This is a genomic window from Streptomyces sp. NPDC002701, from assembly GCF_042889045.1.
Lineage (GTDB): Bacteria > Actinomycetota > Actinomycetes > Streptomycetales > Streptomycetaceae > Streptomyces.
This window is the reverse complement of record NZ_JBIAQL010000005.1, coordinates 609,463-691,300: the sequence shown is the minus strand read 5'-3', so window position 1 is coordinate 691,300 and position 81,838 is coordinate 609,463. Positions and strand designations below refer to the sequence as shown.

General features: G+C 71.8%; 71 protein-coding genes. 29 read left to right on the top strand and 42 right to left on the bottom strand.

The features are described from left to right. The first annotated feature begins 644 nt into the window (after positions 1 to 644). A complete protein-coding gene (gene trpS, locus ACFYXC_RS18790; protein WP_389552788.1) occupies positions 645 to 1,643 on the top strand; it encodes a tryptophan--tRNA ligase in 999 nt (332 codons plus the stop codon). Between the two features lie 75 nt (positions 1,644 to 1,718). On the opposite strand, the gene proC is transcribed toward trpS, so the two are convergent. The 5 genes from proC to ACFYXC_RS18765 form a co-directional block, all read right to left on the bottom strand. Next, complete coding sequence (gene proC, locus ACFYXC_RS18785; protein ID WP_389552785.1) at positions 1,719 to 2,528, bottom strand: pyrroline-5-carboxylate reductase; 810 nt, start codon at positions 2,526 to 2,528, stop codon at positions 1,719 to 1,721. A gap of 112 nt (positions 2,529 to 2,640) precedes the next feature. Next, positions 2,641 to 3,435, bottom strand: coding sequence for an ABC transporter permease (locus tag ACFYXC_RS18780; RefSeq protein WP_389552783.1), 795 nt, complete (start codon positions 3,433 to 3,435; stop codon positions 2,641 to 2,643). Next, complete coding sequence (locus ACFYXC_RS18775; RefSeq protein ID WP_389552780.1) at positions 3,432 to 4,250, bottom strand: ABC transporter ATP-binding protein; 819 nt, start codon at positions 4,248 to 4,250, stop codon at positions 3,432 to 3,434. Before ACFYXC_RS18775 ends, ACFYXC_RS18780 begins: the two co-directional genes overlap by 4 nt. A 237-nt stretch (positions 4,251 to 4,487) precedes the next feature. Beyond that, positions 4,488 to 5,009: an EamA/RhaT family transporter gene (locus ACFYXC_RS18770; RefSeq protein ID WP_389552777.1), complete on the bottom strand. Its 522-nt coding sequence runs from the start codon at positions 5,007 to 5,009 to the stop codon at positions 4,488 to 4,490. Positions 5,010 to 5,182: 173 nt separating this feature from the next. Continuing rightward, positions 5,183 to 5,560 carry a peptidase gene (locus tag ACFYXC_RS18765; protein WP_389552775.1) on the bottom strand — a complete coding sequence of 126 codons (378 nt, stop codon included), beginning with the start codon at positions 5,558 to 5,560 and terminating at the stop codon, positions 5,183 to 5,185. A gap of 160 nt (positions 5,561 to 5,720) precedes the next feature. Between ACFYXC_RS18765 and ACFYXC_RS18760 the strand changes: the two genes are divergently transcribed. Beyond that, entirely contained in the window at positions 5,721 to 7,934 is a 2,214-nt protein-coding gene (locus ACFYXC_RS18760; RefSeq protein WP_389552772.1) for a PQQ-binding-like beta-propeller repeat protein, read from the top strand. 241 nt (positions 7,935 to 8,175) lie between these two features. Here the strand turns inward: ACFYXC_RS18760 and ilvD are convergent, their stop codons facing one another. The 4 genes from ilvD to ACFYXC_RS18740 all read right to left on the bottom strand — a co-directional run bounded on the left by ilvD (position 8,176) and on the right by ACFYXC_RS18740 (position 12,908). Beyond that, positions 8,176 to 10,029 (bottom strand): dihydroxy-acid dehydratase, encoded by a 1,854-nt coding sequence (gene ilvD, locus ACFYXC_RS18755; RefSeq protein ID WP_389552769.1) that lies wholly within the window; start codon positions 10,027 to 10,029, stop codon positions 8,176 to 8,178. Positions 10,030 to 10,260: 231 nt separating this feature from the next. Then, positions 10,261 to 10,875: a TetR family transcriptional regulator gene (locus tag ACFYXC_RS18750; RefSeq protein WP_389552766.1), complete on the bottom strand. Its 615-nt coding sequence runs from the start codon at positions 10,873 to 10,875 to the stop codon at positions 10,261 to 10,263. Beyond that, a complete protein-coding gene (locus ACFYXC_RS18745) occupies positions 10,872 to 11,696 on the bottom strand; it encodes a sugar phosphate isomerase/epimerase family protein (protein WP_388911563.1) in 825 nt (274 codons plus the stop codon). The genes ACFYXC_RS18750 and ACFYXC_RS18745 overlap by 4 nt, the downstream gene beginning before the upstream one ends. Before the next feature lie 279 nt (positions 11,697 to 11,975). Continuing rightward, a complete protein-coding gene (locus ACFYXC_RS18740) occupies positions 11,976 to 12,908 on the bottom strand; it encodes a Ppx/GppA family phosphatase (RefSeq protein WP_388911566.1) in 933 nt (310 codons plus the stop codon). Between the two features lie 71 nt (positions 12,909 to 12,979). On the opposite strand from ACFYXC_RS18740, the gene ACFYXC_RS18735 reads away from it, so the two are divergent. Continuing rightward, the gene (locus ACFYXC_RS18735) at positions 12,980 to 13,867 is read left to right on the top strand and encodes a hypothetical protein (RefSeq protein WP_389552762.1); all 888 of its coding nucleotides are present in this window, start codon (positions 12,980 to 12,982) and stop codon (positions 13,865 to 13,867) included. Between the two features lie 12 nt (positions 13,868 to 13,879). Here ACFYXC_RS18735 and ACFYXC_RS18730 read toward each other — a convergent pair whose 3' ends face one another. After that, on the bottom strand, positions 13,880 to 15,733 hold the full coding sequence (locus ACFYXC_RS18730) for a hypothetical protein (protein WP_389552759.1): 1,854 nt from the start codon (positions 15,731 to 15,733) through the stop codon (positions 13,880 to 13,882). Positions 15,734 to 15,953: 220 nt separating this feature from the next. On the opposite strand from ACFYXC_RS18730, the gene radA reads away from it, so the two are divergent. After that, a complete protein-coding gene (radA, locus tag ACFYXC_RS18725) occupies positions 15,954 to 17,363 on the top strand; it encodes a DNA repair protein RadA (protein WP_388911575.1) in 1,410 nt (469 codons plus the stop codon). Between the two features lie 70 nt (positions 17,364 to 17,433). Beyond that, positions 17,434 to 18,564 (top strand): DNA integrity scanning diadenylate cyclase DisA, encoded by a 1,131-nt coding sequence (gene disA, locus ACFYXC_RS18720; RefSeq protein ID WP_388911578.1) that lies wholly within the window; start codon positions 17,434 to 17,436, stop codon positions 18,562 to 18,564. A gap of 191 nt (positions 18,565 to 18,755) precedes the next feature. Here the strand turns inward: disA and ACFYXC_RS18715 are convergent, their stop codons facing one another. Beyond that, positions 18,756 to 19,589 carry a hypothetical protein gene (locus ACFYXC_RS18715; RefSeq protein ID WP_389552755.1) on the bottom strand — a complete coding sequence of 278 codons (834 nt, stop codon included), beginning with the start codon at positions 19,587 to 19,589 and terminating at the stop codon, positions 18,756 to 18,758. Positions 19,590 to 19,769: 180 nt separating this feature from the next. Between ACFYXC_RS18715 and ACFYXC_RS18710 the strand changes: the two genes are divergently transcribed. From ACFYXC_RS18710 to cseC, 5 genes are all read left to right on the top strand, one after another. Next, entirely contained in the window at positions 19,770 to 20,729 is a 960-nt protein-coding gene (locus ACFYXC_RS18710) for an A/G-specific adenine glycosylase (RefSeq protein WP_389552753.1), read from the top strand. A gap of 339 nt (positions 20,730 to 21,068) precedes the next feature. Further along, positions 21,069 to 21,626, top strand: a complete 558-nt coding sequence (locus ACFYXC_RS18705; RefSeq protein WP_389552750.1) for a SigE family RNA polymerase sigma factor — start codon at positions 21,069 to 21,071, stop codon at positions 21,624 to 21,626. After that, positions 21,614 to 22,264, top strand: a complete 651-nt coding sequence (locus ACFYXC_RS18700) for a hypothetical protein (RefSeq protein ID WP_389552747.1) — start codon at positions 21,614 to 21,616, stop codon at positions 22,262 to 22,264. Before ACFYXC_RS18705 ends, ACFYXC_RS18700 begins: the two co-directional genes overlap by 13 nt. Positions 22,265 to 22,447: 183 nt before the next feature. Further along, entirely contained in the window at positions 22,448 to 23,173 is a 726-nt protein-coding gene (gene cseB, locus ACFYXC_RS18695) for a two-component system response regulator CseB (protein ID WP_389552745.1), read from the top strand. A 225-nt stretch (positions 23,174 to 23,398) separates the two neighbouring features. Next, on the top strand, positions 23,399 to 24,700 hold the full coding sequence (gene cseC, locus ACFYXC_RS18690) for a two-component system sensor histidine kinase CseC (RefSeq protein WP_389552866.1): 1,302 nt from the start codon (positions 23,399 to 23,401) through the stop codon (positions 24,698 to 24,700). A gap of 107 nt (positions 24,701 to 24,807) precedes the next feature. Here the strand turns inward: cseC and ACFYXC_RS18685 are convergent, their stop codons facing one another. Continuing rightward, complete coding sequence (locus ACFYXC_RS18685) at positions 24,808 to 26,325, bottom strand: MDR family MFS transporter (protein ID WP_389552864.1); 1,518 nt, start codon at positions 26,323 to 26,325, stop codon at positions 24,808 to 24,810. Between the two features lie 333 nt (positions 26,326 to 26,658). Between ACFYXC_RS18685 and ACFYXC_RS18680 the strand changes: the two genes are divergently transcribed. After that, positions 26,659 to 27,243, top strand: a complete 585-nt coding sequence (locus tag ACFYXC_RS18680; RefSeq protein WP_388911596.1) for a TetR/AcrR family transcriptional regulator — start codon at positions 26,659 to 26,661, stop codon at positions 27,241 to 27,243. A 10-nt stretch (positions 27,244 to 27,253) separates the two neighbouring features. Here ACFYXC_RS18680 and ACFYXC_RS18675 read toward each other — a convergent pair whose 3' ends face one another. Then, complete coding sequence (locus ACFYXC_RS18675) at positions 27,254 to 27,961, bottom strand: M23 family metallopeptidase (protein ID WP_389552742.1); 708 nt, start codon at positions 27,959 to 27,961, stop codon at positions 27,254 to 27,256. 435 nt (positions 27,962 to 28,396) lie between these two features. Further along, a complete protein-coding gene (locus ACFYXC_RS18670) occupies positions 28,397 to 29,920 on the bottom strand; it encodes a carboxylesterase/lipase family protein (RefSeq protein ID WP_389552739.1) in 1,524 nt (507 codons plus the stop codon). A gap of 160 nt (positions 29,921 to 30,080) precedes the next feature. On the opposite strand from ACFYXC_RS18670, the gene ACFYXC_RS18665 reads away from it, so the two are divergent. Then, the gene (locus tag ACFYXC_RS18665; protein WP_389552737.1) at positions 30,081 to 33,203 is read left to right on the top strand and encodes an NACHT domain-containing protein; all 3,123 of its coding nucleotides are present in this window, start codon (positions 30,081 to 30,083) and stop codon (positions 33,201 to 33,203) included. Between the two features lie 138 nt (positions 33,204 to 33,341). Then, on the top strand, positions 33,342 to 33,977 hold the full coding sequence (locus ACFYXC_RS18660) for an HAD family acid phosphatase (RefSeq protein ID WP_388911608.1): 636 nt from the start codon (positions 33,342 to 33,344) through the stop codon (positions 33,975 to 33,977). A gap of 111 nt (positions 33,978 to 34,088) precedes the next feature. Here the strand turns inward: ACFYXC_RS18660 and ACFYXC_RS18655 are convergent, their stop codons facing one another. Continuing rightward, positions 34,089 to 36,617 (bottom strand): ATP-dependent Clp protease ATP-binding subunit, encoded by a 2,529-nt coding sequence (locus tag ACFYXC_RS18655; RefSeq protein WP_388911611.1) that lies wholly within the window; start codon positions 36,615 to 36,617, stop codon positions 34,089 to 34,091. Between the two features lie 440 nt (positions 36,618 to 37,057). On the opposite strand from ACFYXC_RS18655, the gene ACFYXC_RS18650 reads away from it, so the two are divergent. Continuing rightward, on the top strand, positions 37,058 to 37,702 hold the full coding sequence (locus tag ACFYXC_RS18650) for an SCO3374 family protein (RefSeq protein WP_389552732.1): 645 nt from the start codon (positions 37,058 to 37,060) through the stop codon (positions 37,700 to 37,702). Here ACFYXC_RS18650 and ACFYXC_RS18645 read toward each other — a convergent pair. From ACFYXC_RS18645 to ACFYXC_RS18600, 10 genes are all read right to left on the bottom strand, one after another. Continuing rightward, on the bottom strand, positions 37,681 to 38,019 hold the full coding sequence (locus ACFYXC_RS18645) for an Lsr2 family protein (protein WP_389552729.1): 339 nt from the start codon (positions 38,017 to 38,019) through the stop codon (positions 37,681 to 37,683). The two genes, ACFYXC_RS18650 and ACFYXC_RS18645, sit on opposite strands and share 22 nt — an antisense overlap. A gap of 261 nt (positions 38,020 to 38,280) precedes the next feature. After that, positions 38,281 to 38,820: an amino-acid N-acetyltransferase gene (locus ACFYXC_RS18640; protein WP_388911620.1), complete on the bottom strand. Its 540-nt coding sequence runs from the start codon at positions 38,818 to 38,820 to the stop codon at positions 38,281 to 38,283. A 9-nt stretch (positions 38,821 to 38,829) separates the two neighbouring features. Further along, positions 38,830 to 39,222 (bottom strand): BlaI/MecI/CopY family transcriptional regulator, encoded by a 393-nt coding sequence (locus ACFYXC_RS18635; protein WP_388911625.1) that lies wholly within the window; start codon positions 39,220 to 39,222, stop codon positions 38,830 to 38,832. A gap of 167 nt (positions 39,223 to 39,389) precedes the next feature. Then, positions 39,390 to 39,569: a hypothetical protein gene (locus tag ACFYXC_RS18630; RefSeq protein ID WP_388911628.1), complete on the bottom strand. Its 180-nt coding sequence runs from the start codon at positions 39,567 to 39,569 to the stop codon at positions 39,390 to 39,392. Between the two features lie 58 nt (positions 39,570 to 39,627). Then, positions 39,628 to 40,302 carry a hypothetical protein gene (locus ACFYXC_RS18625; protein ID WP_388912167.1) on the bottom strand — a complete coding sequence of 225 codons (675 nt, stop codon included), beginning with the start codon at positions 40,300 to 40,302 and terminating at the stop codon, positions 39,628 to 39,630. Positions 40,303 to 40,505: 203 nt separating this feature from the next. Next, complete coding sequence (locus ACFYXC_RS18620; protein WP_388911631.1) at positions 40,506 to 41,303, bottom strand: type III pantothenate kinase; 798 nt, start codon at positions 41,301 to 41,303, stop codon at positions 40,506 to 40,508. A gap of 2 nt (positions 41,304 to 41,305) precedes the next feature. After that, positions 41,306 to 42,313 (bottom strand): carboxylating nicotinate-nucleotide diphosphorylase, encoded by a 1,008-nt coding sequence (nadC, locus tag ACFYXC_RS18615; protein WP_389552723.1) that lies wholly within the window; start codon positions 42,311 to 42,313, stop codon positions 41,306 to 41,308. Positions 42,314 to 42,318: 5 nt separating this feature from the next. Then, positions 42,319 to 44,130, bottom strand: a complete 1,812-nt coding sequence (locus tag ACFYXC_RS18610; protein ID WP_389552720.1) for an L-aspartate oxidase — start codon at positions 44,128 to 44,130, stop codon at positions 42,319 to 42,321. Next, complete coding sequence (panC, locus tag ACFYXC_RS18605) at positions 44,127 to 45,116, bottom strand: pantoate--beta-alanine ligase (protein WP_388911640.1); 990 nt, start codon at positions 45,114 to 45,116, stop codon at positions 44,127 to 44,129. Before panC ends, ACFYXC_RS18610 begins: the two co-directional genes overlap by 4 nt. 49 nt (positions 45,117 to 45,165) lie before the next feature. Next, on the bottom strand, positions 45,166 to 46,215 hold the full coding sequence (locus ACFYXC_RS18600) for a Rossmann-like and DUF2520 domain-containing protein (RefSeq protein ID WP_389552717.1): 1,050 nt from the start codon (positions 46,213 to 46,215) through the stop codon (positions 45,166 to 45,168). Positions 46,216 to 46,374: 159 nt separating this feature from the next. Here ACFYXC_RS18600 and ACFYXC_RS18595 point away from each other — a divergent pair, with 159 nt between their 5' ends. Both ACFYXC_RS18595 and ACFYXC_RS18590 read left to right on the top strand, forming a co-directional pair. Next, complete coding sequence (locus tag ACFYXC_RS18595; protein ID WP_389552713.1) at positions 46,375 to 47,544, top strand: threonine aldolase family protein; 1,170 nt, start codon at positions 46,375 to 46,377, stop codon at positions 47,542 to 47,544. 103 nt (positions 47,545 to 47,647) lie between these two features. Continuing rightward, complete coding sequence (locus ACFYXC_RS18590) at positions 47,648 to 48,754, top strand: DUF5937 family protein (protein ID WP_389552710.1); 1,107 nt, start codon at positions 47,648 to 47,650, stop codon at positions 48,752 to 48,754. Positions 48,755 to 49,054: 300 nt separating this feature from the next. On the opposite strand, the gene ACFYXC_RS18585 is transcribed toward ACFYXC_RS18590, so the two are convergent. Next, on the bottom strand, positions 49,055 to 49,729 hold the full coding sequence (locus tag ACFYXC_RS18585) for a response regulator (RefSeq protein ID WP_388911654.1): 675 nt from the start codon (positions 49,727 to 49,729) through the stop codon (positions 49,055 to 49,057). Between the two features lie 54 nt (positions 49,730 to 49,783). Further along, a complete protein-coding gene (locus ACFYXC_RS18580) occupies positions 49,784 to 50,986 on the bottom strand; it encodes a sensor histidine kinase (RefSeq protein ID WP_389552707.1) in 1,203 nt (400 codons plus the stop codon). A 149-nt stretch (positions 50,987 to 51,135) separates the two neighbouring features. Between ACFYXC_RS18580 and ACFYXC_RS18575 the strand changes: the two genes are divergently transcribed. Continuing rightward, a complete protein-coding gene (locus ACFYXC_RS18575; protein WP_389552861.1) occupies positions 51,136 to 52,215 on the top strand; it encodes an SAM-dependent methyltransferase in 1,080 nt (359 codons plus the stop codon). Here ACFYXC_RS18575 and ACFYXC_RS18570 read toward each other — a convergent pair. Continuing rightward, positions 52,180 to 53,331, bottom strand: a complete 1,152-nt coding sequence (locus tag ACFYXC_RS18570; RefSeq protein WP_388911660.1) for an NADH-quinone oxidoreductase subunit D — start codon at positions 53,329 to 53,331, stop codon at positions 52,180 to 52,182. The two genes, ACFYXC_RS18575 and ACFYXC_RS18570, sit on opposite strands and share 36 nt — an antisense overlap. Before the next feature lie 31 nt (positions 53,332 to 53,362). On the opposite strand from ACFYXC_RS18570, the gene ACFYXC_RS18565 reads away from it, so the two are divergent. Further along, entirely contained in the window at positions 53,363 to 53,887 is a 525-nt protein-coding gene (locus ACFYXC_RS18565) for a PH domain-containing protein (protein WP_388911663.1), read from the top strand. 62 nt (positions 53,888 to 53,949) lie between these two features. Further along, complete coding sequence (locus tag ACFYXC_RS18560; RefSeq protein ID WP_389552858.1) at positions 53,950 to 55,284, top strand: PH domain-containing protein; 1,335 nt, start codon at positions 53,950 to 53,952, stop codon at positions 55,282 to 55,284. A 191-nt stretch (positions 55,285 to 55,475) separates the two neighbouring features. On the opposite strand, the gene ACFYXC_RS18555 is transcribed toward ACFYXC_RS18560, so the two are convergent. After that, a complete protein-coding gene (locus ACFYXC_RS18555; protein WP_389552703.1) occupies positions 55,476 to 57,278 on the bottom strand; it encodes a hypothetical protein in 1,803 nt (600 codons plus the stop codon). A gap of 1,111 nt (positions 57,279 to 58,389) precedes the next feature. Between ACFYXC_RS18555 and folP the strand changes: the two genes are divergently transcribed. The 5 genes from folP to ACFYXC_RS18530 all read left to right on the top strand — a co-directional run bounded on the left by folP (position 58,390) and on the right by ACFYXC_RS18530 (position 61,461). Beyond that, positions 58,390 to 59,307 (top strand): dihydropteroate synthase, encoded by a 918-nt coding sequence (folP, locus tag ACFYXC_RS18550; RefSeq protein ID WP_389552700.1) that lies wholly within the window; start codon positions 58,390 to 58,392, stop codon positions 59,305 to 59,307. Beyond that, entirely contained in the window at positions 59,304 to 59,807 is a 504-nt protein-coding gene (locus ACFYXC_RS18545; protein ID WP_388911671.1) for a nuclear transport factor 2 family protein, read from the top strand. Before folP ends, ACFYXC_RS18545 begins: the two co-directional genes overlap by 4 nt. A 140-nt stretch (positions 59,808 to 59,947) precedes the next feature. Then, positions 59,948 to 60,307 carry a dihydroneopterin aldolase gene (folB, locus tag ACFYXC_RS18540; protein ID WP_388911674.1) on the top strand — a complete coding sequence of 120 codons (360 nt, stop codon included), beginning with the start codon at positions 59,948 to 59,950 and terminating at the stop codon, positions 60,305 to 60,307. After that, on the top strand, positions 60,304 to 60,912 hold the full coding sequence (gene folK / locus ACFYXC_RS18535; protein WP_388911677.1) for a 2-amino-4-hydroxy-6-hydroxymethyldihydropteridine diphosphokinase: 609 nt from the start codon (positions 60,304 to 60,306) through the stop codon (positions 60,910 to 60,912). Before folB ends, folK begins: the two co-directional genes overlap by 4 nt. A 63-nt stretch (positions 60,913 to 60,975) precedes the next feature. Continuing rightward, positions 60,976 to 61,461 (top strand): DUF3180 domain-containing protein, encoded by a 486-nt coding sequence (locus tag ACFYXC_RS18530; RefSeq protein WP_389552696.1) that lies wholly within the window; start codon positions 60,976 to 60,978, stop codon positions 61,459 to 61,461. A gap of 172 nt (positions 61,462 to 61,633) precedes the next feature. Here ACFYXC_RS18530 and folE read toward each other — a convergent pair whose 3' ends face one another. From folE to dacB, 6 genes are all read right to left on the bottom strand, one after another. Further along, a complete protein-coding gene (gene folE, locus ACFYXC_RS18525) occupies positions 61,634 to 62,239 on the bottom strand; it encodes a GTP cyclohydrolase I FolE (protein ID WP_388911683.1) in 606 nt (201 codons plus the stop codon). Positions 62,240 to 62,383: 144 nt separating this feature from the next. After that, positions 62,384 to 64,423 carry an ATP-dependent zinc metalloprotease FtsH gene (ftsH, locus tag ACFYXC_RS18520; protein ID WP_388912176.1) on the bottom strand — a complete coding sequence of 680 codons (2,040 nt, stop codon included), beginning with the start codon at positions 64,421 to 64,423 and terminating at the stop codon, positions 62,384 to 62,386. A 214-nt stretch (positions 64,424 to 64,637) separates the two neighbouring features. Continuing rightward, the gene (hpt, locus tag ACFYXC_RS18515) at positions 64,638 to 65,198 is read right to left on the bottom strand and encodes a hypoxanthine phosphoribosyltransferase (protein ID WP_143640508.1); all 561 of its coding nucleotides are present in this window, start codon (positions 65,196 to 65,198) and stop codon (positions 64,638 to 64,640) included. A gap of 105 nt (positions 65,199 to 65,303) precedes the next feature. Next, on the bottom strand, positions 65,304 to 66,332 hold the full coding sequence (tilS, locus tag ACFYXC_RS18510; protein WP_388911686.1) for a tRNA lysidine(34) synthetase TilS: 1,029 nt from the start codon (positions 66,330 to 66,332) through the stop codon (positions 65,304 to 65,306). Positions 66,333 to 66,504: 172 nt separating this feature from the next. Beyond that, complete coding sequence (locus tag ACFYXC_RS18505) at positions 66,505 to 67,626, bottom strand: zinc-dependent metalloprotease (protein ID WP_388911689.1); 1,122 nt, start codon at positions 67,624 to 67,626, stop codon at positions 66,505 to 66,507. 223 nt (positions 67,627 to 67,849) lie between these two features. Further along, on the bottom strand, positions 67,850 to 69,466 hold the full coding sequence (gene dacB / locus ACFYXC_RS18500; protein ID WP_389552692.1) for a D-alanyl-D-alanine carboxypeptidase/D-alanyl-D-alanine-endopeptidase: 1,617 nt from the start codon (positions 69,464 to 69,466) through the stop codon (positions 67,850 to 67,852). A 79-nt stretch (positions 69,467 to 69,545) separates the two neighbouring features. Here dacB and ACFYXC_RS18495 point away from each other — a divergent pair, with 79 nt between their 5' ends. Together ACFYXC_RS18495 and ACFYXC_RS18490 are read left to right on the top strand one after the other, a co-directional pair. Continuing rightward, complete coding sequence (locus tag ACFYXC_RS18495; protein ID WP_033321679.1) at positions 69,546 to 70,037, top strand: inorganic diphosphatase; 492 nt, start codon at positions 69,546 to 69,548, stop codon at positions 70,035 to 70,037. Positions 70,038 to 70,143: 106 nt separating this feature from the next. Beyond that, positions 70,144 to 71,799 carry a threonine/serine exporter family protein gene (locus ACFYXC_RS18490; RefSeq protein WP_389552688.1) on the top strand — a complete coding sequence of 552 codons (1,656 nt, stop codon included), beginning with the start codon at positions 70,144 to 70,146 and terminating at the stop codon, positions 71,797 to 71,799. 183 nt (positions 71,800 to 71,982) lie between these two features. Here the strand turns inward: ACFYXC_RS18490 and ACFYXC_RS18485 are convergent, their stop codons facing one another. After that, positions 71,983 to 72,960, bottom strand: a complete 978-nt coding sequence (locus ACFYXC_RS18485; RefSeq protein ID WP_389552685.1) for a DedA family protein — start codon at positions 72,958 to 72,960, stop codon at positions 71,983 to 71,985. A gap of 142 nt (positions 72,961 to 73,102) precedes the next feature. Here ACFYXC_RS18485 and ACFYXC_RS18480 point away from each other — a divergent pair, with 142 nt between their 5' ends. Beyond that, positions 73,103 to 73,468 carry a YbjQ family protein gene (locus tag ACFYXC_RS18480; protein ID WP_388911701.1) on the top strand — a complete coding sequence of 122 codons (366 nt, stop codon included), beginning with the start codon at positions 73,103 to 73,105 and terminating at the stop codon, positions 73,466 to 73,468. Positions 73,469 to 73,571: 103 nt separating this feature from the next. Here ACFYXC_RS18480 and ACFYXC_RS18475 read toward each other — a convergent pair whose 3' ends face one another. Continuing rightward, positions 73,572 to 74,333, bottom strand: coding sequence for a MerR family transcriptional regulator (locus tag ACFYXC_RS18475; protein ID WP_389552682.1), 762 nt, complete (start codon positions 74,331 to 74,333; stop codon positions 73,572 to 73,574). A 163-nt stretch (positions 74,334 to 74,496) separates the two neighbouring features. Here ACFYXC_RS18475 and ACFYXC_RS18470 point away from each other — a divergent pair, with 163 nt between their 5' ends. Next, a complete protein-coding gene (locus ACFYXC_RS18470) occupies positions 74,497 to 75,903 on the top strand; it encodes a glutamate decarboxylase (protein ID WP_389552679.1) in 1,407 nt (468 codons plus the stop codon). Between the two features lie 91 nt (positions 75,904 to 75,994). Here the strand turns inward: ACFYXC_RS18470 and ACFYXC_RS18465 are convergent, their stop codons facing one another. The 5 genes from ACFYXC_RS18465 to ACFYXC_RS18445 all read right to left on the bottom strand — a co-directional run bounded on the left by ACFYXC_RS18465 (position 75,995) and on the right by ACFYXC_RS18445 (position 80,984). Then, a complete protein-coding gene (locus ACFYXC_RS18465; RefSeq protein WP_389552676.1) occupies positions 75,995 to 76,756 on the bottom strand; it encodes an ABC transporter permease in 762 nt (253 codons plus the stop codon). Beyond that, the gene (locus ACFYXC_RS18460; RefSeq protein WP_389552673.1) at positions 76,753 to 77,778 is read right to left on the bottom strand and encodes an ATP-binding cassette domain-containing protein; all 1,026 of its coding nucleotides are present in this window, start codon (positions 77,776 to 77,778) and stop codon (positions 76,753 to 76,755) included. Before ACFYXC_RS18460 ends, ACFYXC_RS18465 begins: the two co-directional genes overlap by 4 nt. Positions 77,779 to 77,865: 87 nt before the next feature. Beyond that, positions 77,866 to 78,507 (bottom strand): PadR family transcriptional regulator, encoded by a 642-nt coding sequence (locus ACFYXC_RS18455; RefSeq protein ID WP_388911716.1) that lies wholly within the window; start codon positions 78,505 to 78,507, stop codon positions 77,866 to 77,868. A gap of 111 nt (positions 78,508 to 78,618) precedes the next feature. Then, positions 78,619 to 80,079 carry an aldehyde dehydrogenase family protein gene (locus ACFYXC_RS18450; protein WP_389552670.1) on the bottom strand — a complete coding sequence of 487 codons (1,461 nt, stop codon included), beginning with the start codon at positions 80,077 to 80,079 and terminating at the stop codon, positions 78,619 to 78,621. Positions 80,080 to 80,159: 80 nt separating this feature from the next. Next, a complete protein-coding gene (locus tag ACFYXC_RS18445) occupies positions 80,160 to 80,984 on the bottom strand; it encodes a helix-turn-helix domain-containing protein (RefSeq protein ID WP_389552855.1) in 825 nt (274 codons plus the stop codon). A 366-nt stretch (positions 80,985 to 81,350) separates the two neighbouring features. Here ACFYXC_RS18445 and ACFYXC_RS18440 point away from each other — a divergent pair, with 366 nt between their 5' ends. Continuing rightward, positions 81,351 to 81,827, top strand: a complete 477-nt coding sequence (locus tag ACFYXC_RS18440; protein WP_388911722.1) for an ATP-binding protein — start codon at positions 81,351 to 81,353, stop codon at positions 81,825 to 81,827. Positions 81,828 to 81,838: the final 11 nt, after the last annotated feature.

Genomic DNA, 81,838 nt, shown 5'->3' with positions numbered 1-81,838 from the left:
TCACCCTCTCGGGCTTTCCTCCGGGCTTTTCCCTTCGGTCCTGCTGTGTTCTTGTCTTGCTGTCTTGCGTTTCCGACTCTATCAGACCGTTTCCGACTCTGATTTCCTCGGTGCTTTCCAGGTTCCCGCTCTCGCGTTTCCCTTTCCGGCGAATCCGACTCTATCAGATCCTCTCGGGCCCGATTCCCAGTCGAAGTGGGTTGTCCTCGCGGCTGTTGGGCCGTTCCGACGAGTGAGACTTTAGCGGAATCGTGGCCCCCGAGCTAATCGGGGTTGCGCCCTTTCGAACGCGGATTCCTCATTTCGCAAACACGCAGGAAAACGAGCCGACGACGGATCGTCGATCGCTTGTGCTTGGTGCGGAATGGCTGTCCGGGGACCAACCGAAGTCGGCGCTCACGTCGGACAACTCGGAGAACAGTACGTAGCGGGCAGGGGCGTGTCAACTTGCCTCCGGGGAGCGCCCTCGCGGGGGTAGTCTCGGTGCCATGACTACGCACGCGTGCACCCAGCTGTGGTGGGCCGCCTGACGGCGGCCGTACATACGCGTGTACTCATCGGCCGCCTCCTCGGCGGCCGTTCTCGTATCTCCCTCCTGGAGCGCCGGCCGGCGGTGGTGGCGGCCTCGACCAGGAGGTAGAGGAATGAAGCGGGTCTTCAGCGGGGTCAAGCCGACCGGGCATCTGACGCTCGGCAACTACCTGGGGGCGATGCGGCGCTGGAGCGAGGTCGACCAGCACGAGGCCGACGCGCTGTTCTGCGTCGTCGACCTGCACGCGCTGACCGTGGACCACGATCCCGCCCGCGTGCGCAGGCTGAGTCGGCAGGCGGCCACGCTGTTGCTCGCCGCGGGGCTCGATCCGAAGCTGTGCACCGTCTTCGTACAGAGTCACGTGGATGAGCACGTGCGGCTTTCGTATCTACTCGAGTGCGTGGCGACCGACGGTGAGATGCGCCGGATGATCCAGTACAAGGAGAAGGCGGCGGCCGAGCGGGCGCGGGGCGGGAGTGTGCGGCTGTCGCTGCTGACGTATCCCGTGCTGATGGCGGCGGACATCCTGGCGTACGGGACCGACGAGGTGCCGGTCGGTGACGACCAGGCGCAGCACGTGGAGCTGACGCGGGATGTGGCGGTGCGGTTCAACCAGCGGTACGGGCAGACGTTCGTGGTGCCGCGGACCACGCATCCGGGGGTGGCGGCCCGCGTCATGAACCTGCAGGACCCGACGTCGAAGATGGGGAAGTCCGACGACGTCGGCCCGGGCATCGTCTATCTGCTCGACGAGCCAGACGTCGTCCGGAAGAAGGTCATGCGGGCTGTGACGGACAGCGGGCGGGACGTCGCCTACGACCGGGAGGCCCGGCCCGGGGTCTCGAACCTGCTGGAGATCCTCGCGGCCTGTGAAGGTGGGAACCCGAACGACCTGGCCGGTGTATACGAGTCGTACGGATCTTTGAAGAAGGACACCGCCGACGCCGTGGTGGAGCTCCTGAGGCCCGTACAGCAGAGGCACAAGGAGCTGTGCGCGGATGCCGCGTATGTGGAGGGGGTGTTGCGCGAGGGTGCCGAGAGGGCCAGAGAGATGGCGAGGCCGAGGGTGGACGCGGCGTACCGGGCGATCGGGCTGCTGCCTGCGGTGTGACGGCGATGCGAGGAGTGGTGGGACCGAGGAGCGGTGGGGCCGGAGGCGGGTCCGGCCCCGGTGTTCCAGCGGGGCCTAGCTGTTGCCGGAGGCGAGTGCTCGGCTGCGGTCGCGGGCTGCTTCGAGGGCGGCGATGAGGGCGGCCCGTACGCCGTGGTTCTCGAGTTCGCGGATGGCGTTGATCGTGGTGCCCGCGGGGGAGGTGACGTTCTCGCGGAGCTTCACGGGGTGCTCGCCGCTGTCGCGGAGCATCACGGCGGCGCCGATCGCGGACTGGACGATGAGGTCGTGGGCCTTGTCGCGGGGCAGGCCGAGCAGGATGCCCGCGTCGGTCATGGCCTCGACCAGGTAGAAGAAGTACGCCGGTCCCGATCCGGAGAGGGCGGTGCAGGCGTCCTGCTGGGACTCGGGGACGCGGAGCGTCTTGCCGACGGCGCCGAAGATCTCCTCGGCGTGGGCGAGGTGCTCGGCGGTGGCGTGGCTGCCCGCGGAGATGACGGACATGGCCTCGTCGACGAGGGCGGGGGTGTTCGTCATGACACGGACGACGGGGGTGCCCTGGGCGAGGCGCTCCTCGAAGAAGGAGGTGGGGATGCCCGCCGCGCCGCTGACGACCAGGCGGTCGGCGGGGACGTGCGAGGCGAGTTCGTCGAGGAGGGTGCCCATGTCCTGCGGCTTGACCGTGAGGATCAGCGTGTCGGCGGTCTTGGCCGCCTCCTGGTTGCTGACCGGGGTGACGCCGTGTCGCTCCTGGAGTTCCCGGGTGCGCTCGGGGCGGCGGGCCGTGACCAGGAGGTCGGCGGGGGCCCAGCCGGCTCGGATCATTCCGCTGAGCAGGGCCTCGCCGATCTTGCCGGTGCCGAGCACTGCGACTTTCTGGGTCATGTTCGGTTGCCCTCCGGGGTGCGACGTCCGGGGCTCATCCTCGCACCGGGGCCCGGCTGTGGGCTGCGGTGTCCGCTGGGCGGGACGCGGTGGTGCCCGGGGGAGGTCCGTGTCAGGCGGTGCGGCGGCGGAGGGTTGCCGCGCCGAGGGTGAGGACGAGGAGGGCGCAGGCCGCGACGATCAGGGCGTCGCGGACGAAGGCGGCGGTGATGTCGGTGTGCTTGAGGACTTCGTTCATGCCGTCGACCGCGTACGACATGGGAAGCACGTCGGAGATGCCTTCGAGTACGGGGTGCATGGCGGAGCGCGGGGTGAACAGGCCGCACAGGAGGAGCTGGGGGAAGATCACGGCCGGCATGAACTGGACGGCCTGGAACTCGGAGGAGGTGAACGCCGAGACGAAGAGGCCCAGGGCCGTGCCGAGCAGGGCGTCGAGCAGGGCGACGAGGAGGAGCAGCCAGGCCGAGCCTGTGACGTCGAGACCGAGGGCCCAGACGGCCAGGCCGGTGGCGAGGACGGACTGGACGATGGCGATCGCGCCGAAGGCGAGGGCGTAGCCGGCGATGAGGTCGGCCTTGCCGAGGGGCATGGCGAGGAGGCGTTCGAGGGTGCCTGAGGTGCGTTCGCGGAGGGTGGCGATGGAGGTGACCAGGAACATCGTGATGAGGGGGAAGATGCCGAGCAGTGAGGCGCCGATGGAGTCGAAGGTGCGTGGGCTGCCGTCGAAGACGTAGCGGAGCAGCAGGAGCATCACGCACGGGATGAGGATCATCAGCGCGATCGTGCGCGGGTCGTGGCGTAGCTGGCGCAGGACGCGGGCCGCGGTGGCGGTGGTGCGGGCGAGGTCGATCGCGCGCGGCTTCGGGGGCGCGGCCGGGCTCGTACGCGGGGTGGTGGTCGTGGTCATCGGACGGTCTCCTTGCTCGGCCGGGCGCCGGCCGCGATCGCTTCGTCGACGAGGTGGAGGAAGGCGGCTTCGACGGTGTCGGTGCCGGTCCGGTCGCGCAGGGCGTCCGAGGTCTCGTCGGCGAGGATCCCGCCCTCGCGCATCAGGAGGAGCCGGTGGCAGCGCTCGGCCTCGTCCATGACGTGGGAGGAGATGAGGAGGGTGGCCCCGCAGTCGGCGGCGATGGCGTGGAAGAGCTGCCACAGATCGCGGCGGAGTACGGGGTCGAGGCCGACGGTGGGTTCGTCGAGGACGAGGAGTTCGGGGGCGCCGATGAGGGCCACGGCGAGGGAGACGCGGCTGCGCTGCCCGCCGCTGAGGTTGCCCGCGAGGGCGTCGGCGTGGGAGGTGAGGTCGACGTCGGAGATGGCGTGGGTGACGTGCTCGTGGCGGCGTTCGGCCGCCGCGCGGCCGGGGTCGAGGACGGCGGCGAAGTAGTCGAGGTTCTGGCGGACTGTCAGGTCGTCGTAGACGGAGGGGGCTTGGGTGACGTAGCCGATGCGGGAGCGCAGGGCGGCGTGTCCGGCGGGGAGGCCGAGGACGTCCAGGGTGCCGGTGACCTTGGCCTGGGTGCCGACGATCGACCGCATCAGGGTGGACTTGCCGCACCCGGAGGGGCCGAGGAGGCCGGTGATCTGGCCCCGGGGGACGTCGAAGTCGAGCCCGCGCAGGACGTGGCGGTGACCTCGGACGACAGTGAGGGCGGCGGCGTGCACCGCTGTGGGGTCCGTGGGTGGTGGTGCGGGCGCGGGTGGGCCGGACGCATTATTCATCATGTGATGAATAATGCGCCGGGGTCATGAAGCCGTCAAGCCATGGCGACGCACCGCCGTGACCGCTTCAGGCGCGGGTGGCGACGAGCAGTTTGTGGGTGGGTGTGCGATATTTCGCGCGGCTCAGGGGCGGCTCGCGCGGCTCAGGGGCGGCTGCCGCGTAGGGCGCGGGCTCGGGGGTGCGCGACTGGCTCTCACCGGTCGTGTCCGTCCGGCGTTCCGAGGAGTGGGGGCGGTCTGTCAGGTGCGTCGCTTGCGGGAGGGCTTTCCCGCGCGGCGGGCCGTTCGCCGGTCGTGTGCGGCGCGGGCCGTCTCGTACTCGCCGCGGTGCAGGCTCTCGCCCGGCGCCTCCGTCAGCGAGCGGAAGAAGTACGCGGCGAGGGTGCCCACGAAGCCGATGGTCAGCAGGCCCCGCAGGGCGGACTGGGTGTCCGGGGCGGGGCGCCGCGAGTAGCCCGCCCAGGTGTGGCGGAACGCGAGCGCGCTGCAGACGGCGAACATCGTCACGACCAGGAGCGTCACGAAGCCGCCCACGGCCGCGATCGCCAGTCCTTCGTAGGCGAAGCGCAGGACCAGGCAGCCGGCCACGATCGCGGCGAGTGAGCCGACGGCCGCGGCGGCGCGGCGGGCCGCGTACCCGCCGTCGTGGTCCACCCAGGTCGTTCCGAAGAAGCGGATCGGTTCGGGGCGGGGGCCTGCGGGGCTGCCTGATGCGTCGCTCACCACTCGATTATCGCCTCGGGCATCCACCGCCCCGGGCATCGATCGTCTCGGACCTCCCGTGGACAGGCAGGGGGCGTCGGCGCTGGCGGGCGGGTGCCTTCGCCCAGACGTGTCGGCGCGCAGACGTGCCGGCGGCAGCAGTGGTGTGCGGGGGCGCCGCGGACCGCCGGATCGCGGTCCGGCGGTCCGGGGCGCCTGCGGATCGGGGCCGCTCAGGCGCAGCGCGGGGCCACGTATCCGTCGCTGCCCGTGTCGACGTACGCGTCCGAGACGTACTGGCCGTTGGCGATGTTGTCCCAGATGTTCGTCGTGCCGTAGGTGCCGGTCACCCACTCGCCGGGCTTCTGGCAGTTGATGGGCACGCGGGCCCCCAGCGGCAGCACCTTGATCAGCTGGTACTGGGTGCCGGGACCGCTGCGGACCTTCAGGCGTACGCCCGCGGCCACCGGGTAGCGGACCGCCAGCGCCTCCGTAGTCTCGGCGCTCTCGGCGCTCTCGGCGGCGACCAGTGTCGCGGTCGCCGCCCCCACCCCCTCCTCCGTGCCGTCGACCGCTACTTCGACCGCGCTCGTACCGTCCTCTACAGCCATTGCTGCCTCCCCCGTTGCTCTGTGTCCTGCGTGTCCTGCCGGTATTTCTCGCGCATCGGGCGCGCGACCCGCGCAGGCTAGCAAGCGCGTCCGACATCGCACGCACCATCGACTAGGCTCCGTGCGTCGCGCTCGGCGGACACGAACACGGGGGTGGGCCATGGCCCCGCTGCGCAGCTTCGGACCCGGACAGGAAGCGGAACACCCGGACTATGCCGGGCAGTACCGCCTCGAGTCCTGCCTGGGTGCGGGCGGCATGGGTGTGGTGCACCTGGCGACGTCCGCCTCCGGACTGCGTCTCGCGATCAAGGTCGTGCACGCCCAGTACGCGGCGGACCCCGAGTTCAGGGCGCGCTTCCGGCAGGAGGTGAGCGCCGCCCGGCGGGTGAGCGGGGCCTTCACCGCGCCCGTGGTGGACGCGGACCCCGATGCCGCACTGCCGTGGATGGCGACCCTGTTCATACCCGGCCCCACCCTCTCCGAGCAGGTGAAGCGGAACGGCGCGATGGACTCCGGTGAGGTACGCAGACTCGGTGCGGGTCTGGCCGAGGCGCTGCGCGACATCCACCGCGTCGGAGTGGTCCACCGCGATCTCAAACCGAGCAACGTCCTTCTCGCGCCCGACGGCCCCAAGGTCATCGACTTCGGCATCTCGCGTCCGGTGGACAGCGATCTGCGGACGGAGACGGGGAAACTGATCGGTTCGCCGCCCTTCATGGCGCCCGAGCAGTTCCAGCGGCCGAGGGAGGTCGGACCGGCCGCCGACGTGTTCGCGATGGGCGCGGTGCTGGCCCACGCGGCGACGGGCCGCGGCCCCTTCGACTCCAACAGTCCGTACATCGTCGCGTACCAGGTGGTGCACAACGAACCGGACCTCGCGGGTGTGCCGGACGACCTGGTGCCGTTGATCCTGCGCTGTCTGGCGAAGGACCCGGCGGAACGGCCCTCACCGGCCGAGGTGATGGACGCCCTGCGGCAGCCGACGCGCACGGCGGCACCCCGCATCCCGGCCCAGCGGCGCTCCCCGGAGGAGACGCACATCGGCGCGAGGCCCCAGCCGGAGCCGGCCGCTCCTCCGCGCGCCCGCCGGCGTCCCGGACGTGCCGCCGTGGTCGGTGTCACGCTCGTGCTGGCGGCGGGAGGCGCTCTCGGCGTACGGGAGCTGACCTCGTCCGGGACATCCCCGACCGGCTCCGCCGAAGCGGGTCCGGAAACGTTTCGGCCCTGGAGTACGGTCCTCGACGGCACCCCGGACGACGGCACCCCGGACAACGGCACCCCGGACGACGGCACCCCGGACGACGGCGCCCCGGCCACACCGCCGGTCTGCACGTCGGGCGAGGGCGCCCTCTACTGCTCGGCACCGGGCATCCCGGCGGCACGGCTCGATCCCGCGAACGGCCGGGTCATGTGGTCGTACAAGGGCGCGGGCGGAGCAGAAGGGGACGGCGGGGCGGGAGGGGACGGCGGTGGCGGCTCGGATGCGGGGGCGAAGACGCCTCCCGTGCTGTCCGGCGGCCTGCTGCACATCACGAGCGGCGGCCGGCTCACGGCGGTCGACACCGGGTCGGGGAAGCAGCGCTGGGACGTGGACGTCTCCGCGTACGCGGCCGTCGTACACAGTGCGGACACCACGCTCCTCATCGGTGAGCGGGGCGCCGTGCGGGCGCTGGACAGTGCGACGGGCGAGGAACGCTGGAGCACGCGGATCGGTGGCCTGGGCACCCAGTGGATCGGCGGTCCGGTCGGAGCGGGCGTCTTCTACGCGGTGACGCCCTCCGACGACGGGACCGCCACGCAGGTGAGCGCGGTGTCCGCGGAGCGGGGAACGGTGTCGTGGACGAGGTCGGCGGCCGGGAACCTGAGCCCGTTCTCCGCGCCGGACGGGGCCCTGTACCTCCTGTCGACGAACGCCGACCAGCTGGTCGACGCGGTGGTGCGGTGGGACACCGGGGAGCGCGGCGTCCGCCGGGTGTCCCTGCCGACCCCGCTCGACCGGGCGTCCGCCGCGGAGAGTGGTGGCGTCGTGTACCTGAGCGAGGTGGGCGGCTCGATCGTGGCCGTCGACACACGCCGGGCCGGGGAGGACGGGGTGGGTTCCGAGCTGTGGCGCCTGGAGACCTCGGTGAGCCGTCCGTCGCGGCCTGTGGTGTCGGGTGGCCGCGTGTACATCAGCGCTCCCGACGGCCGCCTGCTCGCCACGAACGCCCGTGACGGCGAGCCGCTGGGCCAGACCCGCCCCCGGCTCGGCGGGGACACGGCACGGGTCGTGGCGGAACTGCCCCGGCCGGTGGTCATGGACGGTGAGGTCTTCGCGGGCGCGCCCGACGGCAGCGTCTTCGCCGTGAGCGCTCGCGGACCCGCCGACTGGTGAGCCCCGCCCGATCGTGCCGGCCGGACCCGGTCGGGTGCGCCCCGGGGCTGGCACAGGGCACGCCCCCGGGACAGGCGCGCGGCCCGGGAACAACCTCGTGGTCCGGGAACGCCGAACCCGCCCGGTGGTGCGGACCGGGCGGGTTCGGGTGCACTGTGAGGTACGGGTGCGGGTGCAGAGGCGGGGGTCGGCTGCCTGGCCCTCGGCTGATCTGCGGCTCGGCTGTTGGTCCAGCCGTGGGCTAGCCGAGCTTTGAGACGTCCCGGACCGCGCCCCTGTCCGCGCTGGTCGCCATCGCGGCGTACGCGCGCAGGGCCGCCGAGACCTTGCGCTCGCGGGCGACCGGGGCGTACACGCCGCCGAGGGCCTCGCGGCGCGCGGTCAGTTCCTCGTCGGTGACCAGGAGCTCGATGCTGCGGTTCGGGATGTCGATGCGGATGCGGTCGCCGTCCCGGACGAGGGCGATCGTGCCGCCGGACGCCGCCTCGGGCGACGCGTGGCCGATGGACAGGCCCGAGGTGCCGCCGGAGAAGCGGCCGTCGGTGATCAGGGCGCAGGTCTTGCCGAGCCCGCGGCCCTTGAGGAAGGACGTCGGGTAGAGCATCTCCTGCATGCCGGGGCCGCCCTTGGGGCCCTCGTAGCGGATGACGACGACGTCGCCGTGCGTGATCTCCTTCTTGAGGATCTTGTCGACGGCCTCCTCCTGCGACTCACAGACGACCGCCGGGCCCTCGAAGGTCCAGATCGACTCGTCCACGCCCGCCGTCTTCACGACACAGCCGTCGACGGCGAGGTTGCCCTTGAGGACCGCGAGGCCGCCGTCCTTGGAGTACGCGTGCTCGGCGGAGCGGATGCAGCCGCCCGCCGCGTCCTCGTCGAGGGCCTCCCAGCGCTCGGACTGCGAGAAGGCGGAGGACGAGCGGACGCCGCCGGGCGCCGCGAACCACAGCTCCAGGGCCTCCGGGGAGGGGGAGCCGCCGCGGACGTCCCAGGTCTTGAGCCAGTCGGCGAGGGACGGGCTGTGCACGGCGTGCACGTCCTCGTTCAGCAGGCCCGCGCGGTGGAGTTCGCCGAGCAGGGCGGGGATGCCGCCGGCCCGGTGCACGTCCTCCATGTAGTACGTGCGGTCCTTCGCCACGTTCGGGGCGACCTTGGCGAGGCACGGCACACGGCGCGAGACCGCGTTGATCTCGTCCAGGCCGAACGGGACGCCCGCCTCCTCGGCGGCGGCCAGCAGGTGCAGGATCGTGTTGGTCGAGCCGCCCATGGCGATGTCGAGGGCCATGGCGTTCTCGAAGGCCGCGAACGTGGCGACGTTGCGCGGCAGGACCGTCTCGTCGTCCTGCTCGTAGTAGCGGCGGGTGATGTCCATGACCGTGCGCGCGGCGTCCTCGTACAGGCCCTTGCGGGCCGTGTGCGTGGCGAGGACCGAGCCGTTGCCGGGGAGGGAGAGGCCGATGGCCTCGGTCAGGCAGTTCATGGAGTTGGCCGTGAACATGCCGGAACAGGACCCGCAGGTCGGACAGGCGTTCTCCTCGATACGGAGGATGTCCTCGTCCGAGATCTTGTCGTTCACGGCGTCGGAGATCGCGTCGACCAGGTCGAGCGTGCGGACCGAGCCGTCGACCAGGGTGGCGCGGCCGGACTCCATGGGGCCGCCGGAGACGAAGACCGTCGGGATGTTCAGGCGCAGGGCGGCCATGAGCATGCCGGGGGTGATCTTGTCGCAGTTCGAGATGCAGATCAGGGCGTCGGCGCAGTGGGCCTCCACCATGTACTCCACGCTGTCCGCGATCAGGTCGCGGGACGGGAGCGAGTACAGCATTCCGCCGTGGCCCATCGCGATGCCGTCGTCGACGGCGATCGTGTTGAACTCGCGCGGGATGCCGCCCGCGGCCGTGATGGCCTCGCTCACGATCCGGCCGACCGGCTGGAGGTGGGTGTGGCCCGGCACGAACTCCGTGAAGGAGTTGGCGACCGCGACGATCGGCTTGCGGCCGATGTCCGCGCCCGGTACACCGGAGGCGCGCATAAGGGCGCGTGCGCCCGCCATGTTGCGGCCGTGGGTGACTGTGCGGGACCTCAGCTCGGGCATCGTCGCTCGCTCCTTCGGAGAGTGTTGACTGTCGTCGAGCGTACGCCCGTCATCCAGGGGCCGGACATGGTGTCCGGTATGCGGGATCGTCGTCTCGGGGTCTGTGGGGTACCGGTGCGGGCGGGGCGGGCAGGGTGGGGCGCTCGAGGTCGGATGTCGAGTGCCGGCCGGTGAGGGCTGAGCTCACGGTTCCCCGCGCCCTTCAGCGGGCTGCGCCCCTGCTTCGGGGGATCATGGGGCTGTCAGGTGGGACTGGATCACCGGGGAGACGCGGTTGATGATCTGTTCCGGGTCTGCCGAGGCCAGGGGTTCCACCTTGATCACGTAACGCAGCATCGCGACGCCGACGAGTTGGGCCGCGGCCAGTTCGGCGCGCAGTTCGGCGTCGGGGACGTCGAGCTGGGCGGCGACGCGGCGCAGCAGCTGGGCGGAGACCAGGCGGCGGAAGACTCCGGCAGCGACCTCGTTGTTCACGGCGGAGCGGACGATCGCGAGCAGGGCCTTGCGGGTGGCCGGGTTCTCCCAGACGCCGAAGAAGAAGCGGGCCAGCCGCTCGCCCGTGCCGTCCAGGGGGCCTTCGGCGACCGCGCCGGGGGCGCTCAGGAGGGGCCCGATGGCGACCTCGATGGACGCCTCGAAGATCTGCTCCTTGGTACCGAAGTAGTGGTGCACGAGGGCCGAGTCCACGTCCGCCGCCTTGGCGATGCCCCGCATGGACGTCTTCTCGAAGCCCCGGTTGGCGAACTCCTCGCGGGCCGCCGCCAGGATGCGGTCGCGGGCCGCGGGGGCGTCCGCGGAGTCCGTACGGGAAGGGCGTCCCCGGCGGCGCGGGGCGGCGGCGGTCATGTACGCGGGACCCGGGCCGCCGAGGCCAGGTGGAGGCGGGTGAAGGCGAGGGCCTCCGCCAGGTCGGCCTCGCGCTCCGCGCTGGACATGGCCCGGCGGGTGTTGACCTCGATGACGACATGGCCGTCGTAGCCGGACAGGGCGAGCCGTTCCAGCAGCTCGGCGCAGGGCTGGGTGCCGCGGCCGGGGACGAGGTGCTCGTCCTTGTTGGAACCGTTGCCGTCGGCGAGGTGGACGTGGCCGAGGCGGTCGCTCATGCGGTCGATCATCTGGAGCGCGTCCGTGCGGGCCGTCGCGGTGTGGCTGAGATCGATCGTGAAATGCCGGTAGTCGTCCTTGGTGACGTCCCAGTCGGGCGCGTAGGCGAGCATCTCGCGGTCGCGGTAACGCCAGGGGTACATGTTTTCCACGGCGAATCGTACGTCCGTCTCGTTCGCCATCTGCCAGATCCCGGTGACGAAGTCGCGGGAGTACTGGCGCTGCCAGCGGAAGGGGGGGTGGACGACGACCGCGCTCGCGCCGAGTTTCTCGGCTGCCGCCCGGGCGCGCTGGAGTTTGGTCCACGGGTCGGTGGACCAGACGCGCTGGGTGATGAGCAGGCAGGGGGCGTGTACGGCGAGGATCGGCATGTGGTGGTAGTCGCTGAGGCGGCGCAGGGCCTCGATGTCCTGGCTGACCGGATCGGTCCACACCATGACCTCGACGCCGTCGTAGCCGAGGCGCGCGGCGATCTCGAAGGCCGTCGCCGTCGACTCCGGATAGACGGAGGCCGTGGACAGCGCGACCTTCGCATCCGGGATGCGCACGACTGGGTCTGCCACGGGGACAGGTTACGGGGTGGGTTCGTCGGGTGGTGGGGGGCGGGGTTGTTTGTCCGCCGGTTCGCGTCCGCGGGTTTTGGTCGTGGGGGGTTGGCGGTGTTCCCTGCGGCCCTGAGGGGGGTGAGGCTGGTGGCCGGGGAGGTGGGGGTGTGACCGGTCCGGTGGGGGTGCTCGCGCAGTTCCCCGCGCCCCTAAGGGGGGTGAGGGTTGAGGAGGTGGGAGCGGTCCGGTGGGGGGTGCTCGCGCCGTTCCTCGCGTCCCTGAGGGGCGTGGGGTGGGTCAGGGGGATGTCATTTGGTCCAGGCTGCGGAGGATCACTCCCTCTCGGAGTGCCCAGGGGCAGATCTCCACGGTTTCCACGCCGAAGAGGTCCATCGCGCCCTCGGCCACGATGGCGCCGGCCAGGAGCTGGCCCGCCCGGCCCTCGGACACCCCGGGGAGCTCCGCGCGCTCGGCGGCGGTCATGGAGGCGAGGCGTGGCACCCAGTCCTCCAGGGAGCGGCGCTTGAGCTCGCGCTGCACATACAGGCCGTCGACGGAGCGCGCGGCCCCGGCGAGGCGGGCGAGCTGCTTGAAGGTCTTGGACGTGGCGACCACGTGGTCGGGGGCGCCGAAACGGCTGAACTCCCCGACCGTACGGGCGATCTGGGCCCGCACATGGCGGCGCAGGGCCTTGATGTCCGCCGGGTCCGCCGGGTCGGTCGGCAGCCAGCCCGCGGTGAGGCGTCCCGCGCCGAGCGGCAGGGACGCGGCGGCGTCGGGCTCCTCGTCTATCCCGTAGCCGATCTCCAGCGAACCGCCGCCGATGTCGAGGACGAGCAGTTTCCCGGCCGACCAGCCGAACCAGCGGCGGGCGGCGAGGAAGGTGAGCCGGGCCTCCTCGGCGCCGGTGAGTACCTGGAGCTCCACACCGGTCTCGGCGCGCACCCGCGCCAGCACCTCGTCGGCGTTGCTGGCCTCCCGCACGGCGGAGGTCGCGAACGGCAGCAGATCCTCGACGCCCTTGTCCTCGGCCGCCTCCATCGCCTCCCGGACGACGGCGATCAGTTTGTCGACCCCTGCGGAGTCGATCGCACCGCTGTCGTCGAGGAGTTGGGCGAGCCGCAGCTCCGCCTTGTGCGAATGCGCGGGCAGCGGGCGCGCGCCGGGGTGTGCGTCCACCACCAGCAGGTGCACCGTGTTCGAACCCACGTCCAGGACACCGAGTCTCATGTACGGCACGCTACTGCGCCCGGGCCGCCCGGCCGTCCCCAGAGTGGTCACGGGCCACTTACTCTGGACTGGTGCCAAAGACGAAAAAGGCGAAGAGCGAGAAATCGACCAAGGACACCGCCATCGAGTCCGTGGAGGACCTCCTCCGGGTGAAGGTCTCCGGGTCCAAGAAGGCCGGGAAGCTCCCCAAGCCCGTGAAGGGTGACGAGAAGGGGCTCGACTTCGCGCGCGCGTGGGTGGAGTTCCCGGATCCGGCCGACGACGAGCAGGTCTTCCGCTGCGATCTGACCTGGCTGACCTCTCGCTGGAACTGCGTCTTCGGCAGCGGCTGTCAGGGCATCCAGGCGGGCCGCGCGGAGGACGGGTGCTGCACGCTGGGGGCCCACTTCTCGGACGAGGACGACGAGAAGCGTGTCGCCGGTCATGTGGCGAGGCTCACGCCGGACATCTGGCAGCACCACGACGTGGGGACCGAGACCGGCTGGGTCTCGCAGGACGAGGACGGTGAGCGGCAGACGCGCCCGTACCAGGGCTCCTGCATCTTCCAGAACCGCCCCGGTTTCGCCGGCGGCATGGGCTGCTCGCTGCACATCCTTGCGGTCAAGGAGGGCCGCGAGCCCCTGGAGACCAAGCCGGACGTCTGCTGGCAGCTGCCGGTCCGGCGGACGTACGAGTGGATCGACCGGCCCGACGACACCCGTGTGCTGCAGGTCTCGATCGGCGAGTACGACCGCCGCGGGTGGGGGCCCGGCGGGCACGACCTGCACTGGTGGTGCACGTCGGCGACCTCGGCCCACGGCGCCGGGGACCCCGTGTACGTCTCGTACCGCCCGGAACTGATCGAGCTGATGGGCAGGCCCGCGTACGACCGCCTGGCGGCCCTGTGCGAGGAACGCCTGTCCTCCCAGCTCCCCCTGCTGGCCCCGCACCCCGCGGACCCGCGGACTCCGTCCCGGTGACGACCGGCCCGGTCAGGGCCGCGTGGAGGTGGACCCTCCGGAGGTGCCCGGCGGCGGCTCGGGCTCAGGCTCTGACGGCCCGGGATCCGGCGGCGTCGGCTGCGGCCCCGGCTCGGACGCACCGGGATCGGACGGCATCGGCTCGGGATCGGGTCCCGGGCCGGGGTCGGACGGCCCGGGATCCGGCGGTCCGGGGTCGGACGGCGCCGGGCCGGGCGGCCTCGGCGGATCCGGCCGCGGTCCCGCCCCCGGCCGGGACGGTCCCGCCGCCCCGTACCCGCTGATCGTCACCACCGCCCCCGCCGGCGCGACCGACACCCGCGCACTCCACGCACCGATCGGTTCGCGCAGGGGGTCGACGTACACCTTCACCGTCACCGACTCCCCCGGTGCCAGCGTCCCCGACGACCGGTTCAGGTAGAGCCAGGCCGCCCCCGTGTGCGCGGACCAGCGGACCGGTGAACCGCCGGTCGCCGTGAGGGTCACCAGAGTCGTGTCGCCGCTGGAGCGGGCCACCACGGAGAGGTCGCCCGTGCGCTGCCCCGGACCCACGCCGACGACCTCCACGGAGACGTCGGACGAGCCGCTGCGCGGGGTGAAGCGGGAGTCGGGACGCGTACTGGCGTTGCCGGCGTTCTCGTAACCGGGCCCCTCCCCGTCCATGCCTCCGGAGTCGTGCGCCTCGCTCGCGGTCACCGGCCGGCCGTCGGCGCCCTCGCCGAGGAGGGGCGCGCCGCGATAGGCCGCCCACAGGGCGAGCACGGGGGCCGCCACGACGGTGGCGACGACCGTGCCCGTGACGGCACGCGCGCGTAGCCGGTCCCGGCGGGCCGCGTGGTCCTTGGGGTCCATCGGGAAACCGCGCCGGTCGAAGCGCGGGCCGCCGCCCCGCGCGCGCGGGAGGTGCGTCATGGCCCTGTGGAGGGCCGCACGCGGGGCTTCGAGCACGGGCAGCGCGGCGGGTGTGACGCTGGTGCCCGGCCAGGAGCCGGGCACCGCGCGCTCGGCGGTCCGGCGGCAGCGGGGGCAGTCGTCGACGTGCCGGACCAGTTCGCGGCGCAGCGCCGCGTTGAGGACGAGGCGGTTGTCACCGGTGAGCCGCGCGACGCCCGGACAGGTCCCGGTCTCGACGACGGCCAAGGCGGCACGCGTGCGCTCGACCTCGCAGGCCGCCGCCGCGAGGAGTTCCCGGGCGGTGACCGGGGTCATGCCGAGGACGGCGGCCACCTCGTGGGCGGCGAGCTGGTGGCGCACGGCGAGTTCGAGCGCCTCGCGCTGTTCCGGTGTCGTCCCGGCGGCCTCCGGCCAGGCCAGCAGGGCGAGTTCACGACGGCGGCGCTCTGCCTCGGCGGCCGGGAGGTCGGCGGACGAGCGGCTGTCCGCCCGCTCGCTCACGGAACGGCCGGCGGCGGCCGCTGGGGCACCCGTGCCCGATCCGGCTCCCATGCCCGTGCCTGTGCTCGGGGCGCGGTTCGCCGGTTCCGGGCCCGGCGCGCGACCCGCGGCACGGCCGTCGGCCTCGGGACGGCCCGCGGCATGGGTGCCATGACGTTTCTGCTTGGCCTCGGCGAGCTTGCGCAGACAGGACCAGCGGGCCAGTGCGTACAGCCAGGCCCGGTGGTGGTCCGGCTCCTCCGGGCCGCGCTGGCCGCGGCGCTCGGCGAGGGCGAGGACGTCACCGAGGGCGGCGGTCGCCGTGTCGTGGTCGCACAGGACGGACAGGCAGTAGGTGAACAGGCCGTCCAGGTACGGCTCGTAGCGGGCCGGCGGGCGCTGTGCCAGCGTGCGCGCCGCCGCCCGGTCGCGCGCCTCGCGGTATGCCCGGTGTGCGCCGGTGGTGCGGGTCGAGGTCTCGGGACTGCTCATCACCCGTGCGACCGTAGGCGCCTTCCGACGGCGCCCTCTTCCTGCTTGCGCACATTTAATCCATACGGGTGAAACGATCCCTCAAATGAGGGCGAGGCCCCTGACCCGGTGTCGTGCTCCTGACGGGCGGTGGCCGGTTTGCGAAGAGTGCCCGGTTACCGGCACCTGGTGCCAACGGGCCGTCACGGCGCTGTCAGTGGCGCCGGTTACGGTTCGTGTCATGGCTGCCCGTACGAAGACCGCGAAGGACCGGCCGTCCTACCGCTGCACCGAGTGCGGCTGGCAGACGGCCAAGTGGCTCGGCCGCTGCCCCGAGTGCCAGGCGTGGGGGACGATCGAGGAGTACGGCGCGCCCGCGGTGCGTACGACGGCCCCCGGCCGGGTCACCACCTCCGCGCTGCCCATCGGTGAGGTCGACGGCCGGCAGGCGACCGCCCGCTCGACCGGTGTGCCCGAGCTGGACCGCGTGCTGGGCGGCGGCCTCGTACCGGGCGCGGTGGTGCTCGTGGCGGGCGAGCCGGGTGTCGGCAAGTCCACGCTGCTGCTGGACGTGGCGGCGAAGGCCGCGAGCGACGACCACCGCACGCTCTACATCACGGGCGAGGAGTCGGCGAGCCAGGTCCGGCTGCGCGCCGACCGCATCAAGGCGATCGACGACCACCTGTATCTGGCGGCGGAGACCGACCTGGCCGCGGTCCTCGGCCACCTGGACGCGGTGAAGCCGTCCCTGCTCGTCCTCGACTCCGTACAGACCGTGGCCTCACCGGAGATCGACGGCGCCCCCGGAGGGATGTCCCAGGTCCGTGAGGTGGCCGGAGCCCTGATCCGCGCCTCCAAGGAGCGCGGCATGTCCACCCTCCTGGTGGGCCATGTCACCAAGGACGGCGCGATCGCCGGTCCGCGCCTGCTGGAGCACCTCGTGGACGTCGTCCTGAGCTTCGAGGGCGACCGGCACGCGCGCCTCAGACTCGTACGAGGCGTCAAGAACCGGTACGGGACCACGGACGAGGTCGGTTGCTTCGAGCTGCACGACGAGGGCATCACCGGGCTCGCCGACCCCTCCGGTCTCTTCCTCACCCGCCGGGCCGAGCCCGTCCCCGGCACCTGCCTGACCGTCACCCTCGAAGGCCGCCGCCCCCTGGTCGCCGAGGTGCAGGCGCTCACCGTGGACACCCAGATCCCCACCCCGCGGCGGACGACCTCCGGCCTGGAGACCTCCCGGGTCCAGATGATGCTCGCCGTCCTGGAGCAGCGCGGCCGGATCAGCGCCCTCGGGAAGCGGGACATCTACACCGCGACGGTCGGCGGCGTGAAACTCTCCGAGCCCGCCGCGGACCTCGCGATCGCGCTCGCGCTGGCCAGTGCGGCGAGCGACACCCCGCTGCCCCAGAACCTCGTCGCGATCGGCGAGGTCGGGCTCGCGGGCGAGGTCAGACGGGTCACGGGCGTCCAGCGCAGGCTCTCCGAAGCGCACCGTCTCGGCTTCACCCACGCCCTCGTCCCGAGCGACCCGGGCAAGATCCCTCCCGGTATGAAGGTCCTGGAAGTCGCCGACATGGGGGACGCGCTGCGGGTCCTCCCGAGGTCGCGTCGGCGAGAGGCCCCACGGGACGGGGAAGAGCGCCGGTAGACTTTGCCCAGGTCTCGCCCGTCCGTACGAACCGAGGGCGCCCTCAGAAGCCTGCGACCGGAGGAGTGCAGTGGCAGCCAACGACCGGGCAGCAGTTCCCGGCAAGTCCGGCGGGAGCGGGAGTTCCGGTGCCGATGGCCTGATGCGCACAGCCCTGAGCGCGGTGGCCCCCGGCACGGGCCTGCGTGACGGCCTGGAGCGGATCCTCCGCGGCAACACCGGCGGGCTCATCGTGCTCGGCTGGGACAAGAACGTCGAGGCGATGTGCAGCGGCGGTTTCGTGCTGGACGTCGAGTTCACGGCGACGCGGCTGCGCGAGCTGTGCAAGCTCGACGGCGGCATCATCGTCGACAAGGACATCACCAAGATCTTGCGGGCCGGCGTGCAGCTGGTGCCCGACCCGACGATCCCCACGGAGGAGACGGGCACCCGGCACCGCACGGCGGACCGGGTGAGCAAGCAGGTCGGTTTCCCCGTGGTCTCCGTCTCCCAGTCCATGCGGCTGATCGCGCTGTACGTGGACGGGCAGCGGCGGGTCCTGGAGGACTCGGCCGCGATCCTGTCCCGCGCCAACCAGGCGCTGGCCACGCTGGAGCGGTACAAACTGCGGCTCGACGAGGTCGCGGGCACGCTGTCGGCGCTCGAGATCGAGGACCTGGTCACCGTCCGGGACGTGTCCGCGGTGGCCCAGCGCCTTGAGATGGTGCGGCGGATCGCGACCGAGATCGCCGAGTACGTGGTGGAGCTGGGCACGGACGGGCGGCTGCTCGCGCTGCAGCTGGACGAGTTGATCGCGGGGGTCGAGCCCGAGCGGTCGCTCGTCGTCCGGGACTATGTGCCCGAGCCGACCGCGAAGCGTTCCCGGACGGTGGACGAAGCGCTGTTCGAGCTCGACGCGCTGTCGCATGCCGAGCTGCTCGAAATGCCCACGGTGGCGCGGGCGCTGGGGTACACCGGGTCGCCCGAGGCGCTCGACTCCGCGGTGTCGCCCCGCGGGTTCCGGCTGCTGGCGAAGGTGCCGCGGCTGCCTGGCGCGATCATCGACCGGCTGGTCGAGCACTTCGGAGGGCTGCAGAAGTTGCTCGCCGCGAGTGTGGATGATCTGCAGACGGTCGACGGGGTCGGGGAGGCTCGGGCGCGGAGTGTGCGGGAGGGGCTTTCGCGGTTGGCGGAGTCCTCGATCCTCGAGCGCTACGTCTAGCCTGCCGGCGGCCTGGCGTCGCCCTCTCGGCTTGGCTTGCTCTTCTTGGTTCGGCTTGCTCTGTGCGGGGCTTGTTTGCGCCGTTCCCCGCGCCCCTGGGGGAGTGCGGGTTTCGGGCGTCGGTGGGGTGCGGGTCGGTCGGGGCTTGGTGCGGCGTTCCCCGCGCGCCTGAGAGGGCTGCGCCGGGTGGGTCAGTCCTTTTTTAGGACGAAGGATGTCTGGGACTTGGGGAGGCCCGGGGTCTTGGCTTCCACCAAGTAGGTGCCGGGGGTGGCCGAGAGGGCCGGCGGGGTCGCGCACTGCGGGGCGCTCGCCTTGCGGTTCCATTCGACGGTGCGGACGACCTGGTCGTTCGCCGGGACACGGAAGAGGATGCTCGCGGCGCCCGTCGGGCAGTCGGCCGAAGACCAGATCTCGTCGTCGCCGGCGGCCTGCGTGATCGTCAACACCGCCTTCTTCGGGCCGAGATCGAGCTTGCAGTCGCTGCCGGAGGAGTTCTTGGCGATCAGTTCGAAGGTCGGCTTCTCGTCGGGCGTGTAGGAGTTGTGGACACTGCGCAGCGTCAACTTCACCGAGCCCGGCGTGCAGTTGGGGAGACTGGACCCGGCCGGGACCGTGTCACCGGAACCGCCACCCGTTCCACCGCCCGTACCGCCACCCGTGCCCGCACCGCCGGAACCCGCGCCGCCGGAAGCCGAATCGTCCGAGCCGCCGGACCCCGCCGAGCCGCCCGAACCACCGGAGCCGCCGTCGCCGTCACCCTCACCGCTGCCGCTCGACTCGTCGCGTCCGCCCGGGGCTTGGCTGATCGCGGGGTCCGATCCCGAGGGGCCCGGCGTGATCGACGCGGTCGGGTTCTTGTCGTTGGACCCGTCCGCGTCACCCTTGCCGCCACCCCCGCCGTCGGAGGTGACCACCCACGTGATCAGCAGTGCCAACACCGCGACCATGGACGCCAAGATGGCCCTCCGTCGCCAGTAGATGGAGGAGGGAAGCGGCCCGACCGGATTGCGCATAGATCCCACGCCGCAAACTCTACGAGAGATCCGGGAGTTCACCGGCCCCACCCGCCGCTCAACCCGCCAACTTTTTCCGATCATCAGCTCAAGAGCACGGCGGGGACCGTCTTCGACCCGCACCCGAACCACAACACAAGCCCCCGCCCCCGGAAAACCACCGCGGCCCATGGCAGGATCGGACGTGCCATGAGTGCCCCCACGAAACCCACGAAACCGTCGTCCCCCGCCCTCGCCGACACCCACGCGGCCGTCGGCGACATTCCCGCGGCCGTCGGCGACACCCTGCACGGCCCCGTCATCGACTGGTTCCAGCACCACGCGCGGGACCTCCCGTGGCGGCGCCCCGACGCGGGTCCGTGGGGCGTGATGGTGAGCGAGTTCATGCTGCAGCAGACACCGGTGAGCCGCGTGCTCCCCGTGTACGAGCAGTGGCTCGCCCGCTGGCCGAGGCCCGCCGACCTCGCCGAGGACGCGCCGGGCGAAGCCGTCCGCGCCTGGGGCCGCCTCGGCTACCCCCGCCGCGCGCTCCGCCTGCACGGCGCGGCGGTCGCCATAACGGAGCGCCACGGCGGCGACGTACCCACCGAGCACGCCCAGTTGCTCGCGCTGCCCGGCATCGGCGAGTACACGGCGGCGGCGGTGGCCTCCTTCGCGTACGGGCAGCGGCACGCCGTCCTGGACACGAACGTGCGGCGGGTGTTCGCACGGGCCGTCACCGGAGTCCAGTACCCGCCGAACGCCACGACCGCCGCCGAACGCAGGCTCGCCCGCGCCCTGCTGCCCGACGACGAGCGCACCGCCTCGCTCTGGGCCGCCGCGTCCATGGAACTCGGCGCCCTCGTCTGCACGGCGAGGAACGAGGCATGCGTGCGGTGTCCGATAGCGGCCATGTGCACCTGGCGGCTGGCCGGGAAGCCCGCTCACGAGGGCCCGCCGCGGCGCGGTCAGACGTACGCGGGCACGGACCGGCAGGTACGCGGCCGCCTGCTCGCCGTGCTGCGCGAAGCGGTCACGCCCGTACCGCAGTCGGTCCTCGACCGGGTGTGGGAGGAGCCCGTGCAGCGGGCCCGCGCCCTGGACGGACTGGTCTCCGACGGACTGGTCGAACCGCTCGCCGGCGGTCTGTACCGGCTCCCCCAGGGCTGACCCACGCGCTGACCCACGCGCTGACCCGCGACCGCACCACGCACCGACCCACGACTGCCCCACACACCGACCCGACAGCCGGTCCTCAGGTCCCACCGGGTCGTGTGACAGGGGCCCGGCAGGCAAATCGCCCCGTACCCGCACCAGTCACCGCGCTCCTTTACCCCGCGCCTACTTCCGTTACACAACCGACGGACAGCCGAGCGCTCGCCGCAGGCTCGCTCGGACAGCCCCGTGACAACACGTCCGTAACTTCAGTGCCGTACCGCGCAGCAGCGGTACGGCAGGCAACGGACAGCCGGCAGCACGCGGGTCGGAACGGGGACGGAGGCGGTTGGCATGGCGCACGGCGAGGTGCTCGAGTTCGAGGAGTACGTCCGCACCCGGCAGGACGCGCTGCTGCGCAGCGCACGCCGCCTGGTCCCCGACCCCATCGACGCGCAGGACCTCCTGCAGACGGCGCTGGTGCGGACGTACGGGCGCTGGGACGGCATCGCGGACAAGCGCCTCGCCGACGCCTATCTGCGCCGCGTCATGATCAACACGCGGACGGAGTGGTGGCGGGCCCGCAAGCTGGAGGAGGTCCCCACCGAACAGCTGCCGGACGCGAGCGTGGACGACTCCACCGAGCAGCACGCGGACCGCGCGCTCCTGATGGACATCATGAAGGTGCTCGCTCCCAAGCAGCGCAGCGTCGTCGTGCTGCGACACTGGGAGCAGATGTCCACGGAGGAGACGGCCGCCGCTCTCGGCATGTCGGCCGGCACGGTCAAGAGCACACTGCACCGGGCGCTCGCCAGGCTCCGCGAAGAGCTGGAGCGCCGGGCCTGTGACGAGAACGACGAGCTCGGCGTACGCACGCCGGAGCGTGAGGAGCGGGAGCGTTGCGCGGCCTAGACACTGAGGCCCCCCGGGCCCGCGGGGTCCGGAAGGCGGTGATCACGGCGGGGGCCGTGTTCGCCGCCCTCGGCCTTTTCGTGTCCGCCTGCGGTACGGGCGGCACCGGCGCCCGGGACGAGGGCCCGGCCCTGTCGGACCCGGTCTCCGGAAGCGCCGTGGCCCCCGCCCTCTCCCCGTCGGCGACCCCCGACCGGGTGAACGCGGTGCGGCTCGTCCGGGCCGACCCGGGGGTCAGCGCGGCGGTCAAGCGCGACCTGAAACCGTGCGTCGGCGACGAGTACCCGGTCGACGTGTCGTACGGCAACCTCACCGGCGGATCCGTCGACGACGTCGTGATCAACGTGATGACCTGCGGGGACGCGGTCGGTGTCGGCTCGTACGTGTACCGGGAGGAGGGTGACGTGTACCGGAACGTCTTCCGCGCCGAGGAACCCCCGGTGTACGCGGAGATCGACCGGGGCGACCTGGTGATCACCCAGCAGGTCTACGAGAAGGACGACTCGGTGACGTCTCCGTCCGGCGAGGAAGTGATCACGTACCGCTGGTTGGCGACGCGCTTCACCGAGCGGGCCAGGACGCACAACGACTACAGCAAAGTGGTGGGCGGCGAGACGGCGGCCCCGGCCGAGCAGTAGTGCAGACCCTTCGGGTGGGCGCCGTCGAGCCGTCGAAGCGCCACCCGCCGGCGCGCGGCCGGGCGGGCGGCCCACCGACCGAGTGAGCGCGTGACCTACCGACCGACCGCGTGACCGACCGACTGCGTGACCGAGCGAGCGACCGAGCGTGTGCACGACCGACCGAGAAACTGAGAGCACCGGATGGCAGAGCAGACCCATGTCCTGTTCGTCGAGGACGACGATGTCATTCGCGAGGCCACCCAACTCGCGCTGGAGCGCGACGGCTTCGCGGTGACCGCCGTGCGCGACGGCCTGTCGGGGCTCGAGGCGTTCCGCGCGGACCGGCCCGACATCGCGCTCCTCGACGTGATGGTGCCGGGCCTCGACGGGGTGTCGCTGTGCCGGCGGATCCGTGACGAGTCGACCGTTCCCGTGATCATGCTGTCGGCCCGCGCCGACTCGATCGACGTCGTCCTCGGCCTGGAGGCGGGCGCCGACGACTATGTGACGAAGCCCTTCGACGGGGCCGTGCTGGTCGCTCGCATCCGGGCCGTGCTGCGGCGCTTCGGGCACGCGAGCGGTCCGCGGTCCGGCGCCGCGGCGGACGGCGCCGCGGCCGACCCCGGTGGCGGGGTGCTGTCCTTCGGCGCCGGCGACGGCGAACTGGAGGTCGACACGGAGGGCATGGAGGTGCGCAGGGGAGGCACTCCGGTGGCTCTGACACCCACCGAGATGCGGCTGCTCCTGGAGTTCTCGTCCGCACCGGGTACGGTCCTGTCGCGCGACAGGCTTCTGGAACGGGTGTGGGACTACGGCTGGGGCGGTGACACCCGGGTCGTGGACGTCCATGTGCAGCGGCTGCGTACGAAGATCGGCCAGGACCGGATCGAGACGGTCCGCGGTTTCGGCTACAAGTTGAAGGGCTGAGCGGAGCGGACGATGCGGAGGAGCGACAGCAACGACAGAAGCGACAGAAGCGACAGCCGGGAGCGGGTCCTGGACAGCGACGGCAGACATGACAGACACGACAGCCAGGACGGCCGGGGCAGCCAGGGGGAAGTTCTCGGCAGCCACGGGGAGGTCCTCGGCAGTCGGCGGCAGGGGCTCGGCGAGCGGGCCGGGGCAGGCCGGCGCGAGCGACTCGGGCGCCTGATGCCGCGTACGGGGCTCAGGTGGAAGCTCAGCGCCGCGATCGCCGCGGTCGGCGCGCTGGTGGCCGTCGCGCTGAGCCTGGTCGTGCACAACGCCGCCCGGGTCTCGATGCTCGACAACGCGCGCGACCTCGCGGACGAGCGCGTCCAGATCGCGCAGCGGAACTACGAGTCCTCCGGGCGGCCGAACTTCCCCGGCATCAAGATCGACGACCCCGCCCTGCCGGAGGACCTGCTGGCGAAGGCGAAGGACGGGCGCCGGGCGACCTATGTGACGGAGCACCCCAGCGGCGTGCCCGACATCTGGGCGGCCGTCCCGCTCAAGGACGGCCGGATCCTGTCACTGCACACGAGCTTCACCGACCGCAGCACGACCGTGCTCAAGGACCTCGACGAGGCCCTGCTCATCGGCTCGATCGCGGTGGTCTTCGGCGGCTGCGCGCTCGGCGTCCTGATCGGCGGCCAGCTCTCGCGACGGCTCCGCAAGGCGGCCATGGCGGCCCGGCGGGTCGCGCAGGGCGAACCGGACGTACGGGTACGGGACTCCATCGGCGGGGTCGTGCGCGACGAGACGGACGACCTGGCGCGGGCCGTGGACGCGATGGCGGACGCCCTGCAGCAGCGCATCGAGGCGGAGCGGCGGGTGACCGCGGACATCGCGCACGAGCTGCGTACGCCGGTGACCGGGCTGCTCACGGCGGCCGAACTGCTGCCGCCCGGGCGCCCGACGGAACTCGTACGGGACCGGGCGCAGGCCATGCGCCAGCTGGTCGAGGACGTCCTGGAGGTGGCCCGGCTGGACAGCGCGTCCGAGCGGGCCGAGTTGCAGGACATCGTGCTGGGCGAGTTCGTGACCCGGCGGATGATCGCGCGCGACCCGGGGATCCGCGTCCGCGTGGTGCACGAGTCGGCGGTCACCACCGACCCGCGCCGGCTGGAGCGCGTCCTCATCAACCTCCTGGTCAACGCCGCCAAGCACGGCAAGCCGCCCATCGAGGTCACCGTCGAGGGCCGGGTCATCCGGATCCGCGACCACGGGCCCGGCTTTCCCGAGGCGCTGCTCGCGGAGGGGCCCCGGCGCTTCCGTACCGGCAGCAGTGACCGGGCGGGGCACGGGCACGGGCTGGGGCTGACCATCGCCGCGGGTCAGGCGCGGGTGCTGGGGGCGCGGCTCACGTTCCGCAACGTGCGGGCGGTGGGGGCGCCGGACGGTGTCCCGGCGGAGGGGGCGGTGGCGGTGCTGTGGCTCCCGGAACACGCCCCGACGAACACGGGCAGCTACCCGATGCTGCCGCCGGGGTGAGGGCCCCGCGATCGCGCTGCGCACTCGTCCTCAATCGCCGGACGGGCTGATTCATTGGCCCGTCCGGCGATTGAGGACCGGGGGCCCGGGGGCGGAGCCCCCGCTGCCTACCCCGCACCCCCGCCGGAGGCACCCCGCAACGGGACCTCCTTCACGAACACCGCCGTCACCAGCGCGACCACCGCCACGGCGGCACCCAGCAGGAACGCGGAGTGCGTGCCGGACGCGACCGCGTGCTGGTACGCCTCCCGCGCCGCCACCGGCAACTTCGCCAGACTCGCCGCGTCCAGCTGCGCCGACTGTTCGGTGACCTTGGACCCCAGTGCCCCGGCCCGCTCGCTCATCACGTCCTGGACCCGGTTGTTGAACAGGGCTCCCATGATCGCGACCCCGAAGGACGAGCCGAGCGTACGGAACAGGGTGGTCGAGGACGACGCGACGCCCATGTCCTTCATCTCGACGCTGTTCTGCGAGACGAGCATGGTGATCTGCATCAGACAGCCCATGCCCGCGCCGACGACGGCCATGTACACACCGGACGTCAGCCGCGAGGTGTCGGTGTCCATGAGCGACAGCAGGTACAGCCCGACCACCATCAGCGCGCTGCCCACGATCGGGAAGACCTTGTAGCGCCCGGTGTTGGTGGTCACGCGTCCGGCGACCATGGAGGTCACGAGCATCGCGCCGAGCATCGGCAGGAGCAGCAGTCCGGAGTTGGTCGCGGAGGCGCCCTGCACCGACTGCTGGTAGAGCGGCAGGAACAGCACCGCGCCGAACATCACGAACCCGGCGACGAAGCCGACGACGGACATCAGCGTGAAGTTGCGGCTGCGGAAGATGTGCAGCGGCATGACCGGCGCGGCGGCCTTGGTCTGCACGAACAGGAAGCCGACGAGTGCGGCGACCCCGATCGCGATCAGCTCCATGATCATGGCGGAGTCCCAGGCGTACTCGGTCCCGCCCCAGGTGGTGACGAGCACGATCGCGGTGATGCCCACGGTGAGCAGCGCGGCGCCCAGGTAGTCGATCCGCGCCTCCACCCGCTTCTTCGGCAGGTGCAGTACGGCGCTGACGGCGACCAGCGCCACGATGCCGAGCGGCAGGTTGATGTAGAAGGACCAGCGCCAGCCCCAGTGGTCGGTGATGGTGCCGCCGACCAGCGGTCCGCCGATCATGGCGAGGGCCATCACGCCGGCCATCATGCCCTGGTACTTGCCCCGCTCGCGCGGGGGGATCAGGTCACCGATGATCGCCATGACGCCGACCATCAGACCGCCCGCGCCGAGTCCCTGGATCGCGCGGAACCCGATGAGCTGGCCCATGTCCTGGGCCATTCCGCTCAGCGCCGACCCGATCAGGAAGAGCACGATCGAGGTCATGAAGACGCCCTTGCGCCCGTACATGTCGCCGAGCTTGCCCCAGATCGGGGTGGAGGCGGCGGTCGCGAGCGTGTACGCGGTGACGACCCACGACAGGTGTTCGAGGCCGCCCAGTTCTCCCACGATGGTCGGCATCGCGGTGCCGACGATCATGTTGTCGAGCATCGCGAGCAGCATCGCGATCATCAGGGCGAGCAGGACGACCCGGACGCTCCGGGGCTGCTTGCCCGTGTCCCCGGCGCCCACGGCGACCGGGGTGCCCGTGGTGCCTGTGCCGACCGTGGGCGCCGTCGCCTGTCCGCCGGCGTCCGCCGGTGTCCCCGCCCGCTCGCCTGCGCCCTCGGGGCCCGCCGGTATCTTCGTCCGTTTGCGGGGCTTCCTCGCCTCGCCCGCCGCGTCGGCCGTCCCGGCCGCCCTTGTGTCCGCCACTGTCCCACTCCCCTGGGTACCGCCCTGCCACTTACTTGCCGACCGGCAAGCTGACTACACTGGGGAAAGTAGACCCGTAACTAGCCGGGCGTCAAGTAAGTTCTTTCTTACCTACGCCGTGGGCGTGTGACCAGGACGAGGAGCGCCACGATGGACGGCAGCAGGCAGCGGCGGCGCGGAGACACCCGCCAGCGCATCCAGGACGTGGCCGTCGAACTCTTCGCCGACCAGGGCTACGAGAAGACCTCCCTGCGCGAGATCGCCGAACGGCTGGACGTCACGAAGGCGGCGCTCTACTACCACTTCAAGACGAAGGAAGACATCCTCATCAGCCTCTTCGAGGACCTGACGAGGCCGATCGACGAACTGATCGAGTGGGGCAGGGGACAGCCGCGCGTCCTCGACACCAAGCGGGAGCTGCTGCACCGGTACAGCAGGGCCCTCACCGACGCGGCGCCCCTGTTCCGCTTCATGCAGGAGAATCAGGCGACGGTCCGTGAGCTGAGCATCGGGGAGTCCTTCAAGGACCGCATGCTCAAGATGCTGGACATCATCAAGGAGCCGGACGCCCCGCTGACGGACCAGGTCCGGTGCGTGAGCGCCCTGTTCACCATGCACGCGGGGATGTTCGCCCTCAAGGACATGGAAGGCGACCCCGAGGACAAGAGGAAAGCCGTCCTGGAGGTCGCCGTCGAGCTGGTCACGCGGGCCCACTCCGGCCCGCACGAGTCCTGAGCGCCGCCGCCTAGAGGCGCACGCCCTTGGTGCGCAGGAAGGCGACCGGGTCGACCGCCGTGCCGTAGTTGGGCGTCGTACGGATCTCGAAGTGCAGGTGCGGCCCGCTGGAGTTGCCGGTGTTGCCGGACAGCGCGATCCGCTGGCCGGTCTTGACGGCCTGGCCGGCCTTCACGTGCACGCGGGACAGGTGCGCGTACTGCGAGTACGTGCCGTTGCTGTGCTTGATCACGACGGCGTTGCCGTACGCGGGTCCGTCACCGGCGCCGTTGCCGCCGGCCTTCACGACGGTGCCGCCGTGGGTGGCGAAGACCTGGGTGCCGGAGGAGACGGCGAAGTCCTGGCCGGAGTGGGTGGACGACCACAGATTGCCGGCCTGGGCGAAGCTCGCGGAGAGCTTGTACTCCTTGACCGGGTCGACCCAGGAGGCGGCCGTCTTCGCGGCGCTCGGCTTGGCGGCCTTCCCGGCGGCGGCCTTCTTGGCGGCCGCCTTGCTCTTCGTCTGCGCGGCCGTGGCGGCCTTGGCCTGCGCGGCGGCCTGCTGCTGCACGGCGGCTGCGGCCGACTCCGGCAGGGCCACGGCGTTCGCCCTGGCGTCGGCTGCGACCGCGACCCCGGCTCCGACGGCGGCCGAGGCTCCCAGGCCGAGGGCCAGGACGGCCGCCCGGGCACGGAGCTGGGACGTGCCGGGCATGAGGAACGTGGTGCGCTGCGACATGGGGACTACCTCCGGGGGGACGGGCAACAACACACCCGGCGCGCTGACGGTGCGCCGGGCGGGGTCGGTCATCCCTTGGTAACCCGCGTCCCCGCCAACCCCCAAAACCCCCATCTACGACCGCAAGTCGTACTTGACCTCAAAACTTTCGACTTCTTGACAGAAACACCGGCCAGTCCGAAATTATCCCGTTTCTCCCGTCGAAGACCGGTTTACATACACTTCAGACGCGGTCCCTCCGGCCCCGCTCCCGCCTCGCCCACCGGTCCTCCCGGCCGGGGGGACTCCGACTCCACCCCCAGGGCCGAAGGTCCCTTCCGCCCGTGCCCGAAGCGCCACTATCACCCCTAGTAGGGCTCGAAACCCCTGTGCGTCATGTCACCGGGCGGCAAGATCCAGGAGTGGTCGGATGTGACGGCGGCTACAGCCCCGCCCTCATCCCCGCAGCGGCAACGCCCCGAAGACATGCCCCCGCCACAGCGCCCGTGACCCCTCCTCCGGATACGCGGCCACACTCGGCCGCACGGCGAAGATCCGCGTCGGCCGCCGCTCGACGTCGTACGCGGCCCAGCCCGGCCCCTCCCCCGCCGCGAACCCCGTCCACGCGGACCGGAACAGCCGCGACAGCTCCTCCGCCTCGGCGGGCGGCGCCTCTCCGAACAGCAGCGCCGGCAGCCCGCCGCGCAGGTTCCCGAAGACCAGCGGCACATCGAGCCCGTGGCAGGCCCCGAGCAGCCCGCCCATGCCGGGCGCCTCCCACACGAGCTCGTAGAGGTGGGCGCGCCCGCCGCCCGCGACCTGGGCCTCGGCCAGCTGCAGGGTGGGCATACGGAAGAGCCAGTCGGAGTGGACCCGCTCGTACAGTCCCGCCGCATCGAGCTCCGGGGCGGCCTTCCGGTATGCCTCGTCCCCGCCCCCGGCCGGTGAGAAGTTCCGCAGCGCCTGCGCCGCCCGCTCCTGCGCCATCTCCTGGCCCAGTGTCCCGTCGAGCGCCATGAAGAGCCGGTACTCGTCCCGCGTGTGACCCACGACGAGGTCGATGTCCCGTGCGGCGCCGGCGGCGAGCGCCTCCCAGGGCGCGCGGGGCAGCACGTCTCCGTCCACCACGGGTGCCAGCGGGATCGCCGTGTGCGCCAGCACTCCCCACCTCCGCGCGTACTGCCCCATCCGCGCCCCGAGCGCGTCCGCCGCCCCGGGCAGCAGCCCCGGCGCCACCGTGGCCAGGTCGTCCACGGCCGGCCGCAGTCCCAGCTCCGCGGCGAGCTCCGAGGCGACGTCCGCGGCGAGCGCGGACGAGAGGAACGGGCCGGGCACGCTCTGCACGACGGCCCGGCGGAAGAGACCCGCCGCACGCGGCATCGCGAGCAGCGCGGCGAGCGAGCCCGCGCCGGCCGACTGGCCGAAGACCGTGACCCGGTCCGGGTCGCCGCCGAAGGCCCGGATGTTGTCCCGCACCCACGCGAGCGCGGCGACCTGGTCGAGCAGCCCGCGGTTGGCCGGCGCGCCCTCGACGAGCCCGAACCCCTCGATGCCCAGCCGGTAGTTGAGCGTCACGAGGACGACGCCGCCCTCGCCCGCCAGCCGGCCGCCGTCGTACTCGGGCAGGCCCGTCATCCCGATGACGTACGCGCCGCCGAACAGGTAGACCATCACCGGCAGCCCGGCGCCGGGCCCGGGATCGGGCGTCCACACGTTGAGCGTCAGCCAGTCGCCGTCGTCGGCGTCCGCGGGGGCCAGCGCGTCCATGCCGAACGCGGCGGACTGCGGAGGCGGCGTCCCGAACGCGGTCGCCCGCCGTACGCCGTCCCAGCCCGGCGCGGGCCTCGGTGCCCCGAACCGCAGCGGGCCGACGGGCGGCGCGGCATAGGGGACGCCCCGGAAGACCGCCGTACCGGCGTTCCCGGCCGTTCCCCTCAACACACCTGCTGCGGTACGGACTTCGGGCGCGTCGGCAGCCATGGCCGCTCCCCTCCGTGGGCGGTTCGGACACTGCGGATCCTCCCGCCGTACCGGTCCGTACTGCCACCGCATTTGTCGCGCCAAGATCCACCGGCACGGACAGGGGCGCGTCCCGGCCGGTACGCTGGCCGACCATCCACCATGCCCTCGGGGGAGCGCCATGGAACCGGCAACCGTAGGCGTGCGGCTGGCGTCCAGCGTGGCCACACCGCTCATCAGGAAACTCTTCGTGACGGAGGGGCCGGGCGCGGGCCTGGTCGACCGGCCCGTACGCATCTCGTCCCGCGTCTCCTTCAAGGGCGAGCAGCGCACACTGAACGCGAGGGACGTGACCCGCCTCGCCACCGAACTGGTCGCGCGGGCCGTCCGGGACGCCTCCGAACGGCCCGTCCCCACCGACGAGGAACAACCCGTCGTGCACGCCCTCGCCGACACCCTGCATGCCCTCGGCGACCTCACCATGACGGACGCGCAGGCCGTGGCCCTCGGCCACACGGGCCTTGCGCTGCATCTGCGCCACACCGCCGGGAACCCCGGCCGGGACCTCGGCTTCGACGCGACGCTGTTCTACGAGCGGCTGCTCGACACGGCCTGTCTGCACATCCTGCACTTCTTCACCCAGCGCTCGACCTTTGTGCCCAGGACCCTCGTCGAACAGACCCGCCGGCAGGCCGAACTCATCGCGAAGGTGGACGAGCTGATCGCCCGGACGGCGCCGCCCGGCGGCGGCGACGCGGCGTTCGAGCGGCGCCTCCTCGCCCACACGGCGACGAAGCACAGCCGGCTCACCATCTACGGCATCGACCTGATGAACTCGCCGGACCGCTGGCCCCTGGACGCCGCCTACCTCACCCTCCAGGCCCTGCGCCCCGCCACGGACGACGAGGACGGCGGGGCCGCCGGCACGCCCGCCCTGCCGCTGTCCGCCGACGACGCGCTGTCCGAACAGGACCTGGTACTGCTGCGGGGAGTCGCCGGATCGGGCAAGACGACACTGGTGCAGTGGCTCGCGGTGACGGCGGCACGGGGCGAGCGCGGTGACCGGATCCCCTTCGTCCTGCCCCTGCGTACCCTCGTCCGGCGCCCCGGCGGACTGCCCGCGCCCGCCGACTTCCTCGCCGCCACCCGCGTGCCCTTCCACGGCGCGGCGCCGGCCGGCTGGGCCGACCGGGTGCTCGGGGCGGGCCGCGGGCTGCTGCTCGTCGACGGCATGGACGAGATACCGGAACCCGACCGCGAGCGCACCCGTCGCTGGCTGCGCGACCTGCTCGACGCCTATCCGGGCAACCAGTGGCTGATCACCTCACGCCCCTCGGCCGTCCGTGAGAACTGGCTCGCCGCGGACGGCTTCACGGAACTCGCGCTCGCCCCGATGAGCCGCGACGACGTCAGGGCGTTCATCGAACGCTGGCACCTGGCGGCCCGCGTCGACGCCCCGGACACCGAACGCCTCGCCGCGTACGAGACCTCGCTGCTCGACGCCGTCGGCACCAAGCCGGACCTCGGCCGCCTCGCCACCAACCCCCTGATGTGCGGCCTGATCTGCGCCCTGCACCGGGACCGGCGCGGCTATCTGCCGCACGGACGGCAGGAGTTGTACGACGCCGCGCTCTCCATGCTCCTCGCGCGCCGCGACCAGGAGCGGGACATGCTCCCGCACGACGACGTCCGGCTCACCGAACTCCCCCAGATCCAGCTCCTCCAGCGCCTGGCCTACTGGCTGATCCGCAACAACCGGCTGGAGATGGACCGCGAACGGGCCGAGCGGCTCATCGCGGACGCCCTGCCCGCCCTGCCCGCCGTCGCGAGCCAGGGCGACGCCGCCACGATCTACCGCCATCTCCTGGTACGCAGCGGACTGCTCCGCGAGCCCTCGCTCGGCACGGTCGAGTTCGTCCACCGCACCTTCCAGGACTACCTGGGCGCGAAGGCGGCGGTGGAGGACGGCGACTTCGGGCTGCTGGTCCGGGGCGCCGCCGACTCCCAGTGGTCGGACGTGATCCGGATGGCCGTCGCCCACGCCCGGCCCCGCGAACGGGCGGAGTTCCTCACCCAGTTGCTGGCCGCCGCCGAACACGCCGGGCCGGCCGGCGGCACCCGCATCCGGCTGCTCGCCCTGGCCGGCCTGGAGCACGCCACGGAACTCGCCCCGGACGTCAGGGCCGCCGTGGAGGAACAGGCGGCGACGCTCATCCCGCCCCGTACCGCCGAGGAGGCCCGGGAGCTGGCCGCGGTCGGCCCGCTGGCGCTGGAACTGCTGCCCGGGCCCGAGGGCCTGTCCGAGGCGGAGGCCCGGGCCGTCGTCGTCACCGCGTCCCTCATCGGCACCGACGCGGCCCTGCCGGTCCTGGCCCGCTACCGCTCCCACCCCGCCCTGTCGATCCGCGCCCAGCTCACCTGGACGTGGCACCGCTTCGACTGCGAGCGGTACGCGGCCGACGTCATCGCCCACCTGCCCGAGGACGACCTGTACTTCACCGCGCACTCGGCGGACCACCTGCGCGCCCTGCGCTCCCTCGGCGGGCGGCAGCGGCTGCAGACCGAGGGGAACATCGAGGCCGCCGAGCTGGAGTCCGTGCTCGTCCCGGACGTCACGCGCATGCTCGTCTCGCGGCGCAACCGTGCCCTGCGCTCCCTGGACTGTCTCTCCTCGCTCCACCGGCTCAGGCACCTGGACATCAGCGGCAGCCCGGACGTGGCGGACCTGAGTCCGCTGGCCGGGCTTCCGCTGGAGTGGCTGTCGGTGGACCTCATGGAGGGCCTGGAGAAGCCCGACGTGCTGTCACCGCTCTCGGCGTCCCCGCACTTGCGAAGCCTCGACATCGGATGCGCGCTCATGGGTGAGTCCCTCGACGCCGTCCTCCCGGCGGGTCTCGGTCTCACCTATCTGCGCTTCACGAAGAGCGCCCTTCGCCGCACCGGGCTGCGCGGCCTGCACCGGATGCGCTCGGTGCGGACGCTGAGCCTGGCCGGCCTCCACGAACCGCTCACCCCGCGGGACCGCGAGGAGGTGGCGCTGCTGCCCGGGCTGACGGATCTGCGCCTCAACTGGACGGCGGTCCCGTGGACGGACGGCCCCGTCCTGCCGGGCATCGAGCGGCTCTGCTTCAACAGGTTCACCGGGACCGAGGACCTCTCGGCGGTACCGGCCCTGTTTCCCGGGCTGCGGTCCGTCACCTTCGTCCTCGCCCCGGAGACGACGGAGGTGCCGGAGGTGCCGGAGGAGATCCTCCGGCGTCTCCCGGGCACGCACTCCGTCGTGAAACCGCACACGGTCCTGTAGGGGTCTGGCCCAACCCCACACGCCCGCCCTACAGTTACCGCTCGGTAATCTTGTCGCCCCCCGCCGGCCTCACACGCCCATGAGCATGCACACGACTCATGTCCCGCAGCGCTCCGACGCGAGAGGAACCCCCCACCCATGACCGGAAGCAGCCTGCAGCGCCTCCTCGGCGTGACCGTCGCCGCCACGGCGGCCACCGCTGCCCTGATCAGCCCCGCGACCGCCGCGACCCCGGCCGCGGCCACCACCACGGCCACCACCGTGGCGGCCGCCGCCGCGGACGTGGACTACGACACCTGGCAGAGGGACTGCCGGGCCGTCATGGCCACGGCACTGCCCTACCTGAAGGAACGCATCGCCGACGGGTCCGCCGGCGAGAAGCAGGCCGTCGTCCTCGACATCGACAACACCGCCCTGGAGACCGACTTCGGCTTCAGCTACCCCTCGCCGGCCAACGCGCCCGTCCTCGACGTGGCGAAGTACGCGCAGGACCACGGCGTCGCCCTGTTCTTCGTCACCGCCCGCCCGGGCATCATCAAGTCGGTGACGGACTACAACCTCAAGCACGCCGGCTACCGGGTCTCCGGTCTGCACGTACGCAGCTTCGTCGATCTCTTCGTGAACGTGGCCGACTACAAGACCGCCCAGCGCAAGGCCATCGAGGCCAAGGGCTACACGATCATCGCGAACATCGGCAACAGCGCCACCGACCTGTCGGGCGGTCACGCCGAGAAGACGTACAAGCTTCCCGACTACGACGGCCAGCTGTCCTGACGGACGGGACACCCCGGCAGACGGAAGGGGCCGGTGCCCGAAAGCACCGGCCCCTCGGTCGTCCGGCAGGCAGTCGCCCGCCGGGCGGTCGTTCTCAGGCGGACCCGGAGGTCACGCCTCCTTGCTCAGGTTGGGGCCTGCCCCACCGGCCGCCTGTTCGATCGGCGGGACGTCCGGCAGCGCGGACTTCTCCTCGCCGCGGAAGGTGAAGGTCTTCGCCTCACCCTCGCCCTCGGTGTCCACGACCACGATGTGACCGGGGCGCAGCTCGCCGAAGAGGATCTTCTCCGACAGCGTGTCCTCGATCTCGCGCTGGATGGTGCGACGCAGCGGACGCGCACCCAGCACCGGGTCGTAACCCTTCGTGGACAGCAGCTCCTTGGCGGACTGGGAGAGCTCGATGCCCATGTCCCGGTCCTTCAGGCGCTCGTCGACCTTGCCGACCATCAGGTCGACGATCCGCAGGATGTCCTCCTGCGTGAGCTGCGGGAAGACGACCACGTCGTCGACGCGGTTGAGGAACTCGGGCCGGAAGTGCTGCTTCAGCTCGTCCGAGACCTTGTTCTTCATGCGCTCGTAGTTGGTCTTCTTGTCACCCGAGGCCGCGAAGCCCAGGTTGAAGCCCTTGGAGATGTCCCGCGTGCCGAGGTTGGTCGTCATGATGATGACCGTGTTCTTGAAGTCCACGACCCGGCCCTGGGAGTCGGTCAGGCGACCGTCCTCCAGGATCTGCAGCAGCGAGTTGAAGATGTCCGGGTGGGCCTTCTCGACCTCGTCGAAGAGGACGACGGAGAACGGCTTGCGGCGGACCTTCTCGGTCAGCTGCCCGCCCTCCTCGTAGCCCACGTAGCCGGGGGGCGAACCGAAGAGACGCGAGACCGTGTGCTTCTCGCTGAACTCCGACATGTCGAGGGAGATCAGCGCGTCCTCGTCACCGAAGAGGAACTCGGCGAGCGCCTTGGACAGCTCGGTCTTACCGACACCGGACGGGCCGGCGAAGATGAACGAGCCACCGGGACGCTTCGGGTCCTTCAGACCGGCGCGCGTACGGCGGATCGCCTTCGACAGCGCCTTGACGGCGTCGACCTGGCCGATGACCCGCTTGTGGAGCTCGTCCTCCATGCGCAGCAGACGCGAGGACTCCTCCTCGGTCAGCTTGAAGACCGGGATGCCGGTGGCGGTCGCGAGGACCTCGGCGATCAGCTCGCCGTCGACCTCGGCGACGACATCCATGTCGCCGGCCTTCCACTCCTTCTCGCGCTTGGCCTTGGCGGCCAGGAGCTGCTTCTCCTTGTCGCGCAGGGAGGCGGCCTTCTCGAAGTCCTGCGAGTCGATCGCGGACTCCTTGTCACGGCGGACGCCGGCGATCTTCTCGTCGAACTCGCGGAGGTCCGGCGGCGCGGTCATCCGGCGGATGCGCATCCGGGAACCGGCCTCGTCGATCAGGTCGATCGCCTTGTCCGGGAGGAAGCGGTCCGAGATGTACCGGTCGGCGAGCGTCGCCGCCTGCACCAGGGCCTCGTCCGTGATGGACACGCGGTGGTGCGCCTCGTAGCGGTCCCGCAGGCCCTTGAGGATCTCGATGGTGTGCGGCAGCGACGGCTCCGCGACCTGGATGGGCTGGAAGCGGCGCTCCAGCGCGGCGTCCTTCTCCAGGTGCTTGCGGTACTCGTCGAGCGTCGTGGCACCGATGGTCTGCAGCTCACCACGGGCCAGCATCGGCTTCAGGATGCTCGCGGCGTCGATGGCGCCCTCGGCGGCACCCGCACCGACCAGCGTGTGCAGCTCGTCGATGAACAGGATGATGTCGCCGCGGGTGCGGATCTCCTTGAGGACCTTCTTCAGGCGCTCCTCGAAGTCACCGCGGTAGCGGGAGCCGGCGACCAGCGCGCCGAGGTCCAGGGTGTAGAGGTGCTTGTCCTTGAGGGTCTCGGGCACCTCGCCCTTGACGATGGCCTGCGCGAGACCTTCGACGACGGCGGTCTTGCCGACGCCGGGCTCACCGATCAGCACCGGGTTGTTCTTCGTGCGGCGGGACAGCACCTGCATGACCCGCTCGATCTCCTTCTCGCGCCCGATGACCGGGTCGAGCTTGGACTCACGAGCGGCCTGGGTGAGGTTCCGGCCGAACTGGTCGAGGACCAGGGACGTCGAGGGGGTGCCCTCGGCGGGGCCGCCACTGGCGCCGGCGGTCTCCTTGCCCTGGTAACCGGAGAGCAGCTGGATGACCTGCTGCCGCACCCGGTTCAGATCTGCGCCCAGCTTGACCAGGACCTGGGCGGCGACGCCCTCGCCCTCACGGATCAGGCCGAGCAGGATGTGCTCCGTGCCGATGTAGTTGTGGCCCAGCTGAAGGGCCTCGCGGAGCGACAGCTCCAGGACCTTCTTGGCACGGGGGGTGAAGGGGATGTGCCCGGACGGGGCCTGCTGGCCCTGGCCGATGATCTCCTCCACCTGCTGGCGGACCGCCTCGAGCGAAATCCCGAGGCTCTCCAGGGCCTTAGCGGCGACACCCTCACCCTCGTGGATCAGGCCCAGGAGGATGTGCTCGGTGCCGATGTAGTTGTGGTTGAGCATCCGGGCTTCTTCCTGAGCCAGGACGACAACCCGCCGCGCGCGGTCGGTGAACCTCTCGAACATCGTTAATCGCTCCTCAGAGCGGTCAGGCAGTAAGGGGACGCTCCCCTCCCTGTCCTTCCGCAGCTTAGTCCCGCAAGCGGGGACCGCTCATTCCATCTGCCGACACCGGACCGAGAACCAGCACTGCCTCCTGACCCCGAACGCCGACATCTGCTCCAACCTGATGGTGCGAGACGATGTTCCCGCAGGCCAAGCAGATACCCTCACCATCTGTACGCCGATGGCGAACGTGAGATGCCCGAGCCAAGCGTGTCGCCCCTCCCACTAGGGATGTCTTACCCGCAGGCACTGACACTCCATGCCGAGTGCACCGGTTCCCTCCGCTACGGGCGAACACTCTTGCGTCGGAGACCGTCCCGGCACGTCCCTCCCGGCGCCACCCTTCGCGCACACCGGACCACACAGCGTAACTCGAACGCTTCTCCGGCGGTTGGCCCTGCATGGTTCCCACGGTTCCCCTCCCCCGGCGTCCGCCCGACGCGAGCCGTCCGGTCGGCCCGGACGACCCGGTCCGGCACTGGTACGAGAACGAACTCCGGTGGCCGACGGTGCCCGGCACGCCGGTCGAACTGCTGACGGGGCTGCGCTTCGACGTCCTGGAGGCGCCGGCGGAGGCGGGGTACGCGGCGCTGCGGCGGCTGGGGCCCGGGTCTCCGGTGGCGGTGCGGGCGGACCGGATGCGGATGTTCGTCGCGGCGGGGAGCGCGGAGGAACTGCCGGGACTCCTGGACTGGCTGGAGTGGGGCTCTCTCGCGCTGGATCTGCGGGCGACCGGCGCGGGCGGGCGCGTCGAGGCGCCACTGCCGCCGGGTCCCGGCCAGGTCGTCGAGGGGGGTCGCGGTGCGGCGGGTCCTAAAGGGGACCGCGGGGTCCGGGGGGTCCGCGTCACCGACTCGCAGGGGGCCGCCGTCTGGCTGCGGCCCCCTGAGCCCGGCTGCGAGGTGGAGTCGTCGCTGCCGACGCTGTCGGCCCTCGGCGGGGGCGGTGGGGGCGCCCCCGATCTCGTACGGCTCGTGGAGACGCTGGCGACGGAGTGCCACCGCGTCCGGTTGCGGCGCTGTGCTCAGCCGTTGGCCTTCTCGTAAGCCTCACGAATGGACGCGGGAACGCGGCCACGGTCATTGACCTCGTAACCGTTCTCCTTCGCCCAGGCACGGATCTGCGCGGTGTCCTGGCTGCCACCACCCGTGGCGGCGCGCGCCTTTCCACGGCCGCCCGAGGCACGGCCTCCGGTACGACGACCGCCCTTGACGTACGGCTCGAGAAGTCCACGGAGCTTGTCCGCATTGGCAGTCGTGAGATCGATCTCGTACGTCTTGCCGTCCAACGCGAACGTCACGGTCTCGTCCGCCTCGCCACCGTCGAGGTCATCGACAAGAAGGACCTGAACCTTCTGTGCCACCGGATTTCCTTTCATCGATATCTTCGGGGCCGAGGGCCCACGGCAGCTGCCGCAGTTTCGTGTCCCCTTGTTATATGCACTACTGCAGTACGTCGGAAAGCAAACCGCTTTTGCCGGAAAAACACAAACCCCTGGGAACCCCTGCGAGAGACGGACAGGACCCGGGAAGACCGGAAACATGCGCGTTTCGGACATAGAGCCCCTGGGCAAGGGGCGACGGGCGAGTGCCGGGGGTATGTCCCGGGTATTACGAGCTGGCGATCACAGATGCAGAAGCATCCGGCTGTTGCCCAAGGTGTTCGGTTTCACTCGTTCGAGCCCCAGGAACTCGGCCACGCCCTCGTCATAGGAACGCAACAGCTCGGCGTAGACATCGGTGTCGACGGGCGTCTCACCGATCTCCACGAACCCGTGCTTCGCGAAGAAGTCGACTTCGAAGGTCAGGCAGAATACGCGGCGAACACCGAGCCAGCGGGCGGTCTCCAGCAACTTCCCCAGCAGCCGGTGGCCCACACCCGCGCCCTTCAGGGCGGGGTTCACCGCGAGAGTGCGGACTTCCGCGAGGTCTTCCCACATGACGTGCAGAGCGCCGCAGCCCACGACCTCCGAACTCGCTCCGGTGCCCCGTTCCGCCACCCAGAACTCCTGGATGTCCTCGTAAAGCGTCACGGTCGCTTTGTCGAGCAGGATGCGACCGCGGACGTACGAGTCGAGGAGGCGGCGAACGGCGGGGACATCGCTGGTCCTGGCCCGGCGGACCGTGAGGGCATTAGCGCTGACTTCGGGCTGCTCTGCTGGCATGTCCGGACGCTATCGCCCGGACATGCCCTCCGCGGCGGCGGGGTTCTCGCCTGCCGTGTTCCGCGGGGCGGGCGTTTCCGGCCCTTGGACGATACGTACGGCATCGCGCAGGGCTTCGCGCTGTTCCGGGGACATCATGCCGAAGAAGGCGACGAGAGCGGCCGCCGGGTTGTCGCTCTGGGACCAGGCGTCGTTCATCAGTGCGGCCGCGTAGGCGGCCCGGGTGGAGACCGCCTCATATCGATAGGCCCGGCCTTCCGCCTCACGACGCACCCAGCCCTTCTGATGGAGATTGTCCAAAACGGTCATCACCGTGGTGTAGGCGATGGACCGCTCCTGCTGAAGGTCTTCCAGGACTTCTCGTACGGTCACCGGGCGGTTCCACTTCCACACCCTCGTCATGACCGAGTCTTCGAGTTCTCCCAATGGGCGAGGCACAGCTCAGAACAATAGGGGGAGATGCCGCCGATCACGTGGTGGACGTGGCGTCGAGTGGCAAACAACAACAAAAAGGGCGTACGACTCGACAAACTGATGAGTCGTACGCCGTGCCCGGAACGGAGCTCCGCTCAGGCGTCGGTGTCGCGGGGGGTCTGGCGGGTCTGCTCGGCGCGGGCGAGGACGGCGTCGACGGCCGCGTCCTCCTTGGCCTTGTTGGCGCCGCCCTGGGTCTTCACGATCGTCACGATCAGACCGGTGAAGAACACGGCCATCACTACCGGGGGTACGAGCGCGGAGACGTATTCCATACCGTCCAGAGTAGCCAGGGCGGCGGCGTGACGGGGTGCCGGGGTCGCGGAGTGTCTTCTAGACCGCGGCCAGCTGCCGGGGAGGGTTCGCGGGCGGGGCGGACGGTCTGCGCCTCGGGGGGAAGACCTCGCCCGGGGTCGGAATGGGGCGGTCGCGGCCCGGGGACTGCGGCGCGGGCCTGGCGGCCGGATCGTCGGCCGGTTTCTGCGGTGCGGGCTTCTCGCCGGGGTTCCCGGTGGCCGCCCCCGCGGTCGCCGCGGCGGCCACGGCTGTCGCGGGCGCGTCTGCCGCGACCGTGGCGAGACCGCCGGGGAGGGCCGTCAGACGCGCACGGGCGCGGGTGCGTGAGGCCGGGACCGAGCGGAGGGCCAGGCGCCTGCGTACGTCCTGTTCCGCCAGCGCGTGGCAGCGGTCGAGGAGGAGGGCCGCGACGGGGTTGCCGCGCAGGGCGCGCAGCGCGCTCAGGTCGTCGGGGACCGGGTGGTAACCGGCGCCGAGGGCCTCCTCCAGGAGCGTCAGGAAGCCGGCCGCCGTCCCCGGCAGGGCGGCGCGGTAGCGGGCGAGGTCGGCCAGCAGGAAGGCGCGCAGCCGGGCGCCCTCGCGGGTCGCCTCGTCGACGGTCTCCGCGAGACGGAGGCAGTCCTGGACGTCCTGGGCCGAGGCGGGGCTTGGGTGCAGGGCGAGAGCGAGCGCGCGTCGGAGCACGCGCAGCTCCTCCGCGCCGAACGCCATGCCGCCGCGGGATCCGTAAGGCGTGGGCATGATCGCGACGATACGCGCTAATCAGACAAAATCCGCGGAGCGGTTCGGTGCGGCGTGGCCCCGCCACCCGGGCGGGGGCGGCTCGCCCGCCCCCGTCGGAGGGGCTGTCGCGGAGCCGTCCGCCGGGGCGGCTCCGCTCTGCCCGGTCAGCTGCGTGGGACGTTTCGGCCCGGTCAGCTGCGCGAGACGTTGCGCTCGTAGACGAGGCGCAGGCCCACGAGCGTGAGCCAGGGCTCGTGCTCGTCGATCACCGACGCCTCACCGAGGACCATCGGGGCCAGACCGCCCGTCGCGATGACCGTGACGTCGTCCGGGTCCTCGGCGAGTTCGCGGGCCATGCGGTTGACGACGCCGTCGACCTGTCCTGCGAAGCCGTAGACGATGCCGGACTGCATGGCCTCCACGGTGTTCTTGCCGATGACGGTGCGCGGCCGGGCGATCTCGATCTTGCGGAGCTGGGCGCCCCGGACGCCGAGGGCCTCGACGGAGATCTCGATGCCCGGCGCGATGACGCCGCCGGCGTACTCCCCGCGCGCGGAGACCGCGTCGAAGGTCGTCGCCGTGCCGAAGTCGACGACGATGGCCGGTCCGCCGTAGAGCTCGACCGCCGCGACCGCGTTGATGATGCGGTCGGCGCCGACCTCCTTGGGGTTGTCCATGAGGATGGGCACGCCCGTCTTGATGCCCGGCTCGACGAGGACCGCGGGTACGTCGCCGTAGTAGCGGCGGGTCACCTCACGCAGCTCGTGCAGGACCGAGGGGACGGTCGAGCAGATCGCGATGCCGTCGATCCCGTCACCCAGCTCGTCGCCGAGGAGCGGGTGCATGCCCATCAGGCCCTGGAGGAGCACGGCCAGCTCGTCCGCGGTGCGGCGCGCGTCCGTGGAGATGCGCCAGTGCTCGACGATGTCCTCGCCGTCGAAGAGCCCGAGGACGGTGTGCGTGTTGCCGACGTCGATCGTGAGCAGCATGCCTACTCAGCCTCGCTCGACGGCGCCTCGGAGGCGTCGCGCAGGTCCAGGCCGATGTCCAGGATGGGCGAGGAGTGCGTGAGGGCGCCCACCGCGAGGAAGTCGACGCCCGTCTTCGCGTACGTCGCGGCGGTGTCCAGGGTGAGGCGTCCCGATGCCTCCAGGAGGGCGCGGCCGGCCACCAGCGCCACTGCCTCCTCGCACTCGGCGGGCGTGAAGTTGTCCAGGAGGATCAGGTCGGCGCCGGCCTCCACGACCTCGCGGAGCTGGTCCAGGGTGTCGACCTCGACCTCGATCGGCACGTCGGGGAAGGTCTCCCGGACGGCCTCGAACGCCTGGGCCACGCCGCCCGCCGCGACGACGTGGTTGTCCTTGACGAGGGCCGCGTCCGAGAGGGACATGCGGTGGTTGACACCGCCGCCCGTCCGGACCGCGAACTTCTCCAGGGAGCGCAGCCCCGGCGTCGTCTTGCGGGTGTCCCGCACGCGCGCGCCGGTGCCCTCCAGGACGTCCGCCCACGCGCGCGTGGCCGTCGCGATGCCGGAGAGACGGCACAGGAGGTTCAGCGCGCTGCGCTCGGCCGTCAGCAGGTCCCGGGTGCGGGTCGTGACGCTGAGGAGCGGTTGTCCGGCCTCGACGCGGTCGCCGTCCTCGACGTGCCGCTCGACCTCGAACTCGTCGGTGCAGACCACGGAGACGACCGCCTCGGCGATCCGCAGGCCCGCCACGACACCGGCCTCGCGGGCGGTGAAGTCGGCGGTGGAGACGGCCTCCTCCGGGATGGTCGCGACCGTGGTCACGTCCACGCCGTGGTCGAGGTCCTCCTCGATCGCCAGGTGGGCGATGTCCTCGACCTCCACGGGGTCGAGACCGGCGTCGGCGAGGAGCTGCGCGAGATCGGGGTCGAGCCCGCACTCCGCGTACTCGGCGTACTCGCCGTTCTCGGCGCCGCAGCCGCAGCCGTCGCCGCAGCCACCGCCGTCGAGGAGGGGAAGGTCCGGGGTGCTCACTTCTGTCACTGCTCCTGGGGGCTGGGCGAGGGGGTCCCCCCGGCGCGGACGACGTCGCGGGCCTGAGGGAGTGTCGGGGGGAAGTCTGGGGTGTCGGTGGTGTGTACCGCGAGCGTCCGGTCCGGATTGAGCCGTACGACGATGTGGCGGCGCCAGTCGGTGTCGTCCCGTTCGCCCCGGTCCTCGCGCCAGTGGCAACCGCGGGTCTCCGCACGGAGGCGGGCGGCGGCGACGAGGACGCGGGCCACGCACAGGAGGTTGGTCGCCTCCCAGGTGTCGACACCGGGCTCGGCCGTCTTGCCGTTCTCGTCGAGGGCGTCACGGGCCTCGCTGTGCAGCCGCTGGAGCCGGTCGGCGGCCGTCTCCAGGGACGCGGCCGAGCGCAGGACGCCGGCGCCGTCCGTCATGATCCGCTGGATCGCGAACCGTGCCTCGGCGGCGAGCAGCGGGTGGGCGGGCTTCGCCGGCCGGTCGACCGGTGAGGGCACGCCGGGGCGGGCCTCCTTGTGCGGGTCCTCCTCGCGCCGGCTCTCCTCTCGGCGGTCCTGCTCTCGGCGGTCCTGCTCGTGGCGGTCCGCGATGTCCGCCGCGATGCGCTCGGCGTAGACGAGACCCTCCAGGAGGGAGTTCGAGGCGAGCCGGTTGGCGCCGTGGACGCCGGTGCAGGCGACCTCGCCGCACGCGTACAGACCGGGGACGGTCGTACGGCCCCGGGAGTCGGTGCGGACGCCGCCGGAGGCGTAGTGGGCGGCGGGGGCGACCGGGACGGGCTCGGTGACCGGGTCGATCCCGTGGGCCCGGCAGGCGGCCAGGATCGTCGGGAAGCGGTGCTCCCACATGTGCGCCCCGAAGTGCCGGGCGTCCAGGTACATGTGCTCGGCGCCCTGCTCCTGCATGCGCCGCATGATGCCCTTGGCGACGATGTCCCTGGGCGCCAGTTCGGCCAGCTCGTGCTGTCCCACCATGAAGCGCTCGCCGTGCGCGTCGACGAGGTGGGCACCCTCGCCGCGGACCGCCTCGGAGACCAGGGGCTGCTGGCCCTCGGCGTCCGGGCCGAGGAACAGCACGGTCGGGTGGAACTGCACGAACTCCAGGTCGCTGACCTCGGCCCCGGCACGCAGGGCGAGGGCCACGCCGTCACCGGTGGACACCGACGGGTTGGTGGTCGCCGAGAAGACCTGGCCCATGCCGCCCGTCGCGAGGACCACGGCGGGCGCGTGGACGGCTCCCACGCCGTCGTGCTGGCCCTCCCCCATGACGTGCAGGGTCACGCCAGCCGTACCGCCGTCGGCGTCCGTGAGGAGGTCCAGGACGAGCGCGTTCTCCACCGTGCGCAGTCCGCGCGCGCGGACCGCCTCGACGAGGGCGCGGGAGATCTCGGCGCCCGTCGCGTCGCCGCCCGCGTGGGCGATCCGGCGGCGGTGGTGGCCACCCTCGCGGGTCAGCTCCAGGCCGCCCCCCTCGGACTCGTCGAAGTGGGCGCCGGTCTCGATGAGGCGGCGTACGGCGTCGGGGCCCTCGGTGACGAGGATGCGGACGGCGTCCTCGTCGCACAGTCCCGCGCCCGCCACCAGGGTGTCGTCGAGGTGCTGCTCGGGGGTGTCGCCCTCGCCCAGGGCCGCGGCTATGCCGCCCTGCGCCCAGCGGGTGGAGCCGTCGTCGAGGCGGGCCTTGGTGACGACGACCGTGCGCAGCCCCGCGGCGTCGCAGCGCAGGGCGGTGGTGAGTCCGGCGACTCCGGAGCCCACGACCACGACGTCGGCGGTGATCGACCAGCCGGGCGCGGGGGCGTGCAGACGTATGCCTGTGCTGGTCACGAGGCGGCTCCGAAGGTCAGGGGGATGTTGTCGATCAGCCGGGTCGTCCCGACCCGGGCGGCGACGGCGAGGACCGCCTCACCGGTGTGGCCGTCCGGGACCTCGGTGAAGTCGGACGGATCGACCAGCGCCAGGTAGTCCAGCACGAGCGGAGGGCTGAGGCGGGCCGCGTCGTCGAGGACCAGGCGGGCGGCGGCGCGGACCGCGGCGGGCCCTCCTGGGGCCGCCTTGGCGACGGCGTGCGTGTCGGCGGCGGCGCGGGACTCGCCGAGGGCGCTCAGGGCCTCGGCACGCGCGCGCGTGGCGGGCACTTCGCGGGCCCGCGCGCGCAGGGCCTCCTGGGCGGCATGCCGGTCGCTGCCCGCGAACAGGGCCTGGGAGAGGGCGAGCGCGGTGCGGCGCTCGGCGGCCGACAGATAGCGGTTGCGGCTGGACAGGGCGAGACCGTCCGCCTCGCGCACCGTCGGGACGCCGACGATCTCCACGCCGAAGTTCAGGTCGCGCACCATGCGGCGGATGAGGGCGAGCTGCTGGGCGTCCTTCTGCCCGTACAGCGCCACGTCCGGCCGCGTGAGGTGCAGGAGCTTCGCGACGACGGTGAGCATGCCGTCGAAGTGCCCGGGCCGGGTCGCGCCCTCCAGGCGCTCCCCCATGGGTCCCGCGCTGAGGCGGACCTGGGGGGCGCCGCCCGGATAGACCTCGTCCACGGAGGGGGCGAACACGACGTCCGCGCCCGCCTGCTCGGCGATCTTGATGTCGGCGTCCAGGGTGCGCGGGTAGCGGTCGAGGTCCTCGCCCGCGCCGAACTGGAGCGGGTTCACGAAGACCGTGACGACGACCTCGCCGTCGCCCGCGAGGTCCCTCGCGGTGCGGATCAGGGTCGCGTGGCCCTCGTGCAGGGCGCCCATCGTCATGACGACGGCACGGCGGCCGGTGCCGACGCGCGCGTGCAGCTCGTCGGCCGTGCTCAGCAGGACGGTGGTCATCGGACGGCTCCGCTCTCTGCACGTGGACGTGGATCTGGACCTGCGTACGTCATCGGCCGTCTCCTCCGGTCCCGTTCGGGCCCTCGGGGTCGGTGCCGGTGGGGCCCTCCGAGCCGTGACCGGAAGAGCCGCCGGGCGCGGACGGGCCGCCGGGGCCCGCCGGGTTGCCGGGGTGGCCGGAGCCGCTCGGGCCGCCGGGGCCGTTGGCGAGTACGCCGAGGAGGTCCTCGGCGAGCTCCGGCTTGAGCAGACCGTGGGCGAGGGCCCGGTCGGCGGTCGCGCGGGCCATCGCCAGATAGCCGGCGACGGTCTGCGGCGCGTGCTTGCGCAACTCGGCGACATGCGCCGCGACCGTGCCCGCGTCGCCGCGCGCCACCGGTCCGGTGAGGGCCGCGTCACCCGACCTGAGGGCGTTGTCCAGCGCGGCGCCGAGGAGGGGGCCGAGCATCCGGTCCGGGGCGTCGACACCCGCCGCGCGCAGCAGCTCCATGGACTCGGCGACCAGCGTCACCAGGTGGTTGGCGCCGAGCGCCAGGGCCGCGTGGTAGAGCGGCCGGGCCTCCTCGGCGATCCACTCGGGCTCACCGCCCATCTCGATGACCAGGGCCTCGGCGGCCAGCCGCAGCTCCTCGGGGGCGGTGATCCCGAAGGAGCATCCGGCGAGCCGCTGTACGTCCACCGGAGTGCCGCTGAACGTCATCGCGGGGTGCAGGGCCAGCGGCAGTGCCCCGGCGCGCAGGGCGGGGTCGAGAATCTTCGCCCCGTACCGGCCGGACGTGTGCACGAGGAGCTGTCCCGGCCGGACGGAACCGGTGTCGACGAGCCCTTCCACCAGTCCCGGCAGGGCGTCGTCCGGGACCGTGAGCAGCACCAGGTCGGCCCGCTCCAGGACCTGCGCGGGTGTCACCAGCGGCACGTCGGGCAGCAGCTGGGCGGCGCGGCGGCGGGAGGCGTCGGAGACCCCGGACACGGCCACCGGGCGGTGCCCGGCGAGCTGGAGCGACGCGGCCAGGGCGGGGCCCACGCGCCCGGCGCCGACGACGCCGACGGTGAGCCGCGCGGGGCGGTCCTTGGGGTCTGGCTGGGGGAATGTACTCACTCGACGGCGGCCTTCCGTTCCAGTCCGCTCCGGGTACCGGACGATTTCTCGTCATGTTAACGCGATTGGTCCGGGCGCCGTTTCTCCGTCCACAGGTTCTTGTCCACAGGCTGTGGAATCCGGATGACCCCCGCCGCGGTGTCCTGCATGATCCGGGACATGAGCGATACGGCGAACGGTACGGCGGGATCGGGAGAGACGCCCGAGCAACTGCGCGAGCGGCGCTGGGTCGCCTGGCGGGGCGCGCGGCGGGCGCTGTGGCGGCCCGGTTTCCGCTCCACGGTCGGTGAGCTGCTGACCCGGCTGACGGACGGCGCACCGGACGTGTACGACCTCGACCTGCCGGTGGACATGTACGGCGACGGGATCGTCGAGACCCTGGAGGAGCGGGTCGCCCGCCTGCTCGGCAAGGAGTCCGCCGCCTTCTTCCCGTCGGGCACCATGGCCCAGCAGGTCGCGCTGCGCTGCTGGGCCGGCCGGACGGGGAACACGACGGTGGCGATGCATCCGCTGTCCCACCCGGAGGTCCACGAGAGGCACTCTCTCAGCACCCTCGGCGGCCTGCGGACCGTCCACCCGACGCGCGAGCCGCGGATGCCCTCCGCCGACGAGGTGCACGACCTGGACGAACCCTTCGGAGCGCTGTTCCTCGAACTGCCCCTGCGGGAGGCCGGCTTCGTCCTGCCCTCCTGGGAGGAACTGGTCGCCGTCACGGACGCGGCCCGCGGACGCGACGCGGTGGTGCACGTCGACGGGGCCCGACTGTGGGAGTGCGCCACCCACTTCGGCCGCCCGCTGGACGAGATCGCGGCTCTCGCGGACAGCGTCTACGTGTCCTTCTACAAGTCACTCGGCGGGTTCGGCGGCGCCGCCCTCGCGGGTCCGAAGACCCTCGTCGACGAGGCGAAGGCATGGCGCCACCGGTACGGCGGGCAGATCCTCCAGCAGTTCCCCACGGCCCTGTCCGCGCTGATCGGCCTGGAGAAGGAGCTGCCCCGGCTCCCGGAGTACGTGGCCCACGCGCGCGTGGTCGCCGCGGCGCTGCGCGAGGGGTTCGCCGGGGCCGGGCTCCCCTGGGCGCGGGTCCACCCCGAGGAGCCGCACACGCACCAGTTCCAGGTGTGGCTGCCGTACGAGGCCGACGCGCTGACCCTGACCGCGGTGCTGCAGGCGGAGGAGACCGGCGTGCTGCTCTTCCCGCAGGTCTGGAACCGGGGCGGGCCCGGTCTCGCGCTCACCGAGGTCACGGTGGGGGCGCCGGGCCTGGAGTGGACGGCGGACGACGTACGGGCCGCGGTCACGGAGTTCGTGGCACGCATTCCCCACTGAGCACCGGGCCGACCGGCCGCCCGCCCGGCCGGTCCGTCCCGTCGATTGACGGCGCCCGTCAATCGGCGGCCGTGTTGTCGGTGGTGGGGTGCACCATGAGGTCATGAGCGTGACCATCGACATCTCCGGGCTGCGCAGGGAGCGAATGGCTTTCGTGCCCTCGCCGCTGGCCGAGTTGTGCATGGCACTGCACGCGCTGGCCGAGCCCGGGCACCACCCCGGCCTCCAGGGCTGGGCGACCGGGGTCACCGCGCGGCTCGACCCGCACCTGGCCGACCGGATGTGCGAGGCCGACTTCCTGTGGCGTACGACGTTCTCGGACCTGTTCCTGCCCTACGCGGGAGCGCCGGGCGGCACCACGCTCCCGGGCGCCACCCTCGCCGAGGAGCTGGACCTGGTCGACAAGCTCACGGACGAGCAGTTCGTGGACGCGGCCCTGGAGTTCACCTGCGCACTGCCGTACGACGCGCAGGGCGCCGGTGCCCTGGCCGACGCCGCGTCCCGCCGGCGCGCCCTGGATCTCGCCGCCGCTCGCGGGCCCCGGCCGGCGGACTTCACCGACCGGCTGCTGACCGACCCGCCCCGGATCCGGGCCTGGCTGCGGCAGTTCCTGGAGGACTGCGACGAGGCGTTCTTCGCCGAGACCTGGTCCCGGCTGCGCCACCAGCTGCAGGCGGACGCCCGCCGCAAGACGGACCTGCTCGGGCGCCGGGGTCCGGCCGAGGCGCTGGCGTCCGTGTCGCCCGCGGTGGCGCTCGACGAGGCGGCGGGCCGGATCGTCGTCGACAAGCTGGGCCAGGGCCATACCGCGGTCCGGGACGGCGGACTCCTGCTGGTGCCGACGAGTCTCGGCTGGCCGCACCTCATGGTGCTGCACCGGTACGGCTGGCAGCCGGTGATCCACTATCCGGTCGGCTCCCCCGAACTGACGGTCCCGACCTCCGTCGAGCAGCTGACCCTGCGGATGACGGCCCTGTCCCATCCGACGCGGATGCGGCTGTGCCGGAGTCTGGCGCGCAGCGCGTTCACCACGAGCGAGCTGGCGCAGACGCACGGCATGACGGCTCCGGAGATATCCCGGCACCTCGGCGTGCTGAAGAAGGCGGGCCTGCTCACCACGCGCCGCCGCGGCCGGTACGTCCTGCACCAGCTGGACGTCACGATGGTGGCCCGGCTGGGCAGCGATTTCCTGGAGGGCATCCTCCGCTGACCGCTCAGCGCTGCCGCGCGGTTCGACGCCGGACGGCCCGGGCCGCGTTGTCGGCCGCGGGCCGGTGGGGGCTGATCGCGCAGTTCCCCGCGCCCCTAGGCGACCCAAGGCCGAGCCCCGCCACCCAGCTCCCTGAGCCCCCAGAAACCCAGGGGCGCGAGGAACTGCGCGACCAGCCACACCCGACCGACACCCGACAACCGGCAGTACCCAGGGGCGCGGGGAACTGCGCGATCAGCCGCACTCGGCCGGCGGGCGACAAGCCGGTGTCGACCGCCCGCCCCCGGAGGGCCCCGTCGCTCAGCCCTGCTGTCCTCCGGCCCGTACCAGGCCGGTCTCGTACGCCAGGACCACCACCTGGACCCGGTCGCGCAGGCCCAGCTTCGTGAGGATGCGGCCCACGTGGGTCTTGACCGTCGCCTCGGACAGGACGAGCCGGGCCGCGATCTCCCCGTTCGACAGCCCCTGCGCGACGAGGATCATCACCTCGCGCTCCCGCCCGGTGAGCCGCTCCAGCTCCTTGTGCTGCGGCTCCTTGCCGGCGCTGGGCAGCATCGGCGCGAAGCGGTCGAGCAGGCGCCTGGTCGTGGAGGGCGCGACCACCGCGTCACCGCTGTGCACGGAGCGGATCGCGGCGAGGAGCTCACCGGGCGGCACGTCCTTCAGCATGAACCCGGAGGCGCCCGCCTTGAGCCCCGAGAAGGCGTACTCGTCGAGGTCGAAGGTGGTCAGGATCAGCACCTTCGGCGGGTCCACGTCCGAGCAGATGCGGCGGGTCGTCTCGACGCCGTCCAGTTTCGGCATGCGGACGTCCATCAGGACCACGTCGACGGCCGTCGCGCGCAGCACCTGGAGGGCCTCCACCCCGTCGCCCGCCTCCGCCACGACCTGCATGTCCGGCTGGGCGTCGAGCACCATCCGGAACCCGGTGCGCAGCAGCACCTGGTCGTCGACGAGCATCACGCGGATCGGCATGGGGAGGTCCTCCGGTCGGTTCGGCGGTTCGGCGGTCGGGGAAACGTGCACGTGTCAGTGGGCGGGCTTCAGCGGAAGCAGGGCGCTGATGCGGAAACCCCCGCCGGGACGGGGCCCCGCGTCCAGGGTTCCGCCGACCATGCCGATGCGCTCGCGCATGCCGATCAGACCGTGGCCCTGCCCGTCGACCCCGCCCTCCTCGTACAGCTCGTGCGGAGCGCCCTTGCCGTCGTCCTCGACGAGCAGGCCGAGTCCGTCGTCGAAGTAGACCAGGCGCACACTCGCACCCGCGTTCGGCCCCCCGTGCTTGCGGGTGTTGGTGAGGGCCTCCTGCACGATGCGGTACGCGGTCAGCTCGACGCCGCTGGGCAGCGGACGCGGAGTGCCCTCGATCTTGAAGTCGACGGGCAGGCCGGAGGTCCGGCACTGCTCGATCAGGTCGTCGAGCTGCTCCACGTCGGGCTGCGGCACGTACTCGCCGGACTCCTGGTGCTCACCGGTGCGCAGCACACCGAGGAGACGGCGCATCTCGGCGAGGGCCTGCCGCCCCGTCCCCGAGATGATCTCCAGGGCCTTCTTGGCCTGGTCCGGGGCGGAGTCGAGCACGTACGCGGCGCCGTCGGCCTGGACCACCATCACCGACACGTTGTGGGCGACCACGTCGTGCAGTTCGCGGGCGATCCGGGCCCGCTCGGCGGCGACGGCGACCTTGGCCTGCGCCTCGCGTTCCTTCTCCAGACGGGCGGCACGCTCCTCCAGCTGGGCGAAGTAGGCGCGGCGGGTCCGCAGTGAGTCGCCGAGGACCCAGGCGAGGGCGAAGGGCACCGTCTGGAAGACCACGATCGCGGCCTGGCCGCCGGCGCTCGTCTGCTGGTCCGGCCAGCGCAGCTGCGCCAGTGGAGCCGCGCACAGGCCCGCCGTCAGCGCGAGCCGGGACGCCCAGCGGGTGCCGTTCGAGGCGACCGTGAAGGTGATGACCAGCAGCGCGAAGTCGGCCGGCACCATCGGCATGTCCAGCACCAGCTGCGCCGCGCCCATGGTGACGGCGAGCAGCAGCATGGCCTCGGGCATGCGCCGGCGCAGGGCGATCACCAGGCACAGGAAGAGGGTGATCGGGATGGTGACGGCCTTGGCGTCGGTCCCGGAGTCCTCCTGCCCGGCCGTTCCACTCGCGACCGAGATCCCGAGCAGGACGACGGCCCAGAAGCCGTCGACCCATGTCGGGTGCCTGCGGAGAAAATCATAGAGGCGCTGCACGTAACCCAGCGTAGGGAAGCGTGCTGTGTGCAGGGGTCAACCGGAGGGCCGATCCGTGACCGGTGCTTGTACTCCCCAAGGTGGAGGCCGCTGTGAACCCGGCGCTTAGTCTGGCGCGATGACGGCGACGGGAAACGGGTGTGGGCGCAGTGGTGTGTGACACGGCGGGCGGGGCACGCGGCTGGCGCCGGGCGACGGAGGAAGCGCTGTACGGGCCCTCCGGCTTCTACCGCAGGCCGGAGGGCCCAGCGGGGCATTTCCGCACCTCGGTGCATGCGTCACCGCTGTTCGCGGGGGCCGTGGCCCGTCTGCTCCGGCTCGTCGACGACGCGCTCGGGCACCCCCCGGAACTCGCCTTCGTCGACATGGGCGCGGGGCGCGGCGAGTTGGTGACCGCCGTCCTGAGCACGCTGCCCCCCGAAGTGGCCTCCCGCGCGCGCGGGTACGCGGTGGAACGCGCCGACCGCCCCGCCGGTCTCGATCACCGGATCGAGTGGCTCCCGCAGCAGCCGCCGGGCGTCACGGGGCTCCTGTTCGCCAACGAGTGGCTCGACAACGTGCCGCTGGAGGTGGTGGAGGTGGACGCGCACGGGGTGCCCCGCCTCGTCCTGGTGGACGCGGACGGGACGGAGTCCCTCGGAGAGCCGGTGGAGGGGGCGGACGCCGAGTGGCTGGCGAGATGGTGGCCGCTCACGGACGGGAGCGGCGGCGTACGTCCCGCCGAAGGTCTCCGTGCCGAGATCGGTCTCCCCAGGGACGCCGCCTGGGCGTCCGCCGTCGCGGGTCTCGGCCGCGGTCTCGCCGTCGCCGTCGACTACGGGCACGGCCTGGGGGCCCGGCCGCCCTTCGGCACGCTGACGGGCTTCAGGGACGGCCGGGAGACGGCACCCGTGCCGGACGGTTCCTGCGACATCACGGCGCACGTGGCGCTGGACGCGTGCGCCCTGCCCGGCGGCCGGCTGCTGAGCCAGCGGGAGGCGCTGCGGGCGCTCGGCGTGAGCGGGGAGCGCCCGCCCCTGTCCTTGGCCGCCACGGACCCCGCGGCCTACGTACGGGCCCTGGCCGGCGCGGGCGAGGCCGCCGAGCTGACCGCGCGGGGCGGACTGGGCGACTTCGGCTGGCTGCTGCAGCCGGTGGGCATCCCGGACCCGCTGGCCAGCGGGGAACAGCCCGCCGCGCAGCGGGCCGATGCCCTACTTGTCGATGTCCCCCACCACGAAGAACAGTGATCCCAGGATCGCCACCATGTCCGCGACCAGCGTGCCCGGCAGCAGTTCGGTGAGGGCCTGGATGTTGTTGTACGACGCCGACCGCAGCTTCAGCCGGTACGGGGTCTTCTCGCCCTTGCTGACCAGGTAGTAGCCGTTGATGCCGAGGGGGTTCTCGGTCCAGGCGTACGTGTGGCCCTCGGGGGCCTTCAGGACCTTGGGCAGCCGCTGGTTGACCGGGCCCGGGGGCAGTTCCGCGAGCCGGTCCAGGCAGGCGTCCGCGAGGTCGAGCGCGTTGTGGGTCTGCTCCAGGAGGCACTCGAAGCGGGCCAGGCAGTCGCCCTCCTGGCGGGTGACGACCTTCAGGGTGTCCTGGAGCTCCCCGTAGGCGAGGTAGGGCTCGTCCCGGCGCAGGTCGAAGTCGACTCCGGAGGCGCGTGCGATCGGCCCGCTCACTCCGTAGGCGTGCACCGCCTCCGGGGAGAGCACCCCGACACCGCGGGTACGCCCGCGGAAGATCTCGTTGCCGAGGACCAGACCGTCGAACCGGTCCATCCGGGAGCGCACCCCGGAGACGGCGGCGCGCACGCGCCCGGCCCAGCCGGCCGGCAGGTCCTCCTTGAGGCCGCCCACCCGGTTGAACATGTAGTGCATGCGCCCGCCGGAGACCTCCTCCATGACGTGCTGGAGCTCCTCGCGCTCGGTGAACGCGTAGAAGATCGGAGTGATCCCGCCCAGCTCCAGGGGGTACGAGCCGAGGAACATCAGGTGGTTCAGGACCCGGTTCAGCTCCGCCAGGAGCGTGCGGGTCCACACCGCGCGCGGGGGCACCTCCATGCCGAGCATCCGCTCCACACCGAGGACCACGCCCAGCTCGTTCGAGAACGCGGAGAGCCAGTCGTGGCGGTTGGCCAGCATGATGATCTGCCGGTAGTCGCGCGCCTCGAAGAGCTTCTCCGCACCGCGGTGCATATAGCCGATCACCGGCTCCGCGTGCTGGATCCGCTCACCGTCGAGGACCAACCTCAGCCGCAGCACACCATGGGTGGACGGATGCTGGGGCCCGATGTTGAGCACCATGTCGGTGCTCTCCGCGGCGCCGCCGATACCGACCATGGTCTCCGTCGTAGGAGTCATGCGGACAGTGTGTCGTACGTACGCTTGCGGCATGGAGACGGGGACCTCGGAAAACACGGGGACAGCGGGACGGCCGGCGCGGAAGACGGCGGACGAGCCGGTGTGGACCGGGCTGCCGCCGGGCCTGCTGCGGATGCGACGGCTGTTGCTGGTGGTGTGGCTGGGCCTGCTGACCGTCGGTACGGCCCTGCTGCTCGGCCTGCTCGCCGGGCCCGGCTGGGCGGCGTTCGCGCTGCTGCCGCTCGCGGTGCTGCTGTGGGGCTGGCCGATGCTGGGGCGCAACTGGCGTTCCTGGCGCTACGCCGAGCGGGCGGACGACCTGCTGATCAGCCGGGGTGTCCTGTGGCGCGAGGAGACCGTCGTGCCGTACGGGCGGATGCAGTTGGTGGAGGTCACCTCCGGTCCCGTGGAGCGGCACTTCGGGCTGGCCGGGCTGCAGCTGCACACGGCTGCCGCGGCGACGGACGCCCGCATCCCGGGGCTCGACCCGGCCGAGGCGGAACGTTTGCGCGACCGCCTGACCGAGCTGGGCGAGGCCCGATCGGCGGGGCTGTGACGACGCCACCGGGCGCCCCCGAAGGCGTACAGGCCGGGACCGTGCCGGTGGAGCCCGTACCGGTGGAGCACGTACGGGACGAGGCGCGCGGCGCGCGGAAGGACGTTCCCGGGCCGGCCGAGCGGCGGCTGCATCCCGTGACGCCCCTGCGGCGCGCCTGGGCGCCGGTCGCCGTCATCGCCGGATGGGCCGTGCACGACCCCGACCAGGCGCAGCGACAGCTGACGCGCCTGACCACGACCACGCTGCTGGCCGTCCTCGCCGCCGCCGTCCTGGGAGCCGCCCTCTACGGCTTCCTGAGCTGGTGGTTCACGCACTTCGCGGTGACCGACACCGAACTGCGCATCCGTACGGGCCTGGTGTTCCGGCGCACCGCGCACATCCGGCTCGAACGGATCCAGGCCGTCGACGTCACCCAGCCGCTGCTGGCCCGCGTGGCCGGGGTCGCCAAGCTGAAACTCGACGTCGTCGGCACCGACAAGAAGGACGAGCTGGCCTACTTGGGCCAGGAGGAGGCCCGGGTGCTGCGGGCCGAACTGCTCGCCCGTGCCGCCGGTTTCGCACCGGAGACCGCGCAGGAGGTGGGCGAGGCGCCGGTCAGGCAGCTGCTGCACGTACCGGCCCGGGTCCTCGCCGTCTCGCTCCTCCTGACCGGGGCCACCTGGGCGACGCTGGCCGCCGCACTCGTCGTACCGCCGCTGCTGTGGTTCGCCACCCACAGCGTGTGGACGGTGCTCGCGACGGCGCTGCCCCTGCTCGGCGCGGCGGGCGCGAGCAGCGTGGGGCGGTTCGTCGGCGAGTACGACTGGACCGTGGGGGAGTCCCCGGACGGGCTCCGCATCGACCACGGGCTGCTCGACCGTACGCACGAGACGGTGCCGCCCGGGCGCGTACAGACCGTACGCGTCGTCGAACCGCTCCTGTGGCGGCGGCGCGGCTGGGTCCGGATCGAGCTGGACGTGGCGGGCTCCGCCAACTCCGTGCTCGTACCGGTCGCCCCGCGCGAGGTCGCCGAGTCGGTCATCGCCCGGGTCCTGCCGGGGGTGACCGTGCCGGCCGGCCTCGTACCGCCGCCGCGCCGGGCGGCCCGGTGCGTGCCGTTCTGGTGGCGGGGTTACGGGCTCGCCGTGACCGACACCGTCTTCGTGGCCCGGCACGGACTGCTGCGCCGCAGCATCGCGCTCGTGCCGCACGCCAAGGTGCAGAGCGTGCGCCTGGCACAGGGGCCGTGGAAGCGCCGTCAGGGGCTCGCCGACGTGCACGTGGACACGGGCGCCAACAAGACCGTGACAGCCCGGCTGCGGGACGCCTCGGAGGCCGCGGAGCTGCTGTACGCGCAGGCCGACCGGTCGCTCACCGGCCGCCAGGAGGCCCTGCCGGACCGCTGGATGGCGTGAGGGCGGGAGCGGGGCGTGGAGCGCCGGGCGTCCCTGCTGGGTCAGCCCGGGCCCGCGGCATCCGGCCTGGTCCGGCCCGCATCCGACCTGTGTCCGGCGTGAATCCGCGTGAATCCGACCGGGGATGCGACCTGCCTTCAGCCTGATCCAGGCCGGTTCAGGCCGGTTCGGCCTGGTGTGAGAGAAACGCCCTAGGAGACCGCGCTCCGCAGCCCCGCCACGTCGATGGGTTCCGTCTCGTCGTGCGCGGTCAGGTCGATGACCTGGCCGACACCGCGGGACTCCTCGCCCGCGGGCCTGAACTCGGACTCCGCTTCCGCCTTGTGCAGCGCGAGCGCCTCCTGGCCCACCACGTCGGCGAGGTCCTCGTTCTGCACGGCTTCGAGCGCCTCGGCGCCCTTCTGGGTGCCGAAGAAGTCGAAGCCGCCCTCCACGGCGGGGCGCCGCACGGGCGTGGCCGGTGCGACCGCCACGGCCGTCGGCACGGTGAAGTGCCCGGCGGGGCGCGGGGGCCGCGCGGCGGGCGTCAGCGCGGCCGCGCTCGTCGGGGACGTACCGGCGCCGGCCGCGGGCGGCTGCTGCTGCATGCGGGCCATCCCCGACGGGGTCGGCCGCGCGAGGGCCGAGCCCGGCGCCGACTCGGGCGCGGAGGCGTGTGCCGTATGCGGCTCGGGTGCTGCGTGCGGCTCACGTGCCGTGTGCGGCTCGGGTGCCGTGTGGGTCGTGGACTGCAGGGGCGTCACGTCGACGGCGGCGGACCGCGTGCGCGGCTGTGCGGTCGCGGCGGCCGTGCGCTCGTGCCCGCCGGCCGCCTCGGGCTTCCCCAGCGACTCGCCCTCCTGCCGGGTCTCGGTCCTCGACGGTGCGCTCGTCATCGTGCCGCCCGCCGCGGACGCGCCCTGCGGGGCACCGCCCGGCCGGGGCGCACCCTTGCCGGGACCACCCGGCGCGGGCGAGCCCTTCCGGGTGGCGCCCTTCGCGGGAGTCCGCCTGACCGGACCGCCGGACCCGCCGGGGCCGCCCTTGGGAGGCGTGGTCGGCGCGGGGTCCTCCGGGGCCGGCCCGTCCGAGGCCGAACCGGCGACCGGCTCGGGGTCGGTGGGTCCGGCGTTCGCAGCGGCGACGGTCGCGTCGTCGGCCCGGGCCGTACCGGCTTCTACGGTGCCGGTGTCAGCGGTGTCCGTGCCAGCGGTGTCCGTGTCAGCGGTGCCGGTGTCAGCGGTGCCGGTTTCGGCCACCGCCGTTTCGGCCGCGCCGGATTCGTCCGTCGGCGAGTCGTCCGACGCCGGTCCGGCGTCATCCGTGTGCACGTCCGCCGGAGCCGCGCCCTCGGCGTCGGTATCGGCATCGGCATCGGCAGAGGCCGAAGCAGCAGTTTCAGCAGCGGCGGCGACGGCGGGCGCTTCCGCGAGCCGGTCCAACGCCGCGTTGGCCTTCACATACAGGACCGAGGCCGCGGAGGACGCCGCCAGGGCCGCCTGGACCGTCGCCGCCGTCGCCTCGGGGACGGCCGCCGCCTCGGGCGCGGTGGCGGCGGACTCCTCGGGGGCCGTCTCCTCGGCCGTCGGGGCCGTCGGCGCCGCCGCGGTCAGCTCCGGAACCGGTGCGGTCGTCTCTATCTCGAGGAGCCGGCGGCCCTCCAGGGCGGTGGCCCGCTCGGTCTCGGCCGTCGCGTACCGCCGCAGCAGCGCGGCGTGTTCGTTGCGCAGCCCGGCGAGTTCGGCCCGCTTGGCGCGGAGCCGTTGTTCCAGCTTGGTGCGGAGTTCGCGCGACTCGTCCAGATCGCTCTCGAGTTCGGCGACCCGCTCCTCGTGACGCCACTCGTCGCTCGCGCGCCCGCGCGCGAGGTCCGCGACGCGCCTGCCCGCCGACGCGTCCCAGCGGCGCATGACGACCGCGCCCACGACAGCCGTCAGCGCGGCACCCGCGGCCAGCCCACGCAGCACCCATGGTTCGGAGAACAGCCATGGCCCGACGGCACAGACGACGGACACACCCGCGATCGCCGAGGGGGGCAACAGCCGGTGCAGAGGTGGGGAATGACGGTGACGTCCTCGTGGCATGGCCAGAAACTTACCGCGCGTAGGCGAATGATGGTGCCCCGCACGACAAAAACGCAGCCACACCGAAACCTTCTCACGGCCCCTTCACCCGACGACGGCCCCAGTGGCCGCAGCAGCCGCTCCTGGACCACGACTTCGGTCCGATACCGCCCCGCACACCGGTCACACGCCATCCGCCGACGGACGACCGGCGTCCCCGCGCCCGCCCCGCCACTTATCGATCAAGGAAAGCGCCGTGCCGTTTCGTCGTCTCCGGTAGTCGGGATCTTCGACAAACCTGCGCCGCCAAGGGGCAGTTCCCGCATTCGCCGGATCCGGAATGGATCTCCCCCGGGTGAAGTCCGTGGAATTCCACGGACTTCACCCGTCCTTTGCGACGGCTTTCCGTAAGGGAGTGAACCCGGCCCGGCAGTTGGGAGATCCGCCGGACGACGGGACGCATGGGGCGGGCCGGCTACGGAACCCGCGGCCGCCGCGCCCCTGACCCTGGCGGGAACGGACTCGACCGGCTCCACGGTGCCGCGAAGGACCGGCGCGGCACGGACACAGAGCGCGGCTCCCCCATGGCATCAGCCGTCCGCCTCGCCGACCCGGCCGACCCGGCGGACTCGGCGGACTCGGCGGACGCCCGCCTCCCCTCACGACGTCCTACGCGACGTCCCTTCCTCTGTCCCCGCAGGGCGGACAGCGGATCCGGCCCGTACGGCGACCTGAAGGCCCTGCTCCAGGGCGTCCCCGGGGCACGACGGGGCCTCCCTGGACCGCGGGCGCCGCGACCGTGCGGCGGGGGTCCCGGCACGAACGCCCTCGTCATCCGGTCCCGGACCGCCCCGCGCGGCTGCCCGCGGGCTGCCCACGCCGTGCCGGGGCAGCGACGTACGAACCACGTGACCGTCAGCGCCGGCCGGGCCCCGTCCATGAACCCCGGCCGCCCCGCGACGCCCACCCCCGCGCCGCGCGGCGCGGGGACCCGCGGCGACCGGCCCCGTGGGCCGTACAGCTCCGATCGGCCGCCCGCCCCCTTGGGCCTAGGCTGGACGGTATGAGCAAGAAGAGCGGACGAGGCCAAGTGTCAGGACTCCCGGCCTGGGACCGCTGCGCGGTCATGGGCGTGGTGAACGTGACCCCCGACTCCTTCTCGGACGGCGGCCACTTCTTCGACACGACCGCCGCCGTCAAGCACGGCCTCGACCTGGTAGCGCAGGGCGCCGACCTGGTCGACGTGGGAGGCGAGTCCACCCGTCCCGGCGCCGCCCGCGTCGACGAGGCGGAGGAGCTCAAGCGCGTCATACCCGTCGTCCGCGGACTCGCCTCCGAGGGCGTCGTGGTCTCCGTCGACACGATGCGTGCCTCCGTCGCCGAGCGCTCGCTCGCCGCGGGCGCCGTCCTCGTCAACGACGTCAGCGGCGGCCTCGCCGACCCGGCGATGATCCCGGCCGTCGCCGCCGCGGGCGCCCCCTTCGTGGTGATGCACTGGCGCGGCTTCCTCCAGGGCAGCACCGTGCGGGGCTCGTACGTGGACGTCGTCTCCGAAGTCGTCGACGAGCTCCACGCACGCGTGGAGGCCGTTCTGGCGGGCGGCATCGCCCCGGACCGGATCGTCGTCGACCCGGGCCTCGGCTTCTCCAAGGAGGCCGAGCACGACCTCGTACTGCTCGCGCACCTCGACCGGCTCCGGGAGATCGGCCACCCCTTGCTGGTGGCCGCGTCCCGCAAGCGGTTCCTCGGCCGCGTCCTGGCGGGCCCGGAGGGCTCCCCGCCGCCCGCCCGCGAGCGTGACGCAGCCACCGCCGCGGTCTCCGCGCTCGCCGCCCACCAGGGCGCGTGGGCCGTCCGCGTCCACGAGGTACGGGCCACCGCCGACGCCGTCCGGGTCGCCCGGGCCGTCGAAGGCGCCCGAACCGCCGAGGAGGCCGGAACGGCCGAAGGAGAAGCCGGGACGGCAGAGGAAGCCCGGTGAGCGCCCCGCACACGGACGTCGAACAGGTCGAACTCGCCAACACCGCCTTCTACGAGGCATTGGAACAGGGCGACTTCGAGGAACTGTCCGCACTCTGGCTGACCCCGTCCGACCTGGGCCACGACGAGGAGTACCACGACCCGGCGCAGGCCGGCGAGATCTCCTGCGTCCACCCCGGCTGGCCGGTCCTCAACGGCCGGGGCGAGGTCCTGCGGTCGTACGCGCTGATCATGGCGAACACCGAGTACATCCAGTTCTTCCTGACCGATCTGCATGTGTCGGTCACCGGCGACACCGCCCTGGTGACCTGCACGGAGAACATCCTCAGCGGGGGCCCGCCGCCCGAGGACAGCGACGAACTCGGGCCGCTGGTGGGCCAGCTCGTCGTCGCCACCAACGTCTTCCGCCGCACCTCGGACGGCTGGAAACTCTGGTCGCACCACGCCTCACCCGTGCTGGCCGAGACCGACGAGGACGAACCGGACGACCCGTCTCCCTGACCTCCTCGACCGCCCCGCTGACGGTGGCGTCACCCACAAGGCGGTGATCTCCGTCGTAGTACGTTGGTGATCGTGGCGTCGGTCACGGACACCGGCCCTTACCGACGACCGACGAACTGACGACTGCAGGAGTGATTCGCGTGGATCGTGTCGCGCTGCGCGGCCTCAAGGCCCGTGGTCACCACGGTGTCTTCCCCAGGGAACGCGAAGAGGGCCAGACCTTCATCGTGGACCTCACGCTGGGCCTGGACATCAGGGCCGCGGCGGCCGAGGACGACCTCACCAGGACCGTGCACTACGGCATCGTCGCGGAGGAGGTCGTGGCCGTCGTGGAGGGCGAGCCGGTGAACCTCATCGAGACTCTCGCCGAGCGCATCGCCCAGACCTGTCTGAAGCACGACGGGGTCCAGGAGGTCGAGGTGTGCGTGCACAAACCGGACGCCCCGATCACGGTCCCCTTCGACGACGTGACCGTCACCATCGTCCGGAGCCGGGCATGACCGCGTTCACCGGGGGCCAGAGCGACCCGACCGTGCAGCCGGTCCCCGCCTCCGTGGTGGAGCGGGTGGACGCCGCCGACACGACCCTGCACAACCCGCGGCGCGCGGTGGTCTCCCTGGGCTCGAACCTGGGGAACCGCCTGGAGACCCTCCAGGGGGCCATCGACGCCCTGGAGGACACCCCCGGTGTCCGGGTGAAGGCGGTCTCCCCGGTGTACGAGACGGAGCCGTGGGGCGTGGCGCCCGACAGCCAGCCGACGTACTTCAACGCGGTGATCGTCCTGAGGACGACCCTGCCGCCCTCCTCGCTCCTGGAGAGGGCCCACGCGGTCGAGGACGCCTTCCACCGGGTACGGGACGAGCGCTGGGGGCCCCGCACCATCGACGTCGACATCGTGGCCTACGCGGACGTGGTCTCCGACGACCCGGCGCTGGTCCTTCCCCACCCGCGCGCCCACGAACGCGCGTTCGTCCTCGCCCCCTGGAACGACGTGGAGCCCGAGGCCGAGCTGCCCGGCCACGGCTCCGTGGCCCAGTTGCTCGCCGCGGTCCCCCGCGAGGGGGTCGCACCCCGGGCCGACCTGGAACTTCAGCTGCCCGACTAGTCGTTAAGGTCAAGACGCACCGAGGGCGGCCGCCCGACGGCACGCGATCGTGAGAGGAACTGAGTGAAAGAGCTGCGCATCAGGACGCTGGCCGCGGTGTTCCTCGTGGCCGGGGTGCTGTCCTGGGCAGGCGCCCGCCTGTGGAACTCGGTGGGCACGCTCCCCCGGGTCCCCCTGGCGGCCCCGATCGTCCTGGCACTGATCGGCGTGGTCCTGCTGGCCACGGCGCTCTCCCTGCGGACCCGTCTCAAGGCCCAGCGCGAGCGCCGCCCCGGCGCCAAGGGGGTCGACCCCATGATGGCCGCCCGCTCGGTCGTCTTCGGCCAGGCCAGCGCCCTGGTCGCCGCCCTCGTCGCCGGCATGTACGGCGGTACGGGCGTCTTCCTCCTGGAGTCCCTGGACATCCCCGCCCGCCGCGACCAGGCCATCTACGCCGGCTTCTCGGTCCTGGCAGGCATCGCCGTCATAGCGGCCGCCTTCTTCCTGGAACGAGTCTGCAGACTCCCGGAAGACGACGACACAAACGGCACCCCGGCCCCCGCGGCCTGAGCCCTCTTCAGAGCGGGGACACCCCCGCCCAAGGGGCGCCCCGAGGCGCCCCCGAGGGGCGCGCCCGAAGGGGCGCGGGGAACTGCGCGCCCAGCCACAACGCACCCGCACACCCCCACAAACGCCCGCCCCACCCCACCCCCCACCCCCGCAAACGCGCGGAGCGCAACCGCTAGCGCGCCATGATGAGACTCATCGCCTCGTTACGCGTGACCGCGTCCCGCAACTGCCCCCGCACGGCCGACGTTATGGTCTTCGCCCCCGGCTTACGAATGCCACGCATGGACATGCACATGTGCTCGCACTCCACCACGACGATCACGCCCCGCGGCTCCAGGATCTCCATCAGTGAGTCGGCCACCTGCGTGGTGAGCCGCTCCTGTACCTGCGGCCGCCGGGCGTAGACGTCCACGAGCCGGGCCAGCTTGGACAACCCCGTGATCTTCCCGGACGTGCTCGGGATGTAGCCGACGTGCGCGACCCCCCGGAACGGCACCAGATGGTGCTCACACGTCGAGAACACCTCGATGTCCTTCACCAGAACCATCTCGTCGTGTCCGAGGTCGAACGTCGTCGTCAGGACGTCCTCGGCCCGCTGCCGAAGCCCCGCGAAGATCTCCTGGTACGCCCGGGCCACCCGCCCGGGCGTCTCCCGCAGCCCTTCCCGGTCCGGATCCTCGCCGACCGCGATCAGCAGTTCTCGTACGGCGTTCTCGGCGCGCTTCTCGTCGAAATCGCCGATCTCGCCCTCGCCGTCCAGCCTCACGGGGTCGGTCATCTGGTGCCTCGTTTCTGTGCCTCTCACACGTGTGGACCACGCGTCTCGCAACCCGGCACACGAAGATGCCGCGCCCCCCAGGCTAGGACCTGGGGGGCGCGGCATCCATTCCGGGCCTGGTGAGGCCGCCGATGGGCGAGATCGTCAGCTCTCGGTACGGTCCTCGGGGGCCGGCTCGGTCACCGGGTGCGGCTCCGCGGTCGCGGTGGCCTTCGAGGTGATCGCGGGGGCCGAACCGTTCGTCCCGTTCGTCAGTGACAGCTCCTTGGGGGAGAGCACCGGCGGGCGGGTGGACGGCGTGCGGCGGGAGGAGCCGGTCCACGCGGGACGGGCCGGACGCTTGACGATCGGAGCGAAGACCTCGGCGATCTGCTCCTTGCTCAGCGTCTCCTTCTCCAGCAGCTGGAGCACCAGCGCGTCGAGCACGTCGCGGTTCTCGACCAGGATTTCCCAGGCTTCGTTGTGCGCGTTCTCGATGAGCTTCTTGACCTCTTCGTCGACGAGCGCGGCGACCTCTTCCGAGTAGTCGCGCGGGTGCGACATCTCCCGGCCCAGGAAGGGCTCGGTGTTGTCGCCGCCGAACTTGATGGCGCCGAGGCGCTCGGTCATGCCGTACTGCGTGACCATCGCGCGGGCCGTGGCGGTGGCCTTCTCGATGTCGTTCGCCGCACCCGTGGTCGGGTCGTGGAAGACGAGCTCCTCGGCCGCGCGCCCGCCCAGCATGTAGGCCAGCTGGTCGAGCATCTCGTTGCGGGTCGTGGAGTACTTGTCCTCGTCCGGCAGGACCATCGTGTAGCCCAGAGCACGGCCCCTGGAGAGGATCGTGATCTTGTGGACCGGGTCGGAGTTCGGTGAGGCCGCCGCGACCAGGGCGTGTCCGCCCTCGTGGTACGCGGTGATCTTCTTCTCCTTGTCCGACATGATCCGGGTCCGCTTCTGCGGGCCCGCCACCACACGGTCGATCGCCTCGTCGAGCATGTGGTTGTCGATCAGCTTCAGGTTGCTGCGCGCGGTGAGCAGCGCGGCCTCGTTCAGCACGTTCGACAGGTCCGCGCCCGTGAAGCCGGGGGTGCGGCGGGCGACGGCCGACAGGTCGACGTCCGGCGCGACCGGCTTGCCCTTCTGGTGGACCTTGAGGATCTCCAGACGGCCCTGCATGTCCGGGCGGTCGACCGCGATCTGGCGGTCGAAGCGGCCGGGCCGCAGGAGGGCCGGGTCGAGGATGTCCGGACGGTTCGTGGCGGCGATGAGGATCACGCCGCCCTTGACGTCGAAGCCGTCCATCTCGACGAGCAGCTGGTTCAGTGTCTGCTCGCGCTCGTCGTGACCGCCGCCGAGGCCGGCGCCGCGGTGGCGGCCGACCGCGTCGATCTCGTCCACGAAGACGATCGCCGGGGCGTTCGCCTTGGCCTGCTCGAACAGGTCACGGACCCGGGAGGCACCGACACCGACGAACATCTCGACGAAGTCCGAACCGGAGATCGAGTAGAAGGGGACGCCCGCCTCGCCCGCGACGGCACGCGCCAGCAGCGTCTTGCCCGTACCGGGAGGCCCGTAGAGGAGCACGCCCTTGGGGATCTTGGCGCCGACGGCCTGGAACTTCGCGGGCTCCTGGAGGAACTCCTTGATCTCGTGGAGCTCCTCGACCGCCTCGTCCGAGCCCGCCACGTCGGCGAACGTCGTCTTCGGGGTGTCCTTGGTGATGAGCTTCGCCTTGGACTTCCCGAAGTTCATGACCCGGGAGCCGCCACCCTGCATCTGATTCATCAGGAACAGGAAGACGACGACGATGAGGACGAAGGGAAGCAGGGACAGCAGGATTCCGACGAAAGCGTTCTGCTTGGTCGGCGAAATCGTGTAGCCGTCGGGGATCTGCTTGTTCTGGAACTTGTTCTGGAGGGTGGTGGCCAGGTTCACACCCTGGTCGCCGATGTAGCTCGCCTGGATCTTCGAGCTGCCCTCGACCTTGTCACCGTCCTTGAGCTCGACCTTGACGATCTGCTCGTCACCAGTGGTGATCTTGGCTTGCTGGACCTTGTTGTCATTGATCGCCTGGACGACCTGGCCGGTGTCCACCGTCTTGTAGCCGCCGGACGAGCCGACGACCTGCATCAACACGACCACGGCAAGGACGGCCAGCACGATCCACATGACCGGCCCACGGAAGTATCGCTTCACGTCCATCCATACGGAGCGGTGCCGCCCCGTCCCTCCTGCCATAGTGAGTTTGATAAGACTGTTCTTTCGGACGGTACCTCAGCATTGTCACCCGAAGCTGCACGGTCCGGCTGACAGACCCCGTCCACGTATGCTCCAACGGCGCGAGACCCGCTGGGGTTCCCGGTCGTCCCACGGGGGTGTGCCCCCGGTGGGCGGGACGTCACCCGTCCAGGGTGCCTCAGCCGCCGTAGACATGCGGCGCGAGCGTACCGACGAACGGGAGGTTCCGGTACTTCTCCGCGTAGTCGAGGCCGTACCCGATGACGAATTCGTTCGGGATGTCGAAGCCGACCCACTCCACGTCGATGGCGACCTTCGCGGCCTCGGGCTTGCGCAGCAGCGTGCACACCTTGAGGGACGCGGGCTCGCGGGAGCCGAGGTTGGAGATCAGCCAGGACAGGGTCAGCCCGGAGTCGATGATGTCCTCGACGATCAGGACGTGCTTGCCCTTGATGTCGGTGTCGAGGTCCTTGAGGATCCGCACCACTCCGGAGGACTGGGTGCCCGCGCCGTACGAGGAGACGGCCATCCAGTCCATGGTGACGGGGGTGGACAGGGCCCGCGCCAGGTCCGCCATGACCATCACCGCGCCCTTGAGGACACCGACGATCAGCAGGTCCTTGCCCGCGTACTCCGCGTCGATCTTCGCGGCCAGCTCGCCCAGCTTCGCGTCGATCTCTTCCTTGGTGATGAGCACCGACTTGAGGTCGGTGCCCAGGTCTTTCGCGTCCACCCGCATCACTTTCGGTCGTCCCACCGGCTGCTTCCCGGCCCTCCGTGCAGAGCGCCGCTCCCCGGAGGGGTTGCCCTCCGAGGGAGTCGCCGCCCGAAGGGCGACTCTTTTTCAGCCTTGCCGAATCACCAGTCTGCCACCCTGCCGCTGAGCGACGACCCGGCCCGGGAGGTTGATGGCCCCCTGGCCGCGCCAGCCGGTGATCAGCCGGTCGATCTCCTCGATGTGCCGGGCGAACAGCGAACCGGCGGGCGCCCCGGCCTCGATCGCGGCGCGGCGCAGGATGCGGCGGCGCACGGCGGGCGGCAGGGCGTACAGCTTGGCGCACTCCAGGAGGCCCGCCGCGTCGCGTACGGACGCCTCGGCCCGGCCGGCCCACGCGTCGAGCGCGTCGGCGTCGTCACGGGAGAGCTGGGCCGTACGGGCGAGGGCCTCGACGACGCCCTTGCCCAGGGCCTTCTCCAGGGCGGGCAGCCCCTCGTGGCGCAGCCGGGACCGGGTGTACGCGGGGTCGGCGTTGTGCGGGTCGTCCCAGACGGGCAGCGACTGGACCATGCACGCCTTGCGGGCGGTCTGCCGGTCCAGGTGCAGGAACGGGCGACGGTAGCGGCGGTCGGCGCCCGGCCCTCCGGAGACGGCGGCCATGCCGGACAGCGAGCGGGTCCCGGACCCGCGGGCGAGGCCGAGCAGGACGGTCTCCGCCTGGTCGTCGCGGGTGTGGCCGAGCAGGACCGCGGCGGCGCCGTGCCGCTCGGCCGCGGCGTCCAGCGCGGCGTACCGGGCGTCGCGGGCGGCGGCCTCCGGGCCGCCGTCCCGGCCGACGGTGACCGCGACGGACTCGACGGGGTCCAGTCCGAGCTCGGTGAGCCGCAGGACGACCTCGTCGGCGCGCAGGTCCGACCCGGACTGCAGGCCGTGGTCCACGGTGACGCCGCCGGCGCGGACGCCGAGTTTGGGTGCTTCGAAGGCGAGGGCGGAGGCGAGCGCCATGGAGTCGGCGCCGCCGGAGCACGCGACGAGCACGAGCGGCGCGCGCGAGGGCGTGTCGGGGGCGCGCTGGGGAGCGTGATCGGTGAGGACGTCATGGAGTACGCGGCGGACCGCCAGGCGTATCGCCGCGACCGCAGGATGGGGACCCATGTCCGGTTCCCTTCATGAAATTGTCGGGGGGTGAGCCCGGGTTCGGTCACTCAGAGTGTCTCGATGGTGACAGAACCGGGCCGTTCCCCGAGCATTGCACGCCTACCCATGGCTCACGGTCCCTCGGACGGGTGATTGGAGGGGCGTTCACCTGCCGTCGGCCGGATTCAGTTCACGACTCTGCCTTACGGTGCACCCGCGCGACCCAGTCCGCCGGTTTGGCGATCTCCGACTTGGTGGGAAGGGTGTTCGGCGAGGTCCACACGCGGTTGAAGCCGTCCATGCCCACCTCGTCCACGACCGCGCTGACGAAGCGCTCGCCGTCGCGGTACTGGCGCAGTTTCGCGTCGAGGCCCAGCAGCTTGCGCAGGGCGAGGTCGAGGCGGGAGGCGCCGCGGGCGCGCCGCTGCTGGAACTTCTCGCGGATCTCGGCGACGGAGGGGACCACCGCGGGGCCGACGCCGTCCATCACGAAGTCGGCGTGGCCCTCCAGGAGGGACATCACGGCGGTGAGCCGGCCGAGGATCTCGCGCTGGGCGGGGGTCTGGACGATCTCGACGATGGAGCGCGGCTCGTCGCCCTCCTCGCCCTCGGGGCGGCCGCCGGCGAGGGACTGGGCGGCCTCGCGGACGCGTTCCAGGACGGTCATGGGGTCGACCTCGGTCTCCCCCAGGAAAGACTGGATTTCGCTCTCCAGGTGGTCGCGGAGCCAGGGCACAGCCGTGAACTGCGTGCGGTGGGTCTCCTCGTGGAGGCAGACCCAGAGCCTGAAGTCGTGCGGCTGGACGTCGAGTTCGCGCTCCACGTGCACGATGTTCGGCGCCACCAGGAGGAGCCTGCCGCCGCCGTTCTCAGCGGCGGGCAGTTCCCGGGTGGCCGGGGCAAACGTCTCGTACTGGCCGAGGACCCTGGAGGACAGGAAGGACAGCAGCATGCCCAGCTCGACGCCGGTGACCTTGCCGCCGACGGCGCCGAAGACGGCTCCGCCCGGGGTGCTGCCGCGACGTTCCTGCATCTTGTCGAGCAGCGGTTTGAGGATCTCCCGGAACCCGGCGACGTTCGCCCGGACCCAGCCCGGGCGGTCCACGACGAGGATCGGGGTGTCGTGGAGGTCGTCCCCGCCCATCCGCGTGAACCCGCGGACGTGCTCCTCCGACGCCTTGGCGTGCCGGCGCAGCTCGGCGACGACAGCCCTGGCCTCGTCGCGGCTCACCTCCGGCCCCGGCCGTACGAGCCGGGTCGCGGTCGCCACCGCGAGATTCCAGTCGACCATCTCCGCACCACGGATGCTCATGCCGTCAACCGTACGGGAGCGCTGCCGCTTGGGGCAGGGGTGGGCGATCCGGGTGCCTCCGCTCGTGGGCCGTGTGCACGCGCGTCGCAGCTGGTGTCATAGCTGGTTGCGCAGTTCCCCGCGCTCCCGGAAGCCCGGAAGCCGGGGCGCAGCCCCGCTTCCAGGGGCGCGGGGAACTGCGCGACCGGCCCCCACCGGCCCGCAGACGAACTCCGGCAGCGGCTCACCGGTCGCAGCCGCAGGTCGCCAACGTCGAGGCCAGTTCGTCCAGGCCCCGCTGGGCGGTCTCCGCGTTCGCGGGCGGATCGGACTCGGCCAGGAAGGCGAAGGCGAGAAGACGCCCCTCGGTGTCCACGACCGTGCCCGCGAGGGTGTGCACGCCGGTCAGGGTGCCGGTCTTGGCGCGGACGACGCCGGTGCCCGGCCGGCCCGCGTACCGCTTGCTGAGGGTGCCGGTGAAGCCGGCGACGGGCAGCCCGGTGAGGACCGGGCGCAGCTCCGGGCGGTCCGGGTCGGCGGCCTCGGCCAGCAGGGCCGTGAGCAGGTCCGCACTGAGCCTGTCCGCGCGGTCCAGGCCGCTGCCGTCCGCGAACTCGGCCCCCTTGAGGGGAAGCCCGAGCTTCTTCAGCTGCCTGCGGGTCGCCGCGCCGCCGCCCTTGAAGCTGGCCGGTTCGCCGGAGGCGAGGGCGGTCTGGCGGGCCAGGGCCTCGGCGATGTCGTTGTCGCTGCTGGTCAGCATGCGTTCGACCAGCGCGGAGAGGGGCGGGGACTGCACGGTGGCGAGGGTCTTGGCGCGGCCGGACGCCTTGGAGGTGCCGGGGGTCGTGGTCTCGATGCCCCGCTCGTGGAGGAGCTCGGCGAACTTCCGGGCCGCGTCGCCCGCGGGATCCGTACCGCGGTCCGCGGGGCCGCTCGTGGAGTCGTCGAGGCGGCCCTCGTCGACCATGAGGGCGGTGACCCGGGCGATGTTGGTGTTGTGCCCTATGGGGTGCACGGCGGGGCCCGCGTAGAGCGAGGTGTCGTACGAGAGCGTGACCTTGCCGGCCTTGCCGGCCTTGCCGGCCTTGCGGGACTTCAGCGACTTCAGGGCGCGGGCCGTACCGTCGGCCAGGGAGCGCAGGCTGGCGTTGCCGTTCGCGTCCTTGCGGGCGGTCAGGGTGGGATCGCCGCCGCCGACCAGGACGACCTCCTCGGTGCCGGGTTCGAGGACCACGCGGGTCGCGATGCGGTGGTCCGCGCCGGCCGCGGTGAGCGCCGCCACGCCCGTGGCGATCTTGGTGGTGGAGGCCGGGGTCAGCGCCTCGCCCGCCCCCTTGCCGTACAGGCGCCTGCCGGTGGCCACGTCCACGACGGCGCCCGCGCGGTCGGTCCCCAGCGAGGGGTCGTCGAGCAGCGGCCCCAGGACGTTCGCGAGGGCCTTCTCCGTGGGGGACGGCGCGGAGTCCGCGGAGGTGCCGGCCAGCCCGGCGAGCACGGACGCGGCGCTGGGAGCCGGCGCCGGCGCCTTTCCGGACGTACCGGACACATGACCGTGATCTGCGCCACCTGCGAGCTCCCGCGATGCGGCCCGGTCGCGCTCCGCCGTACGCTGACCGGTGGAGTCCCACGGCCCGGCCGCGGTGACCACGGTGGCCGCCACGACGAGTCCGAGGGTGGCGGCGCCCGTCGTGAACCGCACGGTCGACGGCCGCTCGACCAGCGGCTTCACGACTCCTGCTGCCCGGGCCAGCGGCGGCCTGACGACCTCCGCGGCCCGTACGAGTCGCGGCCGCACGGATCGCGCGACCCGCATCACATGCGGTCTCGCGGCCCGCCAGGTCTTCAGCTCCGGCACGACCACCAGCCCCTTTCGCGATCACACACCTGCGTGAGGGACACTTAACCACCAGAACTATGTGCTGATCATGGAGGAGCAACCGGTGGAGTTCGACGTCACGATCGAGATTCCGAAGGGTTCACGGAACAAGTACGAGGTGGACCACGAGACCGGTCGGATCCGTCTGGACCGTCGCCTCTTCACCTCGACCAGCTACCCGGCCGACTACGGCTTCGTCGAGAACACCCTCGGCGAGGACGGCGACCCGCTGGACGCGCTGGTCATCCTGGACGAGCCGACCTTCCCGGGCTGCCTCATCCAGTGCCGCACGATCGGCATGTTCCGTATGACGGACGAGGCCGGCGGCGACGACAAGCTGCTGTGCGTCCCCGCGCACGACCCGCGCGTGGAGCACCTGCGGGACATCCACCACGTGTCGGAGTTCGACCGTCTGGAGATCCAGCACTTCTTCGAGGTCTACAAGGACCTGGAGCCGGGCAAGTCCGTCGAGGGCGCCAACTGGGTGGGCCGTACGGACGCCGAGGCCGAGATCGAGCGGTCCTACAAGCGCTTCAAGGAGACGGGCGGCCACTGACCCCCGGTGTCCTGCGGGCCGCGTGACCCCGATGGGGTCGCGCGGCCCGTTCGTGTGTCGGTGCGCATACTGGGGCGTACCGGAAGTGCGAGTTCGGGAGTAGTGGGTGACGGAGCCGGAGGTCGAGGACCGCAAGCCGCAGTCGGACGAGGCGCGCAGCGCGTTCATCCCGCCGAGCGGTGTGGTGGCGCAGGTCCCGCCGGTCGAGGAGGAGTCGTCGACGACGTCGGAGTTCGCCCTCCCCAAGGGGCTGGGCGTGCCGGCGGTGTCTCCCGCCGAGTCCGAGGGCTCGGCGTTCAGCAGACCCAGGACGTACAGCTCCGGACACGCGCCGGCCGCCTTCACACCGCCCGCGGGCGTCCCGCGGGTCGACCTCACCAAGGACGCTCCCTGGCAGGACCGGATGCGCACGATGCTGCGCATGCCGGTCACCGAGCGGCCCGTGCCCGACACCGTGCAGAAGGCGGAGGACGAGGGTCCCGCCGTGCCGCGCGTCCTCGACCTGACCCTGCGTATCGGTGAGCTGCTGCTCGCGGGCGGCGAGGGTGCCGAGGACGTGGAGGCGGCGATGTTCGCCGTCTGCCGCTCCTACGGCCTCGACCGCTGCGAGCCGAACGTCACCTTCACCCTGCTGACCGTCTCGTACCAGCCGTCGCTGGTCGAGGACCCGATCTCCGCCTCGCGGACCGTGCGGCGCCGGGGCACCGACTACACGCGCCTGGCGGCCGTGTACCAGCTCGTCGACGACATCAGCGACGACCAGACCGAGGTGTCCCTGGAGGAGTCCTACCGGCGGCTCGCCGAGATCCGCCGCAACCGGCACCCGTACAGCGGCTGGGTGCTGACCACGGCCACCGGGCTGCTGGCGGGCGCGGCCTCCGTGCTCGTCGGCGGCGACCTGATCGTGTTCGTCGCGGCGGCCGTCGGCGCGATGCTCGGCGACCGGCTGGCCTGGCTCTGCGCCGGGCGCGGGCTGCCGGAGTTCTACCAGTTCACGGTGGCCGCGATGCCGGCCGCCGCGATGGGCGCCGCGCTCACCCTCGCGCACGTCGACGTGCGGGCGTCCGCGGTGATCACCGGCGGGCTGTTCGCACTGCTGCCCGGGCGGGCGCTGGTGGCGGGCGTACAGGACGGGCTCACCGGTTACTACATCACCGCGGCGGCCCGGCTCCTGGAGGTCATGTACTTCTACGTGGGCATCGTCATCGGCGTCCTCGTCATCCTGTACTTCGGTGTGACGCTGGGCGCCGAGCTCAATCCGGACGCGGCCCTGCTCTCCGCCGAGCGGCCGCTGTGGCAGATCGCCGCCTCGATGCTCCTGACGCTCACCTTCGCGGTGCTGCTCCAGCAGGAACGCTCGACCGTACTGGTCGTGACCCTCAACGGCGGGGTCGCCTGGAGCGTGTACGGCGCCATGCACTACGCGGGCGGGATCTCGCCGGTCGCCTCGACGGCCGTGGCGGCCGGACTCGTCGGGCTCTTCGGGCAGCTCATGTCGCGCTACCGGTTCGCCTCCGCGCTGCCGTACACGACCGCGGCGATCGGGCCGCTGCTGCCCGGTTCCGCCACGTACTTCGGGCTGCTCGCCATCGCGCAGAACGACGTCGACGAGGGGCTGGTGTCACTGACCAAGGCCGCCGCGCTCGCGATGGCCATCGCGATCGGGATGAACCTGGGGTCCGAGATCTCGCGGCTGTTCCTGCGGCTGCCGGGGGCGGCGGGGGGTGCGCGGCGGGCCGCGAAGCGGACCCGCGGGTTCTAGCGCACCCGCGGGGTCTGGGTGGGGGGGGCTGGTGTCGTTCGCCGGGTGACGGCCGTCGGGGGCTGATCGCGCCGTTCCCCGCGCCCCTGGAGGGCGCTGGGAGGCTGATCAGCCGGGTGACGGCCGTCATGGGCTGGTCGCGCCGTTCCCCGCGCCCCTGGGGGGGGCGCGAGGTGGGTTCGTTCAGTTCCTGGGCTGGTCCTGGCCGTACGGGTACTGCTGGTACTGCTGCTGGTCCTCGGGGTACTGCCACTGCTGCTGGCCGTAGTTCTGGTCCTGGCCGTACGGCTGCTGCGGCTGCTGCTGGTAGTAGTCCTGGTTGCCGTACTGGTCGTAGTGCTGCTGTCCCTGGTCGCCGTAACCCTGGTCGCCGTAGCCCCGGTCCTGGCCGTGCTGCCCGCCGTGCTGCTGGTCGTAGCCGTTCTGCTGGGCGGCCGGGGGGATCCGGCGGAGCTGGGTCGTGTGGTCGTCCATGGTGGGGCCGGCCGGCGGAACGTGGGTGTTCCCGGGCTCGGGCTGCGCGCCGTTCGCCGCGCCCTTCTTGGACTTACCGCGGGCCCGCAGGAACTCGATGATGATCGGGACCACCGAGATGAAGACGATCAGGAGCAGGATCGGCTCGATGTTCTTGCGGACGAACTCGATGCTGCCGAGCCAGGAGCCCAGCAGCGTGACACCGGCGCCCCAGAGGATGCCGCCGACCACGTTGAAGATCAGGAACGAGCGGTACTTCATGCCGCTGACGCCGGCGATGATCGGCGTGAACGTGCGCACGATGGGCACGAAGCGCGCCAGGACCAGGGACTTCGGGCCGTACTTCTCGAAGAAGTCGTGGGCCTTGACCACGTTCTCCTGTTTGAAGAGGCGGGAGTCCGGCCGGGTGAAGAGCGACGGCCCCACCTTCTTGCCGAACATGTAGCCCACCTGGTCACCGACGATCGCGGCGACACAGATCAGCGCGATGGCGCCCCACAGCGGGAAGTCCAGGGTGTCGGCGGTGATCAGCATGCCCGCCGTGAACAGCAGCGAGTCACCCGGCAGGAAGAAGCCGATGAGAAGGCCCGACTCGGCGAAGACGATCAGGAGCAGGCCCCAGATACCGAACGAGTCGAGCAGGTAGTCCGGATCCAACCAGCTTGGGCCAAGGGCAAGCGTCGTCACGTTTCCGGGCTCCTGTGGGGTGGTGGGATCGGCGGCGGGCGAAGGTGTGGCCGACCAAAGTTATCAACGCACCATGACGTGCCCAGGTTCCACCGGGTCCTAGAGGATGCACTGTGCCCCGACTGGGACAAAGCTGTGAGCCATGGGCATCGAAGAATACGGCGGCGGTCAGGGTCCCCGGCCCGACGTCCTGGTCGTGACGACGAACGACGTACCCGGCTACCGGGTCGAACAGGTCATCGGTGAGGTCTTCGGACTGACGGTCCGCTCCAGACATCTGGGCAGCCAGATCGGCGCGGGCCTGAAGTCGATGATCGGCGGCGAGCTGAAGGGCCTCACCAAGACACTGGTGGAGACCCGCAACCAGGCGATGGAGCGGCTCATCGAACAGGCACGGGCGCGGGGCGCCAACGGCGTGCTGATGTTCCGCTTCGACGTGACCGAGGCGGCCGACATGGGGACGGAGGTGTGCGCGTACGGCACGGCCGTGGTGATGGTCAAGGAGTAGCGGGTCCCTTCGCCGGTAAGGGGCGCCCGCCGTTGCGGACGCCCCTTACCGGCTTACCGGCGCGCGCGAACCGCTTACCGGCGCGTGGACACCACACCGGCCGCTACCCCGCGTGGCGTGCCGCGTTCGCCGCGATCGCGTCCCGCAGGTGCGCGGCCAGCCCCGGACCCATGGCGTCGTAATAGGCCGTGAAGCGCTCGTCGGCCACGTACATCTCGCCCAGGCACCGGTGCATGTCGTACGGGCACTCGTAGAACCACTCGTCGATCTGCAGCCGGTGTTCCTCGGCCAGGTCCATGGCGCGCTCCCCCGTGGCGCGCTCCCCCGACGCCACGAGGGCGGCGTAGCGCTCGCCCCAGGAGGCGACCTCGGCCTGCATGCGCTGCCAGTCGTCCTTGCCGTAGCGGGCGGTCCGCCGTCGCGACTCGGCGTACGCCTCCGTGCCGCCCCAGCGGCGCTCGGCCTCCTCCGCGTGCTCCTCGGGGTCCTTGTCGCCGAAGACCTCGAACTTCTCCTCGGGTGTGAGATCGATGCCCATCGTGCGTGCCTCCATGGCGTGTTCCACGGCCGCCGCCATCTTCCGCAGTTTCTCGATCCGGTCGGACAGCAGCTCGTGCTGCCGGCGCAGGTGCGCGCGCGGGTCCGTGTCCGGGTCGTCGAGCAGGGCGGCGACCTCGTCGAGCGGGAAGCCGAGCTCCCGGTAGAAGAGGATCTGCTGCAGCCGGTCGAGGTCGGCGTCGCTGTAGCGCCGGTGGCCCGCGTGGCTGCGCCCGCCCGGTACGAGCAGGCCGATCTCGTCGTAGTGGTGCAGCGTCCGCACCGTCACCCCGGCGAAACCGGCGACCTGTCCCACCGAATGGCTCATCGCTTCCGCTCCCTCCTTCTCGGTACACGCCCCAGAGTGAGCCCTCACGTCACGGGAGGTGCAAGCCCGCGATCCTCCCGGCGTCATGTCGCTTTTACCCTCTTATGACGGCGGGGTGGCCCACCATGGAGACCTCGGCCCCACCCCGACGACCGGAGGCACCATGCCGCTCCACCGAGGCCCCGCGAAGTCCGACGAGCACCCCTCGACCGTCAACCCCTTCTACGGGGAGGCGAACCCGGTCGGCGGCATGACCGAGGCCCCGCCCCGGCACCGGCTGCCGGACGGGCCCCTGGCGCCCTCCACCGCCTATCAGCTGGTGCACGACGAACTGATGCTGGACGGGAACTCCCGGCTCAACCTCGCGACCTTCGTCACCACCTGGATGGAGCCGCAGGCCGACGTGCTGCTCGGTGAGTGCCGGGACAAGAACATGATCGACAAGGACGAGTACCCGCGCACGGCCGAGCTGGAGCGCAGGTGCGTGGCGATGCTCGCCGACCTGTGGAACGCGCCCGATCCGGCCGCCGCCGTGGGCTGTTCGACCACGGGGTCCAGCGAGGCGTGCATGCTCGCGGGCATGGCGCTCAAGCGCCGCTGGACCCGGCGGAACGCGGACCGGTACCCGGGCGCCCGCCCGAACCTCGTCATGGGTGTCAACGTCCAGGTCTGCTGGGAGAAGTTCTGCAACTTCTGGGAGGTGGAGGCACGCCAGGTCCCCATGGAGGGCGACCGCTTCCACCTGGACCCGCAGGCGGCGGCCGAGCTGTGCGACGAGAACACCATCGGGGTCGTCGGCATCCTCGGCTCCACCTTCGACGGGTCGTACGAGCCGGTCGCCGACCTCTGCGCCGCGCTGGACGCGTTGCAGGCGCGCACGGGTCTGGACGTCCCCGTCCACGTGGACGGGGCGTCCGGCGCGATGGTCGCCCCCTTCGTCGACGAGGACCTGGTCTGGGACTTCCGGCTGCCGCGCGTCGCCTCCATCAACACCTCGGGGCACAAGTACGGGCTGGTCTACCCGGGCGTCGGCTGGGCCCTGTGGCGCTCGGCCGCCGAGCTGCCGGAGGAACTGGTCTTCCGGGTGAACTACCTGGGCGGCGACATGCCGACCTTCGCCCTCAACTTCTCCCGCCCGGGGGCCCAGGTGGTGGCGCAGTACTACACGTTCCTGCGGCTGGGCCGCGAGGGCTACCGGGCCGTCCAGCGGACGACCCGGGACGTCGCCCAGGGGCTCGCGCAACGGATCGGGGCCCTCGACGACTTCCGGCTCCTGACCCGGGGCGACCAGCTGCCGGTGTTCGCCTTCACCACCGCGCCTGAGGTCACGGCGTTCGACGTCTTCGACGTGTCCCGGCGCATGCGGGAGCGGGGCTGGCTGCTGCCCGCGTACACCTTCCCCCCGAACCGCGAGGACCTGTCCGTGCTGCGGGTGGTGTGCCGCAACGGCTTCTCCTCCGACCTCGCCGAACTGTTCACCGAGGACCTGACGCGCCTGCTGCCCGAACTGCGCCGGCAGTCGCGTCCGGCGACCCGGGACAAGGACGCGGCGACGGGCTTCCACCACTGAGCCGCCCCCGCCACGCCCCCGCCGTCCCCCGGGCCCTCCGTCCCCCGGCCCTCCGCAGGGCGGCTGAGGGCCGGGGGACGGCTCGGACGACCTACTTGTCCAGCGCCCCGAACCGCCGTACCGCCAGCGGGAAGAACACCGCCAGCAGGGCCAGTGGCCAGGCCACCGCCACCCAGACGTGCCCCGCCTCGGCGCCCGGCGCCCCGAACAGGTCGCGTACGGCCGCGGCCGTCTGGGACAGCGGGTTCCACTCGACGGCCGTGCCCAGCCAGCCCGGCATGGACTCCGGGGTCGCGATGGCGTTGGAGAGGAAGCCGACGGGCCAGACGAGGATCTGCACGGCCTGCACCATCTCGGGCTTCCCGGCCACGATCGCCAGCAGGATGCCGATCCACAGCATCGCGAACCGCAGCAGCAGGAGCAGCCCGAAGGCCCCCGCGAAGGCGCCCAGGGTGCCGTGCACGCGCCAGCCGAGCGCGTACCCGACCCCCATCAGCACGGCCAGGCCGAGCGCCGACTGGAGCATGTCGGCGATCGAACGGCCCACCAGAACCGCCCCGTCGGCCATGGGCATCGACCGGAAGCGGTCGATCACCCCCTTGTTGAGGTCCTGGGTGACGGCCAGCATCGTGCCCTCCAGGCCGAAGGCCATGGTGAGCGCGAGCATGCCGGGCAGCAGGAAGTCGACGTAGTCGCCGTCGACACCCCGACCGCCGCCGATCAGGTAGCCGAACATCAGCAGGAGCATCACGGGGAAAGCCAGACCGACCAGGACCTGGGCCGGCTGCCGCGCCCAGTGGGCCAGTTCGCGCCGGGTCATGGTCCAGGAATCGCTCAGCGCGTACGTGGTCACGCCGTCTCCTTCACGGGGTCGAAGCCGGAGTCCGGGCCGGAGACCGGACCGCGGTCCGCGGCGGGGTGCGTGCCGGGGTCCGCGCCGGGATCGCCGCCCGCGGTGAGGTGCAGGAACACCTCGTCCAGCGTCGGCCGCCGCAGGGCCACGTCCTCGGCCTCTATGCCGGCCTCCTCCAGGGCCCGTACGACCCCGGCGAGGACCTTCATGCGGTCGGTGGCCGGGGCGCTCAGCAGACGCCGGTCGACGTCCACGGAGACCTCCGGCCGGGCGAGCGGCAGCAGGGCGACCGCTGCTCCCAGCTGACCGCCGTCCCGCAGCACCACGTCGATGCGGTCCCCGCCCGTCAGGGCCTTGAGCTCGTCCGCGGTGCCGCCGGCGACGACCTGCCCGCGGTCGACGACCGCGATCCGGTCGGCGAGCTGGTCGGCCTCCTCCAGGTACTGCGTGGTGAGCAGTACGGTCGTACCGCCGCCGACCAGGGAGCGCACCGCCTTCCAGACCTCCGCCCGGCCGCGCGGGTCCAGACCCGTGGTCGGCTCGTCCAGGAAGATCACCTCCGGTTCGGTGATGAGCGAGGCGGCCAGATCCAGCCGGCGCCGCATCCCGCCGCTGTACTGCTTCACCGCCTTGCGGCCCGTGTCCGCGAGGTCGAAGCGCTCCAGGAGTTCGCCGGCCCGCACGCGCGCGTGGCGGGCACCCAGGTGGTAGAGACGCCCGAACATCTCCAGGTTCTGCCGGCCGCCGAGCTCCTCGTCGAGCGCCGCGTGCTGGCCAAGGAGGCCGATGCGGCGGCGCACCTCCCGTGCCCGGGTCAGCACGTCGTGCCCGGCCACCTCCACGCGGCCCCTGTCGGGCCGCAGCAGTGTGGACAGGATCCGGACCAGGGTCGTCTTGCCCGCGCCGTTGGGGCCGAGCACCGCGTGCACCGTGCCGCGCCCGACCCGCAGGTCGAGCCCGTCCAGCGCGTCTGTGTCTCCGTACCGCTTCCGTACGCCCTCGACGACGATCGCGTCGGTCATCGGGCTCCCTCCGTCTTCAGGTAATCAAACTTGACTACCAGTTCAGCGACCGAGAGTATGCCCGCGGGCCGCCTTAGTCAAACTTGATTACCTGGCATCTCCCGGATGCGTCTCACCCGTGCTGTACGGGTTCTCCTCGCCCTCCGCCAGGACCCCCACGAACGGCTCGCCCTCGCCCGCGAAGCTGTACGCGCCGTCCTTGATCCGCCGGATGAGTCCACGGGTCCACTCGGCGCCGCTGTCGGCCGAGTGGACCCAGAAGTTCATGATCTCGCCGATGTGGCCCAACTGGACGGGGCCGTCCTCCGGCACGTAGTGCTCGGTGACGGCCGAGCGCCACTCCTCGATGACACGCACCCGCTCCTCCAGGAGTTCGAGCGCCTCCTCACGGCCGAGGTCCACCATGAAGCCGAGCGCCGCGGAGAGGATGTCCGGCTTCTGGTCGTACGCGGTCAACGACTCGCGCAGGATTCTGAGGAACTCCTGCGTGCCCTTCTCCGTGATCTCGTACTCGGTGCGCGGCGGGCCGCCGGCCGTGGAGGGGGCGATCTCGTGCGCGATCAGCAGTCCCTGCTTCGCCATCTGCTTGAGCGCGTGGTAGATCGAGCCCGGCTTGGCGTTGGACCACTCGTGCGCCCCCCAGTACTCCAGGTCGTTGCGCACTTGGTAGCCGTGGGCCCGGCCGTGCTGGCGTACGGCGCCGAGGACGAGGAGGCGGATCGCTGACATGCGGCCAAGCGTAGGACGGCCGGCGGCGGCCCCGGCTGCGGGCCCCACCGGGACGCGACCGTCCGCCGGGACGGGGCGGCGGCCGTCCGCAGGAACGGGGAGGAGCCGCGGCTAGAAGGGGAAGAAGCTGCGGCCGTGCTGGACCGAGATCCACTTCTGGGTGGTGAACGCCTCCACCGTCGCCTCGCCGTTCAGGCGGCCGATGCCGGAGGACTTCTCGCCGCCGAAGGCGACCAGCGGCTCGTCGTGCACGGTGCCGTCGTTCACGTGGAACATGCCCGTGTCGATCCGCTGGGCGAAGGCGACACCGCGTTCGACGTCGGCCGTGTGCACGGCTCCGCTGAGCCCGTACGGGGTGTCGTTGACGATCCGTACGGCCTCCTCCTCGCCGTCGAACGGGACGAGGAGTGCCACGGGTCCGAAGATCTCCTGGCGGAGGATCTCCGAGTCGGCGGGCAGGCCGGTCAGGACGGTCGGCTCGACGAGGTTGTCGGCGGCGGCGCCGTGCACGAGCGCGGTGGCGCCCTCGGCGATCGCCTGCGCCACGACACCCGTGACGGCGTCCGCCTGCGAGGAGTTGATGAGCGGGCCGATGACGGTCTGCGGGTCGCTCGGGTCGCCGACCTTCAGCGTCTTCACCTTGGCGACGAACTTCTCCGTGAACTCGGCCTCCACGGAGCGGTCCACGAGGACGCGGTTCGCGGCCATGCAGACCTGGCCCTGGTGCACGTACCGGCTGAAGACGGCGGCGTCCACGGCGTAGTCGACGTCCGCGTCGTCCAGGACCACCAGGGCGCTGTTGCCGCCCAGTTCGAGGATCGAGCGCTTGAACTGCGCGGCGCAGACGGTCGCGACATGGCGGCCGACCTTGTCGGAGCCGGTGAAGGAGATGACCTTCGGGACCGGGTGCTCGATGAAGGCGTCGCCGATCTCCGCGATGTCGGTGATCACGACGTTCAGCAGACCGGCGGGCAGGCCCGCGTCCTCGAAGATCTTCGCGACCAGGGCACCGCCCACGATCGGGGTGTTCTGGTGCGGTTTGAGGACCACGCCGTTGCCGAGGGCCAGGGCCGGCGCCACGGACTTGAGCGACAGCAGGAACGGGAAGTTGAAGGGGCTGATCACTCCGACGACGCCGACCGGGACGAGGTAGAGGCGGTTCTCCTTGCCGTCGCCCGGCGAGGGAATGATCTTTCCCTGGGGCCGCAGCGCCAGGTTCACCGACTCGCGCAGGAACTCCTTGGCGAGGTGCAGTTCGAAGCCGGCCTTCAGATGCGTGCCGCCGAGCTCCGCGATGATCACCTCGGTGATCTCCCGCTCGCGCTCCTCGACGATCCGCAGGGCCTTCTCGAAGACGGCCCGCCGCGCGTACGGGTTCGTCGCCGCCCATTCCTTCTGCGCCCGGGCGGCGGCCCGGTATGCCTGATCCACTTCGTCGACCGTGGCTATGGTGATCGAGGCCAGCTTCTCCCCGTCGTACGGGTTGAAGTCGATGATGTCCCAGGAGCCGGTACCCGGGCGCCACCGGCCGTCGATGTACTGCTGAGCCAGGTCGGTGAAGTAGGACGACATGTGATTCCTCAATCCCTTGCAGCCGAAGGCAACAGCCCGGTCGTCTTCACGGTCTGATCACATGTCATCGTACGGGTGTTTCAGGAGAGTTGGAGCAGTCCTCTGAGCAAATCGCGGCTCTCGTCGGGGCCCGGACTGTCCTGCTGGAGCTCCTTCATCGCCTTCTCGTACTGGGCGACGTCCTCGCGCTTGTCCAGATACAGCGCACTGGTGAGCTGCTCCAGATAGACCACATCGGACAGATCGGACTCGGGGAAGCTGAGCACCGTGAAGGCGCCGCTCTCCCCGGCGTGCCCGCCGAAGCTGAACGGCATGACCTGGAGCCGCACGTTGGAGCGCTGGGAGATGTCGATGAGGTGCTGGAGCTGGCCGCGCATCACGCTCCGGTCGCCGTACGGCCGGCGCAGCGCCGCCTCGTCCAGCACCACGTGGAACTGGGGTGCGCTCTCGGCCACGAGGTACTTCTGGCGCTCCAGCCGCAGCGCCACGCGCCGCTCGACGTCGGCCGCGCTCGCGCCCTTCATGCCGCGGGAGACCACCGCGTGCGCGTACGCCTCGGTCTGCAGCAGCCCGTGCACGAACTGGACCTCGTACGAGCGGATCAGGGCGGCGGCGCCCTCCAGACCGACGTAGGTCGGGAACCAGCTGGGCAGGACGTCCGAGTAACTGTGCCACCACCCCGCGACGTTGGCCTCCTTGGCGAGGGAGAGCAGCGACTTGCGCTCCGCCTCGTCGGCGATCCCGTAGAGCGTCAGCAGATCCTCGACGTCCCTCGTCTTGAAGCTCACCCGGCCCAACTCCATACGGCTGATCTTCGATTCGGAGGCGCGGATCGAGTAACCGGCCTTCTCCCGGGTGATCCCGCGCGATTCGCGCAGCCGCCTCAGATGCGAGCCCAGCAGCATGCGCCGTACCACCGATCCCGACTCCTGCGCGCTCACGTTCGCCAAGCCTCCCCAACCCGTCTTCAAGGGCCGCAGTCTGCCACTAAAACACTTCAAGCAGTACTCGTTCGGTTACAGAAACGGCAAGCTTTCAGGGGAGAAACACAGGAATCGACAAGGAGAAGACAAGCCAGACCCAGAAAAGTGACGCGGAGATGGCGGAAAAAATGACCAAGAAGTGGCATGGGAAGGTCCAATTCGGGCGCGTGCACGTGCATCTGCCCTTGCATCTGCTGAACGCATTGGGAACGATGGTCTCGCGCCACCGCTGCATCGCAACGACCGCGAACCCCGGGAGTGCCTCGCATGGGGACGAATGGATCGACCATGCTCGAGCCGTTACGGCAGGGGCTTCCGCCACTGGACCCCGCGACCGTGTCCAACGCCGCCTCCTGCGCCCTGCGACCCCGTTACGAAGCGGTGCGCGACGCACGGCAGTTCACCCGCCGCACGCTGGACCAGTGGGACGTGGGCAACCGCTTCGACGATGTCTGTCTGGTGGTCTCGGAACTCGTCACCAACGCGCTGCGGCACGCGCTGCCCGCGGACACCCCCCGGCCGGCCGACCAGGACCCGCCCGTGCGGCTGCATCTGATGCGGTGGACCGGGAGACTCGTGTGCGCCGTGCGCGACCCCAGCCACGACAGCCCGGTCGCGGGCGACTCCGACGACTGCTCCGCCGAGTCGGGACGCGGCCTGTTCCTGGTCGAGTCCTTCGCCGACGGCTGGGGATGGCACCCGCTGGCCGGCACGCTCAACGGCAAGGTCGTCTGGGCCCTGTTCCGCCTGGGGACCCCGGCGTGACGGACCGCGGC

What these genes read in the sequence shown, in the direction of transcription:
- trpS (WP_389552788.1), top strand. Translation starts at nt 645, where the DNA reads ATGAAGCGGGTCTTCAGCGGGGTCAAGCCGACCGGGCATCTGACGCTC.
- proC (WP_389552785.1), bottom strand. Translation starts at nt 2,528, where the DNA reads ATGACCCAGAAAGTCGCAGTGCTCGGCACCGGCAAGATCGGCGAGGCC.
- ACFYXC_RS18780 (WP_389552783.1), bottom strand. Translation starts at nt 3,435, where the DNA reads ATGACCACGACCACCACCCCGCGTACGAGCCCGGCCGCGCCCCCGAAG.
- ACFYXC_RS18775 (WP_389552780.1), bottom strand. Translation starts at nt 4,250, where the DNA reads ATGATGAATAATGCGTCCGGCCCACCCGCGCCCGCACCACCACCCACG.
- ACFYXC_RS18770 (WP_389552777.1), bottom strand. Translation starts at nt 5,009, where the DNA reads ATGCCCGGGGCGGTGGATGCCCGAGGCGATAATCGAGTGGTGAGCGAC.
- ACFYXC_RS18765 (WP_389552775.1), bottom strand. Translation starts at nt 5,560, where the DNA reads ATGGCTGTAGAGGACGGTACGAGCGCGGTCGAAGTAGCGGTCGACGGC.
- ACFYXC_RS18760 (WP_389552772.1), top strand. Translation starts at nt 5,721, where the DNA reads ATGGCCCCGCTGCGCAGCTTCGGACCCGGACAGGAAGCGGAACACCCG.
- ilvD (WP_389552769.1), bottom strand. Translation starts at nt 10,029, where the DNA reads ATGCCCGAGCTGAGGTCCCGCACAGTCACCCACGGCCGCAACATGGCG.
- ACFYXC_RS18750 (WP_389552766.1), bottom strand. Translation starts at nt 10,875, where the DNA reads ATGACCGCCGCCGCCCCGCGCCGCCGGGGACGCCCTTCCCGTACGGAC.
- ACFYXC_RS18740 (WP_388911566.1), bottom strand. Translation starts at nt 12,908, where the DNA reads ATGAGACTCGGTGTCCTGGACGTGGGTTCGAACACGGTGCACCTGCTG.
- ACFYXC_RS18730 (WP_389552759.1), bottom strand. Translation starts at nt 15,733, where the DNA reads ATGAGCAGTCCCGAGACCTCGACCCGCACCACCGGCGCACACCGGGCA.
- radA (WP_388911575.1), top strand. Translation starts at nt 15,954, where the DNA reads ATGGCTGCCCGTACGAAGACCGCGAAGGACCGGCCGTCCTACCGCTGC.
- ACFYXC_RS18710 (WP_389552753.1), top strand. Translation starts at nt 19,770, where the DNA reads ATGAGTGCCCCCACGAAACCCACGAAACCGTCGTCCCCCGCCCTCGCC.
- ACFYXC_RS18705 (WP_389552750.1), top strand. Translation starts at nt 21,069, where the DNA reads ATGGCGCACGGCGAGGTGCTCGAGTTCGAGGAGTACGTCCGCACCCGG.
- cseB (WP_389552745.1), top strand. Translation starts at nt 22,448, where the DNA reads ATGGCAGAGCAGACCCATGTCCTGTTCGTCGAGGACGACGATGTCATT.
- cseC (WP_389552866.1), top strand. Translation starts at nt 23,399, where the DNA reads ATGCCGCGTACGGGGCTCAGGTGGAAGCTCAGCGCCGCGATCGCCGCG.
- ACFYXC_RS18680 (WP_388911596.1), top strand. Translation starts at nt 26,659, where the DNA reads ATGGACGGCAGCAGGCAGCGGCGGCGCGGAGACACCCGCCAGCGCATC.
- ACFYXC_RS18675 (WP_389552742.1), bottom strand. Translation starts at nt 27,961, where the DNA reads ATGTCGCAGCGCACCACGTTCCTCATGCCCGGCACGTCCCAGCTCCGT.
- ACFYXC_RS18670 (WP_389552739.1), bottom strand. Translation starts at nt 29,920, where the DNA reads ATGGCTGCCGACGCGCCCGAAGTCCGTACCGCAGCAGGTGTGTTGAGG.
- ACFYXC_RS18665 (WP_389552737.1), top strand. Translation starts at nt 30,081, where the DNA reads ATGGAACCGGCAACCGTAGGCGTGCGGCTGGCGTCCAGCGTGGCCACA.
- ACFYXC_RS18660 (WP_388911608.1), top strand. Translation starts at nt 33,342, where the DNA reads ATGACCGGAAGCAGCCTGCAGCGCCTCCTCGGCGTGACCGTCGCCGCC.
- ACFYXC_RS18655 (WP_388911611.1), bottom strand. Translation starts at nt 36,617, where the DNA reads ATGTTCGAGAGGTTCACCGACCGCGCGCGGCGGGTTGTCGTCCTGGCT.
- ACFYXC_RS18650 (WP_389552732.1), top strand. Translation starts at nt 37,058, where the DNA reads ATGGTTCCCACGGTTCCCCTCCCCCGGCGTCCGCCCGACGCGAGCCGT.
- ACFYXC_RS18640 (WP_388911620.1), bottom strand. Translation starts at nt 38,820, where the DNA reads ATGCCAGCAGAGCAGCCCGAAGTCAGCGCTAATGCCCTCACGGTCCGC.
- ACFYXC_RS18635 (WP_388911625.1), bottom strand. Translation starts at nt 39,222, where the DNA reads ATGACGAGGGTGTGGAAGTGGAACCGCCCGGTGACCGTACGAGAAGTC.
- ACFYXC_RS18630 (WP_388911628.1), bottom strand. Translation starts at nt 39,569, where the DNA reads ATGGAATACGTCTCCGCGCTCGTACCCCCGGTAGTGATGGCCGTGTTC.
- ACFYXC_RS18625 (WP_388912167.1), bottom strand. Translation starts at nt 40,302, where the DNA reads ATGGCGTTCGGCGCGGAGGAGCTGCGCGTGCTCCGACGCGCGCTCGCT.
- ACFYXC_RS18620 (WP_388911631.1), bottom strand. Translation starts at nt 41,303, where the DNA reads ATGCTGCTCACGATCGACGTCGGCAACACGCACACCGTCCTCGGGCTC.
- panC (WP_388911640.1), bottom strand. Translation starts at nt 45,116, where the DNA reads ATGACCACCGTCCTGCTGAGCACGGCCGACGAGCTGCACGCGCGCGTC.
- ACFYXC_RS18595 (WP_389552713.1), top strand. Translation starts at nt 46,375, where the DNA reads ATGAGCGATACGGCGAACGGTACGGCGGGATCGGGAGAGACGCCCGAG.
- ACFYXC_RS18590 (WP_389552710.1), top strand. Translation starts at nt 47,648, where the DNA reads ATGAGCGTGACCATCGACATCTCCGGGCTGCGCAGGGAGCGAATGGCT.
- ACFYXC_RS18585 (WP_388911654.1), bottom strand. Translation starts at nt 49,729, where the DNA reads ATGCCGATCCGCGTGATGCTCGTCGACGACCAGGTGCTGCTGCGCACC.
- ACFYXC_RS18570 (WP_388911660.1), bottom strand. Translation starts at nt 53,331, where the DNA reads ATGACTCCTACGACGGAGACCATGGTCGGTATCGGCGGCGCCGCGGAG.
- ACFYXC_RS18565 (WP_388911663.1), top strand. Translation starts at nt 53,363, where the DNA reads ATGGAGACGGGGACCTCGGAAAACACGGGGACAGCGGGACGGCCGGCG.
- folP (WP_389552700.1), top strand. Translation starts at nt 58,390, where the DNA reads ATGAGCAAGAAGAGCGGACGAGGCCAAGTGTCAGGACTCCCGGCCTGG.
- folK (WP_388911677.1), top strand. Translation starts at nt 60,304, where the DNA reads ATGACCGCGTTCACCGGGGGCCAGAGCGACCCGACCGTGCAGCCGGTC.
- folE (WP_388911683.1), bottom strand. Translation starts at nt 62,239, where the DNA reads ATGACCGACCCCGTGAGGCTGGACGGCGAGGGCGAGATCGGCGATTTC.
- ftsH (WP_388912176.1), bottom strand. Translation starts at nt 64,423, where the DNA reads ATGGACGTGAAGCGATACTTCCGTGGGCCGGTCATGTGGATCGTGCTG.
- hpt (WP_143640508.1), bottom strand. Translation starts at nt 65,198, where the DNA reads ATGCGGGTGGACGCGAAAGACCTGGGCACCGACCTCAAGTCGGTGCTC.
- tilS (WP_388911686.1), bottom strand. Translation starts at nt 66,332, where the DNA reads ATGGGTCCCCATCCTGCGGTCGCGGCGATACGCCTGGCGGTCCGCCGC.
- ACFYXC_RS18505 (WP_388911689.1), bottom strand. Translation starts at nt 67,626, where the DNA reads ATGAGCATCCGTGGTGCGGAGATGGTCGACTGGAATCTCGCGGTGGCG.
- ACFYXC_RS18480 (WP_388911701.1), top strand. Translation starts at nt 73,103, where the DNA reads ATGGGCATCGAAGAATACGGCGGCGGTCAGGGTCCCCGGCCCGACGTC.
- ACFYXC_RS18475 (WP_389552682.1), bottom strand. Translation starts at nt 74,333, where the DNA reads ATGAGCCATTCGGTGGGACAGGTCGCCGGTTTCGCCGGGGTGACGGTG.
- ACFYXC_RS18470 (WP_389552679.1), top strand. Translation starts at nt 74,497, where the DNA reads ATGCCGCTCCACCGAGGCCCCGCGAAGTCCGACGAGCACCCCTCGACC.
- ACFYXC_RS18460 (WP_389552673.1), bottom strand. Translation starts at nt 77,778, where the DNA reads ATGACCGACGCGATCGTCGTCGAGGGCGTACGGAAGCGGTACGGAGAC.
- ACFYXC_RS18455 (WP_388911716.1), bottom strand. Translation starts at nt 78,507, where the DNA reads ATGTCAGCGATCCGCCTCCTCGTCCTCGGCGCCGTACGCCAGCACGGC.
- ACFYXC_RS18450 (WP_389552670.1), bottom strand. Translation starts at nt 80,079, where the DNA reads ATGTCGTCCTACTTCACCGACCTGGCTCAGCAGTACATCGACGGCCGG.
- ACFYXC_RS18445 (WP_389552855.1), bottom strand. Translation starts at nt 80,984, where the DNA reads ATGCTGCTGGGCTCGCATCTGAGGCGGCTGCGCGAATCGCGCGGGATC.
- ACFYXC_RS18440 (WP_388911722.1), top strand. Translation starts at nt 81,351, where the DNA reads ATGCTCGAGCCGTTACGGCAGGGGCTTCCGCCACTGGACCCCGCGACC.